Here is a 113,886-nt window from a genome sequence, read left to right as displayed (position 1 = left end):
CTCCACCGACGCCCCCACCCGCACCACGCTGACCTCGGCCGTCGCGCCCGGGCCCGCGTGCTTGCGCACGTTGGTCAGCGCCTCCTGGATCACCCGGTACGCGGCCAGGTCCACGGCCGCCGGGAGGGGTTCCCCGTCCCGGCCCAGCTCGACCATCACCTTCACCGGCAGCCCGGCGTTGCGGAAGGTGTCCGTCAGCTCCTCCAGCACCCCCAGCCCCGGCGCGGGCTCCGTCGGCGCCTCCGGATCACCGGACTGCCGCAGCAGCCCGACCGTGGCGCGCAGCTCGTTCAGCGCCGAGCGGCTGGCGTCCCGTACGTGCGCCAGCGCCTCCTTCGCCTGGTCGGGGCGCTTGTCCATCACGTGCGCGGCCACCCCCGCCTGCACGTTGACCAGGGCGATGTGGTGGGCCACCACGTCGTGGAGGTCCCGCGCGATCCGCAGCCGCTCCTCGGCGACCCGGCGCCGGGCCTCTTCCTCCCGGGTGCGTTCGGCACGCTCGGCGCGCTCGCGGATCGCGTCGATGAACGCCCGGCGGCTGCGCACCGCGTCCCCGGCGGCCGCGGCCATGCCGGTCCAGGCGAAGACGCCGATGTTCTCCTGCGCGTACCAGGGCAGCGGACCGGCCAGCATGGCCACACCCGTCAGCCCCGCCATGGTGAGCAGGCCGACCTTCCAGGTGGTGGGCCGGTCGGTGCGGGCGGCCAGCGTGTACAGGGCGATCACCGCGCACATCGCGACGGGCGCCCGGGGCTCTCCGCTGGACAGCTCCAGTAGCGACAGGGCGACGGTCGCGGCGAGCACCGCGCGCGGCCGGCGGCGTCGGAACACGAGGGCGGCGGAGCCCAGCAGCATCAGCACCAGCGAGAACGGCTCGGGGGTACGGGTGCCGAAGGTCGGACCGTGCGGCCCGTGCGGGCTGACGAAGGAGCCGACCACCATGGCGACGAGCGCCCCGAGCGCGAGTGCGGCGTCGGTGGCCGGCGGATGCAGCCGCAGCCACTGCCGGACCGCGCGGAAGCGTCCCTGCCGGACGGGGTCTGTCGTCACGGGAAGCTACGGTACGGCCTCCCCCCGCAGTCCTGGTCAGTCGCTGCGCGGGGGCGGCGGGGGCGGCGGGGGCGGCGGCGGCGAGGGCGCGGGCGGGGGCCGGCGGCCCAGCGGCATCCGCGAGCGCTCCGGACCCCACTTCGCGCGGACCACGCACACCGCCATGACGGCGGCGATGGCCGCGAGGTGCTCCTTGCCCGCCAGGTTGTCCTTGATCAGCACCTCGCCGATCATCACGGCGATCACCAGACCGCCCGTCAGGTACGCCCGGTAGCGCCAGCAGACGTAGATGGCCAGGCCCACCACCGCCGCCGACGGCCCGGTGTCGTTGACGACGCGGTCGGACACCGGCAGGCCGAAGGGGTGGTCATGGCCCAGCGAGAGCCCGATCCGGGCGTACGTGGTCCCGGCGAGCGTGGCCACGTAGCCGATGACCAGGGTGCGCCACCAGCCGATGCAGATCTCGGAGATGCCGAAGACCAGCAGGATCTGGGCGAGTGCCCCCCACACCGGCAGGTCGAGTGCCGGCACGAACAGGGAGAGCGGGGTCCGCAGGAGCGCCAGCCACAGCGGGTCGGCTGCCTTGACGGAGCCGAGGTCCTGCACCGGCTGGAAACCCCAGTGGGTGTTCTGGACGATCTGGAACAGCGAGGTCAGGGCGACCGCACCGATCGTCATCGGGATCGCCCGCCACTTCTCGTGGACGAGCGCGTCCCGGATCGTCCGGAACAGGGGCCCCCACTCGCGGCGGGCGAACCGCCGCGGTGAGGGGTTCGACCACGCTGTCAACGACGCGTCTCCAGATGTCTGCGGTGCAGCCACTTCGGCAGGCCGGGTGCCTCCAGGAAGCCCTCGGCCCGGCCCGCCGCGATACCGATCCGCAGCAGGTCGGAACTCTTCTCGAAGAGCATGAACCGCGGCTCCCAGATCGGGCGGTATTTGGCGTTGGCCCGGTAGAGGGACTCGATCTGCCACCAACGGGAGAAGAAGCTCAGCAGCGAGCGCCACATGCGCAGCACCGGACCCGCGCCGAGCTTGGACCCCCGTTCGAAGACGGAACGGAACATCGCGAAGTTCAGTGAGACCTGTGTGACGCCGATCTCCTTCGAGCGCTCCAGGAGTTCGATGACCATGAACTCCATCAGGCCGTTCTCGGATTCCCGGTCGCGGCGCATCAGGTCGAGCGACAGGCCCTTGGGCCCCCACGGCACGAAGGACAGCAGGGCGCGCAGCTCGCCCTGGCCGTCGAAACACTCCAGCATCACGCACTGGCCGTCGTCCGGGTCGCCCAGCCGGCCCAGCGCCATGGAGAAGCCGCGCTCGGTCGCGCCGTCGCGCCAGTCGTCGGCCCGCTTGAGGAGGTTGTCCATCTCGTCGGCCGGGATGTCGGCGTGGCGGCGGATGCGGACGGTGTACCCGGCCCGCTTGACGCGGTTGAAGGCCTGCCGGACGGTCCGCATGGCGCGGCCCTCCAGGGTGAACTCGTCGGTCTCGACGATGGCCTCGTCACCGAGCTCCAGCGCGTCCAGGCCGTGCCGCGCGTAGATCTGCCCGGCCTCCTCGCTGGCGCCCATCACGGCCGGGATCCAGCCGTGCTCGCGGGCCTCGGCCAGCCAGGGTTCGATGGCGCCCGGCCAGGCCTCCGGGTCGCCGATCGGGTCACCGGAGGCCAGCGAGACGCCGCCGACGACGCGGTAGGTGACGGCGGCCTTGCCGGTGGGTGACCAGATGACGGACTTCTCCCGGCGCAGCGCGAAGTAGCCCAGCGAGTCGCGGTCGCCCTGCTTGGCGAGCAGCGCCCGCAGCCGCTCCTCGTCCTCGGGGGTCAGCGGGTCGACGGCGCGGCGCGCGCGGAAGGCCGCGAACAGCACGGCGAGCAGCAGCATCATCGACATGACGTTGATGGAGACGTCCACCCAGCCGGGGGTGGCGATCCCGTCGTAGGCCCGGTCGTTCGGCTCCAGGGTGACCAGCCGCATCACGCCGTACCGCCAGCGGGCCAGGAACGTCGCCTGGGCCCGGTCGGGGTCGGTGTTGGTGGCGCCGACCAGCAGGGCGGCGACGAGCGAGGTCAGCAGCAGGCCGACGGCGCCGACGGCGGTGGCGAGCTTGGGGTTGGACCGGTCGCCCTTGGCGTAGAACTCGTGGCGGCCCAGCACCAGCGCGCCGACGAACGCGGCGGTCAGGACCAGCGACACCCAGTTCTGGGCGTGGTCGCGGAACTCGGGGTAGCAGAAGTTGAACTCCCCGCCCGTGCACGGGGCGAAGGCCGCGGTGGCGAAGGCGAACAGCAGCATCCCGCTGATCACCAGGTTCAGGATCCAGGCGGCCCGCTTGCGGCGCCGCATGGTGACCGCGAGGATCAGCGAGAACAGCCCCGAGGCGAACCCGGCCGTCAGCAGGTACGGGGTGTAGAAGTCGGCGGTGTTGTGCCGGCGCAGGTCCTGCCCGAGCGAAAGCCACACCGCGCTGAGGAAGTTCACGAAGGTGACGGCCCGCAGGTACCAGACCGCGAAGGCGGCCCCGCGCCGCGATCGTCCGGTGCCCCTGCGGCCGGCCGCCTTGTCGGCGGGCTCCCCGCCGGGCTCTTTTCTGCCGTTGGCAACCGTCGTGGTTTCTACGCTGGTCAAGCGGACCTCTCCCATGGAATGCGATGTTATGGGGCGTCACCGTCCACGGGCGGTTCGAGCACCCCGGACTGCTCAGGCCCGTGGCGCCCGTCGACTCAGTCCTTCGTTTCCTCCGCCGCCCTCTCCGGCAGGTCCGCCGCGAGTGCGGCGGCCGCTTGGACGAGGGGGAGGGCGAGCAACGCCCCGGTTCCCCCACCCACTGTGACGCCGTGGTCGAGCACCGGGTTGAGCGCCATCCGGTCCAGGGCCTTGGCCTGGCCCGGCTCTCCGCTGGCCTGGCCGGCCAGCCACCAGTCCGGGGCGCGGAACGCGGCCCGCTGGGCCACCAGCCCGCACGCGGCGGACACGATGCCGTCGAGGATGACCGGCGTACGGCGCACCGCGCACTGGAGCAGGAACCCGGTGATGGCGGCGACGTCCGCACCGCCGACCTTGGCCAGCAGGGCCACCTGGTCCCCGAGGACGGGGCGGGCCCGGCGCAGCGCGTCGCGGATCGCCGCGCACTTGCGCATCCAGGTCAGGTCGTCGACGGGGACCCCGCCGCGGCCCGTGACGACGGAGGCGTCCGTGCCGCACAGGGCCGCGACCAGCGTCGCGGCCACCGTGGTGCCGCCCACGCTGAGGTCGCCGAGCACGACGAGGTCGGTCCCCGCGTCGGCTTCCTCGTCGGCGATGCGCATGCCGAGCCGGAGGGCGGCGTCGGCCTCCTCGGGCGTCAGCGCGTCCTCGACGTCGATCCGGCCGCTGCCGCGCCGGACGCGGTGGCGGGTGACGTCCGCCGGGAGCAGCCCGGGGTCGCAGTCCAGTCCCGCGTCGACGACGCGGACACCGGCGCCGAACCGGCCGGCGAGGACGGCGACCGGGCTGGTCCCGTCGAGCACCGCGCGCACCAGTTCGTGGGCGGAGCCGGCGGCCCGGGCGGAGACCCCGGCGGAGGCGATCCCGTGGTCGGCGGCGAACAGCACGACGCGCGGCCGTTCGATCGCCCGGACCGGTACCCGGCCCTGGGCGGCGGCCAGCCACTCGCCGAGCTCGTCGAGCCGGCCCAGGGCGCCGGGCGGCACGGCCAGCCGTTCGCGGCGGTCCTCGGCATCACGACGGACGCCCCCGTCGGGGCGTTCGATCAGATCGGAGAACTCGTCGAGATTCAGCGTGGTCATCTGCCAGAGCGTACAGGCGGTGACGCCGTCCCCAAGCCCCCGATCCGGCCTCTTCGCCGGCCCGACGGCGGCGCCCGCGGACCGCCCCGCCGGAGTCAGGGCTTCAAGATCAGCGCCTGGCCCGCGACGACCAGCAGCACGTGCTCGCACTCGGCCGCCACCGCGTTGTTCAGCCGGCCCAGCTCGTCGCGGAAGCGCCGCCCCGACGCCGTCGCGGGAACCACGCCCGCACCCACCTCGTTGCTGACGAACACCACCGTCCGACGGGTCGCCCGCACGGCCGCCACCAGCGCGCCGGTCCGCTTGCGGAGCTCGGTCCGGCCGCCCGCCTCCCACACCGAGTCGTCCCAGGCCCCGGCCCGGTCCATCGCGTCCGTCAGCCACAGCGCCAGGCAGTCCACCAGGAGCGCCGGCCCGTCCGCGTCCTCCAGCAGCGGCACCAGCTCGCACGTCTCCACCGTCCGCCAGCTCGCCGGACGCCGCTCCCGGTGCAGCCCCACCCGCTGCGCCCACTCCGCGTCACCGTCCCGGGAACCGCTCGTGGCGACGTAGACCACCTCGGGGAACGGCGCCAGCCGCCGCTCGGCCTCGTACGACTTCCCCGACCGGGCACCACCCAGCACCAGCGTCCGCCGCGGCACCTGAGGCAGCGCGCGGTACTCGCCGGCCACCACCGTCGTGCCGTCCGGGACCGTCCGCGCGCCGACGGCCGCGCACCGGCGCTCCAGCTCCCGGCCCGGCGGGGTCCCGTGGTCCAGGTGCACGGCGATCACATCGGTGGCCGGGCCGACCGCCCCGCCCGCCCGCAGCCGCGCGAGCGCCTCGGGGCGGCCCAGCACATCCGCGAGGACCACGTCGTACGCCCATTGCCCGCCCGCGCCGGGGTCGAGGCCCGCGGGGGCGCCGCCCGGCGGCAGGTACAGCAGCCGGGCGCCATCCGGGCCGGTGACCTCGTACCCCGTGCCCGGCGCGTCCATCGGCACGGCCCGCACGCGGTGCCCGCTGATGACGGCCAGCTCCCGGCCGTCCGGCACCCGCCCGGCGGCGGGCAGCCCGGGCGGCAGCTCGACGGCCGGGCCGTCGTGCGGGTGGGTCAGCAGGACCTGCCGTACGCCCGACAGCGAGTGCCCCGCCCGGGCGCCGGCCAGCACCGCCCCGGGCGTCAGGTCCAGCAGCAGCGCACCGTCCACGAGGACGGCGGTCGCGGCGCGGGCCGCCGGGCCGACGGCCAGGGCGCAGGCGGCGCAGGGACAGCCGGGGCGGGGCAGTCCTTCGGGTGTACCGGTACCGAGGAGAGTGAGTTCCACGGGATGATCCTCCCGCGTCACCGGGACTGCTGCGCGCCCGGCTACTCTGCGGGCAGACTCAAGGCGGAGTACGCGCGCGCGACAGACGGGCGGCGGACGAGCAACGGAGGCGGACATGGCGTGGACGTGGCGGTTCGAGGCGGCCGACGGCGGCGAGACCAACCCGTCGGTGGAGCCTGAGGAGTTCACCACGCAGGGGGACGCGGAGTCCTGGATCGGGGAGTACTGGAAGGACCTGCTGGAGGGCGGCGTCGAGCGGGTCAAGCTCTCCGACGACGGCGGCACCGAGCTGTACACGATGAGCCTGCGCGAGGCGCTGGACGCGTGAGCGCCTGACCGGGCGGGGGGGGGGGGGGGGGGCCCCCCCCCCCCCCCCGGGCGGCCCCCCCCCCCCCCCCCCCGGGGGGCCGGCCCCCCCCCCCCCCGGGGGGGCGGGCCCCCCCCCCCCCCCCCGGGGGGGCCGCGGGCAGCCCCCGGGGGCGGGGGGCGGGGGGGGGGGCGGGGGGCGGCGGGGGGGGGGGGGGGGGGGGGGGCCCCCCCCCCCCCCCCCGCCGGTGCCGTCAGCCCCCGCACCGCACAGGTGCGCCGGCCCCCGCACCGCAGAGGTGCGCCGGCCCCCGCGCCGCACACGTGCGTCAGCCGCGTACTCCGCACAGGTGCAGCAGCGCCGCCACCCCGCGGTAGGGGTCGGTCCGGCCGGCCCGGTCCTCGGCTGCCAGCAGCCGCTCCAGCTCCCCGTCCGGGGGCAGGCTCTCGCCGGCCTCGGTTCCGTCGGTGAAGACGCGGACCCCATACCAGGCGTGGAGCGGCGCGCCGATCCCGGACAGGGTCGCGGTCAGATCGGCGAGCCGGTCGGCCCGTACCTCAAGGCCGAGCCGGTTGGTGTAGTCGACGGTGTCGAAGGCGGCCAGAGCGGCCGTCCAGTTCGCGTCCAGCCCCGGTCGCATGGCGAGGGCGTCGCCGTTGCGCACCAGCAGGGACAGCAGCCCGCCCGGTGCCAGCATCCGGGCCAGCCCGGCGAGCATCGGGTCCGGCTCGGGCACGTACATCAGCACGCCGTGGCAGAGCACCACATCGAAGCTGCCCGGGCCGAAGTGGGCGCCCGTCTCGCGGCCGTCCCCCTCCATCAGCCGGACCCGCTCCTGGATCCCGGCCGGTTCCGCCGCCAGCGCGGCGTGCGCGACCGCGAGCATGTCGGGGTCCTGCTCCAAGCCGGTGACCATGTGCCCGGCGCGGGCCAGGCGCAGCGCCTGGGTGCCCTGGCCCATGCCGACGTCGAGCACGCGCAGCCGCTGCCCGACGGGGAAGCGGTGCACGATCTGCTCGTCGACCTGGCGGCCCACGAGTTCCTGGCGGACGGCGTTGCGCAGTCCGCCCAGTCCCTCCAGCCACAGCCGGGCGCCCCCGGCGAAGCCCTGGTTCCCCTCCCCTGACGCCCCTGAGCGGGGCGTCGCTCGGCTCAGGGCCGTTCCCCGCGCTTGACCTGCGGCTTCGGCAGACGCAGGCGGCGCATCTGGAGGGTGCGCATCAGGCCGTAGGCGACGGCGCCGCGCTTCGGCTCGGCCGGGAAGCGCGTGTTCACGGCCTTGCGCAGACGGATGAACAGGCCGACGGAGTCCAGCAGGATCAGCACGATCACGCCGAGCCACAGCAGCAGCGCGATGTTCTGGATCGAGGGGATCCGTACCATGCTCAGTACCAGGATGATCACCGCGAGCGGCAGGAACATCTCGGCGACCGAGTAGCGGGAGTCGACGTAGTCGCGGACGAACTTGCGGACCGGGCCCTTGTCGCGGGCGGGCAGGTAGCGCTGGTCGCCGTTGGCGAGCGCCTCGCGCTGCTTCGCCATCTCTTCGCGGCGGCGCTCACGGGCGCGCTTGGCATCCTCCTTGCGGTTGCCGGTCGGAGCCGCCACTGCCTTGCGCTGCGACTGGGCCACAGCACGCTTCGGCGTCGGGCGGCCCTTCGGGGCCTGGGGGTCTCGGGGCTGCGAAAGGCCGGCGCTCACCTTGTCGGTGGCGGCGTCCTTGTCTTCCTTGGAGGAACGGCTACCAAACACAAAACCCAAGCCTACGTGGTCGTGCGCCCCCGCCCCACCTCCGCGGGGAACGATCCGGCAACGGCGGGCGTCTTCCCTGTGCAGGGTTCTTGCTGCGGGCGCACCTCCCGCGCGGACGGCCCGGGAGCCCACCGGATCCCGGCCGTTGCGGGGGTTCTCCTGGGATCACCTACTCCTTGCGCCCGATACGGCGCGGGAGGCAGTCGTCCTGGAGGAGGAGCGCATCCGGGCAGGAACAGTGCGGTAATGGAGACAGGGCCCGTACTGTGGGTCCTGATGGCGGCCGTCTCGGGAGACCGGGCACCGCCATGGCTGTGACCTGGAGCGAAGTCCGTCTAGAAGGGGGCGCGCGAAGCCCATGAGCGGTGTCATGAAGCGTATGGGGATGATCTTCCGCGCGAAGGCGAACAAGGCCCTTGACCGGGCCGAGGACCCGCGCGAGACCCTCGACTACTCCTACCAGAAGCAGCTGGAACTGCTGCAGAAGGTGCGCCGGGGCGTTGCCGATGTGGCGACCTCCCGCAAGCGGCTGGAACTGCAGCTGAACCAGCTCCAGGGGCAGTCCGCCAAGCTGGAGGACCAGGGCCGCAAGGCGCTCGCCCTCGGCCGCGAGGACCTGGCCCGCGAGGCCCTGGCTCGCCGCGCCTCCCTCCAGCAGCAGGTCAGCGACCTGGAGGTGCAGCACCAGACCCTCCAGGGCGAGGAGGAGAAGCTGACGCTGGCCGCTCAGCGCCTCCAGGCCAAGGTGGACGCCTTCCGGACGAAGAAGGAGACCATCAAGGCCACCTACACCGCCGCCCAGGCGCAGACCCGGATCGCGGAGTCCTTCTCCGGTATCTCTGAGGAGATGAGCGACGTCGGCCTCGCCATCCAGCGGGCCGAGGACAAGACCGCCCAGCTCCAGGCCAGGGCCGGCGCGATCGACGAGCTGCTGGCCTCCGGCGCCCTGGACGACCAGAGCGGCCTCGGTTCCAAGGACGACATCCAGGCCGAGCTCGACCGCCTCTCCGGCGGCACCGATGTGGAACTGGAGCTCCAGCGGATGAAGGCCGAGCTGGCCGGCGGCCCCTCCGCGCAGCAGCAGGCCATCGAGGGCGGCGCCCCCGGCACCGGCCAGCCGTCGCAGACCCAGCACCGGTTCGACAAGCAGTAGGACGGGGCCCGTCATGATTGTCCGCATCATGGGGGAAGGCCAGGTGAAGCTGGCCGACAGCCACTTCGCCGAGCTCAACAGGCTGGACGACGACCTCCTCGCCGAGATGGAGTCCGGTGACGAGCCGGGCTTCCGCAGGACACTCGGCGAGCTGCTCGACGCGGTCCGGCGGCTCGGCGAGCCGCTGCCGGACGATGCGCTGGAGCCGTCGGAACTCATCCTGCCCGCCCCGGACGCCACGCTGGACGAGGTCCGGGAGATGCTCAGCGACGACGGCCTGATCCCGGGCTGACCGGCGCGCCCGGGTCATCCGGAGGCTGTTCGGGGCAAGGGCCCGTCGCTCAGTGCGGCGGGCCCTTCCGCATGGAGATCCGCTCGGGGTCCGGGGTGCCGCCGATGAAGTTCTCGAACCTGCGGCGCGGCGCGGCCCAGCGCCGGTCGTGGTGGAAGGCGCGCAGCCCGGCCCTGGCACGGGCCCGCGGACGTCTGGCGTAGAACCGCTTCGCGTACGGGGAACCGGGCCGGGCCAGCCGGATCGCGCCGATCAGCGCCACGAAGGGGACCACCGTCCCGAACAGCGCGGTGCGAGGCTTGCCCTTCCACAGCGCGACCAGCGCCAGCAGGAAGTTCACGGCCATGTTCAGGACGACCAGGCCGCGGCTCTCCCGCTCCCCGGGGCTGAGGTCGTTGACCCCGAAGGGCAGGAACCCGCCCAGCACCAGCGCCACCAGCGCGGCCGTCAGGACCACGATCTCCACGCTCTTGCGGCCCTGCTCGCTCCAGTAGACGTCGTCGAGGTGCAGGATCAGCGCGAACTCGTCCAGTACCAGCCCCGCGCCGAGCCCGAAGATCACCGCCGACACCAGCGCGCCGAAGCCGCCCCGGCCGCTGGCGATCGAGCCGAACCCGCCGATGATCACGAGCACCACCCCGGGCACGACGTGGTGGATGTGCAGGCCGCCCGGGGACACGTTGCGGAACGGGCCCCTGCCTGCCCGGATCAGCCGGGTGATCACTCGGGTGACCAGGAAGGACAGCACGAACGACAGCAGGGCGACCAGCAGGGGCAGCTTCCCCGGTTCGATGATGTTCCGATACCACCAGTGACCCATACCGCCGACTCCTTCCCGTGTCAGCTCCCGGTTTAGCAGGTATGGGGCAATTTACCGGCCGCCCCGAGCGGGTAGCGTTCGCGCCGATGACAGATTCGTACGAAGATCCGCCGACCGTCCCGCCCGGGGAGCGCGCCCCGCTCGCCGACGGGCTCCGCTTCGCCTTCGGCACGCTCAGCGTGCTGCCCGCCCGCATCACGCGCTGGGACCGGCCGGCCGCCCGCACCGGGATGGCGTGCGCCCCGCTCGTCGGCCTCGTCGTCGGAGCGCTCGCGGCGGCGGCCGGAACGGCCCTGCTCCTGCTGGGCGGCAGCCCGCTGCTGGCCGCCGCCGTCACCGTGGCCGTCCCGGCCGCGCTGACCCGCGGCCTCCACCTCGACGGGCTGGCCGACACCGCCGACGGGCTGGGCAGCGCGAAGCCGGCCGAGGAGGCGCTGCGGATCATGAAGCAGTCCGACATCGGTCCCTTCGGCGTGATCACCCTGCTCTTCGTGCTGCTGATCCAGGTGGCCGCCCTGGCCGGCGCCTACGCCGACGGCTGGGCGCGGGGCGCCCTCGCCGCGGTGACCGCCGCCGTCGCCGCCCGGCTCGCGATGACCCTGGCCTCGCGCGAGGGCGTCCCCGCGGCCCGGCCCGGGGGACTGGGGGCGGCGGTCGCGGGGGTGGTCCCGCGCGGCCCGGCCGTCGCCGTCGCCGTCCTCACCGTGGCGGCGGCCGTCGCCGCCGCCCTCCCGCTGGGCCTGCCCGCCGCCGCCCGGCAGGCCGCGGCGGTACTCCTCGCACTCGGCGCGGCGGGGCTCCTGCAGCGCCGCTGCGTGCGCCGCTTCGACGGGGTCACCGGCGACGTGTTCGGAGCCCTGTCCGAGGTCGCGGCCACCACCGTGCTGCTGACCCTCGCCCTCGGCTGAACGGGCGGCCCCCGTACGCTCTGCGCGTGGAAGAGACCCCGACGCCCATCAGGGTGCTGCTCGCCGACGACCAGGCGCTGCTGCGCAGCGCGTTCAAGGTGCTCGTCGACTCCGAGCCCGACATGCACGTCGTGGGCGAGGCCTCCGACGGCGCCCAGGCCTACGCCCGGGCCCGCGAATCCCGCGCCGACGTCGTCCTCATGGACATCCGCATGCCCGGCACCGACGGCCTCGCCGGCACCCGCATGATCACCGCCGACCCGGAACTGGCGGCGGTGCGCGTCGTCATGCTGACCACCTTCGAGGTCGACGAGTACGTCGTCCAGGCGCTGCGGGCCGGTGCCTCGGGCTTCCTCGGCAAGGGCGCCGAGCCCGAGGAGCTGCTCAACGCCATCCGCGTCGCCGCCGCCGGCGAGGCGCTGCTCTCCCCGGCCGCCACCAAAGGGCTGATCGCCACCTTCCTCGCCCAGGGCGCCCACGCCGACCCTCCCGCCCCCGGTTCCGCGCACGCCGAACGGCTCGCCGCGCTCACCGGCCGGGAGCGCGAGGTCCTCGTACTCGTCGCGGCGGGCCTGTCCAACGACGGCATCGCCGGCCGCCTGGAGGTCAGCCCGCTCACCGTGAAGACGCACGTCAACCGGGCCATGGCCAAGCTCGGCGCCCGCGACCGGGCCCAACTGGTCGTCATCGCCTACGAATCCGGCCTGGTCCGGCCCCGCGCGGACTGAGCGGGCCGCGGGGGCCCGCGCGGCGGGGACGAGCAGCGCAGTAGGGCGGCGTACTGCGGGCGCGGTACGCGGGACGCGAGGACGGCACCTGGGAGCGACGCGGCGCCGCCGCCCCGTGGGTGAGGCTGAGGGGTCGCCCGTGTCTGAACCTGCAGAGAGATCCCGAACCATGTCGTGGCTGTCCCGCTTCAGCCTGGCCCAGAGAGCGCTGATCGGCCTCGTGTCGATCGTCGCGCTCTTCTTCGGCGCCATAGCCATCCCACAGCTCAAGCAGCAACTGCTGCCCTCCATCGAACTGCCGATGGTGTCCGTGCTCGCGCCGTACGAGGGTGCCTCGCCCGACGTGGTGGAGAAGCAGGTCATCGAGCCGATCGAGGCCACCCTCAAGGGCGTCGACGGCATCACCGGCATCACCTCGACCGCCAGCGAGGGCAACGCCCTGATCATGGCGCAGTTCGACTACGGCGACAGCGGCACGAAGCAGCTCGTCGCCGACGTCCAGCAGGCCGTGGGCCGTGCCCGGGTCCGGCTGCCCGCCGACGTCGACCCGCAGGTGGTGGCCGGCTCCACCGACGACATGCCGACCGTGGTCCTGGCCGCCACCTCCGGCAAGGACCAGCAGGCCCTCGCCGACCAGCTCGAAAGCTCCGTCGTACCCGTCCTCTCGGACATCGCGGGCGTCGGCCGGGTCACCGTCGACGGAGTCCAGAAGCTCCAGGTCTCCGTCACCCCCGACCCGGCGAGGCTGGCGGCCGCCGGACTCGACGGCGCCTCCCTCGCCCGGGGCCTCCAGGCGGGCGGCGCGAGCGTCCCCGCCGGCTCCTTCGACGAGCAAGGCAAGAGCCGCACCGTCCGGGTCGGCGCCGGCTACACCTCCCTCGCCCAGCTGGAGGACCTGCGCCTGGGCACCGGGCCCGGCAAGCCGGCCGTGCGCCTCGGTGACGTCGCCACGGTGAAGCAGGAGCCGGCCAAGGCCGTCTCCCTGACCCGTACCAACGGCAAGCCCAGCCTCGCCGTCACCGTGACCATGGACAAGGACGGCAGCGCCGTCGCGATCTCCGACGCGGTCAAGGACAAGCTGCCCGAGCTGCGCTCCACCCTCGGCTCCGGCGCCGACCTGGCCGTGATCATGGATCAGGGCCCGGCCGTCGCCAAGTCCATCTCGGGTCTGACCACCGAGGGCGCGCTCGGCCTGGTCTTCGCGGTCCTCGTGATCCTCGTCTTCCTCGCCTCGCTGCGCTCGACGCTGGTGACCGCGGTCTCCATCCCGCTGTCGGTCGTGCTCGCGCTGATCGTGCTGTGGACCCGGGACCTGTCGCTCAACATGCTGACGCTCGGCGCGCTCACCATCGCCATCGGCCGGGTCGTCGACGACTCGATCGTGGTCCTGGAGAACATCAAGCGCCACCTCGGCTACGGCGAGGAGCGCGAGGAAGCCATCGTCACCGCGGTCAAGGAAGTGGCCGGGGCGGTCACCTCCTCCACCCTCACCACCGTCGCCGTCTTCCTGCCGATCGGTCTGGTCGGCGGCATGATCGGGCAGCTGTTCAGCTCCTTCTCGCTGACCGTCACCGCCGCCCTGCTGGCGTCGCTGCTCGTCTCCCTGACCGTCGTGCCCGTGCTGTCGTACTGGTTCCTGCGCGCCCCCAAGGGCGTGGCCGAAGAGGCCGCCAAGAACGCGGAGAAGGCCCGGCGCGACGCGGAGGAGAAGGAGGCGCGCAGCCGGCTCCAGCGGTTCTACGTCCGCGTCCTCGGCTTCGCCACCCGCCGCAGGCTGACCAGCGTCGCCATCGCGGTGGTGGTCCTCGTCGCCACCTTCGCCATGACCCCGCTGCTCAAGACGAACTTCTTCGACCAGGGGCGGCAGGACACCCTGACGGTCAAGCAGACCCTGGAGCCGGGCACCTCGCTGGCCGCCTCCGACGAGGCGAGCCGCAAGGTCGAGAAGGTCCTGGCCTCGGTCGCCGGCGTCAAGGACTACCAGGTCACCGTCGGCTCCTCCGGCTTCATGGCGGCGTTCGGCGGCGGCACCGGCACCAACCAGGCCTCCTACCAGGTCACCTTGGAGAACGCCGACGACGCCGACTCCGTCAAGGAGCACATCGAGAGCGGGCTGGCCAAGCTCGACGGCGTCGGCGAGACCCGGATCCTCGCGGGCGGCGGCTTCGGCAGCTCCAACCTGAGCGTGGTCGTCAAGGCCGGTGACGCCGAGGTGCTCGCCAAGGCCGCCGGGCAGGTCCAGGCCGAGATGGCCAAGCTCAAGGACGTCACCGACGTCCAGAGCGACCTGTCCCAGTCCGTACCCCGCATCTCGGTCACCGCCACCCCCAAGACCGCCGAAGCGGGCCTGGACCAGGCCGCCCTCGGCGCGCTCGTCGCCCAGGCCGTACACGGCACCCCGGCCGGCAAGGCCGTACTGGACGACACCGAGCGGGACATCGTCATCAAGTCCGCCCACCCGGCCACCACCCTGGCCGAACTCCAGGCGCTCCCCGTCGGGCCGACGGCCAGGCTCGGCGACGTCGCCGACGTCAAGATGGTCCCCGGACCCGTCGCGATGACCCGGATCGACGGCGCCCGCGCCGCCACCGTCACCGCCCGCCCGGTCGGCGAGAACACCGGCGCCGTCAGCAGCGCGCTCCAGAGCAGCATCAAGGCGCTGGACCTGCCCGCCGGCGCCACCGCCTCCATCGGCGGTGTCTCCCAGGACCAGAGCGAGGCCTTCGGCTCCCTGGGCCTGGCGATGCTCGCGGCCATCGCGATCGTCTTCATGCTGCTGGTGGCGACCTTCCGCTCGCTGGTGCAGCCGCTGATCCTGCTGGTCTCCGTCCCGTTCGCGGCGACCGGCGCGCTCGGACTGCTGATCGTCACCGGCACCCCCATGGGCGTCCCGGCGATGATCGGCATGCTGATGCTCATCGGCATCGTCGTGACCAACGCGATCGTCCTGATCGACCTCGTCAACCAGTACCGGCGCCAGGGCCTGGGCGTCGTCGAGGCAGTCGTCGAGGGCGGACGGCACCGCCTGCGGCCCATCCTGATGACCGCACTCGCGACGATCTTCGCGCTGCTGCCGATGGCCCTCGGCGTCACCGGCGAAGGCGGCTTCATCTCCCAGCCGCTCGCCGTGGTCGTCATCGGCGGCCTGGTCAGCTCCACCCTGCTGACCCTGCTCCTGGTGCCGACCCTCTACACGATGGTCGAGCTCTTCAAGGAGCGCCGCCGCGCCAAGCGGCGGGCCCGCCTGACGGTGGTCCCGGCCCGGAGCGAGGAGGAGACCCCGGCGCGGGTGTGACCGCGGCGGCCCGTGCACACGCCGAAGGGGCGCCTCCCGTGCGGGAGGCGCCCCTTCGGGCACGCGGTGGGGGAGCGGGCTTACGGCAGCGCCAGCATCCGCTCCAGGGCGAGCTTCGCGAAGCTCTCGGTCTCCTTGTCGACCTTGATCCGGTTGACGAGGTTGCCCTCGGCCAGGGACTCCAGGGCCCACACCAGGTGGGGGAGGTCGATGCGGTTCATGGTCGAGCAGAAGCAGACCGTCTTGTCGAGGAAGACGACTTCCTTGTCCTCGGCGGCGAATCGATTCGCCAGGCGCTGGACCAGGTTCAGCTCCGTGCCGATGGCCCACTTGGAGCCGGCCGGAGCCGCCTCCAGCGTCTTGATGATGTACTCCGTCGAGCCCACGTAGTCGGCGGCCGCCACGACCTCGTGCTTGCACTCGGGGTGCACGAGCACGTTCACGCCGGGGATGCGGGCGCGGACGTCGTTGACGGAGTCGACCGAGAACCGACCGTGGACCGAGCAGTGCCCGCGCCACAGGATCATCTTGGCGTCCCGCAGCTGCTCGGCGGTGAGGCCGCCGTTCGGCTTGTGCGGGTTGTAGAGCACGCAGTCGTCCAGGGACATGCCCATGTCGCGCACGGCGGTGTTGCGGCCCAGGTGCTGGTCCGGCAGGAACAGCACCTTCTCCCCCTGCTCGAAGGCCCACTCCAGGGCCTTCTTGGCGTTCGAGGAGGTGCAGATCGTGCCGCCGTGCTTGCCGGTGAAGGCCTTGATGTCGGCGGAGGAGTTCATGTACGAGACCGGCACCGTGCTCCCGGCGATCCCGGCCTCGGTCAGCACGTCCCAGCACTCCGCGACCTGCTCGGCGGTGGCCATGTCGGCCATCGAGCAGCCCGCCGCGAGGTCGGGCAGGACGACCTTCTGGTCGTCGGTGGTGAGGATGTCGGCGGACTCGGCCATGAAGTGGACGCCGCAGAAGACGATGTACTCGGCCTCCGGCCTGGCGGCCGCGTCCTTGGCCAGCTTGAAGGAGTCACCGGTCACATCGGCGAACTCGATGACCTCGTCGCGCTGGTAGTGGTGGCCGAGGATGAAGACCTTGTCCCCGAGCTTCTCCTTGGCCGCGCGGGCGCGCGCCACCAGGTCCGGGTCCGACGGCGAGGGCAGGTCGCCCGGACACTCGACGCCGCGCTCGCTCTTGGGGTCGGCTTCGCGGCCGAGCAGCAGCAGGGCGAGCGGCGTCGGCTGGACGTCCAGGGGCTGGACGTCCATAGGCTGGGCGGTGGTCACGACACGCACCCTTTCTCTTCTGCGACAAGGGACTTCGGAAGACGTTCGGAGCGACTTCTCGTCTATTTGACGCTATCTATCATAGCCGCTTCACGTCAGTTTGACGATGCCGATTGTGTCGATGTGACGAATTCGCCCGCTCCGTGACTCCGCGTCCGTCAGGTCCGCACCCCGGCCCCGGGGTGTGCGAGCATGAAGAACTGGAACAAGGTGCGGGACCCCGGAATGAATCCGCGGTCACGCTGGTTGCCACCGACGGCAAGAGTCCGACGTTTCCCCTGCCTCCGCCGGGGAGCCGCCCACTTCGGGAGTGAATGCAGATGTCCGTACAGGACGAAAAGACCACCGTGAGCGACGGCATCCTCCTGTCCGACGCCGCCGCCGAGAAGGTCAGGACCCTGCTGGAGCAGGAGGGCCGCGATGACCTGGCGCTCCGCGTCGCCGTCCAGCCCGGTGGCTGCTCCGGCCTGCGCTACCAGCTCTTCTTCGACGAGCGCTCCCTCGACGGCGACGTCGTCAAGGACTTCGACGGGGTCAAGGTCGTCACCGACCGCATGAGCTCCCCGTACCTGCACGGTGCGTCCATCGACTTCGTCGACACCATCGAGAAGCAGGGCTTCACGATCGACAACCCGAACGCCACCGGCTCCTGCGCCTGCGGCGACTCGTTCAGCTAAGCGGTCCTGTGACGAGGGCCCGGACGGCGACCGCCGTCCGGGCCCTCGTCGCGTCCGTGCCCGCTATTGCCGCGGGAGCTGCTTGCCGGACGTCGCGTCGACCACCTTCCGGTCGCCCAGCGGCTTCTGGAGCGTCACCGTCCGGGACATCTCCTTCGCCAGCATGATGCAGGCCCGGCCCGGCTTGTCCGGGGTGTCGGTGATCTTCACCAGGACGTCGGTCCCCTCCTCCCGCGCCTCCACGGCGTAGGTGCTGCACACTCCGCCCCAGAAGTTCACGGTCAGCGTCCGGTCGGCCTCCTTGTACGAGAATCCCGGCACGGTGCGCGAGGCCCCCGCGCTCGGGGCGGCCGTCTCCCGGGACGAGGCCGGCTCCACCACCGTGCGGGATGGCCCGCCGTCCTTGCCCGCCACCTCGAAGAACCAGGCCGGGACCAGACCCCGCCCGCCGCCGTCGACCGTCCCCGCGGCGAGCCCCAGCACGGCCCCCCGTACGGTCTCCGTCCGCGGCGGCTTCATCGGACGCGGCTCCGGGTTGCAGGGCAGGGTGTCCGTTGCGCCCGTCGGCGTGTCCGGGGTCAGCGGCACCGAGGTCGCGCAGCCGCCGGGGCCGGGGCCGGTCCCGTCCGACCCGCCGCTGCGGGCGTTGAGCCGGGCCAGCGCCTCGACGGCCCCGACCACCGGCTCGTCCGCCGCGCGGACCGGCGCCTTCAGCTCGCCGCTGCCCGCCACCACCGTGCCGTCCGGGCCGACGCTCACCTTGCTGGACCAGCCCTGGGTGGGCAGGCCGCCGATCACCGGGTCCGCCGTCACCACCCGGACCGAGCCCTGGGTGAGGCGGGCGTCGAGCTTGGCGTCGGCCTGGCCCGCGCCCGCGAGCACCGGCGCGGCGGCGGACTTGGCCGCCTGCTCCGACACGGGCTGCGCGGTGTCGCCGGCGCCCTGGGGGAGGGTGGCCGGGCCGCAGGTGTCCTGACCCCGCTTGCAGTTGTCGCCGCCGGAGCCGCTGCCCGCGCCGTTGCCGTCCCCGGCCTGGAAGCGGGCGAAGTTCCACGTGCCGGGGGCCGCACGGGTGACCGTGAGCCGGGGCCCGGCGCCGTCGGCCGCCTCACCGGCCAGCCACTGCTCCCCGGTCAGCCGGGGCGCGCCGGAGATCCCGAGGGCCGCCGCGAGGCGGGCCACCTCCTCGGAGGTCACCTCGCCGGTCGCGGTGAAGGCGGGGGCGGCGGTCGGGCCGTCGGGGAGCTTGACGTCGGCCCGGTAGGTCACCGCGCCGCCCGAGGGGTCCGGCTCGCCGGGGGCGATGCCCGGCCCCGGCGGGGTCGGCGCGACACGGGGCGCCGAGGCCGCGCTGTCACCCGTACGGTGGGCGCCCGAGCCGTCTCCGTAGGCCGTGGACGCCCAGTAGGCGGTGCCCCCGCCCGCCAGGAGGACGGCCGCCGCGACGGAGCCGACGGCCCAGCCCGGCCGCCGTCGTGTGGGGCGTGATGTGTCGGGTCGTTCGGTGGTCACCGCATCGCTCCTTCGCCTGTCCCGCGTGTCTCGATGCGGGTGTGACGGAGCGGACCGCGAACCGGTTCCCTGTCCGGCCCAGGCCGTCTCTTCCGGCCTAGTCGCCGTACTCCGCCGTGGAGGCGATGAGCCGTGCCGAGGCGGGCGGGACGCTGACGCCGTGGATCTGCGACGGCGCCACGGGCGCGGGCCGCGGGTCCGCCGGGACCGCCCAGTGCGGGGCCATCCGGGCGCAGTCCCCCAGCAGCCGCGCGAAGCCGGGCCGCGTCCCGGCGGAGTGCTCGGCGTACCCGAAACCATCGGTGTAGGTCATGGACGGCACGTTAGGCGCGGCGGGACCGAGGAGAAAGACCTACTACGGGGTAGTTTCGACGGGTCGGCCCGCAGCTGCCGACCGGGTAGTTTTGACTGTCCACCGCCGTCCCCCGCAGGAGCATCCACGCCGTGCGTATCGCAGTCACCGGCTCCATCGCCACCGACCACCTGATGACCTTCCCGGGCCGCTTCGCCGACCAGCTGGTCGCCGACCAGCTCCACACGGTCTCCCTCTCCTTCCTCGTCGACAACCTCGACGTCCGCAGGGGCGGTGTCGGCCCGAACATCTGCTTCGGCATGGGGCAGCTCGGCAGCCGCCCGATCCTGGTCGGCGCGGCCGGCTACGACTTCGACGAGTACCGCGCCTGGCTGGACCGGCACGGCGTCGACACCGAGTCCGTCCGGATCTCCGAGGTGCTGCACACCGCGCGCTTCGTGTGCACCACCGACGCGGACCACAACCAGATCGGCTCCTTCTACACGGGCGCGATGAGCGAGGCCCGCCTGATCGAGCTCAAGGCCGTCGCCGACCGGGTGGGCGGCCTGGACCTCGTCCTCATCGGCGCCGACGACCCGGAGGCGATGCTCCGCCACACGGAGGAGTGCCGCACCCGCCGGATCCCGTTCGCGGCCGACTTCTCGCAGCAGATCGCCCGGATGGACGGCGAGAACATCCGCACCCTGATGGAGGGCGCGACGTACCTCTTCTCGAACGAGTACGAGAAGGGCCTGATCGAGTCGAAGTCCGGCTGGACGGACGCGGAGATCCTCTCCAAGGTCGGCACCCGCGTCACCACGCTCGGCTCGAACGGCGTGCGCATCGAGCGCGAGGGCGAAGAGCCGATCGTCGTCGGCTGCCCGGAGGAGAACGCGAAGGTCGACCCGACCGGCGTCGGCGACGCGTTCCGCGCCGGCTTCCTGACCGGCCTCGGCTGGGGCGTCGGACTGGAGCGGGCGGCGCAGGTCGGCTGCATGCTGGCGACCCTGGTGATCGAGACGCTGGGCACGCAGGAGTACACCCTGGCCCGCGCGCACTTCATGCAGCGCTTCACCAAGGCGTACGGCGAAGAGGCCGCCGCCGAGGTCCGGTCCCACCTGGGGTGACGCCGGCCGTGACGGCGACGCCCCCGCACCGGCCGGGCGTCGCCTTCACCGCAGGCGGCGGACCGAGTACGCCGCCCCGACCGGGCGCGGGGTCTCGCCCAGGTACGCGTGGCCGCGCATCGAGCACCACGCCGGGATGTCGAGCCGGGCCACCTCGTCGTCGGACACCACCGTCACCGTCCCGCCGACGGGCACCGTGCCGATCGCCCGGGCCAGCTCGATCACCGGCTGCGGGCACCGCAGGCCGAGCGTGTCCAGCTCCACCGACTCCGCGACCGGGGCCGTCTCCTGAGCCTGCGGCACCCCGAGCCGGGCCCGGATGCCCGCCACCGCCTTCGGCAGCACCTCCAGGAAGCCGTTCACCTCATCGGCGGTCGTCCCGGCCGGCAGTGACACCCGTACGTTCCCCTCCGACAGGACGCCCATCGCCTTGAGGACGTGCGACGCCGTCAGGGTGGAGCTGGTGCAGGACGAGCCCGAGGACACCGAGTAGCCCGCCCGGTCCAGTTCGTGCAGCAGGGTCTCGCCGTCGGCGTACAGGCAGGAGAACGTGACCATGTGCGGCAGCCGCCGCTCGGCGTCACCGACCACCTCCACGTCGGGAACCAGCCGTGCGACCCGCCGCCGGATGCGGTCCACCAGCACCCGCAGCCGGGCCGCCTCCGCGTGCGCCTCGGCCCGTACGGCCCGCAGCGAGGCGGCCGCCGCCACGATGGCGGGCAGGTTCGCGAAGCCGGGGGAGCGGCCCGACTCCCGCTCGTCCGAGGGGTGTTGCGGGGCGAACCTGACGCCCTTGCGGACCACCAGCAGCCCCACCCCGGGCGGCCCGCCCCACTTGTGGGCGCTCGCGGTGAGCAGCGACCACGCGCCCTCGACCGGGCCCCAGCCCAGCGACTGCGCGGCGTCCACCAGCAGCGGCACCCCGGCGGCCCCGCACAGCTCGGCCACCTCGGCAACCGGCTGGACGGTGCCCACCTCGTGGTTGGCCGACTGGAGGCAGGCCAGAGCGGTGGCCGGGTCCAGGGCGGCCGCGTACCCGTCGGGGGACACCGCCCCCAGCCGGTCCACGGCAACCTCCGTCACCGTGCCGCCGGAAGCGGCGTGCGCCTCGGCGGCGTGCAGGACGCAACTGTGTTCGACCGCCGACACGACCAGCCGGCCGCCTACCCTCCGGCGCCCGGCCAGCGCCCCCGCCACGCCCGCGTGAACCGCGTGCGTCCCCGAAGGAGTGAACACGAGCTCGTCGGCGCGGCACCCCACCGCTTCGGCGGCCGCCTCCCGCGCAGCGTCCAGCAACAGCCGGGCGCGGCGCCCCTCGCGGTACAGCCGGGCGGGATCGGCCCAGCCCTCGTCCAGGGCGGCCAGCAGGGCCTGCCTGGCCACGGGGTGCAGCGGGGCGGCGGAAGCGGAGTCGAAGTACGGCATACGGGCACGCTAACCGGCCCCCCGCCCGGGGCGGGGTCAGGGCCCGTCAGAAGGGGTGTCCCGCCCGCCGTTCAGGGCCGGATGGCCCGTCCCCCGGACGGCGGATCCATCCCTTCGGGGGCAGTAGCGGCGCGTTGGGCACCCTCCCCGCGCGACCCCAAATAGCGTCCAGTAGGGTTTGGTCCGCATAAACATCCAAACCCCTGCCTGCGTCAGGGCCGGCGACCGACCCGAACACGGCCGCGGCCGGCCGCGCGGGCCGAGACTCTCGGGAAGGCGCTACGTGAGTCCCTACGGCTCCGACCGCTCGCCGCGGCGCCCGATGCGGCGGAAGCTGCTGCAGGCGCTGACTGCGGGCGTGGTCCTGGCGACCGCCACTGGTTGCTCGTACAACTGGAAAGACTTCCCCCGCCTCGGAATGCCCACCCCGGTCACGGAGGAGGCGCCTCGCATCCTGTCCCTGTGGCAGGGGTCCTGGGCGGCGGCTCTCATCACGGGCATCCTGGTATGGGGCCTGATCCTGTGGAGCGTCATCTTCCACCGGCGCAGCCGGACGAAGGTGGAGGTCCCCCCGCAGACCCGGTACAACATGCCCATCGAGGCGTTGTACACCGTGGTTCCGCTCATCATCGTCTCGGTGCTCTTCTACTTCACCGCGCGTGACGAGTCGAAGCTGCTCTCCCTCTCCGCCAAGCCGGCCCACACCATCAACGTGGTCGGCTTCCAGTGGAGCTGGGGCTTCAACTACGTCGAGAACGTCGACGGCGACGGAGCCACCCCGAAGGCGGGCACGGTTCCGGCGAACCTCGCCAACATCCCGGACCGCTTCACCAAGGACTTCCCCGCGGGCGCCGAAGGCGTCTACGAGAAGGGCGTCCCCGGCGACCGGAACCCGGACACCAACAACCCGGGGCCGACCCTCTACCTGCCCAAGGGCGAGAAGGTCCGCTTCATCCTGTCGTCGAACGACGTGATCCACTCCTTCTGGGTGGTGCCCTTCCTGTTCAAGCAGGACGTCATCCCCGGTCACACCAACGTCTTCGAGGTCACCCCGAGCGAGTTCGGCACCTTCAAGGGCAAGTGCGCCGAGCTCTGCGGCGTCGACCACTCCCGGATGCTCTTCAACGTGAAGGTCGTCTCGCCCGCCGAATACCAGGCGCACCTCAAGGAACTGGCCGAGAAGGGGCAGACCGGCTTCCTCCCGGCCGGTATCAACCAGACCGATTCGGCCCGGAACGCGGAGACGAACAAACTGTGAGCATCCTCAACGAACCTCAGGGTGCCGCCGCAGCCGACTCGTACGAGAACGAGCTGCCGGTACGGCGCAAGCAGCCGGGCAACGTGGTCGTGAAGTGGATGACCACGACCGACCACAAGACCATCGGCACGATGTACCTGGTCACGTCGTTCGTGTTCTTCCTCATCGGCGGCGTACTGGCGCTCTTCATGCGCGCCGAGCTGGCCCGTCCGGGCTCGCAGATCATGTCGAACGAGCAGTTCAACCAGGCGTTCACCATGCATGGCACGATCATGCTGCTGATGTTCGCCACCCCGCTGTTCGCGGGCTTCGCCAACTGGATCATGCCGCTGCAGATCGGCGCGCCCGACGTGGCGTTCCCGCGGCTGAACATGTTCGCGTACTGGCTGTACCTCTTCGGCTCGACCATCGCGGTGGCCGGCTTCGTCACGCCGAACGGCGCCGCCGACTTCGGCTGGTTCGCCTACTCCCCGCTGTCGGACGCGGTCCGCTCGCCGGGCATCGGCGCCGACATGTGGATCATGGGTCTGGCCTTCTCGGGCTTCGGTACGATCCTCGGCTCGGTCAACTTCATCACCACGATCATCTGCATGCGCGCTCCCGGCATGACGATGTTCCGCATGCCGATCTTCACCTGGAACGTGCTGCTGACCGGTGTCCTGGTCCTGCTCGCCTTCCCGGTGCTGGCCGCCGCGCTCTTCGCGCTGGAGGCCGACCGGAAGTTCGGTGCGCACGTGTTCGACGCCTCGAACGGCGGCGCCCTACTGTGGCAACACCTCTTCTGGTTCTTCGGCCATCCAGAGGTGTACATCATCGCGCTACCGTTCTTCGGCATCGTCTCCGAGATCATCCCGGTGTTCAGCCGTAAGCCGATGTTCGGTTACATCGGCCTGGTCGCCGCGACGATCGGCATCGCCGGCCTCTCGGTGACGGTGTGGGCCCACCACATGTACGTCACCGGCGGTGTGCTGCTGCCGTTCTTCTCCTTCATGACCTTCCTGATCGCGGTACCGACCGGTGTGAAGTTCTTCAACTGGATCGGCACCATGTGGAAGGGCTCGCTGTCCTTCGAGACCCCGATGCTCTGGACGATCGGCTTCCTGGTCACCTTCACCTTCGGTGGTCTGACCGGCGTCATCCTGGCCTCGCCCCCGATGGACTTCCACGTCTCCGACTCGTACTTCGTCGTCGCGCACTTCCACTACGTCGTCTTCGGCACCGTGGTCTTCGCGATGTTCGCCGGCTTCCACTTCTGGTGGCCGAAGTTCACGGGCAAGATGCTGGACGAGCGCCTCGGCAAGATCACGTTCTGGACGCTGTTCATCGGCTTCCACGGCACCTTCCTGGTGCAGCACTGGCTCGGTGCCGAGGGCATGCCGCGTCGTTACGCGGACTACCTCGCCGCCGACGGCTTCACCACGCTGAACACGATCTCCACGATCAGCTCCTTCCTGCTCGGCCTGTCGATGCTGCCCTTCATGTACAACGTCTGGAAGACGGCGAAGTACGGCAAGAAGGTCGAGGTCGACGACCCGTGGGGCTACGGCCGTTCGCTGGAGTGGGCGACCTCCTGCCCGCCGCCGCGGCACAACTTCCTCACCCTGCCGCGGATCCGTTCCGAATCCCCGGCGTTCGACCTGCACCACCCGGAGATCGCGGCCCTCGACCACCTCGAGGACCACGCCGCCGGCGCCACGCAGGCCCTCACCGGCGACAAGGAGGCGGGCAAGTGAAGATCCAGGGCAAGCTGTTCCTGTGGCTCTCCTTCTTCATCCTGATCATGGCCATCGTCTACGGCGTGTGGTCGAAGGAGCCCGTCGGCACCACCGCGCTCTTCCTGGCCTTCGGCCTGAGCGTCATGATCGGCTACTACCTGGCCTTCACGGCCAAGCGCGTGGACGAGATGGCCCAGGACAACCTGGAGGCCGACGTCGCCGACGAGGCGGGCGAGCTGGGGTTCTTCTCCCCGCACAGCTGGCAGCCGCTCTCGCTGGGCATCGGCGGTGCGCTCGCGTTCATGGGTGTCATCTTCGGCTGGTGGCTCATGTACTTCTCCGCCCCGATCATCGTGATCGGCCTGTGGGGCTGGGTGTACGAGTACTACCGCGGTGAGAACCAGAACCAGTAGCAGGACCTGAAGCACGGCACCTGGGGCCCGGACACCTCCGACGGAGGAGTCCGGGCCCCTCGTTTGCAGTCATCCCGCGCGCCGTAATTGTCATATCTTCATAGCGTTGGCTCCATGAAGCACTCACCGCGTCTTTGGACGGTACTCAGCTGCTCCCTGCTGGTCGCGTCCCTCGGGGCCGGCGCCACCGCGTGCGGGGGGTCCGACGACAACCCGCTGTCCGCCCGCCCGTACGACGCGGGCGACCACGTCGCTTTCAACCAGGCCGCGGGCGGCCGCCCCGTCGACCCCAACCGGCCCTTCGAGGTCACCTCGAAGGGCACGGGGTCCCGGATCACCGACGTGACCGTCGTGGACACCCAGGGCCGCCGCCTGGCGGGCGAGCTCTCCGCCAAGGGCGACCGCTGGCACAGCACCGCCCCGATGGCCGCCGGCGTGCACTACACCGCCACCGTGAGCACGGAGGACGAGGGGGGCGCCCCGGGGCAGCGCACGCTGACGTTCGACACCACCCCGGCCAAGAAGGTCCTCCAGGTGGAATTCGGCCCGGACGCGGGCAAATACGGCGTCGGACAGCCCATCACGGCCGAACTGAACGAGCCGGTCCACGACAAGGCCGCCCGCGCCCTCGTGGAGCGCGGTCTGGTCGTCGACGTGCCGCCGGACGCCGAGGGCGCCTGGCACTGGGTGGACGACAAGCACCTGCACTTCCGCCCGAAGGAGTACTGGCCCGCCCACTCCACCGTCTCCGTCCGGAGCAACCTGGAGGGCGTCAAGGTCACCGACGACCTCTACGGGACCGCAAGCAAGCCGCTGAAGCTGGAGATCGGGGACCGCGTCGAGGTCACCACCGACGCCGCGTCCCACTACCTGACCTTCAAGCGCAACGGTGAAGTGATCAACACCATTCCGGTGACCACCGGGAAGCCCGGCTTCTCCACCCGCAACGGCATCAAGGTGGTCCTGGGCAAGCAGTACTACGTCCAGATGCGCGGCGACACGGTCGGCATCGGCGGCAGCGAGTACTACAACCTGCCCGTCTACTACGCGACGCGCGTCACCTGGAGTGGTGAATACGTCCACGCCGCGCCGTGGTCCGTCGACTCGCAGGGCTACGAGAACGTCAGCCACGGCTGCACGGGCATGAGCACCGCCAACGCCGCCTGGTTCTACGAGAACATCAGTGAGGGCGACATCGTCAAGGTGATCAACAGCATCGGCGAGGACATGGACACCTTCGGCAACGGCTACGGCGACTGGAACATGGACTGGAAGGACTGGCGCGAGGGCAGCGCCCTGGTGGGCGGCACCCAGGAAGGCCGCAACGCGGTCGACCAGGCCCGACTGCGCCCGCAGGTCTGAACCGGCCCCGCAGGCCCGCCCAGCGGCCCCGAACCGGCCCCCGGAAGCCCCCTGAGGCTCCCGAGGGGCCGGTTCCGCTTGAGCGGTGGGGGGCCGGGCCCTCGAAGACCGCTCGCAGACGGCCGAGGCCCCGACAGGCCCTACGCGTCCAGGGAGAGCCGGGCGCGCAGCAGGCGCGCCAGCGTCTCGGGGAAGTCCACCGGGTCGACCGGAAGGGTGACCGCCGCGTCCGCGCGGCTCCAGGTGGCCAGCCAGGCGTCCTGCGGGCGCCCCATCAGCAGCAGCACCGGCGGACAACGGAAGATCTCGTCCTTGATCTGCCGGCACACGCCCATGCCGCCCGCCGGAACGGCCTCGCCGTCCAGCACGCACGCGTCCACACCGCCCTCGTCCAGCGCCTTGAGGACAGCCGGGAGCGTCGCGCACTCCAGGAACTCCACCGGCGGCAGGTCCGCGGCCGGCCTGCGCCCCGAGGCAAGCCGCACCTGCTCCCGGGTGCCCGCGTCGTCGCTGTAGACCAGAACTCGCGCAGTCGCCCGCATTTCGTTCCTCCACGTGTGCCCGTGAATCACGTTGATGTTGCGCGGGATGCTACTCCGTCCGACCGCTCGTCAACATCGGTTCGGCCTGCCTCGCCGACACCCGCGGTAAGCCGATCTGATGGGCCGTTCGGGCCTTGCACACCCCTCTGACACTCCGAACGGCACCCCCCGGGGTGAGGGCGGGATAAGCGACCGACATAATGTCGGTCGTGGCGACAGCAACGACAGTAGATACCGGGCACGCGCACCCGACGGTCAGCCGGCCGAACCTCGTCAGCGTCGGAACCATCATCTGGTTGAGTTCCGAGCTGATGTTCTTCGCGGCCCTCTTCGCGATGTACTTCACCCTGCGATCCGTGACGGGCGCCGAGTACTGGACAGAGCAGGCTTCGGCCTTGAACCTGCCCTTCTCGGCGACGAACACCACGATCCTGGTGCTCTCCTCCCTCACCTGCCAGCTCGGCGTATTCGCCGCCGAGCGCGGTGATGTGAAGAAGCTCCGGACGTGGTTCATCATCACGTTCGTCATGGGTGCGATCTTCATTGGCGGCCAGGTGTTCGAGTACACCGAGCTGGTCAAGCACGAGGGCATGTCCCTCAAGTCCGGACCGTACGGATCGGTGTTCTATCTGACCACCGGGTTCCACGGTCTGCACGTGACGGGCGGTCTCATCGCCTTCCTGCTGGTCCTCGGCCGGACGTACGCGGCCAAGAGGTTCACCCACGAACAGGCCACGTCGGCCATCGTCGTGTCCTACTACTGGCACTTCGTCGATGTCGTCTGGATCGGCCTCTTCGCGACGATCTACCTGATCAAGTAGCGAACACGTAGCCGGGCAAGCCCCGGCAACCCATCCAGAAACACCGACGCAGAAGATCCTGACACCGGGGTAATCCGTGAAAAAGCTCTCCGCACGACGACGCCATCCGCTGGCGGCGGTCGTCGTTCTACTCCTCGCGCTGGCGGCCACTGGGGGGCTTTATGCCGCCTTCGCCCCCGCGGGCAAGGCGCAGGCCGATGAAACCGCCCAGTCCCTCGCCATCGAGGAGGGCAAGAAGCTCTACGCCGTGGGCTGCGCAAGCTGCCACGGAACCGGCGGTCAGGGTTCCACTGACGGCCCCAGCCTGGTCGGCGTCGGCTCCGCGGCCGTCGACTTCCAGGTGAGCACGGGCCGCATGCCGGCCCAGCAGCCCGGCGCGCAGATCCCGGCGAAGCCTCCGGTCTACACGCAGGCCCAGATCGACCAGCTGGCCGCGTACATCTCCTCCCTGGGAGCCGGCCCGTCCGTGCCCACCCAGAAGCAGGTCGACCCGGCGGGTGCCGACATCGCCAAGGGTGGCGAACTGTTCCGCAACAACTGCGCGCAGTGCCACAACTTCACCGGCGAGGGCGGCGCCCTGACGCACGGCAAGTACGCCCCCAACCTGGCGGACGTCTCGCCCAAGCACATCTACGAGGCCATGCTCACCGGCCCGCAGAACATGCCCTCCTTCCCCGACAGCACGATGCCGGAGAAGCAGAAGAAGGACATCATCGCGTACCTCCAGAACGTGAACGGCGACAAGTCGGTCAGCCCTGGCGGCCTGAAGCTCGGTGGCCTCGGCCCCGTCTCCGAGGGTCTGTTCGGCTGGATCTTCGCTCTGGGTGCGCTGATCGCTGTCGCCGTCTGGGTCGCGGCCCACACCGCTAAGGCCAAGAAGTCATGAGTAGCCAAGACATTCCCGAAGAGAAGCACCTGCCGAGCGAGCAGGGCGACGCGCACCACGGTGGCGTAGCAGTCGCGGACGACCCGTTCGCCGACCCGGGCCTGCCGGTCCACAAGCCGCGCATCCAGGACATCGACGAGCGGGCCGCCAAGCGGTCCGAGCGCGTGGTCGCGATGCTGTTCACGCTGTCGATGCTGGCCACGATCGGCTTCATCGCCGCGTACGTGACCATCCCCGTCGACAAGTTCGTCTACATCTTCCCCATCGGGAAGGTGAGCGGCCTGAACTTCGCCCTCGGCCTGACCCTGGGCACGGCCCTCTTCTGCATCGGCGCGGGCGCGGTCCACTGGGCCCGCACCCTGATGTCCGACGTGGAGGTCGCCGACGAGCGCCACGCCATCGCGGCGCCGCCGGAGGTCAAGGCCAAGGTCCTCCAGGACTTCGCCGACGGTGCGAGCGAGTCGGCCATCGGCCGCCGTCCCCTGATCCGCAACACCATGCTGGGCGCGCTGGCCATGCTGCCGCTGTCCGCCCTGGTGATCATGCGGGACCTGGGCCCGCTGCCCGAGGACAAGCTCCGCAAGACCGTCTGGGCCAAGGGCAAGCTGCTCATCAACCAGAACACGATGGAGCCGCTGCGTCCCGAGGACGTGGTCGTCGGTTCGCTGACCTTCGCCATGCCGGAAGGCCTGGAGGAGACGCAGCACGACTTCCAGAACCAGATCGCCAAGGCCGCCCTGATGATCGTCCGGCTCCAGCCGCAGGACATCAAGGACAAGCGGGAGCTGGAGTGGTCCCACGACGGCATCGTGGCGTTCTCCAAGATCTGCACCCACGTCGGCTGCCCGATCAGCCTGTACGAGCAGCAGACGCACCACGTGCTCTGCCCGTGCCACCAGTCCACCTTCGACCTCTCCGACGGCGCCCGAGTCATCTTCGGCCCCGCTGGTCACGCGCTTCCGCAGCTGCGGATCGGCGTCAATGACGAAGGCTTCCTCGAAGCGCACGGCGACTTCGAAGAGCCCGTCGGTCCTGCATTCTGGGAGCGCGGATGAGCACTGCCACCACCACCGACAGTCAGCGCAAAGCGCCCGCCGGCGAGCGGGTAGCGGACTGGGCCGACGGCCGCCTGGGCATCTACAGCCTGGCCAAGTCGAACATGCGCAAGATCTTCCCGGACCACTGGTCCTTCATGCTCGGTGAGATCTGCCTCTACAGCTTCATCATCATCATCCTCACGGGTGTGTACCTGACGCTGTTCTTCCACCCGAGCATGAACGAGGTCGTCTACCACGGCCCCTACGTGCCGATGCAGGGCGTCCCGATGTCCGAGGCCTTCGCCTCGACGCTCGACATCAGCTTCGACGTCCGGGGCGGTCTGCTCATCCGGCAGATCCACCACTGGTCGGCGCTCATCTTCGTCGCGGCCATGGTCGTGCACATGATGCGCGTGTTCTTCACCGGCGCGTTCCGCAAGCCGCGTGAGGTCAACTGGATCTTCGGCTTCCTGCTGCTGGTCCTCGGCATGTTCACCGGTTTCACCGGTTACTCCCTGCCGGACGACCTGCTCTCGGGCACCGGTGTCCGCTTCATGGAGGGCGCGATCCTGTCCGTGCCGATCGTCGGCACGTACCTGTCGTTCTTCCTCTTCGGCGGCGAGTTCCCCGGCGGCGACTTCGTCGCACGGTTCTACTCGATCCACATCCTGCTGCTGCCCGGCATCATGATGGGCCTGCTGGTGGCCCACCTGATCCTGGTCTTCTACCACAAGCACACCCAGTACGCGGGCCCCGGCAAGACGAACAACAACGTCGTCGGCATGCCGCTGCTGCCGGTCTACATGGCCAAGGCCGGAGGCTTCTTCTTCCTGGTCTTCGGTGTCATCGCGGCCATCGCGGCGCTCGCCTCGATCAACCCGATCTGGGCGCTCGGCCCGTACCGCCCGGACCACGTGTCCACCGGTGCGCAGCCCGACTGGTACATGGGTATGCCGGAAGGCCTGATCCGTGCCATGCCGGGCTGGGAGATCAACCTGTGGGGCCACACCCTCGTCCTGGGCGTGTTCATCCCGCTGCTGCTCTTCCCGCTGGTGCTGGGCGCGATCGCCGTCTGGCCGTTCATCGAGTCCTGGGTCACCGGGGACAAGCGTGAGCACCACCTGCTGGACCGCCCGCGCAACGTCCCGACCCGTACGGCCTTCGGTGTCGCCTGGATCGCGGAGTACATCGTGCTCCTGATCGGCGGTGGAAACGACATGTTCGCGCAGTACTTCCACCTCTCGATCAACAACATCACCTGGTTCGTCCGGATCGGCTTCTTCGTCGTCCCGGTCCTCGCCTTCATCGCCACCAAGCGCATCTGCCTCGGCCTCCAGCGCCGGGACCACGACAAGGTGCTGCACGGTCGCGAGACCGGCATCATCAAGCGTCTGCCGCACGGTGAGTTCGTCGAGATCCACGAGCCGCTGCCGCAGGCCAAGCTGCACACGCTCACCTCGCACGAGCAGTACAAGCCGATCGAACTCGGCCCGACGGTCGACGAGAACGGCGTGGAGCGCAAGCCGAAGGCCACGGAGAAGCTCCGTGCGAAGCTCAGCAAGGGCTTCTACGCGGAGAACAACCAGATTCCGAAGCCCACGGTGGAGGAGTACAAGGAGATCCAGAGCGGCCACGGCCACCACTGACCTCCGGTAGGACCCCAGAAGGGATCGGTTCCGGCCAATCCCGCCGTCGCCACGGTGAGAGCCCCGTCCAGTGTCTGGACGGGGCTCTTCGCCGTCTCCGGGGCTGGATAGGCTGGGCTCCGCACCCCATTCGACGTGGAACTTTCCCGAGCAGCAGGAGCGGACCATGAACGTTGTGACCCCGGCGGGCGGCGACAGCGTGGCGGCCCGCGGCTGGCCGGGTCTCCTCGACGCCCTGCTCACCGGCCGGGACCTCGGCCCGGACGACACCGCCTGGGCCATGGACCGCATCATGCGCGGCGAGGCCACGGACGCGCAGATCGCCGGATTCATGGTGGCGCTGCGGGCCAAGGGGGAGACCGTCGCGGAGATCAACGGCATGGTCCGCGCCATGTACGAACACGCCAACCTCATCGAGGTCCCGGGCCGGACGGTGGACATCGTCGGCACGGGCGGGGACGGCGCCAAGACGGTCAACATCTCCACCATGTCGGCGCTCGTGGTGGCCGGAACCGGCGCCAAGGTGGTCAAGCACGGGAACCGGGCCGCCTCTTCGGCGAGCGGCTCCTCCGACGTGCTGGAGAAGCTCGGCGTCAACCTCAACCTCACCCCGGCCCGGGTGGTGGAGGTCGCCGAGCGGGCCGGCATCACCCTGTGCTTCGCCGTCAAGTTCCACCCCGCGCTGCGGCACGTGGCGGCGGCCCGCAAGGAGCTGGGCATCCGGACCACCTTCAACTTCCTCGGGCCGCTGACCAACCCGGCCAAGGTGCGCGCGCAGGCCACGGGCGTGGCCGACCCCCGGGTGGCGCCCATCGTCGCCGGGGTGCTCGCGGAGCGGGGCTCCTCGGCGCTGGTCTTCCGCGGCGACGACGGCATGGACGAACTGGCCACGACGGCCACCTCGCGGGTCTGGTGGGTCCGCGAGGGCACCGTCACCGAGCTGGCGTTCGACCCGCACGACGTCGGGATCCCGATCGTGGGCGTCGCGGACCTGCGCGGTGAGGACGCCTCGTACAACGCGGACGTCGCCCGGCGGCTGCTGGCCGGCGAGAGCGGTCCGGTACGCGACGCCGTCCTGCTGAACTCGGCGGCGGCCCTGGTGGCGCTGGATCCCGGCACCGGCTCGCTGGAGGAGCAGATCGCCGCGGGCATCGCCCGTGCGGCCGAGTCCATCGACTCGGGCGCGGCGCGGGCGGCGCTGGAGCGCTGGGTCGCGGCCAGCAACGCGTAGGTCCCCGTACGGCGACGGGCCCCGGTCCGGAATGCGGACCGGGGTCTTGCGCGCGGGGGATCTTGTGGCAGGATGCTGACCAGGTCACGAGTGACAGCGTTTTGGCCCCGGCTCGCTGTCCGGCAACCCTCCTTCCGTGGCGGGGTGCCCCGGGTGATGACCAGGCCGTAGGCAGTGAGGTCTACGGCAAGCGCGGATCCCTCGAAACCGGGGATCCTGGTTGTCGAGGAGCGTTTTCCATGAGCAAGCGAATGCGATAGGGCGTCTCCGCCCCTTCTTCACCCTCGGACACAGGGTTCCTTCCGCGTACCCGCACCTCCGAGGCACCCCCGTACCCCGGACGGCCGCAGAGCCGTACCCGCGTACGGGCAGACACCGAAGCCATTCCGCCCTGCCTCCGGGAGATACCGCCATGTCCGCATGCGCATCCGCACCCGCGTCCCCCAATGCCACCGCCGACCGCGTCCTGTGTGCCGAGCCGCTGCCCGTGCTCGGCCGGGACGTCACCGTCCCCCTCGTCACCGGCGGAGAGGTCAGCTACGCGGCGCTCGACTACGCGGCCAGCGCGCCGGCGCTCCAGCGGGTCTGGGACGACGTCGCCGCGTACGCCCCGTACTACGGCAGCGTGCACCGCGGCGCCGGATACCTCTCGCAGCTGTCCACCGACCTGTTCGAGCAGAGCCGGGTCGCGGTCGCGGAGTTCCTGGACTGCCGCCCCGCCGACCAGGTGGTCTTCACCCGGTCCACCACGGACTCGCTGAACCTGCTCGCGGCCGTGCTCCCGGCCGGCTGCCAGGTCTTCGTCTTCGAGACCGAGCACCACGCCTCGCTGCTGCCGTGGGGCGACGCCCGGGTCACCTACCTCGACGCGCCGCGCACCCCGGACGAGGCCGTCGCCACCCTGGAGCGGGCGCTGGCCGCGCGGGACCCCTACGGCCCGGCGCTGGTCTGCGTCACCGGCGCGTCCAACGTCACCGGCGAGCTGTGGCCGGTGAGGGAACTCGCCGCCGCGGCGCACGCCCACGGCGCGCGGATCGTGCTGGACGCCGCCCAGTTGGCGCCGCACCACCCCGTCTCGGTGCGGGAGCTGGACGTGGACTGGGTCGCCTTCTCGGGGCACAAGCTGTACGCGCCGTTCGGCTCGGGCGTGCTGGCGGGGCGGGCCGACTGGCTCCAGGAGGGGCAGCCGTACCTGGCCGGGGGCGGCGCCTCGCGGAAGGTGGCCCGGCGCGAGGACGGGGGCGTGGACGTCGAGTGGCACACCACGGCCGCGCGGCACGAGGCCGGCTCCCCGAACGTCATCGGCGTCTACTCCATCGCCTCCGCCTGCCGGGCGCTGACCGAGGCGGGCTTCGAGGGACTGGTCGAGCGGGAGCGCTACCTGATCGCGAAGGTCCGGGACGGCCTGGCGGAGGTCCCGGCGGTCCGTGTGCTGTCGCTGTTCGGGGACGACTCCCCGCGGGTCGGCGTGATCTCGTTCGTGGTGGACGGCTGGAACAGCTCGCACTTCGCCGCCGCGCTGTCGGCCGAGTACGGCATCGGCGTCCGCGACGGCCTGTTCTGCGCCCACCCGCTGGTGCGGACGCTGCTGGGGGGCGAGCCGCAGGCCCAGGGCGAATGCGGAGCGCCGGAGGCGGCGCCGGGCGAGCCCCCCCAGCCTTCGGCCGGGGGGACCCCCACGCTGAACGCGATCCGCGTCAGCTTCGGCGCCGGAACCCCCGACGAGCACGTCGACCGCTTCGTCCGCGCGGTCCGCGAGCTCGTCGCGGACGGCGCGAAGTGGAGCTACCGCACCGAGGAAGGCCGCTGCGTGCCGGTTTCCTGACGGGCTCCGCGTGCCGGTTTCCTGACGGGCTCCGTCCGCCGACGCCGGGCGGCGTACGCTGCGCCGCATGACGTACTGGGATCCGATACCGACCGTCCGGGCGCTGGTGGGGCAGCCGCATCCGCTGTGGCGGGGCGACCGGGTGAGCCGGGACTGGTCCGCGCCGGCCCCCGATGGTTGGGAGCAGCGGGACTGGCGCAGCGTTCCGGGCCCGTTCTACGCGGCCGACTCCGACAACTGCCTCACCGGACGGCAGTGCGCGCCGGACCACGTCATGTACGACGACGGCTACGGGAGCGAGTTCGTGTACCGCCAGCCCCGGACTCCCGCGGAGGTCCATGCGCTGACCTGCGCCGCCGAATGCGAGCCCTTCGGGGCGTACGGGGGTGACGGCGACGCCCACTGGACCCCGGAGCTGGTCCGGGATTGGTGGCGGGACCGGGCCCGGGTGCGGGAGTGGGCCACGGGGGCCGGGTGGGGTCCCTGGGCGACCGCCCCGAGCGACTGGATGAACGACGCCGCCTGTGGAGCCCGGGCGTACGTCGCGCACATCGACGGGGACCTCGGCGCTTACCTGCGCGGATACCTGTTCCGGCTGGCCGAAGGCCGAGCGGCCCGGCCGGGGGAGAGCCTGCCGGAGCTGTGAGGCGGGCCCGGGGGGCCCGGGGCAACGGCCCGGGTTCGGGTGGACCCCCGGCCGGGGACTACGCGTCGAGGCCGATGGCGAACGCGGCTTCCAGGTCGTGCTGGGAGTACGTGCGGAAAGCGACGTGGGTGTCCGTCGCCTCGACGCCGGGGATCTTGCTGATGCGGCCCGGGATGATGTCCGCCAGGTTCTCGTGGCGGGCGACGCGGACCAGCGCGATGAGGTCGTAGGTGCCGGTGACGGAGTAGACCTCGCTGACGCTGTCCAGCTGCGCGATGGACTCGGCGATCTCGGGGATCCGGTCCACGCTGGTCTTGATGAGCACGATCGCGGTGATCACGGTTGGCTGTCTCCCTCGCTGGCCGTCGCTGGTCGCCTCACTCTAGTCGCACGCCGATACCGCACCCAGGCGTAGGCGAACCCGAGCGAGAAGCCCACCACGTGGGCCAGGTATGCGACGCCCGGCCCGCTCGCGGCCCGGTGCGCCGCCAGCCACTGCAGGACGAACCAGAACATCAGTACGATCCATGCGGGGAACCGCAGTGGCAGGAAGAACAGGAACGGGAACAGGCTCGTCACCCGCGCCCGCGGGAAAAGGCACAGGAACGCCCCGAGCACCGCCGAGATCGCCCCCGAGGCGCCGACCAGCGTCTGGTCCGAGGTGGCGTTCGCCGCCGCGTAGGCCGCCAGCGCCAGGTAGCCGGTGACGACGTAGAAGAGCAGGAACGCCGCCCGGCCCATCCGCTCCTCCGCCATCGCGCCGAACACGTGGAGGAAGAGCATGTTGCCGAGCAGGTGCAGCCAGCTCCCGTGCACGAACAGTGCCGTCAGCGGGGTGAGCAGCGCCCGGGGCGTCCCCGCGAAGAGCTCGTCCGGGACCACGCCCCAGCGCCGGAAGTAGGCCGTCCCCGTCTCCAGCAGCAGGTCGCCCGTCCCGTAGTCCGGATTCAGCCCGGAGGCGGGGCCGACGACGAACACCACACAGCAGCCCGCGATCAGCGCGCGGGTGACCACCGGGCCCCGCACGGCCTCCCGCACGGCCTCGGCGAGGGCCTGCCACCTTACGATCATGGGACAGAGCATGACGCAGCACAGCCCCCGTGCGGGTGGTGCCAGGCCGTAGGGTTACGTGCTGCGGTCCGCCGAAGGTGCCATCGGCCCCCGACGGCCCCGGCGGGCGGCTTTAATTGAATCAGCTACGAAGGAGAGAGCGGCCTGATGACGGTTCCCCTGCCGACCGACACCACACGGTGGCGCTGCACCCTGTGCGGCAACCTCACGCGCTTCGACGTCACCCGTTCGTCGAAGGTCGTGGAGTACGTCCACCTGGACCTCGCCGGGGAGCCCAAGGTCGAGGAGCGCGAGGTGGTCAATGAGACCATCGAGTCGGTCCGCTGCCGCTGGTGCAACGCGGTGGACCAGATCGAGCTCGTGGACAGGCCGGGCACGGACTCCTGACGGGAGCCGGGCCCACAGTAGATCACGGTAGGGGTGACGGATTGTGGAGCCAGCAAGCGGCGCTGAGCCGGCCGACGCGGCCGGCGACGCCGCGGAGGTGCTCGACCGCCCGCTGCCGGAAGGCGTGCGGCGCCGGGTCATCGCGCTCGTCTCGGACGCCTTCGGCGGCCTGACGGTCGCGGACCTGCCCGCGCAGCTGCGCCAGTACGCCCGGTTCACCCCGACCCGGCGCGCCAAGTTCGCCGGGAACGCGATGGCCGCGGCGGTGGAGACGGACGCCGTCTTCCGCGGGCGCGTCGCCGAGAAGCTCCGCGACGCCCAGGCGGAACTGGCCGGGGCGCTGGAGTGCGGGGCGCCGCCCGCCGCCGCCGACCCGCTGGACGTGGCCGCCGCCGCGTACATCCTGCGGCCCTCCGGCTGGGTCAAGCTCGTCGCCGCCGCCGGCGAGGAGGTCCAGCGGGCCGACGCCGAACGGGTCGGCGACGAGACCCGGCGCGAGCTGGAGCGGCTGCGCGAGGAACTGGCCCACGCGCGCGAGACGCAGCGCTCGGGCGGCGAGCAGGTACGGGCCGAGCTCGACGCCGCCCGCAAGGAAGCGGAATCGCTTCACCGCAAGCTGCGCAGCGCTCAGAGCGACGTCAAGCGGGGCGAGGCGGCCCTGCGCAAACTGACCGCCGAGGTCGACGGCATCCGCGGTGACGCGGCCGCCCGGGTCGCCGCCGCCGAGAGCGAGAGCCGCCGGCTCAAGTCCCGCCTGGCGGAGGTGGAGTCGGCACTGGAGACATCGCGCCGGGCCACCCGGGAGGGACGCAGCATCGAGGACATGCGGCTGCGGCTGCTGCTGGACACCGTTCTCGACGCGGCCGCCGGGCTGCGCCGCGAACTGGCGCTGCCGCCGGTCTCGACGCGCCCGGCCGACACGGTGGACGCGGTGGAGCCGGGCCGGATGACGCCGAAGGACATCGCGGCACGCGCCCTGTCCGAGACCGATCCGGCGCTGCTGGACCAGTTGTTGGCGCTGCCCCAGGCGCACCTGGTGGTCGACGGCTACAACGTGACGAAGACCGGCTACCCCACGATGCCGCTGGAGAAGCAGCGGCTGCGGCTGCTGGGCGGTCTGTCGATGCTGGCGGCCCAGACGGGCGCGGAGATGACCTGCGTCTTCGACGGCGCGGAGCTCGCCGCCCCGGTGCTGCTCGCGCCGCCGCGCGGGGTGCGCGTGCTGTTCTCCAAGGCGGGGGTGACGGCGGACGAGCTGATCCGCCAGCTGGTGCGGGCGGAGCCGCCCGGCCGTCCGGTGGTCGTGGTGTCCACCGACCGGGAGGTCGCGGACGGGGTGGCCAAGTCCGGGGCCCGTCCCGTTACGTCCGCCTTGCTGCTCAAGCGGCTTTCGCGCGTTTCGTAGGTTCCCGTCCTTGATGCGGCGTATTCGGGCATCTTGCCAACTGGCGTCCCCGATGTCGGAATTGGCGCTGCGTCGAGGGAACGCACTGTCAACTCCCCCGCACCCAGCGTGGCCTGTGTGTGAAGAAGTCGTTGAAGGGGCGATTTTTTGCTCCCGGGGATTTGAAGTGATCACAGAGAGGTCACTAGGGTCTGCTCAAACCTTCGTGCGGTAGGTCACTCATTCGGGGTGACGGCGGAGGTGCTGCCGCCGTGTGTGAAGACCCCATCGGCGGCCGGAGGAAGAAGGAGCTCGCCTTCGTGGCGTCCCACCGTCGACCCAAGCAGCCCACCCGCACGCGCGTGTCCGTGCTCAGTGCCCTCGCCGCGGCCACCGTCGCGCTCACCTCCCAGGCGGCGAGCGCCGCTCCGGGGCAGCCGAGCAAGGACGAGGTCAAGGCGAAGGTCGACACCCTCTACGGCGAGGCGGAACAGGCCACCGAGAAGTACAACGGGGCCAAGGACCGCCAGGACAAGCTGGAGAAGGAGATCGCGCAGCTCCAGGACTCGGTGGCGCGCGGCCAGCTCGAACTCAACGACATGCGCAACACGCTGGGTTCGATGGCCAGCGCGCAGTACCGCACCGGCGGCATCGACCAGTCCCTCACCCTGCTCCTCTCCGACGACCCGCAGAGCTACCTCGACAAGGCCTCCACGCTCCAGCAGTTGAGCGACAAGCAGATCGAGGCCGTCGGCAGGATCCAGGCCAAGCAGCGTGCCCTCGCGCAGCAGCGCCAGGAGGCCGCAGGCAAGCTCGCGGACCTCGACGCCACCCGCAAGGTGCTCGGGGAGCAGAAGAAGGCCACGCAGGACAAGCTCGCCGAGGCGCAGGCCCAGTTGAACAGCCTCAGCGCGCAGGACCGGGCGGCGCTCAAGGACGAGAACGACAAGTCCAGCAGCAGTGCGGCCAAGAGCGCCGGAAACGTCAAGGGTTCGGGCCGGGCGGCCGCCGCACTCGCCGCCGCCGAGACGAAGGACTACGCGAGCTACCACATGGGATCGACGGGTCCGGACCGGTTCGACTGCTCGGGACTCACCCAGTGGGCGTACGCGCAGGCGGGCGTCAGCATCAGCCGCACCACCTTCACGCAGGTGAACGACGGCACGCGCATCGGCCGGAGTCAACTCCAGCCGGGCGACCTTGTGTTCTTCTACAGCGACCTGCACCACGTCGGGCTCTACGCGGGCAACGGTCAGGTGTTCCACGCGGCGAACCCCGACGCGGGCATCCGGTACGAGTCGATGGACAACATGCCGTTCCAGTTCGGCGTCCGCGTCGGCTGAGCCGCGTACCGCACACCCCCGGGACGCGCCGTACACCGCCCATCCGGGCGAATCACGCGGCCCCGCCCTGACCCCGCGCCCCGCCGGTGACCTGCGTCTCCGGCGGGGCGTCGCCGTGCGTGCCCCCGGACGGACGTGTCCGGCGCCCCGCGGCTGCGGCTACTGTCTGCCAGCGCGGAACCCGGCACACGGCCGTCCACGGGGGGCGGACCCGGGCTGCGCGCAGCGCAAGGGAGCGGTTTCACGTGGCGTCCCATCGCCGGCCGGGGCTCACCGGCCTCGACCGGAGCACCAAGCTCACCGCCTTCACCACCGCCGCGGCCGGCGCCGCCGTCGCCCTCACGGGAGCGGTCGCGAGCGCGGCACCGGCCCTCCCGCAGGACCCCCCGGCCGGCGCCCGCGCCCAGGTCGACCGGCTCTTCGAGGAGGCCGAGCAGGCCACCGAGCGCTACAACGAGGCCGACGAGAAGGCCGGCAAGCTCCGCGCCGAGATCAGCCGGGCCCAGGACGCGGTGGCCCGGGGCCAGGACCGCATCAACACCATGCGCGACGTACTCGGCGCCTTCGCCGGGGCCCAGTACCGCTCCGGCGGCCTCGACCCCGCCCTCGCGCTGATGCTGTCCGAGGACCCCGACGGCTACCTCGACAACGCCGCCGTGCTCGACCGGCTCAGCGGCCGCCAGGCCCGGCAACTCGGCGAACTGCGCGAGGAACAGCGCCGGATCGCCCAGGAGCGCCAGGAGGCCTCCGTGAAGCTGGCCGAGCTGGAGGCGCTGCGCTCGGACGTCGCGGAGCACAAGCGGGCCGTCACGGCGAAGCTCGCGGCGGCCCGCCGGCTGCTCGACGCCATGCCGTCCGAGGAGCGGGCCGACTTCGAGCGGGCCTCGCGCTCGGGGGGCCGCGCCGACGCGCTGCCCGACCTGTCCTCGGCCGTCCCGGCCTCCTCCCGGGCGGCGGCCGCCGTGCGGGCGGCCCGGGCCGCGGTCGGGCGGCCGTACGTGTGGGGGTCGACCGGGCCGTCCGGTTTCGACTGCTCGGGGCTGATGGTGTGGTCGTACCGCCATGCCGGGGTCTCCCTGCCGCGCACCTCGCAGGCCCAGCGGTACGCGGGCCGGCGCGTGCCGCTGTCGCAGGCGCAGCCGGGGGACCTGGTGACGTACCGCTCGGACGCCAGCCACGTCGCCATGTACGTCGGCAACGGCCAGGTGGTCCACGCCCCCTACCCGGGCGCGCGGGTGCGGTACGACCCGGTCGGGATGATGCCGGTCTCCTCGGTGACCCGGCCCTGACGCACCGGGTGCGTACGATCGGCGGATGCCCCCCGCCCGTCGCGCCGTACGCCTCCTCGTGCTCGCCCTGCTGCTGTGCGGGCTGCCGGCCGGCTGCGCCGCTCCCGGCGCCCGCCCTGCGGACCCCGCCGTCCGCGAGGCCGTCGCCGACTGGGCCGCTGCGCCACCCGCCCGGCTCGCCGGGATCCCGCTGGAGGGGTGGTCGTACGAGGTCACCTCGGTGCGCCGGGACGGCGTACGGGCCTTCGCGCGGGCAGCGCTGCACTACCGCCTGGCCGGCTACGACACCGCCGCGGCGGACGCGCGGCGCGAGGTGGAACTCGCGCGGGACGGCGCCGGCGACTGGCGGGTCACGGCCGACCGCCCCGCACCCGGGGCGCCGCCGCTGCTGTGGGACCAGGGCGCGGTGACGGCCGTGCGCGGGGCGCACGCGCTGGTGCTGGGCGTCGGGCAGCCGGCGCGGACCCTGTCCGCGATCGCGGAGCGGGCCGACCGGGCGGTGCCCGCGGTGAGCGCCGCCTGGCCGCGCCCGTGGGCCGGCCGGGCGGTGGTGCTCGTCCCGGCGACGCTCGACGCGATGGCGGCGCTGCTCGGGCAGCCCGCCGACGCCTACCGGGGAATGGGCGCCGTCACCACCGGCCGGGTGGGGGCCGGACCGGCCCCGGCCGACCGGGTCGTGATCAACCCGGAGGGGTACGCGGGCCTGTCGGAGGCGGGCAAGGACATCGTGCTCACCCACGAGGTCACCCATGTGGCGACCCGCGCCGTGACCTCGGCCACGACCCCGCTGTGGCTGTCCGAGGGCTTCGCGGACTGGGCCGCGTACCGGGCCACGGACCGCACCCCGGCCGAGGCCGCGCCCGAGCTGGCCCGCGCGGTGCGGCGGGGCGAGCTGCCGGGGGCGTTGCCCGCCGACGGGGACTTCGCCTTCGGCGGCGATCCGGAGGCGCTCGCGCGGTCGTACGGGGGAGCGTGGCTCGCCTGCCGGCTCATCGCGGCGAAGTGGGGCGACGCGGCCCTGGTGCGGCTGTACGAGAGGGCGGGCCGCGCACCCCTGCCCGCGGCCCTGGAGGAGGTCCTGGGGACGGATGAGGGCGCACTGGTCGGGCTCTGGCGCGAGGCCCTGCGGGAGCAGCTCGGTTAGGGGCGTCCGGTACGTTGGCTGGCGATGCACAAGACGCTGATCGTGACCAATGACTTCCCGCCGCGACCGGGCGGCATCCAGGCCTTCCTGCACAACATGGCGCTGCGGCTGGATCCCGACCGGATCGTCGTCTACGCCTCCACCTGGAAGCACGACGAAGAGGGCCGCGCGGCCACCGCCGCCTTCGACGCGGAGCAGCCGTTCCAGGTCGTGCGCGACCGTACGACGATGCTGCTGCCGACGCCGCGCGTGACGCGGCGGGCGGTGGAGCTGCTGCGCGGACACGGCTGCGAGTCGGTGTGGTTCGGCGCTGCGGCCCCGCTGGGTCTGATGGCCCCGGCGCTGCGGCGGGCGGGGGCCCGGCGGATCGTCGCGACCACGCACGGGCACGAAGCGGGCTGGGCGCAGCTGCCGGCCGCCCGGCAGCTGCTGCGGCGGATCGGCGAGGGCACCGACACCCTGACCTACCTGGGCCAGTACACGCGCACCCGGATCGCCTCGGCGCTGACGGAGCGGGCGGCGGCGCGGATGACGCAGCTGCCGCCCGGGGTCGACGAGAAGACCTTCCACCCCGGGTCGGGCGGGGCGGCGGTGCGGGCCCGGCTGGGGCTGACCGACCGGCCGGTGGTGGTGTGCGTGTCCCGGCTCGTGCCGCGCAAGGGACAGGACACCCTGATCGAGGCGATGCCGCGGATCCTGGCGACGGTGCCGGACGCGGTGCTGCTGATCGTGGGCGGCGGCCCGTACGAGGCGGACCTGAGGGCGCTGGCGGCGTCCACGGGCGTAGCCGACTCGGTGGTCTCCACCGGCCCGGTCCCCTGGGCGGAGCTGCCCGCGCACTACGGCGCCGGGGACGTGTTCGCGATGCCGTGCCGGACCCGGCGCGGCGGCCTCGACGTGGAGGGGCTCGGCATCGTCTACCTCGAAGCCTCCGCGACGGGCCTGCCCGTGGTGGCGGGCGACTCGGGCGGGGCGCCGGACGCGGTGCTGGACGGGGAGACCGGCTGGGTGGTCCGGGGCGGGGCGCCGGACGAGGCCGCGGACCGGATCGTGACGCTGCTCCTGGACCCGGAATTGCGGCGCCGCATGGGCGAGCGCGGCCGGGCCTGGGTCGAGGAACGCTGGCGCTGGGACCTCCTCGCGGAGCGGCTCCGCGAGCTGCTGTAGCCGCCCGACCGGGCGGGAGGCGGATTGTCGCACCTCGCGGCCGGTCGCGGGCGCGCTCCGGCGAACCCGGCGGGTGAGGACGCGGCGCGGATACGGTCGAGACATGTCTGACTGTTACTCAGATGCGTGTCAGTGCGGGTTATGGCCGGTTGGGCGGAATCCGCTCATGATGCGCCCATGACACCCCATCTGACGCGCCGTCAACTGCTGGGGGCCGGCGCCCTCCAGACCGCCGCAGTCCTCGGCTTCACCCGTATCGGGCTCGGCTCCGCCGCCGCCGTCGAGCCGGCCGCCGCCCAGTACGCCCCCGCCATCGTGGTCGGATCCGGCTACGGGGCCGCCGTCGCCGCCCTGCGCCTGGGGCAGGCCGGAGTGCGGACCGTCGTCCTCGAAATGGGCCGGCTCTGGAACACCCCCGGGCCCGACGGCAAGGTGTTCCCCTCCACGTCCGCCCCCGACCAGCGCTCCATGTGGTTCCGCAACCGCACCGAGGCCCCGCTCGCCCAGTTCCTCTGGCTCGACGTGGTCAACCGCGACATCAACCCGTACCCCGGCGTCCTGGACCGGGTGAACTACGACGGCATGTCCGTGTACGTGGGACGCGGGGTGGGCGGCGGCTCCCTCGTCAACGGCGGCATGGCGCCCACCCCCCGCCGGTCGTACTTCACCGAGGTCCTGCCCCGCGTCGACGCCGACGAGATGTACGGCACGTACTACCCGCGCGCCCGCGCCATGCTCGGCGTCAACGACATCGACCCCGCCTGGTTCGAGTCCACCGAGTGGTACCGCTTCGCCCGGATCTCCCGCAAACACGCCGGCAACACCGGGCTCAAGACCACGTTCGTGCCCAACGTCTACGACTTCGCCTACATGCAGAGGGAGGCGGCCGGCACCGCCACCAGATCCGCCCTCGCGGGCGAGGTCATCTACGGCAACAACCACGGCAAGAAGAGCCTCGACAAGACCTACCTCGCCGCCGCCCTCGGCACCGGCAACGTCACCATCGAGACCCTCCAGCGCGTGGTCGCCGTACGCCGCGATCCCGCCGGGGGATACGTGCTGACCGTACGCACCATCGACCTCACCGGCCGCGTCACCCAGACCCGCGAACTCGGCTGCGCCCAGCTCTTCCTGGGCGCGGGCAGCCTCGGCACCACCGAGATCCTGCTGCGCGCCCGCGAGACCGGGGCCCTGCCCGAACTGGCGGAGGCGGTCGGCCGCGGCTGGGGCCACAACGGCAACATCATGACGGCCCGCGCCAACCACCTCTGGGACACCGTCGGCGCGAACCAGGCCACCATGCCCGCCCTCGGCATCGACGACTGGGACAACACGGCCAACCCCGTCTTCGCCGAGATCGCCCCGCTGCCCATGGGTTTCGAGCACTGGATCTCGATGTACCTGGCCATCACCAAGAACCCCGAACGCGGCCACTTCACCTACGACGCCGCCGCCGACGCGGCCCGGCTCAACTGGACCCGGGACCAGAACGCCCCGTCCGTGGCCGCGGCCAGGAACCTCTTCGACCGGGTCAACCGGGCCAACTTCACCATCTACCGCTACGACCTGTTCGGCGGCAACCGGGCCTTCGCCGACGACTTCACCTACCACCCGCTCGGCGGCTGCGTCCTCGGCGAGGCGACCGACGACTACGGCCGCGCCAAGGGCCACCCGGGCCTGTACGTCGTCGACGGCTCGCTGATCCCGGGCTCGCTCGGAGTGAACCCGTTCGTCACCATCACCGCCCTCGCGGAGCGGAACATGGCGCGGATCCTGGCGGAGGACCCGCGCTGAGCGCCCGGCCCGGACCGGTCCGGGGGCACCCTGATCCGCGCCCGGCCACCGGGCCGGAGTACCGGGCCGAGGACGGCGCGGTCGCCCGCCGGGGCCGTACCGCGGCTAGCCCCGGTACAGGGCGTCGATCTCGTCGGCGAAGTCCTTCGCCACCACGCTGCGCTTGAGCTTGAGGGACGGCGTGATGTGGCCGGACTCCTCCGTGAACTGGGAGGCGAGGATACGGAACTTCCGCACCGATTCCGCCTTGGAAACCGCCGCGTTGCCGTCGTCCACGGCCTGCTGGACGGCGGCGACGAGGTCCGCGTCCTCGCGCAGTTCCGCCGCCGTCACCCCGGCCGGCTTGCCGTGTTCCGCGGCCCACCGGCCGAGGAACTCCTCGTCGATGGTGACCAGGGCGGCCACGAACGGCCTCGCGTCGCCGACCACCATGCACTCGGCGACGAGCGCGTGGGCGCGGATGCGGTCCTCGATCACCGCGGGCGCCACGTTCTTGCCGCCGGCGGTGACGATGAGTTCCTTCTTGCGCCCGGTGATCGCCAGGTAGCCGTCCTCGTCGAGGGTGCCGACGTCACCGGTGTGGAACCAGCCGTCGGACAGCGCCTCGGCGGTCGCCGCCTCGTTCTTCCAGTAGCCCGTGAAGACGTGCTCGCCGTGCACCAGCACCTCGCCGTCGTCGGCGATGCGCACCACCGAGCCCGGCAGCGGCTGGCCGACCGTACCGATCTTCGTGCGGTCCCACGGGTTGAAGGCGGTGGCCGCGCAGGACTCGGTCAGGCCGTAGCCCTCCAGGACCGTGAAGCCGATGCCGCGGAAGAAGTGGCCGAGCCGCTCGCCGAGCGGGGCGCCGCCGGAGATCGCGTACTCGCCGCGCCCGCCGAGGACGGTGTGGAGCTTGCTGTAGACCAGCTTGGTGAAGAGCTTGTGCTTGAGCCGCAGCCCGAAAGACGGGCCGCCCGGGGTGTCCAGGGCGCGGCTGTAGGCGATGGCCGTCTCGGCCGCCGCGTCGAAGATCTTGCCCTTGCCGTCGGCCTGGGCCTTGGCGCGCGCCGAGTTGTAGACCTTCTCGAAGACGCGCGGCACTCCGAGGATCAGCGTCGGCTTGAAGGACGCCAGTTCGTCGGTGAGGTTCTTGATGTCCGGTACGCAGCCCAGGCGGATCGGCGCCAGCACGGACGCCACCTCCACCAGGCGTCCGAAGACGTGCGCGGCCGGGAGGAAGAGCAGCACGGAGCACTCGCCGGTGCGGAACAGCGGGCTGAGGCGCTCCACGACGTTGCCGCACTCCGCGAAGAAGTTGCGGTGCGTCAGCACGCAGCCCTTGGGGCGGCCGGTGGTGCCCGAGGTGTAGACGATGGTGGCCGTGTCGTCGGCGTTGGCGAGCGAGCCGCGCCGGTCGACCTCGGCGTCGGAGACCTCCGCGCCCGCCGCCTTGAGCGTCTCGAAGGCGCCCTGCTCGATCTCCCAGACCTCGCGCAGCTCCGGCAGCCGGTCGCGCAGCGCGGCCACGGCCTCGCTGTGCCCCGGGCTCTCGACGATCACCGCGGCGGCGCCGGAGTCCCCGAGGATCCACTGGATCTGCTCGGCGGAGCTGGTCTCGTACACGGGGACGGTGATGGCGCCCGCGCTCCAGATCGCGAAGTCGAACAGCACCCACTCGTAGCGGGTGCGGGAGATCAGGGCGACCCGCTCCCCGGGCTCGATGCCCGCCGCGATCAGGCCCTTGGCCGCGGTGCGGACCTCGGCGAGGAACTCCGTCGCCGTGACGTCCTGCCACCGGCCGTCGACCTTGCGGCTCATGACGGCGGTGTCGGGATGCTGGGCGGCGTTGCGGCGGATGAGATCCGTCAGGTTCCCGTCCGACGGGACCTCGTACAGGGCCGGAAGGCTGAACTCGCGCAAGACTGCTGCTCCTCTGGGCGCCATCGCCACCGTGTGGACCGACCGGACGTTACCCACCGGTAGTGGGTTCACGATAGGGGGAACCGGCCAGATGTTCCGTGCGTCACACGACGCGGCGGTCCCCGGCCGACAGTAGTCGACCCCGCCGACGACCCGGAAGTAACCGCAGGTCCGGCCGCCTGCCGGGGTGCCCCTACCCGAGGAGCCCAGGCGCCCCTAGGGTGGCGGCATGAGTGGCGGGAAGAGTCGTACGCGGGTCCACGTCGTCAGCGACGTCCACGGCAACACGGAGGCGCTCGCGCGGGCCGGGGACGGCGCCGACGCGCTGATCTGCCTCGGTGACCTCGTCCTGTTCCTCGACTACGCCGACCACTCGCGCGGGATCTTCCCCGACCTCTTCGGCGTCGAGAACGCCGACCGGATCGTGGAGCTGCGCACCCAGCGGCGGTTCGCGGAGGCCCGCGACTTCGGGCGGACGCTGTGGGCCGGGCTGGACCGGGAGCGGCTGATCGAGGGCGCCGTCCGGCGCCAGTACGAGGAGATGTTCGCCGCGTTCCCGAGCCCGACGTACGCCACGTACGGCAACGTCGACGTCCCGGGACTGTGGACGGAGTACGCCGGCCCCGGCACCACCGTGCTCGACGGCCAGCGGGTGGAGATCGGCGGCCGCGTCTTCGGCTTCGTCGGCGGCGGGCTGCCGACGCCGATGCGGACGCCGTACGAGGTGGACGTCGAGGAGTACGCGGCCAAGGTCGAGGCGCTGGGCGAGGTGGACGTGCTCTGCTCGCACATCCCGCCGGAGGTGCCGGAGCTCTGCTACGACACGGTGGCCCGGCGGTTCGAACGGGGCAGCGAGGCGCTGCTGGCGGCGATCCGCAGGATGCGGCCGAGGTACGCGCTCTTCGGGCACGTGCACCAGCCGCTGGCGCGGCGGATGCGGATCGGCGGCACGGAGTGCGTGAACGTCGGCCATTTCGCGGCGACGGGACGGCCGTGGGCGCTGGAGTGGTGAGCGCGGCCCGGTGGGCGCCCGCGCGGGGAGGCCCCGCAGCGGCGGGGTCTTGAGGCGGCCGGGTCTCGAAGCGGCCGGGTCTTGAAGCGGCGGGGCACTGGAGTGGCGGGGTCCGCACGCGCGGTAGCCTTCACCCGGCGGCCGGAGGCCCCCACACACTTGTCGAACTCCCCGGAGGAGCGACCGCGATGGCGGAACACACCAGTTCGAGTATCACGATCGATGCGGCCCCGGCCGACGTCATGGCCGTGATCGCCGACTTCGCCCGCTACCCGGAGTGGACCGGAGAGGTGAAGGAGGCGGAGGTGCTCGCCACCGACGCCCAGGGCCGCGCGGAGAAGGTCCGGCTGCTGCTCGACGCGGGAGCGATCAAGGACGACCACACGCTCGCCTACACCTGGAAGGGCCCGGACGAGGTCAGCTGGACGCTGGACAAGTCGCAGATGCTGCGCCAGCTCGACGGCTCCTACAAGCTGGCACCGGTGGACGGCGGCACGCGCACCGAGGTGACGTACCAGCTGACCGTGGACGTCAAGATCCCGATGCTCGGCATGATCAAGCGCAAGGCGGAGAAGGTCATCATCGACCGCGCCCTGGCGGGCCTCAAGAAGCGCGTCGAATCCGCCTGACCACTCGTCGGGCCCGGTCCGGCCCGACCGCCCGTCAGAGGTCCGGGGTGTGGGGCGGAGCCCGGCTCCGCGCAGCCGCAGACACACGACCCGGAGTACCCGCACCATGCACACACTGCTGATCACCGGACCCGGCGGGGCCGGACGGACCACCGTGGCCGCCGTCACGGCGGTCGCCGCCGCGCGGGACGGGCGGCGCGTGCTGCTGCTGTCCGGCGACCCCGGCGATCCGCTCGCCGCGCTGCTCGGCCAGGACGTGCCCGGGGTGCGGGTCGCGCGGATCGACTCCGCGGAGGAGTTCCGGGCCGAACTCGTCGCCCTCCAGGAGCGCGGCGCCGCCCTCCTCGGCATGCTCGGCAGCCGGCCCCTGAGCGCCGAGGAACTCACCGAGCTGCCCGGCGCCGAGCAGTTCGCGCTGCTCCGAGCCCTGCGGCGGGCGGCTGCCGCCCCCGACACCGATCTGGTCGTCGTGGACATGCCCCCGCTGCACCAGACGGTGACCACCCTCGCCCTCCCCGCCCAGCTGCGCCGCTACCTGGCCCGGCTGCTCCCCGCCGAACGGCAGGCCGCCCGCGCCCTGCGCCCCGTACTGGCCCAGCTGGCCGGGGTGCCGATGCCCGCCCGGTGGCTCTACGAGGCCGCCGCCCGCTGGGACGAGGAGCTGGCCGCCGTCCAAGCCGTCGTCGAGGCCCCCACGACCGAAGTCCGGCTCGTCGCCGAGCCCGGCCCCGCAGCCGACTCCGCGCTGCGCAGCGGCCGCCTCGGGCTGGCCCTGCACCAGCTGCCGGCCGGGTCACTCGTCGCGAACCGGACCCTGCCGCAGGACTCCGCCGACCCCTGGCTGGCCGGGCTCGCCGCCCAGCAGGAGAAGTACGCCGCCCAGTGGGCCGCCGAGCTGCCGCTGATCCCGCTCCCGCACCTCGGACGGGGCCCCGAGGGCCCGGAGGACACGGCCCTGCTCGCCGCCTCCGCCCCCGGCCTCGCCCCGGCCGCCGGCGCGCCCCGCCCGGCCTGGGCCGTCGAGGACCGGCGCGCCGAGGACGGCGTACTCGTCTGGGCGATCCCGCTGCCCGGCGCCCGCAAAGCCGACCTCGACCTGGTCCGGCGCGGGGACGAGCTGCTCCTGGCGGCCGGCCCCTACCGCAGGATCGTTCCGCTGCCCTCGGCGCTGCGCCGCTGCACCGTCTCCGGAGCCGCTCTCACCGACGGGGTGCTCCGCGTCCGGTTCACCCCGGACCCGCAGCTGTGGCCCCGCGCGCGCTGATACCCGTACCGCCGTTCGGGTACCGTCGAAGGTAGCCCGTACCGCACATAACGCAGCCGCCGCAGGAGTGTCCGCCATGAGCGAGGCCACCGACCGCACCACCGACGACGACGCCTGGGCCAGGGCCTGCGCCGAGGACCTCGCCGCCGAGAAGGAGCGCCTCCGCGCCGAGCGGGGCGCCGCCGGGGACGACGGGTCCCGCGGCGGGACCGGCACCGCCGCCGAGGAGCTGTTCAAGCTCTTCGAAGCCGTCGCCGACAAGGTCTCCGCCCTGAACAACCCGCTGTTCGGCGCCGCCGCCCAAGGCGCGGTGCGCCAGTTCGTCGACCAGGCCAAGACCGCCGTCAAGCCCGTGGTCGAACGCAACCCCGAGGTCTTCGACCACCTCGCGGCCGCCGGCTCCGAGCTGCTCGCCGCCTACCGCTCCGCCGTCGAGGGCCACGAGCGCCGCTGGACGCAGCAGCGGCCGGCGGCCCCGCACGCCGCGGACGACCCGCGCCGCGACGGCGACGACGGGGACACCGGGCCCGGGCCGGCCGAGCACATCGATCTCGACTGAACCTCCGCCGGGCTCGGGTACGGTTGGCCGTGGCGGGGCTTGACCGGAAACCGAGGGACTAATGGGACTCACCATCGGCGTCGACATCGGCGGCACGAAGATCGCGGCCGGCGTGGTCGACGAAGAGGGCACCATCCTTGAGACGTACAAGGTGCCCACCCCGCCGACCCCGGACGGCGTGACCGACGCGATCTGCACCGCAGTGTCCGAAGTCAGCAGCAGCCACACCATCGACGCCGTGGGCATCGGCGCCGCGGGGTACGTGGATGACAAGCGCGCCACCGTGCTGTTCGCCCCCAACATCAACTGGCGGCACGAGCCGCTCAAGGACAAGGTCGAGCAGCGCATCGGCCTCCCCGTCGTCGTCGAGAACGACGCGAACTGCGCGGCCTGGGGCGAGTACCGCTTCGGCGCCGGCCAGGGCCACGACGACGTCATCTGCATCACCCTCGGCACCGGCCTCGGCGGCGGCATCATCATCGGCAACAAGCTGCGGCGCGGGCGCTTCGGCGTCGCCGCCGAATTCGGCCACATCCGGGTCGTACCGGACGGCCTGCTGTGCGGGTGCGGGAGCCAGGGCTGCTGGGAGCAGTACGCCTCCGGGCGCGCGCTGGTCCGGTACGCGAAGCAGCGCGCCAAGGCCACGCCCGAGAACGCGACGATCCTGCTCGGGCTGGGCGACGGCACCCCCGAGGGCATCGAGGGCAAGCACATCAGCCAGGCGGCCCGGCAGGGCTGCCCCGTGGCCGTCGACGCCTTCCGCGAACTGGCCCGCTGGGCGGGCGCCGGCCTGGCCGACCTGGCCTCGCTCTTCGACCCGTCGGCGTTCATCGTCGGCGGCGGCGTCTCCGACGAGGGCGACCTCGTCCTCGACCCGATCCGCAAGTCCTTCAAGCGCTGGCTGGTCGGCGGCGCCTGGCGTCCGCACGCGCAGGTGCTGGCCGCGCAGCTCGGCGGCAAGGCCGGAATGGTCGGCGCGGCCGACCTGGCCCGCCAGGGCTGAGCGCGACCGACGTACGCCGCTGCCCGCCGCGCCCCCTGGGGGAGCGGCGGGCACCTGCGTAGGGTGGGGCGGCATGGAGCTGCCTTCGCTGTCGGCCTCGCTGCCGAAGTCCCGTACGGAGCCCGACGGCTGCGCCGTGATCCGGGTGCTCAGCTACAACGTGCGCTCGCTGCGCGACGACGAGGAAGCGCTGGTCCGGGTGATCCGGGCGTGCGAGCCGGACCTGGTGTTCGTGCAGGAGGCGCCGCTGTTCTTCCGGTGGCGCAAGCATGCGGCGCGACTGGCCGCCAAGTGTGACCTGGTGGTGCTGAGCGGGGGCGGGAGCGCCGCCGGTCCGCTCCTGCTCTGCTCGCTGCGGGCCTTCGTGGAGCGCACCGAGGACGTGCTCCTCCCGCTGACGCCGGGGCTGCACCGGCGGGGGTTCGCGACGGCGGTCGTACGGTTCGGGACGGCGGTGCGGGTGGGGGTGGTCAGCGCGCACCTGTCGCTGGACGCGCGGGAGCGGGCGGCGCAGGCGGAGATGCTGCTGGAGCGGGTGCGGTCGCTGGACACCCCGTACGCGATCGCGGCGGGCGATGTGAACGAGACCCCGGACGGGGCCGCCTTCCGGCGGCTGGCGTCGCAGATGCAGGACGGCTGGGCGGTGGCGCCGTGGGGCGGGGAGCACACGTTCTCCCGCTCGGGGGAGCCGCGCCGCATCGACGCGGTGTTCGCGTCGCCGGGCGTGGAGGTCCTGGGCTGCGGCGTCCCGCTGCCGCTCCCGGGCGTCACCCGCGCCGACCTCCAGGCGGCCACCGACCACCTCCCGGTCCTGGCGGCCCTGCGCCTGCGCCCGACTCCTCTTTGACGCGCCGCTCGCACGTCTCGGCGCCAGGGCGCCTCGACGGCTTCGCACCGCTGCGGCGAACTCCGTCCGCCGGGGGCCTCGCAGCGGGCCTGTGCGCGGCGCCGCTGCGCCAGCGCCCCCGGCTGCGCCGGGCTCCATGGGGCTCGCCCCACATTCCGCGCCTCCCTCGGCGGCGAGGCTGATTGCGTGCGCAATGGCTGCGCAAGCGGCCTCGGCTGCGCCGAGTTGGGGCCGGGCTGGTGCCGTGATCGTCGGCTGGGCTGGATCGTGCGGTCCTGCTGCGCAAGAGTCCCCCCGGGGCCGCCCCGTACCGCGCCTCGGACGCCGGCGGGGTCGAGGTGTGCCGGCGCCTGCGCCATGCTGCCCCGGGGGGCATTGGCCGCAGCGGCGGGAAGCCGTCGAGGCGCCGGGGCGGCGAGGGGTCAGACCACCGCGCCGCGGCCCGGGTCGTCGGGCTCGTCGTCGTCGTGGGCCATGCGGGCCACCAGGGTGGCGAAGCCGCCGAGGAAGCCGCCGATGCCGAGGGTGGTCAGCCACCAGGTCATCTCCCACTGCAGCAGCACCGCGAGCAGCAGCAGGACCGGGCCGCCCACCACCGCCAGCCAGGCGAACTTGGCCGTGGTGTCGGCCGGCGGGAGTTCGGGTTCCGGCGGGATGAAGTGGCCCTCGCCGTCGCCGTCCTCCGGCTCCGCCGGGGTGTGGTCGCGGGGGCCCGGGGGCGGGGACAGGGTCACGCCCGGGGCGAAGACCACCGAGCCGCCCAGGGGCTTGTCCGGCTCCGGCTCCGGCTCGGGCTCCCGCTCCGGCTGGACGTCCTCCTCGGGCAGCATCAGGTTCTCGACGGGCCGGTACGGTCTGGATCCCGGCGGGTCCGGCGGTTCCTGCCCGTACCCGGCGACGATCGCCGCCCACGCCGCCTCCTCGTCCAACGGGGGCACGCCCCCGGACGACTCCTCGTGCTCAGCCACCGCTGGCCGCCCCCTCCCTGCCGACGCTCTTCGCGAGCCGCCCCACGAACGCATAGCTGTCCGCGAAGATCCGCTCCGCGTCATGGTCCAACGTCGCGACGTGGTAGCTCTGTTCCAGCAAGGTCTCCGTCACGTCCGTGGACGAGATGCGGGACAGGATCCGCGCCGAGTCCACCGGCGGTACGACGTGGTCCTGCGGGCTGTGCAGCAGCAGCACCGGCTGGGTCACCTGCGGCAGTTCGGCATCGACCAGCCGGAAGAAGCGGCGCAGCGAGTGCGCGGCCCGCGTCGGCACCCGGTCGTACCCGACCTCCACCGACCCCGGCTTGGCGATGTCGCTCGCGATGCCGGGCGTCGAGCGGATGAAGTGCTGCGCCACCGGCAGGGCGAAGGCCAGCGGGTCGTGCACCTTGTTGGCGGGGTTGACCAGCACGAGCCCGCTGATCGACTCCCCGTGCTTCGCCGCCAGCCGCAGGCTCAGCGCCCCGCCCATCGACAGCCCGAACACGAACACCTGCTCGCACCGGTCCGACAGCTCCCGCAGCGCGCGGTCGACCTCGGCGTACCAGTCCTGCCAGCCCGTGAGCTGCATGTCCTGCCACCGCGTCCCGTGCCCGGGCAGCAGCGGCAGCGATACCGTCAGCCCCCGCTCGGCCAGGTACTCGGCCCAGGGGCGGAGCGACTGCGGGGAACCGGTGAAGCCGTGGCAGAGAAGCACGCCGACCGGGCCGCCCTCGTGGCGGAACGGCTCTGCTCCAAGGAGGACGGGCACCAGGGACTCCTTTGTAGGGGCGGGGGGTACGAGGGGTACGTAGCGCTGTGTGACTTCACCGTACGCGACCGCGGTGACACCGACCAGGGTCGTCGGGCCGCTGCTGCGGCGGCCAGGGGTTAAGGTCTGTTCGACAGACACAGGAAGGCTTTCGAGTTGATCTACGGCGCAATGAAGTTCTCCATCGGCGGTTCACTGAAGCTTGCTTTCAGGCCGTGGGTGGAGGGCCTCGAAAACATCCCCGCGGAGGGGCCGGCGATCCTCGCGAGCAACCACCTTTCCTTCTCCGACTCCTTCTTCCTGCCGGCCGTGCTGGACCGGAAGGTGACCTTCATCGCGAAGGCGGAGTACTTCACTTCCCCCGGGGTCAAGGGCAAGCTGACGGCCGCCTTCTTCAAGGGCGTCGGCCAGCTCCCGGTGGACCGTTCCGGCGCGCGCGGGGCCGGCGAGGCCGCCATCAAGAGCGGCATCGAGGTCATCGAGCGCGGAGAGCTGTTCGGTATCTACCCCGAGGGAACGCGTTCACCCGACGGCCGCCTCTACCGCGGCAAGCCCGGCGGGCTGGCCCGGGTCGCGCTCGCGACGGGCGCCCCGGTGATCCCCGTGGCGATGATCGACACCGAGAAGATCCAGCCGCCCGGCAAGGTGGTGCCCAAGCTGATGCGCCCGGGCATCCGGATCGGCAAGCCGCTCGATTTCAGCCGCTACCGCGGCATGGAGAGTGACCGCTTCATCCTCCGCTCGGTGACCGACGAGGTCATGTACGAGATCATGAAGCTTTCCGGCCAGGAGTACGTGGACATCTACGCGACGGCCGCCAAGCGGCAGATCGCCGACGCGGAGAAGGCCGCCAAGGCGGTCAAGGAGTAGGAACGGGCGGGGGCCCCGGCGCCCGCCCGCGCGGGGGGTGGTGGGGGAGATGGCGAAACGCGAGCGCGTCGTGCGCATGTCGGTCGAGCAGCCGCTGTGGCGCGCCCTGACGGTCTACCGGCTCCTCACCATGGTCTACGCGGTGCTGCTGTTCGCCTCCGCGTACAAGGAGTTCCCGCGGCCGGCGGTCGCGGTGGGCTACCTCGCCGTGCTCGCCGTCTGGACGCCGGTCACCTACCGCAGCGTTGCGAGCGCCACCCGCTGCACCAAACGGTTCCTCGGCGCCGACCTCACCGTCGCGCTCGCCGGCATCCTGCTCACCCCGCTCGCCGACACCCATGCGCGGATCGCGGCCGGAGGTCCCACGCTCCCCAGCATCTGGACGGCCGGTTCGGTCCTCGCCTTCGCCCTCAAGGGCGGCTGGCGCTGGGCCGGTCTCGCCTCCACGGCCGTGGCCGTCGCCAACATCGTCATCCACGGCGGCGACCCGACCCGCGACACCCTGCACAACGTACTGCTGGTCTGGGTCGCCTCCATCGCCATCGGCTACGTGGTCGAGGTCGCCCGCGCCAGCGAGGCCACCCTCGCCCGGGCGCTGGAGATCGAGGCCGCGACCCGCGAGCGCGAGCGCCTGGCCCGCGACATCCACGACGGGGTCCTCCAGGTACTCGCGATGGTGCAGCGGCGCGGCACCGAACTCGGCGGCGAGGCGGCCGAACTCGGCAGGATGGCCGGAGAGCAGGAGGTGGCGCTGCGCACCCTGGTCTCCAGCGGGCTCGTGCCCGCCTCCCGGATCTCCCGGGACCAGTCGCTGGGCGCGCTCGTGGACGCCTACGAGGTCGAGGAGCCGGGCGCCGACGAGGGCGAGCTGGACCTGCGGACCCTGCTCGCCCCGCACGCCGGGTCCCGGGTGAGCTTCGCCGAGCCGGGCGGTCCGGTGCCGCTGCCCGCGCCCGCCGCCCGCGAGCTGGCGGCGGCCGTCGGGGCCGCCCTCGACAACGTGCGCAAGCACGCGGGGGAGGGGGCCCGGGCCTGGATCCTGGTCGAGGACTGGGGCGACGAGGTGATCGTCACCGTTCGCGACGACGGCCCCGGCATCCCGGCCGGCCGGCTCGACCAGGCGGAGGGTGAGGGCCGGATGGGAGTGGCGCTGTCGATCCGGGGCCGGCTGCGGGACCTCGGCGGCACCGCCGAGCTGGTGTCCGTCCCCGGACAGGGCACCGAAGTGGAACTGAAAGTACCGAGGGGGAGGACCCAGTGACCGAGCCGAACGAGATCAAGGTGATGGTCGTCGACGACCATCCGATGTGGCGCGACGCGGTCGCCCGCGACCTGGCCGCCGCCGGCTTCGACGTCGTCGCCACCGCCGGGGACGGCCACGAGGCCGTCCGCCGGGCCGTGCCCGCCGCCCCCCACGTGCTGGTCCTCGACCTCAACCTGCCGGGCATGCCGGGGGTGCAGGTCTGCAAGGAGCTGGTCGGCGCCGACCCGGCGCTGCGCGTCCTCGTCCTGTCCGCCAGCGGCGAGCACGCCGACGTCCTGGAGGCCGTCAAGTCGGGTGCGACGGGATACCTGTTGAAGTCGGCCGGCGCCCAGGAGCTGATCGACGCGGTCCGCCGCACCGCGGCCGGCGACCCGGTCTTCACCCCGGGCCTCGCGGGCCTGGTCCTCGGCGAGTACCGGCGCCTGGCCACCGACCCGGCGCCGGCCGCCGCCGAAGGGCCGAAGGCCCCGCAGCTCACCGAGCGGGAGACCGAGGTGCTGCGGCTCGTGGCCAAGGGGCTGTCGTACAAGCAGATCGCGGAGCGGCTGGTCATCTCGCACCGCACGGTGCAGAACCACGTCCAGAACACCCTGGGCAAGCTCCAGTTGCACAACAGGGTCGAGCTCGTCCGGTACGCCATAGAGCGCGGTCTGGACGACGCGTAACGGCGGTCGTACGTCGTACTTACGTCCTCGTACGAGTGAACGGGCGTACGCAACGCCCCGTGATTCCACCGGAATTGACGCGTCCGAGCCCCTGGTTGTGACCTGAGTCACCACTAGCGTGGCCGTCATGCGGGCCCCGCGCCCCCAGCGGGCCCTGTGGCGAAGGGAAATTCCATGAAGGTCGGAGTGCTGACGGGCGGCGGCGACTGCCCGGGGCTCAACGCGGTCATCCGGGGCGTCGTGCGCAAGGGCGTCCAGGAATACGGTTACCGGTTCACCGGGTTCAAGGACGGCTGGCGCGGGCCGGTCGAAGGGGACACCGTCCCGCTCGACATCGCCGCGGTACGCGGCATCCTGCCGCGCGGCGGGACCATCCTCGGTTCCTCGCGCACCAACCCGTTCAAGCAGGAGGACGGGGTCCGCCGGATCAAGGAGAACCTCGCCAAGTACGAGGTCGAAGCCCTCGTCGCGATCGGCGGCGAGGACACCCTGGGCGTGGCGGCGCGGCTGTTCGAGGAGTACGGCGTCCCCTGCGTCGGGGTGCCGAAGACCATCGACAACGACCTGTCGGCCACCGACTACACCTTCGGCTTCGACACCGCCGTCGGCATCGCCACCGAGGCCATCGACCGGCTGCACACCACGGCCGAATCCCACATGCGGGTCCTGGTCGTCGAGGTGATGGGGCGCCACGCCGGCTGGATCGCCCTGCACTCGGGCCTGGCGGGCGGGGCCAACGTCATCCTCATCCCCGAGCAGCGCTTCGACATGGACAAGGTCTGCGCCTGGGTGACCTCCCGCTTCAAGTCGAGCTACGCGCCGATCGTGGTCGTCGCGGAGGGCGCCATGCCCAAGGACGGGGAGATGGTCCTCAAGGACGCCACGAAGGACTCCTTCGGACACGTCCGGCTTTCGGGCGTCGGCGAGTGGCTGGCCAAGGAGATCGAGGCGCGGACCGGAAAGGAGGCCCGTACGACGGTGCTCGGCCACATCCAGCGCGGCGGCACGCCCAGCGCCTTCGACCGCTGGCTCGCCACCCGCTTCGGGCTGCACGCCATCGACGCGGTGCGCGACGGCGACTTCGGCAAGATGGTCGCCCTCAAGGGCACCGACATCGTCCGGGTCCCGATCATCGAGGCCACCTCGAAGCTCAAGACGGTGGACCCGGCGCTGTACGAGGAGGCGGGCGTCTTCTTCGGCTGACGCGCCGCGACGGCGCCCGGTCGGGGGGCGGGGGGCCGGCCCCCGCCCCCGACGGGCCCTGCGCCCGGCCTCCCCGCCCCCGACGGGCCCTACGCCGGGGCGCCGGCGCGGACGGACGACAGGAGGCCGGCCAGCAGGTGCGCGCCCCGCAGGGTCAGGACCGACTCCGGGTGGAACTGGACCCCCGCGAAGCCCGACGCCGAGCGCAGGGCGTGCACCTCACCGCTCGCGGGGTCCCGGGCCACTTCGATCCCGCGGCCCGAGAGCCGCGCCGCGTCGGCTGCCGAGCACCGCGCGGTGTACGTGTTGTAGAACCCGACCACCTCAGGCACCCCGAACAGGTCGATCCGCGTCTGCGCCCCTTGGGCCGGCTCCGCCTTGCGCACCAGCGGCAGCCCCAGCTCGGCGGCCAGCAGCTCATGGCCCAGGCAGACGCCGAGCAGGCCGCCCCGGTGGCCGGCCAGCAGGTCCGACGCCAGGGCGCGCAGCATCCGCATCTTGGGGTCGGCGGCGTCCGCCGGGTTACCGGGGCCGGGACCCAGTACGACCGGGCCCGCCCAGGCCAGGGCCGCCGCCCGCAGCCCCGGGTCGTCGAAGCGGCGTACGGTCACCTCCAGCCCGGTCACCCGCAGGACGTGGGCCAGCATCGCCGTGAACGTGTCCTCCCCGTCCACGACCAACGCGTGGCCGGAGCCCCCCGCGGGCCGCTCCTGCATCCGCAGCCAGAACGGGGCCAGGTCCTCGCGCCGGGCGGCGAGGGCCGCCTGCACGCGGGGGTCGGCGCCGAGTCCGGCCGTCGCGGGCGCCGGCCCGGGCGCGGCCGGGCGGACCCCGAGGGCCGCCAGCACGCCCGCCGCCTTGGCGTGGGTCTCGGCCACCTCGCCCGCCGGGTCGGAGTGCCGCACCAGCGTCGCCCCGACGGGCACGCGCAGGGTCCCGTCCGGCGCGATGTCGGCGGTGCGGATCAGGATGGGGGAGTCCAGGGTCTGCGCCCCGGCGCCGTCTCGGCCCAGCAGCGCGAGGGCGCCCGCGTAGTAGCCGCGGCCGCCGCTCTCGTACCGCTCGATCACCCGGCAGGCGTTCTGCACGGGCGAGCCGGTCACCGTCGCCGCGAACATCGTCTCCCGCAGCACCTCCCGAACGTCCAGCGAGGAGCGCCCTCGCAGCTCGTACTCGGTGTGCGCGAGGTGCGCCATCTCCTTGAGCCGGGGCCCGACCACGACACCGCCCATGTCGCCGACCGTGCACATCATCTTGAGTTCCTCGTCGACCACCATCGACAGCTCCTCGGTCTCCTTGCGGTCGCCGAGGAACGCGAGGAGGGACTCGGCCGTGGGCCCCCCGGCCGGGTAGCGGTACGTCCCGCTGATCGGGTTCATCACCACGGTCCCGCCGGACATCCGTACGTGCACCTCCGGGCTGGCGCCGACCAGCGTGCGCTCCCCGGTGTGCACCACGTACGTCCAGTACGCGCCCCGCTCGCCCAGCAGCAGCCGCCGGAACAGGGCGAGGGCGTCCGCGCGCCCGAATCCGTCGATCCGCCCCCCGTAGGTGCGCCGGATGACGAAGTTCGCGCCCTCGCCGCGCCCGATCTCGTCCCGGATCACCCGCTCCACCGTGGCGGCGTACTCCTCGTCGGGGACGTCGAAGCCGCCGCCCGCGACCCGCACCGTGTGGTCGGGCAGCGCGTCCAGCGCCTGGGCGAGCGGGACCTCGTAGGCCTCCTCGGCGGCCAGCACGCTCAGCGGGGTCCCGTCGTCGCGCACGTCGAACCCGCGCTCGCGGATCTGCCGGAACGGCACCAGTGCGAGGGTCGGCAGCTCCCGTACGGGCAGGTCGGCGAGGCGCTCGGCCTCGTGGACCGGGCCGATCAGCACCTCGACGGTGTCGTGGTCACGGCCGGGCGTGCGGCGGCGCAGCAGGGCGAACGGTGGGCAGGACTCGTCCAGCAGGCGGCTGAGGTCCTCGGTCATGGGGTGGGCGTCCTTCCGGAGTGAGGGGCGCCCCCCGCGTCCGAAAACGCCGAAGGCCGCCCCTCGGGGCGGCCTTCGTGTCGCTCGTTGCGTTCAGGTACGCGCGAGGAGTGGGCCGCCGGGAGCGGGCCACCACCAGTTCTGGTTCGAGTGCGCGTACATGCCGCCGACCCTAACCCACGCCCCTCCGGAGGCGAAGCCTCCGCACGGCGCCGCCCCCATCCGCAGACACTCGTCTCACGGAGTGGGCATCGGGCTGGACGTTCCCCGTGACGACGTAATGTGTACGAGGTGACCGTGAACGCTGAAACCCACGCCCACGCCGCCAAGGCGGCCTGGCGAGACCTTCCCGCGGCGCAGCAGCCTTCGTACCCCGATGCCGAGGCACTGCGCGCTGTCGTCGCGGACCTCGAGTCGTATCCGCCCCTCGTTTTCGCGGGCGAGTGCGACCAGCTGCGCGCCCGTCTGGGAGCCGTCGCCAAGGGCGAGGCGTTCCTGCTCCAGGGCGGCGACTGTGCCGAGGCCTTCGACGCCGTATCCGCCGACCACATCCGCGCCAAGCTCAAGACGCTGCTCCAGATGAGCGCCGTCCTGACGTACGCGGCCTCCGTGCCCGTCGTCAAGGTCGGCCGCATCGCCGGCCAGTACTCCAAGCCGCGCTCCAAGGACACCGAGACCCGCGACGGCGTCACCCTGCCGACCTACCGCGGCGACTCCGTCAACGGCTTCGCCTTCACCGAAGAGGCCCGGATCCCGGACCCCGAGCGGCTCAAGCGGATGTACCACGCGTCCGCGTCGACGCTGAACCTGGTGCGCGCCTTCACCACCGGTGGTTACGCCGACCTGCGCCAGGTGCACGCCTGGAACCAGGACTTCGTGCGGAACTCCCCGTCCGGGCAGCGCTACGAGCAGCTCGCGCGGGAGATCGACAACGCGCTGAACTTCATGAAGGCCTGCGGCACCGACCCGGCCGAGTTCAAGGCGGTGGAGTTCTACGCCTCCCACGAGGCGCTGCTCCTGGACTACGAGGGTGCGCTGACCCGCACCGACTCGCGGACCGGCAAGCTGTACGACACCTCCGGCCACATGGTCTGGATCGGTGAGCGCACCCGCCAGCTGGACCACGCGCACATCGAGTTCTGCTCGCAGATCGCCAACCCGATCGGCATCAAGCTCGGCCCGACCACCACCGTGGACGAGGCGCTGACGTACATCGACCGCCTGGACCCCGAGCGCGAGCCGGGCCGGCTGACCTTCGTCGTCCGCATGGGCGCCGACAAGGTCCGCGACAAGCTCCCCGCGCTGGTCGAGAAGGTCACGGCCTCGGGCGCGACGGTCGCCTGGGTCACCGACCCGATGCACGGCAACACCTTCGAGGCGGCCTCCGGCCACAAGACGCGCCGTTTCGACGACGTGCTCGACGAGGTCAAGGGCTTCTTCGAGGTCCACAAGGGCCTGGGCACCCACCCGGGCGGCATCCACGTCGAGCTCACCGGTGACGACGTCACCGAGTGCGTGGGCGGCGGCGACGAGATCTTCGTCGACGACCTGCACCAGCGCTACGAGACGGCCTGCGACCCGCGGCTCAACCGCAGCCAGTCCCTGGACCTGGCGTTCCTCGTCGCGGAGATGTACCGCGACCAGTAAGGGCTCGTGAGCGGGCCGTGAGTGGCCCGTGACGGTGGGGCGCGGATCGATGTGATCCGCGCCCCACTGTCGCATCCGGGTCTTTTAGGGCACCCTCACCTTAGGTACGGTTAGGTAAGCCTCACCGAATAGGAGTGGCTGTCCGACCCAGTCCACTCCGGGAGGTGAACCGCGTGTACGTCTGCTCGTGCTTCGGGATCACCGACAAGCAGGTCAAGGAACACGCCGAGGCCGGGGCCTGCACCCCCCGGCAGATCGCCTCGGCCACCAAGGCCGGCACCGACTGCGGCTCCTGCGTCCGCACCATCCAGGGCCTCCTCGGCCGCGGCGCGTGCCCGCGGCGCGAGCTGCTCGACACGGGCCGGGCGGCGGCCGTCCTCGCCGCGGAGCCCGTACTCGCCGCGGAGCCCGTACTCACCGCGGAGCCCGCGCTCACCGCCGGGCCGGTGCTCGCCGACGTGGCCTGACGGCCCGGACGGCTTCCGCGCGGGTCTCAGCCCTCCGGCTGCTCGATCTGCTGCGCGATGTACAGCGGCTCGCCGATGCTCTCGATGAGCTCCAGCTGTGTGTCGAGGTAGTCGATGTGGTGTTCCTCGTCGGCCAGGATCTCCTCGAAGAGGCGCGCGGAGGTGACGTCGCCCTTGCCGCGCATGACCTCGATGCCGCGCCGAAGGCGGTCGATCGCCTCGACCTCGACCTGCCGGTCCGCCTGGAACATCTCCGTCAGGGTCTGGCCGACGCGCACGTGGAAGAGGCGCTGGTAGTTGGGCAGCCCGTCGAGCATGAGGATGCGCTCGGTGATCTTGTCCGCGTGCTTCATCTCGTCGATGGACTCGGCACGGGTGTAGTGGGCGAGCTTCGTCCAGCCCTTGTTGTCCTGGATGCGGTAGTGCAGCCAGTACTGGTTGATGGCCGTGAGCTCACCGGTCAGCTGCTCGTTGAGGAACTCAAGGACCTCGGGGTCGCCCTGCATCGAGACGGCTCCTTCCAGGCAGTGTCAGCTTGTGACTGGGCAGTGCGCGCATCCTTCCACCGTCACCCAGGGCCGTCCAGTAAGTGCCTCCTTAGTCGGAGTTGCCGTGACTTGTCGGAATCGGCCGGGGGCGGTCATGACCACCCCACGGCGTCTGTCACCATGGAGGCATGGGTCAGCCGGTGGGCCGGGAATTTCCGGGAGCAGAGCAGTCCGAGCTCCCTCCGGGGCAGCGGTTGCAGCGGGGCTGGCCGGTCACCCACTACGGGCCGGTGCCCAAGTTCAAGCCCGACCGCTGGGAGTTCCGCGTCTTCGGGGCCACGGCGGACGGGGACAAGCACTGCTGGAACCACGAGGAGTTCACGGCCCTGCCGTTCGAATCGGTCGTGGCGGACCTGCACTGCGTGACGAAGTTCAGCATGCCGGGGGCCGAATGGGGCGGGGTGCTCGCGCGTACCGTCCTGGAACTGGCCCCGCCGGCGCCGCAGGTCACGCATGTGATGGTGTGGGCCGAGTACGGGTTCAGCTCGAACATGCGACTGGCTGATTTCGCCTCCGAGCGGACCGTCTTCGCCACCCACCAGGGTGGCGAACTCCTGACCGCCGAGCACGGTTTCCCGCTGCGGCTCGTGGTGCCGCACCTGTACGCCTGGAAGGGGCCCAAGTGGGTCCGGGGCGTGGAGTACATGACCGCCGACCGGCGGGGCTTCTGGGAGGAGCGGGGGTACCACAACATCGGCGACCCCTGGCGCGAGCAGCGCTACTCCTATCAGGAGGAGCCGGGCGACGGGCCCGAGATATAGGCCCAGCCGCCCTGCCGTTCTGCCGGGGCCCGCTCAGTGGTGGTACTGGTGGACGACCGCGTGGCCCTTGCCGCGGCCGATCATCCACTTGTTGACCGGGGTGGTGACCACGAAGGCGAGCGCGAGGGAGAGCGCGAGCGCCGCCCAGAACAGCGCCTCCGAGAGGTGGGCGTCCATCGCGCCCGGCCACACGGCGATCACGCCGTTGTCGATCAGCTCCATGACGGCGATGGAGAGGGTGTCGGCGGCCAGCGCCACCCGGACGGCCGTACGGAGGTCCACTCCCGCGCCGAGGATGCCGCGCAGGGTGAGCGCGTAGCCGAAGAAGAACGCGAGGACGATGGCCGCGATCATCGTGGCCAGGTTGCCCCAGCCGAGCGCGGTGCCGATGATCATGCCGAGTACCTCGCCGATGGCGCAGCCGGTGAGGCAGTGGAGGGTGGCCTTGGCGGCCATGGCCCAGGTGACGGGGCCGTTGTGGCCACCGTGGCTGCCGTGACCGTTGTGGCTGCTGTGGTGCTCGCCGTGCTCGCGGTGCTCGTGGCCGCTGCGGTGCTCGCGCTGCTCGGCGTCGCCGTGGTGCTCGTGGCCGGCGTGCGCCTCGTGGCCCGTGTGTGCCTCGTGGTCGGCATGCCCGTGGTGTGAGTGGTTCATCGCAGCCCCCTGGCAACGTCGGATCGCGGTCCTGCGGATAGCAGAACCGTATACCCCCCAGGGGTATTCCCCAACGCTTTATGCGTGGGCGCCGCGCAGCTCCTTCAACAGGGCCACGTCCGCGGCATGCCCCTCCTTGCCGCCCGGCGTCTCGATGATCAGCGGCACACCCTCCATCGCGGGGTGCGAGAACAGCTCGCCGAACGCCTCCCGCCCGATGTGGCCCTGGCCGATGTTCGCGTGGCGGTCCTTGTGGGCGCCGACGCCCTCCTTGGAGTCGTTCGCGTGGATCAGTTTGAGCCGGCCCTCACCCACCGTGTCCACCAGCAGGTCCAGCGTCTGCTTGACGCCGCCCGGCTCCGCCAGGTCGTGCCCGGCCGCGAACACGTGGCAGGTGTCCAGGCAGATGCCGAGCTTCGGGTGGTGGTCGAGGGCCTCGAAGTACGGGCCGAAGTCCCAGGTGCGCGAACACAGCGAGGAGCCCTGCCCGGCCGTGGACTCCAGCAGCAGGAACGGGTCGTCGTCGTGCGTCAGCTCCTCCAGCAGCGGCAGCATGTACTGCCTGACCTGCGCGTACGCCGCTTCGCGCGGACGCCCGCCGGTGGCCGAGCCGGTGTGCACGACCACCCCGAGCGCCCCGATCGCGCGGGCGCGGCGCAGCGAGTGCCGCAGGGACTCCACCGACTTCTCGACGGTCGCCCCGGTGTGGGAGGCGAAGTTGATCAGGTACGGCGCGTGGACGTAGGCCGGAACGGACCCGGCCGCGCACTGGGCCCGGAACAGCTCGTCCTGCGCCGGATTGCCGGCCGGGGTGGCCCAGCCGCGCGGGTTGGCCACGAAGACCTGGACGGCCTCGGCGCCCATCTCACGCGCGTACGTCAGGCCGACCGAGGCCAGTCCGCCGGCCACGGGGACGTGCCCGCCCACCGGGTTGCGGCGCGCCGCGCGCTGCCCGGCCCTGTCGTCGGCGTCCTGGTCGGCGTGCACTCACAGCCCCTTGGTGCGGATGATGATCAGGCTGCCTTCGGGGGCGCTCTGGCCGCCGGGCACCGACTGCGCGTCGATGGTGTTGCTGAAACCGAAGAACGGCCGCTCCACCTTCACCTTGAAGCCCTGGGCCTCCAGCGCCTTGCGGGCCACGTCCGCCTCCTGGCCCGTCACGTTCGGCACCGGCACCTGGCGCGGGCCCTTGGACACGGTGAGCGTCACCGTGTCACCCGCCGCGGCCTGGGTACCGGCGGCGGCCGACTGGTTGGCGACCGTACCGGCGGGGGAGGGGGAGTTGACCTGCTCGGCCGCCGTCTCCACCTTGAGGCCGAGGTCCTGGAGGGCGACGCGCGCCTGTTCCACGGGCTGACCGGCCACGTTCGGGACCTGGACCGGGCGGCCCTTGCTGACGACGATGGCCACCGCCGTGTCAGGGGCCCGCTTCTGCCCGCCCTCCGGGTCGGTGGTGATCACCGCGCCCTGGGGGACGTCCTGACTGAATGCCTGGGTCACGATGCCGGGCGCGAGACCGGCCGACGCCAGCTCCGCCTTCGCGGCGTCCAGGGTCTTGCCCTTGAGCGCGGGCACGCTGACGATCTCGGGTCCGCGGGAGACGGTCAGCGTCACCGCGCCGTTGCCGCGGATGCGCTTGCCGCCCTGCGGGTCGGTGTTCATGACCGTGCCGCGGTCGAAGGCCTCGCTGAACTTCCGGTCGACCCCCTTCACACCGAGACCGGCCGCCGACAGCTCGGAACGGGCCTGCTCCTCCGTCTTGCCCAGGAGGTTCGGCACCTTCGTGAACTGGCCCGAGTTGATGTACCAGACGCCCGCGCCGAGACCGAGGGCCAGCAGCACCCCGGCGATGACCAGGTACAGGCCGCGCGGCCGGGCCCGGCGGCGGGACGGCGCCGCGGGCGGCGGGGGAACCGTCAGGCGGGAGGTGTGCTGGACGGGCTGGGCCGCCGCCCCGGCGACGGGCCGGGGGATCACGCTGGTGCGGTCCTCGCTCGCGGCCCGTTCCCCCGGGTGCGCCTGCGGCGGTACGGCGTCCAGCTCGGCCTCGCTCAGCGCGGCGCGGGCCTCCAGCGTCAGGCCCAGCAGCGCGGCGGCGTCGGCGGGCCGCAGCTGCGGATCGCGTGCGGTGGCGCGGGCGACGAGCGCGTCCAGGGAGGCGGGCAGCCCGGGGACGGCGGCCGACGGCGGCGGGACGTCCTCGTTGAGGTGCTGGTAGAGCACCTGGGCGGGACTGCCGCCGGTGTGGGGCTTGGAGCCGGTGAGCATCTCGTAGAAGACGACGCCGCAGGCGTAGACGTCCACGCGCGTGTCGGTGACGCCGTTCTCGATCTGCTCCGGGGCGAGGTAGGAAACGGTGCCGAGGACGGAGCCGGTGGTGCTGGTGACGGTGTCGACGCTGCGGACCAGGCCGAAGTCGGCGACCTTGACCCGGCCGTCGTCGCCGATCAGGACGTTCTCGGGCTTCATGTCGCGGTGGACGAACCCGGCCCGGTGCGCGGCGCCGAGCGCGGCGAGGACCGGTTCGAGGATGTCCAGGGCGGCCCGCGGCTGGAGGGCGCCGCGCTGGCGGAGCACGTCGCGCAGGGTGCAGCCGGAGACGTACTCCATGGCCAGGTACGTGTACGGGCCGTCCGTGCCCTGGTCGAAGACGGCGACGACGTTGGGGTGGGCGAGGCGGGCCACGGACTTCGCCTCGCGGATGAACCGGTCGACGAAGGCGGCGTCCGCGGCGAGGGCCGGGTGCATCACCTTGAGCGCGAGGACGCGGTCGAGGCGGGTGTCGAGGGCGCGGTAGACCGTGGCCATGCCGCCGGCCGCGATGCGGGCGTCGATGCGGTAGCGGCCGTCGAGCGTCTGCCCGACGATGGGGTCGTCCAGGGTCGTGTCCACCCGGGGATTCTACGAGCCGGCCCGTCCGGGCCGTCCGGGGAGCCCACACTTGCAGCGCAGCCGTGACAAGGGCGCCCCGTACGGCCCCGGCCCCCCGCTCAGAACGCCGGGCGTTCCGGGTCCAGGGTGGCGCGGCCCCCGGTGGGGGAGGAGGCTTCCGCGAAGCGGCGTTGGGGGATGCGGCCCGCGCGGTGCGCGAGGCGGCCCGCCGAGACCGCGTCCCGCATGGCCGCCGCCATCAGCACCGGCGCCTGTGCGCGGGTCACCGCCGAGGCCAGCATCACCCCGGCGCAGCCCAGCTCCATCGCCAGCGCGGCGTCCGACGCCGTGCCGGCCCCCGCGTCCAGGATCACCGGCACCCCGGCCCGCTCCACGATCAGCTCGAAGTTGTGCGGGTTGCGGATTCCCATCCCCGAGCCGATCGGGGAGCCCAGCGGCATGACCGCCGCGCAGCCCACGTCCTCCAGCTTCCGCGCCAGCACCGGGTCGTCGTTCGTGTACGGCAGCACCGTGAAGCCCTCGTCGACCAGGATCTCGGCGGCGTCCAGCAGCTCGACGCCGTCCGGCAGCAGGGTGCGTTCGTCCGCGACGACCTCCAGCTTGACCCAGTCCGTGCCGAGCGCCTCCCGCGCGAGGCGGGCCGTCAGCACGGCCTCGCCCGCCGTGAAGCAGCCCGCCGTGTTGGGCAGCACCGCGATGCCGAGCCGGTCCAGCACCGACAGGACGGAGCCCTGGACCGTCGGGTCCAGGCGGCGCATCGCCACGGTGGTCAGTTCGGTGCCCGAGGCGACCAGGGCGCGTTCCAGCACGTCCAGGCTCGGGGCGCCGCCCGTGCCCATGATCAGACGGGAGGAGAAGGTCCGGCCGCCGAGGGTGAAGACGTCGTCCGCCATGCTCGTCAGCCTCCCTGCACCGCGGTCAGGACCTCGACCCGGTCGCCGTCGCCCACCACGGTGTGCGGCCACCGCCCGCGCGGTACGACCGTCTCGTTGAGGGCCGCCGCGACGCCCTTGGGCGCCGCGGTCAAGGTGGCGACCACCGCGTCGAGCGTGGTGCCGGCCGCGACCTCGCGCGGCTCGCCGTTGACGGAGATGGTCATGCGTACGACTCCTGACGTGCCTCGGTGAACCGGCGCGGGGTGAAGGGGCGGGCGATCTCCGGCACCGTGCCGGTGGCCAGCAGCTCCGCCATCACGTCGCCGGTGAGCGGGGTCAGCAGCACCCCGTTGCGGTAGTGCCCCGTGGCCAGGTGCAGGCCGGGCAGCGCGGTCGGGCCCAGCAGCGGGGCGTTGTCGGGGGAACCGGGCCGCAGCCCCGCCCGGGTCTCGGTCAGCGGCAGTTCGGTGATGCCGGGCACCAGCTCGTGGGCGTCGCGCAGCAGCTCGTAGACCCCGCCGGCGGTGACGGTGGTGTCCCAGCCCAGTTCCTCACTGGTGGCGCCGACGACGAGTTCGCCGTTCTCGCGCGGCACGAGGTAGACGTGGCTGCCGCGCACGACCGCCCGTACGGTCCGGGACAGGAACGGCGCGTACGGGGCCGGCACCGTCAGCCGCAGCACCTGGCCCTTCACCGGCCGCACCGGGACCTCCGCCTCCGGCGGCACCCCGGGCAGCTGCCCGGAGAGCGAGCCCGCCGCCAGGACCGTCTGGCCGGCGCTGACCTCCGTACCGTCGTCGAGGAGCGCCCCGGTCGCCCGGTCGGCCCTGACGAGCAGCCGGGCCGCGCCCGCCCGGTGCACGGTGACCCCGGCGCGTTCGCAGGCGGCCAGCAGCGCGGCCGCCAGCCGGCGCGGATCCACTTGGTGGTCCCCGTCGACCCGCAGGCCGCCGCGTACGCCGGGCGCCAGCATGGGCTCCAGACGGCGGCACTCGCGGCCGGTCAGCCACTGCGACTCCAGGCCGCAGCGGCGCTGGAGGGCGTGCAGCTCGCGCAGGTGGAGGCGGTCGTCGGAGTCGAGGGCGACGGCGAGGGTGCCGCAGGCGCGGTAGCCGATGTCCATGCCGCCGCTCGCCTCGCCGAGCTCGGCGGCGAACTCCGGGTACCGGGCGGCGGAGGCGAGGTTCAGCCCGAGCAGGGTCTCCTCGCCGTAGTGCAGTTCGGTGACGGCGGCGAGCATGCCGGCCGCGACCTGGGCGGCGCCGCCGCCGGGGGACGGATCGGCCAGTACGGTGCGCAGTCCCCGCCGGGCCGCCCGCCAGGCGGTGACCAGGCCGATGATGCCGCCCCCGATGACGAGGACGTCGGACCCCTTCGGGGATCCCCTCCGAGATGAGTGCATGGGCGTCCAGCCCCTCCCTTCGCCGGCATGACCCGGATCAGGTTCGTACGGTCGGAGGCCGGCCAGCCTCCCTCTCAGCCCGGTGCGCCCGGACTCCCGCGATAGGTACGGTGGCCAGACTAACCCCGGCGCGCACCCCGGGTAAGGCTGCCACCCCCCGCCCTGTTCCTGATGAAACGTCAGATGATTAGGCTGGACGGCGTGAGCGAGCAGACGGAACAGACCCAGAGCGGCGTCGTCATCGTGGGTGCCGGAATGGCCGGGGTGCAGACCGCGGTCGCCTTGCGGGAACAGGGCTTCACCGGCCCCGTGACCCTGCTGGGCGCCGAACCCCACCAGCCCTACGACCGGCCCCCGCTCTCCAAGGCGGTGCTGCTCGGCAAGGCCGAGGACTCCGCGTTCGACGTGGACTTCGAGGCCCTCGGCATCGGGCTGCGGCTCGGTGTGGAGGTCACCGGGCTACGGGCCGGCGCCCGCGAGGTGGACACCGAGGCGGGTCCGGTCTCCTACGACGTCCTCGTCCTGGCGACGGGGGCGCGCCCGCTGACCCTGCCGGGCTCCGACGGCGTCCCGGGCGTGCACCTGCTGCGCACCCTGGACGACGCCGCCCGGCTGCGGCCCGTGCTCGCGGAGGCGCCGCCGGTGGTGGTGGTCGGGGCCGGGTGGATCGGCGCCGAGTTCGCGACGGCGGCCCGGGAGGCCGGCTGCCCCGTGACGGTGGTCGAGGCGGCGGAGCGGGTGCTCGCGGGAGCCGTACCGGCGGAGGTCGCCGAGCCGATGGGGCGCTGGTACGCCGAGGCGGGCGCGGAGCTGCTGACCGGGGCGCGGGTGGCCTCCGTGGAGGAGGGCCGGGTCCACCTGGCGGACGGGCGGACGCTCCCGGCGGGCGCGGTGGTCGTCGGCATCGGGGCGCGGCCCGCGACGGACTGGCTGGCGGGCTCGGGGGTGGAGCTGGGCCCGGACGGGTCGGTCACCGCCGACGCCCACCTGCGGACCTCCCTGCCCGGGGTGTACGCCGTGGGGGACTGCGCGTCCTTCCCCTCGGCGCGCTACGGGGAGCGGCTGCTGGTCCACCACTGGGACAACGCGCTCCAGGGGCCCAGGGTGCTCGCGGCGAACGTGGTGGGCGGCGGGCCGGTGGAGACCTACGACCCGGTGCCGTACTTCTGGTCGGAGCAGTTCGGGCGGTTCGTGCAGTACGCGGGGCACCACGGAGCGGCGGACCGGATGGTGTGGCGCGGGGACCCCGCCGGGACGGCCTGGTCGGTGTGCTGGCTGCGGGACGGGGCGCTGGTGGCGGTCCTCGCGGTGGGGCGGCCGCGGGACCTGGCGCAGGGCCGCCGGCTCATCGAGGCGGGCACGGCGCTCACGGTCGCCGGCGTCTCGGACCCCGACACCCCGCTCAAGTCGGCGGTGGCCTGACGGGCCCGGCCCGAGGGGGGCGGGACCCGGACGGGGTGGTCCAGGTACCGGCGGCGAGTCCGAGATGGCAGGCTTGTGCCCGTGACCGAGATTGACGCAAAGATCGATGCCCTTGTCCCCGCCTGGCTCTACCTCCCCGACATCGCCGAGATGCTGGACATCGAAGTGACCCGGGTCCGCCAGCTGGTCAAGGAAGGTCAGCTGCTCGCGGTGCGCCGCGGCGAGAACCGCTCCCTCCAGGTCCCCGCACCCTTCATCGACGGCGACAAGATCGTCAAGGGTCTCACCGGTCTGCTGACCGTGCTCCGCGACGACGGCTTCTCCGACGAGGAGATCCTGGAGTGGATGTTCACCCCCGATCCGACCCTCCCGGGCACCCCCGCCCAGGCGCTGAGCGAGAATCGGGGCACGGAGGTGAAGCGCCGCGCTCAGGCGCTCGCCCTCTGACCGACCCGCGCACGAAGTGACGTACTGATCCACCCGGTGTACGGGCCCGCGCGGCCCGTACACCGCCACCACCACGGGGGTACACCCATGCTGCTGTCCGACGCCCGGCTCTACCTGTGCACGGACGCCCGCAAGCGGCAGGGCGACCTCCCCGAGTTCCTCGACGCCGCCCTGGCCGGCGGCGTGGACATCGTCCAGCTCCGCGACAAGGGCATGGAGGCCGGCGAGGAACTCGAACACCTTCGGGTCTTCGCCGACGCCGCCCGCCGCCACGGCAAGCTGCTCGCCGTCAACGACCGCGCCGACGTCGCGCACGCCATCGGCTCCGACGTGCTCCACCTCGGCCAGGGCGACATACCCGTCCCCGCCGCCCGCGCGATCCTCGGCCGGTCCGTCCTCGTCGGCCGCTCCTGCCACGCCGAATCCGAAGTCGACGCGGCCGCCGCCGAGCCCGGCGTGGACTACTTCTGCACCGGCCCCTGCTGGCCCACCCCCACCAAGCCCGGCCGCTACGCGCCGGGCCTCGGCCTCGTGCGGTACGCCGCCTCCCTGCGCCAGGACCGCCCCTGGTTCGCCATCGGCGGCATCGACTCCACGAACCTGGACGAGGTGCTCGACGCCGGCGCCACCCGGATCGTGGTCGTACGGGCCATCACCGAGGCCTCCGACCCCGGCGCGGCCGCCGCAGAACTGGCCAAGCGGGTCCGCGAGCGCGCGTGACGCGCCGCCGCCCGGGCGGGCCGGCCGAAACGCCGTCCGAAAACGCCGTCCGAAAACGCCGTCCAAAACGGTGTCCAAAAGGCGGACCGCGCTACGGGAGCGGCCAGACCCCGTCTAACCTGCCCGTATGGCCTCTGGTACCGCTTCCACCTGGTCGGATCGTGCACACACGGTCCGCGACCTCCTCGCGTCCGGGCGCTCGTACTCCTTCGAGTTCTGGGCTCCCAGGACCGAGAAGGGCGAGCGCAACCTCTGGAACGCCCTGCGCCGGATCGAGGCGGTGGCCCCCAGCTTCGTCTCCGTCACCTACGGGGCCGGCGGTTCCACCCGCGGCGGCACCGTACGCGCCACCGAACAGATCGCCGCGAACACCACCCTGACCCCCGTCGCCCACCTCACCGCCGTGGACCACTCCGTCGCGGAGCTGCGCCACGTCATCGGGCAGTTCGCCGACGCGGGGATCCGCAACATGCTCGCGCTGCGCGGGGACCCGCCGGGCGACCCCATGGGCCCCTGGGTCAAGCACCCCGAGGGCGTGGACTACGCGGCGGACCTGGTGCGCCTGCTCAAGGAGTCCGGCGACTTCTGCGTGGGCGTCGCGGCCTTTCCCGAGATGCACCCCCGCTCCCACGACTGGGACTCGGACATCCGGCACTTCGTGGACAAGTGCCGTGCGGGCGCGGACTATGCCATCACGCAGATGTTCTTCGACCCGGAGAATTATCTGAGGCTGCGCGACAGCGTCCAGAAGGCGGGCTGCGAGACCCCGATCATCCCCGAGGTCATGCCTGTTGTGGGGATCAAGCAGCTCGACCGGCTGCCCCAGCTCAGCAACGCCGTCTTCCCCGAGGCGGTAAAAGACCGCATGCTCGCCGTCACGGACGACGCGGCCGCTGTACGCTCCATTGGCATCGAGTTCGCCACGGAGTTCTGCGCGCGGCTGCTGTCCGAGGGTGTCCCGGGGCTGCACTTCATCACGCTGAACAATTCCACGGCGACTCTGGAGATCTACGAAAACCTGGGTCTGCACCAGCGGGCCTGATCGGCCGGCCCGTTTCCCGCGCGGTGGTCGGCCGTACGAGAGGGGCCATGCATGGGAATGACGGTCCTCTACATCGCGTTCGGCTTCGTCGCGTTGTGGCTGCTTGCCGAGGTCCTGATGCAGTACAAGGCCCGGCTCCGCTGGCGCCTGCTCGCCTTCGCCGGGTTCGTCGGCGTGGTCGCCGGGGTGGTGCTGCCGTCGGTACCGGTCATCGCCGTCGGCGCGACCGCGTTCGCGGTCGGCCAGACCCTGGTGACGCTCTCCTTCCGCAAGGGCTTCGTGGCCGGCTGGGCGCTGCGCCGGGGCGGGGAGCCCGTACGCAAGGGCGGACGGCGCCGCAGCGGTGGTGCCCCGCGCCCGCCGCGCCCGGAACCCGCGCTGGAGGTGACGGCGCTGGAGTACGGCCCCGAGGGCGAACTGCCGGACTACGAGGCGTCGTCCGGGCGCGACGCGGCCGGACGGGACGAACCGGACGCGGGGGACGAGGACGTCTTCACCCCGCAGCCCGTGCCCGAGGAGACCGGCTCCTACGGGATACAGAGTTTCGCCCCCCAGCCGCAGGCGTACCCCGAACACCCCGCGCAGACCGCCGCCTTCGCCTCGCCGTTCACCACGGCCGAGCAGGACGCCCACCAGTTCGCGGCGTACTACGACCAGCAGGGCCAGGGCGGCTACGACTACTCCACCGGCTACCCGGGCGCCGAACAGCAGGTCTACGCCGCCTACTCGGACCCCTACATCGGCACCGGCGGCGTCGCCCCGCAGCAGGAGTACGACTACACCGCGTACGGCGACTACGGCCGCCAGCAGTACTCCATGGACACCCCGCCCGGCGGGGTCTGGGTCCCGCAGCAGCGCGACGCCGCCCAGCCCTACCCCACGGAGGACCAGCAGCCGCCCCAGCAGCCGCAGGGCTACCCGTACCAGGGCGACCCCGGCGGCTACGAGCAGTACCGCTACTGAGGCCTCCAGGGGCCGTGCCCGGCCTTCCGGGGGCCGCTCCGGGGGCCGCTGGGCGGCGCCCTAGCGCGAGCCGCGGAACCCGGTGCCCTCCACGATCAGCCCGGCCACCAGGGCGCCGGTCATCCCGGCGTGCGGGAGGCCGCCGCCCGGGTGGGCCCAGCCGCCCGCGAGGTACAGCCCGTCCAGGGCCGTGGTGTTCGCGGGGTACAGCAGCCGGCCCCCGGCCCCGGCCAGCGCGGGAGCCGGGACGGCGCCGTCCACCGCGCCCGTGGCCTCCGCGATGTCGGCCGGCGTGCGCAGCTCCTGCCACAGCAGCCGCTCCCGCAGCCCGGGCACCGCGCGGTCGGCGGCCGCCAGCAGCTCCCCGGCCGAAGGCGCCGCACCGGGCGCCACGACGGCCTGTACGGTCACGGCCTCGTGCTCCGCGTCGGGCGTCGCGGCCGGGTCGTCCGGGCGCAGCACGCTCACGCCGCCGCCGGCCAGGGTGCGGTGCACGGCGTCCGCCGGGCGGCCCCCGCGCAGCGCGAGGAAGAGGGTGTACCGGGCGCGCGGACCAGTGCTCCGGGCGGGAACGGAACCCGGCACGAGCGGGATCGCCAGCGCCCTCGGGTCCACCCCGCAGACCACCGCGTCGGCCTCCACCACCTCGCCGTCGGCCAGCCGCAGCCCGGCCGCCCGGCCGTCCCGCTCCACGACCTCCCGTACCCCGGCGCCGAAGACGAAGCGCACCTTGCGCTCCAGGCACCGCTCGTGGACGGCGGTGGCCAGCGCGCGCAGCCCCCCGCGCACGTACCAGCTCCCGAAGGTCTGCTCCATGTACGGCAGCACCGCCGCGGAGGCGGGCGCCGTCGCGGGGTCCAGCCCGTAGGCGAGCACCCGCTCGGCGAGCAGTTCCCCGAGCGGGCCGCCCAGCTCGCGCGCGGCGACCTCGGCCAGCGTGGGCGGCCGGCGCCGCAGCAGGCCGCTCTTGCGCAGCGCGGGGTACGGATCCTCGCCCAGCACCTGCCAGTCGGGCCGCAGCGGCTCCTCCAGCAGGGGGCGCCGGGTCGCGTCCCAGGCGTCCCGGGCGCGGCCGAGCACATCGCTCCAGCGGTCCCCGGCGCCGGCCCCGAAGGCCTGGTCCAAGGCGGCGGCCGCGCCGCCGCGGGAGGCGTTCGGCAGCGTCACCACCGTGCCGTCGGGCAGCACGTGCCGAACGGCGGGGTCGACCTGCACGAGGTCGACGCACTCCTCCAGGGGCCGCTTGCCGGTCTTGACGAACAGATCGCGGTAGACGGCGGGCAGGTGCAGCAGTCCGGGCCCGGTGTCGAAGGCGAAGCCGTCGCGCGCGTACCGTCCGAGGGCGCCGCCGTAGGTGGAGCCGCGCTCGTACACCGTCACCTGGTGGCCCGCCACGGCCAGCCGGGCCGCCGTCGCCATCGCGCCCATGCCGGCGCCGATCACCGCAATTCGTGCCATGCGGTGGAGCCTACCGAGCGGGACGGGAGCCGGATCGACCGAGGTCAGTAGGGCGGTGTGCCCGTCACCCGGCGGCTCTCGGCGGCCAGCCGCTTCTCCTCGCGGCGCTGGGCCCGGCGGCGCAGGAAGCGGCGGATCCGGGTCCAGAGGTAGATCACCAGGGCCAGGCCCGCGGCGAGCAGTACGGCCGCGATCACCGCCGCCGCCTGGGGGTTGAACATCGCGAAGGTGACGAGACCGGCCACGCCGAGGTCCTCGGCGGTGCTGAGCACGATGTTGCTGAACGGCTCCGGCGAGGTGTTCACGGCCATGCGGGTGCCGGCCTTGACGAGGTGGCTGGCCAGCGCGGTGGAGCCGCCGACGGCACCGGCCGCGAGGTCGGACAGGGAGCCGCTCTGCCCGGCCAGCAGTGCGCCGACCACCGCCCCCGCGACCGGGCGGATCACCGTGTGGACGGAGTCCCACACCGAGTCCACGTACGGGATCTTGTCGGCCACCGCCTCGCAGAGGAACAGCACGCCCGCCACGATCAGGACGTCGGGGCGCTGGAGGGCCGCGGGCACGTCGTCGCTCAGCCCGGTCGCGCCGAAGACGCCGAGCAGGAGGACCACCGCATAGGCGTTGATCCCGCTGGCCCAGCCGCTGGTGAAGACCAAGGGGAGCACTGTCATCGGGCCATCATGCCGCAGCGTACGGCCCGGGAGCGGGCACTGCGGACGGGGAGGGGACGGGAGAGGGACGGCCGCCATACGGCGGGCCGTCCCTCAGGAAGTCATACGGGGAGCAGGATCACTGCCCCTGTTCGTCCCGGCGGCGCTGCCACCGTTCCTCGATGCGGGTCATCATGGACCGACGCTGCCGGTTCTGCCCGCGGGCCGAACCACCTGCATTTGCGGAGGCGGGCTGCTCACCGGGCTTGGGTGCCTTGCGCCAACCGGTGACCACGAGAACCGTGCAGGCCAGCATGACGAGGAAGCCCACCACGCTGATCCAGAGCACGCTCTGCCAGATCACACCGGTCATGAGGAGCGCGATACCCACCACAATGCCCGCGACTGCCTGGTAGACCCGTCGCCGGGTGTACGTGCGCAGCCCGCTTCCCTCAAGCGCTGTCGCGAACTTGGGATCTTCGGCGTACAGCGCTCGCTCCATCTGCTCGAGCATTCGCTGCTCGTGCTCCGAGAGCGGCACGGGAGTCCTCCTCATCCGTAGGTCGCGGGGGGAGCGACCAGGGGTCCCTTTCAGGATAGGCGGGGAATCGCCCCCGTGACACCCGCCCTCTGCGCCAGGTTCGAAATTGCACCGCCTGGGAAAACACCTGCCGGAAAAACGTCGCCTGGAAGAAGCGCAGCGTCAGACCGCACCGTCGCGGGCGTGGTCAGTGAGGCGCTTATTCCCCAATGACCGGTCCGCCATGCCGACCGGTGTGCTCGATCATACGGGGACAGCGGCCCGTTCGGAGGGTGTCCTGCGAACCCCGTCCACGGCAGCTTCGCAGATCAGGCGGGCTTCTCGCCCAGGACGTGCAACTGCGTGGCCACCGCGTGGAAGGCGGGCAGCTCGGCGGCGGCCTCCTCCAGGCGCAGCAGCGCCTCCACGGCCCCGGGCTCGGTGTCCACCAGCACGCCGGGGACGAGGTCGGCGAAGATCCGGACGCCGTGCACCGGGCCGACTTCGAGTCCGGCTCCACCGACGACCTCGGCCAGCTGCTCGGCGGTGAAGCGGCGCGGCACGGGGTCGCCCGCGCCCCAGCGGCCGGCCGGGTCGGTCAGGGCGGTGCGGGCCTCGGTGAAGTGCCCGGCCAGCGCGCGGGCGAGGACCGCTCCGCCGAGGCCGGCGGCGAGGAGGCTGAGGACGCCGCCGGGGCGCAGGGCGGCGACCGCGTTGGCCACGCCCTCGGCCGGGTCGTCCACGTACTCCAGCACGCCGTGGCACAGCACCACGTCGTACGCGTCCTGCTCGACCACGTCCAGCAGTCCCTGCGCATCGCCCTGGACCCCGCGGACCAGTTCGGCGACGCCGGCCTCGGCGACCCGGCGCTCCAGCCCGAACAGCGCGTTCGGGCTGGGGTCGACCACCGTGACCCGGTGACCCAGCCGGGCCACCGGCACGGCGAACTTGCCGGTGCCGCCGCCGGTGTCCAGTACGTCCAGCACGTCCCGGCCGGTCGCCTTCACCCGGCGGTCGAGGACCTCCTTGAGGACCTCCCACACCACGGCGGTGCGGAGCGAGGCGCGGGGGCGGGAAGTGTCCGACACGACTGATGGCTCCTCGGCGTAGGGGCACCTCCCAGCGGTAGCCGGGGGAGGGCGGGCGGTTCAGGCCCCACCTTATTGCCTCCCGCAGCCGGGCAGGTCATCCCGCCTGCGGCCGCTCCGGCCGTGGCCGGGGCAGGGCCTGCCGGGCCCCCGGTCCGCCCGGCGCGAGGGCCAGCATCCGCTCGACCAGGCGCAGGAACATCCCGGCCTCGCGGACCAGGTCGTCGGCGTCCCGGCCGGTCGCGGCATCGGGTATGCCCGCCTCGGCCCGGGCCCGGCGCGCGGCGCCCGAGGCGAACAGGGCGCTCCACTCCGTCAGCTCCGGTGCCACCTCGGGCAGTACCTCCCACGCGCTGCGGATCCGGGGCCGCCGGCGCGGATGCACCGGCTCGGGCCGCGCGCGGGCGGCGAGCACGGCCGCGGCCGCCCGCAATGCCGCGAGGTGCGCGGTTGCGTACCGCTCGTTGGGCCGGGGCAGAAGCGCAGCCTCGGCCAGGCCGTCGTGGGCCTTGGCGAGCAGATCGAGGGCGGCCGGCGGTGCCGCCGACTTCCTCGGGACGGGGTGGACAGGGGACGGGGACGGTGTGGCCATGACGAACCTCCTGTCGATGCGTACTGCTGCGGAGCGCTGGATGGTGCGGGGTGGTGCCAAATGGTGCGGGTGGTGCCGAATGGTGCGAGGTGGGGCTCCGACTGTCTGTCCCCATCGTGACGGGCGCCACTGACAATTGCGCTGACCTGTGGATTTGGGCCTTTCGCACCCCTCGCCGGGCGAAGGACAACTAAGCCTGATAGTTTTTGAACTGACCAGTCAGTTCAAAAGAAGGGGGGCGGCGTGGACAGCCCACACGGCGCGGCCGTCAAGGCCGGGGGCTTCGGACTCAAGGGCCCGCGGAGCTGGGTCTTCCGGGATGTGGGGATCGACGCGGAGCCCGGCTCGCTCGTCGCGATCGTCGGCCCCTCGGGCAGTGGCCGCACCTGCCTCCTGCTCGCCCTCACCGGCCGGATGAAGCCCACCGAGGGCCACGCCGAGATCGGCCGCCACCGCCTGCCGAAGAAGATGGCCGCGGTCCGCCGGATCTCCGCCCTCGCCCATGTGCCCGGGGTCAACGACCTGGACCCGGCCCTCACGGTCGCCGAGCAGCTGCGCGAAGGGGCCCTGCTCCAGCGCCGCTACGAGGGTCCCGTGCGCGCCCTGCTGCGCCCGCGCGGCGAGCGCCGTACCTCGACGGCGGCCAGGATCGAGGAGGTGCTCGCCGCCGCCGGACTCGACCTGGGCACGCTGCCCAAGGGTCCGCGCACCGCGGTGCGCGACCTCGAACGGCTGGAAGCCCTGCGGCTGTCGGTGGCCATCGCGCTGCTGGCGTCGCCCCGGCTGCTCGCGCTCGACGACGTCGACCTCAAGCTCCCCGCCGCCGAGAGCGCCGAGGCCTGGGCCCTGCTGCGCTCGCTCGCCGACCGGGGGACCACCGTCCTCGCGGTGTGCAGCGAGGCCCCGCAGGGCGTGACGGTCCTGCGCCTGGGCGCCACCGCCGAAGAGCCGGCGAGGCCCGGGCCGCGCGAGGCACCGGCCGCCCGCCCCGCCATGGACACCACGATCACCTGGGGCTCCGAGCCCGCCTCCGGCACCGCCGAGGCGGACCGGGCCGCCGAGGCCGGCGAGAGCGTCGAGACCACGGCGCCCCACGCCGACGCCGGCGGAAGCACCCCCGCCCCGGCCCCCGCCGACGCGCCCGCCGACCCCGGCGCGCCCGCCGACCCCGACCCCGGCCACGGCCCCGACCCCGACCCCGGCCACGGCAACGCCGGACAGGACGCCACCGCCGACGACGACACGAAGGGGGCCGACGATGCGCTCACCGAAGCTCGCCGCGCTTGAGCTCAAGCGGTTCGGCCGGGGCAAGCTCCCCGCCGCCGCCCTCGTCGCGCTGCTCCTCCTGCCCCTGCTCTACGGCGCGCTCTACCTCTGCTCCTTCTGGGACCCGTACAGCCGCCTCGACAAGATCCCCGTCGCCCTCGTCAACGCCGACCGCGGGGCCACCGTCGACGGCAAGCGCATCGACGCGGGCGACGAGATCACCAAGAAGCTGCACACCAGCAAGACCTTCGACTGGCGCGAGGTGAACGCCGACGAGGCGGCCAAGGGGCTGGAGCACGGGAAGTACTACCTCTCCCTCACCATGCCCGCCGACTTCAGCGCCAAGATCGCCTCCAGCTCCGGTGCCGACCCCGCCACCAGCGCGCTCCAGGTCCGCACCAACGACGCGAACAACTACATCGTCGGATCGATCTCCAAGACCGTCTTCTCCGAGGTCCGCGCGGCCGCGTCCACCAACGCCTCCCGCGGGTTCCTCGACAAGATCTTCGTCAGCTTCTCCGACCTGCACGACAAGACCGCCGAGGCCGCCGACGGCGCCGACAAGCTCAAGGACGGCGCGGGCAAGGCCCAGCAGGGCGCCAAGGAACTCGCCGACGGCCTCGACACGGCCGAGGAGAAGACCGGCGAACTCACCGGCGGCCTCAAGAAGCTGAACTCCGCCGCCGGCCAGCTGGAGACCGGTGCCTCCGAGGTCGCCGACGGCACCCAGACGGTCGCCGACAAGGTCAACGGCGCCGCCGCCAAGGCGCGCCCCTTCGTCAAGGACCCCAAGTCGCTCGCCGACACGGCCCGGCTCGTCGCCGACACCGCCAAGGTGGTCAACAGCCACCTCGGCACGTTCGCCGAGAAGGCGCCCGCCGCGGCGGTGGTCACCAAGCGGGTCGCCTCCGGCACCGACAAGTACTACACCGACCACTGCGTCACCCCGGGCGCCGAGCCGCACCTCGCCTCCTGCCCCGAACTCAAGAGGATCAAGGACGACGCGGCCCAGGGCGCCCTGCTGGCCGGAGACGTCAACAACGTCGTCAAGGACACCAACGGCGACCTGACCACGCTCCGCGGCCAGCTCACCGACCTGGAGAACAAGGCCAACGCGCTCGCCGCGGCCGCCCCCGGCCTCTCCTCCGACCTCGAATCGGCCGTCGCCAAGGTCAACGCCCTCAACAGCGGCGCCCACCAGGTCGCCGCGGGCATGGTCAAGCTGCACGCCGGACTCGGCACCGCCACCGGCGGCTCCGGCGCCCTGGCGGAGGGCGTCGGCAAGCTCGGGGACGGCGCGCACACCCTCGACGGCGGCATGTACAAGCTGGTGGACGGCACCGGAGAGCTGGCCGGCGGCCTGCACGACGGCGCCGGCAAGATCCCCGACTACGACCAGCAGGCGCGCGACGCCCGTACCCAGGTCATGGCCGACCCGGTCCGGCTCGCCAACCAGTCCCTGCACCGGGCGCCCAACTACGGCACCGGCTTCGCCCCGTACTTCATCCCGCTCTCCCTCTGGGTCGGCGCGATGGTCGCCTACATGCTGATCGCACCCCTCAACAAGCGGGCGCTGGCCACCGGCGCCTCGCCGTGGCGGATCGCCTTCGCGGGCTGGCTGCCCGTGGCGGGGATCGGCGTCGCGCAGGTCGCGGCACTGATGTCCGTACTCCACTGGGGCCTCGGCCTGGAGATGTCCCGCCCGGCGCTGACCATCGCCTTCCTGGCGCTGGTGACCGTCTGCTTCGCCGCGATCGTCCAGTGGCTCAACGCCAAGTTCGGCGCGGCGGGACGCATCCTGGTCCTCGCGTTCCTGATGCTCCAGCTGACCTCGGCGGGCGGTACGTACCCCGTCCAGACCAGCCCGGCATTCTTCAACGCGGTCCACCCGTACCTGCCGATGTCGTACGTCGTGGAGGGCCTGCGCCGCCTGATCACCGGAGGCGACCTCACGCCGGTGTGGACGGGCTGCGCCGTACTGACCGCCTTCACGGCGGGGGCGCTCGCCCTCACCGCGCTCGCCGCCCGTGGCAAGCAGGTGTGGACGATGGACCGGCTGCACCCCGAACTGAGCCTGTAGGGAGCCGGTGACCTGTGAGAATCAGCGCCATGGAAAGCAGCAGCACCGCTACGGGTGCCGGCAGCGGCCGGCGGCGGGCGACCCGGCAGAAGCTCTACGAAGCGGCCGTCACCCTCATCGCGGAACAGGGGTTCTCCGCGACGACGGTCGATGAGATCGCCGAGCGGGCGGGCGTCGCCAAGGGCACGGTCTACTACAACTTCGCGAGCAAGACCGAGCTCTTCGAGGAACTGCTGCGCCACGGGGTGGGGCTGCTGACCGCCTCGCTGCGGGAAGCGGCGGAGTCCACCGAGGCCCGGGGCGGCACCCGCGTCGAGGCGCTGGACGCGATGATCCGCGCGGGCCTGGTCTTCATCGACCGCTACCCGGCCTTCACCCAGCTGTATGTGGCCGAGCTGTGGCGGACCAACCGGGCGTGGCAGTCCACGCTGATGGTGGTCCGCCGGGAGGCGGTGGCCGTCGTGGAGACGGTGCTGCGCGAGGGCGTGGAGCGCGGGGAGCTGAGTGCGGAGATCGACGTGCCGCTGACGGCCGCGGCGATGGTGGGCATGGTGCTGGTGGCCGCGCTGGACTGGCAGTCCTTCCAGAGCGAACGCTCGCTGGACGACGTGCACTCGGCGCTGTCGCTGCTGCTGCGGGGCCGTGTGAGCGGGAGCCGCTGACACCGACGGGTGACGCCCGGTCGGCGGTGCCGCCGGGCCGGGGTCGCGGCGTAGAACTGAGTATCCGTACCTAGACGCCCCCGGGCCGCGAAATGAGTACGTGTACGGATGGGCTCCCACCTGCGCGGACAGCAGACTGGGGGCGACGGACGGGGCCGCTCGGCCCGCACCGCGGACACGGGGCCGCGGAGCGGGACCGGGTCCTCGTCCAGCACCGGGAGGGAAACCCGGTGGGCACGGCCGGTGCGGCGGGGCTCGGGGGGATCGAGCCCCGCCGCACCGCCGTTCCGCCCCCGGAAGCCCGGAAGCCCGGAAGCCCGGAAGCCCGGAAGCCCGGAAGCCCGGAAGCCCGGAAGCCCGGAAGCCCGGAAGCCCCCGGGCCCCTCAGCGCCTCAGGCGCCTCCGCTCCGCCCCCGCAGCGGCAGCCGGACCGCCGCCAGGCGGGCCGAGACCGCCGAGGTGAACGCCGACCACCGGGCCGAGACCGCCCAGCCCACCCGGGCCGCCGACCGCGGCAGCAGGAGCGCCCTCAGTCGGGTGCCCCGGGACACCGCCGCCAGCAGCCCGGCCCGGGCCAGGAGCACGTCCTCCGCCAGCCCCCCGTGCCGGAACCCGGCCCCCGGAGGGGCGTACAGTGCCCGCTCCACCGCGTCCGCGACCCGGTGCACCGCCCGGGCCGCCCCGTCCTCCAGCCGGCCCTGCGCGACGGTGCGCCCGGCGGCCCGCCGGGGCGACAGCGCCCCGTCCGGCGGGATGTTCACGTCCCAGGCCGCGTCACCCAGCTCCTGCCAGGCGAGCAGCACGTCCCCCGAGGCCAGCCGCCGCGCCCGCAGCCGCCTGCGCCACAGGAGCGGGAGCACCGGCAGCGCCAGCAGCAAGAGTCCGCCCGCGGTCCAGCCCAGCACTGCCAGGGCCGACACACCGCCCGAGCCCGAACCCGCGTCCTGCCCGGCCGCCGGGGTCCCGCACTCGCCGAGCCTCTTGAGGTCCGGCGGGCAGGCGTCCGTCTGCGAAGGCGCCGTCGCCGGCTCTGACGCGTTCTGCGACGGCAGGGAGGCGGGCGCGGACGGCTGGGCCGTCGGGGTGTCGGTGCGGCCGTAGTCCGGCAGCGAGATCCCGGACCGGGGCGTCGGCTCGAACCGGGTCCAGCCCACGCCTTCGAAGTACAGCTCCGGCCACGCGTGCGCGTCGCGCATCGTCACGTTCACGCTGCCGTCCGACTGCTTGGTGCCCGGGGTGAACCCCACCGCGACCCGCGCGGGGATGCCGAGCGAGCGCGCCATCGCCGCCATCGAGAACGAGAAGTGGATGCAGAATCCCTCCTTGTCCTGGAGGAAGCGGGCGATGGCCTGCGAACCCGTCCCCGAGGACACCCTCGTGTCGTAGCGGAACCCACCGCTCACCGCGAAGAAGTCCTGGAGCATCACGGCCCGCGTGTAGTTGTCCTTCGCGCCCTGGGTGACCCGCCGGGCCGTGTCGCCGACGACCGCCGGCAGGTTGTCCGGCAGCTTCGTGTACTCGTTCAGGACCAGGGGGTCCGTCGGCGGCGCGTGCTGGAGCTGCTCCGCCGTCGGCTGGAGCAGCAGGCTCCGGACCGTGTACTGGGCGCCCTGCACGTTCTGGAAGCCGTCCTTGCCGAGCTGGTCGCCGACCAGCGTCCGGCCCACCGGTTCGAACCGCCACTTCCCGCCGATGTCCACCTGCGTCGCCGGGTACGGCATCGGCAGGTAGCGCTGGGCGTACGTCTCGGCGGCCGAGACGGTGGTGCGCACCTCGGAAGCGGTGCGCCGCACCTCCTGGTTGCTCAGTCCCTGCGGGTTCGGCAGCCGCGGCGGGACGTCCGTCAGAGGCCGCCCGGAGGCCTCCCACTTGACGCCGTCGAACTCGTCGAGCGCCAGGATCCGCAGGTACTGCTCGGAGAGCTGCGGGCTGTCCGTGCGGTAGCGCAGCACCACCCGGTTGTCCTGCGCGTTCAGGCTGCTCTGGAGGGAGACCAGCGGGTTCACCGCGGAGATCGTCCCGCCGCCCGGGCCGCTGCCGGCGCCGTCGCCGCCGGTCCCCAGCAGCCCGCCGCCCATCGCCGGCAGCGCCACCGGCGCCACCAGCGCCAGGCCCAGCGCGACCGCGCCGATCCGCCGTCCGGTGCGTACGGGAGCCACGGCCTGACCGCCGCCCCCGCCGCCCACGGGCCCCGGGGCGGCCCCGCCGAACACCCGGCCCCACTGCGCGAGCCGGTCCCGGCTCTCCGACAGCAGCAGCATCAGGTAGCCGCAGCCGGCCAGCAGGAAGGAGAGCCAGGCACCGCCGCGGCCCGCCGACAGCCCGGCGGCCACCGAGTACAGCGCCAGCAGCGGCAGCCCGGCCGCGGCGGCGGACCGCGCCGTCACGGCCAGCAGGTCCACCATCAGCCCGATCAGCAGCACCCCGGCCAGCAGCAGCAGCCGGATGCCGTCGGTCGTCGGGGCCGGTATCGCGAACTCGCCGACGTCCCGCACGCCCTGCCCGAACAGCGACCCGAAGTCGGTGAGCAGGTAGCCCAGCACCCCGCCCGAGGGGTTCTCCGCCTTCCCCGCGAACAGCAGGGCGAGGAGCAGCAGGGACACCAGGAACTGCGCGGCGACCGTCAGGGGCCGGGCCAGCGGTACCCGGCGGGCGCCGGCGCCGACCAGGCTCTGCACGCCCAGCAGCAGTGCGGCCTGCACCAGCCAGCCGGGCGACTCCACCAGCGGCGTCAGCGACCACGCGGTGAGCAGCGTCGCCAGCAGTGCGAAGAGCGTCAGCCGTACTTGCCCGCTCATCAGCGGCCTCCGGATGCGGTCGTGCCGAGGGTGTCGGCGCCGGCCCGGCGCCACAGCTCGGCGAAGGGCGCCCCGGGCGGCGCGGCCAGCGCCGTCCAGCCCGCGTCGCGCAGCCGGCGCAGGGTTTCCTCCACCCGCGAGGGCAGTCCGGTCCAGGCCGCGGAGTCCAGGACGAACGCCACCGCGCCGCCGCTGCGCTGGCGCATCCGGGCCGCCAGTTCCGTCTGTACGTCGTCCAGGTCCCCGAAGAAGGCGATGAGGAGCCCGTCGGAGCCGGCTCCGGCGAAGCCGCCGCCCCCCGCGCCGCGCAGTGCCTCGTAGGCGCCGCCGAGGTCCGGGCCGTCGGAGTGGCCGACGACCGCGAGGGTGTCCATCATCAGCCCGGCCGCCTCGGCGGACTCCTGGGCGCCGGAGGAGAACCCGCCGCCCGCCGCCCCGGGGACCGAGTCGCCGGTGTCGGTGAGCAGCCGGACCGAGAAGCCGTGCTCCAGCAGGTGCAGCAGGGTCGAGGCGGCCCCCGACACGGCCCACTCGAAGGCGGAGCCGGGTCCCGCGCCCTCGTACGCGTCGTGGCGGGTGTCCAGCAGGACGGTGGCCTTGCTGCGCTGCGGCTGCTCCTCGCGGCGCACCATCAGCTCGCCGTAGCGGGCGGTGGAGCGCCAGTGCACCCGGCGCAGGTCGTCGCCGCGCCGGTAGGTGCGCGGGATCACGTCGTCGTCTCCGGCCAGGGCCAGCGAGCGGCGGCTGCCGTCGCCGTACCCGGAGGACTCGGCGCCCAGTCGTACGGGGGGCAGGGCCTCGGTGCGCGGGATGACCGTCAGGGTGTCGTAGGTGCTGAACGAGCGCGTCAGCTCGACCATTCCGAACGGGTCGGTCAGGCGCAGCTGGAGCGGGCCCAGCGGATAGCGGCCGCGCAGGTCGGAGCGGACCCGGTAGGACACCTCGCGGCGGCCGCCCGGCTCGACCCGGTCCAGTACGAAACGGGGCCGCGGCCCCAGCACGTAGGGCACCCGGTCCTGGAGCATCAGCAGTCCGGTGGGCAGCCGGGACACGTTCTCCATGCGCAGCCGCACCCGGGCCTCGCCCCCGGCGGGTACGCGGGCCGGGGCCAGCAGGCGGCTGCCGCGGACCCGGGAGCGGTTGCGGTGCAGGGCGACGACGCAGACCAGCGGCAGCAGGGCGAGCAGCAGCCCGACCCGCAGCAGTTCGCTCTGGCCCAGTACGTAGGCGCAGACGGCGGCCGCGGCCCCGGCGGCCAGGAAGGACCGGCCGCGGGTGGTCAGCCCCGACAGGGAGGCCCGCAGCCCGCCGGCGCCCTCGGCCGTCGCACCGGCGCCGTGCGGGGCACCGGCGCTCATCAGAAGCCCCGCAGGCCGGCGCCGGGCGGCATCTCGCCGCGGGCGTGCGCGGCGGGGACGGGGGTGCGCTGGAGGATGTCGGCGACCACGTGTTCGGCGGTGCGCCGGTTCAGCTGGGCCTGCGCGGTGGGCAGCAGCCGGTGCGCGAGGACCGGGCCGGCCAACTGCTGGACGTCGTCGGGGAGCACGTACTCGCGCCCCGACAGCGCGGCGGACGCCTTGACCGCGCGCAGCAGGTGCAAGGTGGCGCGGGGCGAGGCGCCCAGGCGCAGGTCCGGGTGGCTGCGGGTGGCGGAGACCAGGTCGACCACGTAGCGGCGGACCGGCTCGGCCACGTACACCTCGCGGACGGCTTCGATCAGCTTGGTGATGTCGTGGGCGTGGGCGACGGCCCGGAAGTCGTCGAGCGGGGAGACGCCGCCGTGCACGTCGAGCATCTGGAGCTCGGCCTCACGGCTGGGGTAGCCGACGGAGACGCGCGCCATGAAGCGGTCGCGCTGCGCCTCGGGCAGCGGGTAGGTGCCCTCCATCTCGACCGGGTTCTGGGTGGCGACGACCATGAAGGGGCTGGGCAGCGCATAGGTGGTGCCGTCGATGGTGACCTGCCGCTCCTCCATCGACTCCAGCAGCGCCGACTGCGTCTTCGGCGAGGCGCGGTTGATCTCGTCGCCGATGACGATCTGCGCGAAGATCGCGCCGGGCTTGAACTCGAACTCGCGGCGCTGCTGGTCGTAGATGCTGACGCCGGTGATGTCGGAGGGCAGCAGGTCGGGGGTGAACTGGATGCGCTGCACCGAGCAGTCGATGGACTTGGCGAGCGCCTTGGCGAGCATCGTCTTGCCGACGCCCGGCACGTCCTCGATCAGCAGGTGCCCTTCGGCGAGCAGCACGGTCAGCGCGAGGCGGACGACCTCGGGCTTGCCCTCGATGACGCTCTCGACCGAGTCCCGCACCCGCTCCGCCGTGCTGGTCAGATCCGCGAGGCTCGCTCGATCGTCGTACGTGGTCACCTGGTTCTCCTCGGCCCTTTCCCAGGGCCGACGCCCCTTGGCGCATGAACCGGCCCACCCCGAAACCCCCCGGACGCGCGAGGGGTGACGCCGGGCCCGACGGCTCCCGGGTGGCGTCACCCCGCATTGTTGACGGCGTTGCGGCGCTGTGTCACTCAGGAGACGGGATCGATCTCCCGCAGGAGCCCGGTGTGTACGTCGAAGACGAAGCCTCGCACATCGTCCTTGAAAGGCAGGAAGGGGTTCGTCCGGACCCGCTGCATCGACTGGCGGACGTCCTGGTCCACGTCCCGGAAGGCCTCCACGGCCCAGGAGGGGCGCTGGCCCACCTCGTCCTCCAGCTCGTGCCGGAAGTCCTCGGTCAGGCTTTCGAGGCCGCAGCCCGTGTGGTGGATCAGTATCACCGTGCGGGTGCCGAGCGCGCGCTGGCTGATGGTGAGCGAGCGGATGGTGTCGTCGGTGACGACGCCGCCGGCGTTGCGGATGGTGTGGCAGTCACCGAGTTCGAGGCCGAGGGCCTTGTGCAGGTCGAGGCGGGCGTCCATACAGGCCACGACCGCCACGTGCAGCACGGGACGGGCGTCCATCCCGGGGTCGGTGAACTGGGCGGCGTAGCTCCGGTTCGCCTCTACCAGCCGGTCGGTGACCGAACGGCCGCCGGATGCCTTGGCTGCGGAGTCTGCGGGCAGGGATGCGGAAGTCGTCATGCATACGACGTTAATGGTCAGGCCGCCTCGCGGCACTGAGCGCAGGTGGACAAAGAACGTCAACGGGGCTTGTTGTGAGCTAACCCACAGGGGTGGGGCGGGGGCGGCCGTTCGGGTGATTGGCGGCTTTTGCCGGTTCGGGGCGAGCGGGGCGCACCGCGCGCGGGGCGGTTCGTTGACCGTGGCGACCGTTGCACTAAAGTGACGCGAACCGGCCGGACCCGGCCCTCACCGGCCGCCCGGCCCATACGACCTGGGGAGCGACAGCGCCCGGCGTCGCTCGTAACACTCCGCGTGCGCGGCGCGGCGTATGCCTGCCGCGCCGTTATCTGAGAGGGCGCTTTGACTAGCGAGTCCCGACATGTCCCGGTGATGCTCCAGCGGTGCCTGGACCTGTTGGCCCCGGCGCTGGAGAGGCCCGGCGCCGTCGTCGTCGACTGCACCCTCGGCCTCGGCGGCCACAGCGAGGCCCTGCTCACCCGGTTCCCCGAGGTCCACCTGATCGGCCTGGACCGCGACAAGGAGGCCCTGCGGCTCTCCGGCGAGCGGCTCGCGCCCTTCGGCGAGCGGGCCACCCTCGTCCACGCCGTCTACGCCGACCTCGCAGAGGTGCTGGACGGCCTGGGCATCCCCACCGTGCAGGGCATCCTCTTCGACCTCGGCGTCTCCTCCATGCAGCTCGACGAGGCCGACCGCGGGTTCGCGTACGCGCAGGACGCGCCGCTGGACATGCGGATGGACCAGACGACCGGCATCAGCGCCGCCGAGGTCCTCAACACGTACGCGCCCGGCGAGCTGGTCCGCATCCTGCGCCAGTACGGCGAGGAAAAGCAGGCCAAGCGCATCGTCTCGGCGATCGTGCGCGAGCGCGGGAAGGAACCCTTCTCGAACAGCGCCCGGCTGGTGGAGGTCATCCGCGAGGCGCTGCCGCAGGCGGCGAAGCGGACGGGCGGCAACCCGGCGAAGCGGACCTTCCAGGCGCTGCGGATCGAGGTCAACGCCGAGCTGGCCGGGCTGGAGCGGGCCATCCCCGCGGCCGTGGACCGGATCGCGGTCGGCGGCCGCATCGCGGTGCTGTCGTACCACTCGCTGGAGGACCGGCTCGTGAAGCAGGTCTTCGCCGCGGGCGCGGCCTCCACCGCACCGCCGGGGCTGCCGGTGGTACCGGAGCGGTACCAGCCGAAGCTGAAACTGCTCACGCGCGGTGCGGAGCTGCCGACGGAGGAGGAGATCGCCGAGAACCGGCGGGCCGCCCCGGCGCGCTTCCGCGGCGTCGAACGCATCCGGGAGGCGCGACTGTGACCAAGCGCGGGCTGCTGCGGGGCGCGGCCGGCGGCGGGACGGGGGCCGGGCCGGGCACGGCCGGCCAGGCGGCGCGGATGCCGTTCGTCCTGCTGGTCGTCGCCCTGCTCGGCGGCGGGCTGATCAGCCTGCTGCTGCTGAACTCGGCGCTGAACCAGGGCTCCTTCCAGCTGAGCAAGCTCAAGAAGGAGACCACCGTGCTGCGCGACGAGCAGCAGGAGCTCCAGCGGGACGTCGACGGGTACTCGGCGCCGGACGCCCTCCAGCGCCGGGCGCACGAGCTGGGCCTGGTGCCCGGGGGGAGCCCGGTCTTCATCGGCCCGGACGGGAAGGTCGCGGGAACCCCCGCGGCGGCGGAGACCCCGCCCCCGCCGTCGCCCCCGCCGTCCGCCCCGCCGGTCGCGCAGGCTCCGGCGGCATCGCCCGCCCCACCGGCCGCGGCAGCCTCACCCACCCCGAGCCCGGCGGGCTCGCCCTCCTCCGGAAGGTGACGTCGTGAACGGAATCCAGCCCCGCCGGCTACCGGGCCCCCGGGGCACGGCCCCGGCGGCGGGCCGGCGCCACGGGGCGGACACGTGAGCCCGCAGGTGCCGCGGCGGCGGGAGCCCGGCTTCCCGCGGGCGCGGGCCACGGGCCGCCCCGGTGCCGCCGGGCGCACCCCGCACACCATCCGCCTCGGCAGCCCCAGGCCCCGGCTGCGCCTGGTCAGCGTGGCCCTGACCCTCGTGATGCTCGCCTTCGTCGTCCGGCTGCTCCAGGTCCAGGCCGTCGACGCCTCCGCCTACTCCGCCAAGGCCTCCGAGAACCGCTTCGCCAGTTACACCCTGGCCGCCGAGCGCGGGGAGATCACCGACCGCAAGGGCGTGGCCCTGGCCACCAGCGTCGACGCGTACGACATCACCGCCGACCCGAAGATGTTCACCCCGCAGGAGAGCAAGGCCCCCGACGCCCCCCAGCAGGCCGCCGCGCTCCTCGCGCCGATCCTCGGCAAGGACGTCAAGGAGATCGCGGACCGGCTGGCGACCAAGAACACCCGCTACGTCGTCCTCGCCCGCCGCCAGACCCCCCAGGTCTGGAACCAGATCAAGGACCTCCAGAAGGTCTTCGCCGACAAGGCGGCCGCCGACCGCAAGAACAACGGGCCCGGCGCCAACGTCCTGGCCGGCGTGTTCAAGGAGGACAGCAGCAAGCGCGTGTACCCGAACGGCGACCTGGCCGCCGGGATACTGGGTTACGTCAACGCCGACGGCAAGGGCGGCGGCGGTCTGGAGTCCGCCCTCGACAAGAAGCTGGCCGGCAAGGACGGCGAACTGACCTACGCCCAGTCCGGCGGCCGCCGGGTGCCCACCGCCGGATCCAGCGAGAAGCCCGCCGTACCCGGCGAGGACATCGAGCTGACCATCGACCGCGACATCCAGTGGGCCGCGCAGAGCGCGATCGCCGAGCAGGTCGAGAAGTCCGGCGCCGACCGCGGCTACGTCATCGTCCAGGACACCCGCACCGGCGAGGTGCTGGCCATGGCCAACGCCCCCGGCTTCGACCCCAACGACCTCAGCAAGGCCCGCTCCACCGCCATGGGCAACGCGGCCCTCCAGGACGTCTACGAGCCCGGCTCCACCGCCAAGGTGATGTCGATGGCCGCCGTACTGGAGGAGAAGAAGGCCACCCCGGAGACCCACGTCGAGGTCCCCAACCGGCTCCACCGCGGTGACCGGCTCTTCAAGGACGACATCGACCACCCCACCTGGTACCTGACCCTCAACGGGGTCCTCGCCAAGTCCTCGAACATCGGTACGATCCTGGCCACCGGCCAGCTCGGCAGCACCCAGACCGAGGCCAACAAGGTCCTCTACTCCTACCTGAACAAGTTCGGCATCGGGCAGCCCACCGGCCTGAACTACCCGGGCGAATCCCGCGGCATCCTCGCCAGACCCGAGGACTGGTCCACCTCGCAGCAGTTCACGATCCCCTTCGGCCAGGGCCTCTCCCTCAACGCCATGCAGGCGGCCTCGGTGTACTCGACCATCGCCAACGACGGGGTCCGGATCCAGCCGACCCTGGTCCGCGGCACCAAGGGGCCCGACGGCCGCTTCACCCCGGCCAAGGCGCCCGGGCAGACCCGCGTCGTCAGCAAGGAGACCGCGAAGACCCTCGCGCAGATGCTCGAATCCGTGGTCGACGACCAGGAGGGCACCGGCACCAAGGCGCGGATCCCCGGCTACCGGGTCGGCGGCAAGACCGGCACCTCCAACCGGGTGGATCCGGCCACCGGCCGCTACAAGGGCTACACCGCCTCCTTCGCCGGTTTCGCACCCGCCGACAACCCGCGGATCACCGTCTACTGCGCCATCCAGAACCCCACCAAGGGCAGCTACTTCGGCGGCCAGATCTGCGGACCGATCTACAAGAAGGTCATGGAGTTCGCCCTCAAGACCCTCCAGGTCGCCCCCACCGGAACCGCCCCCGCCGGGCTGCCCGTCACCTATGACGCCGCACCCCCGCCGGCTCCGCAGCCCGCCCCCCGGACGGGCCCGCAGCCCGGCCAGTGAACCGACCGCCCAGCCACAGACGCGTGAGGCACCATCAGTGACAACGATCACCCCGAAACCCGGGAACCAGTCGCCCGCCGACGCCGCGGCCGGGCCCTCACTTCGCGAGGGGCCCGCCACGCCCGGTACGCTCACCGCCGTGTCCCACGCTGATCAGCCCAGAACGCCCCAGAAAGACGCCCCGGCAGCGCCGCCGGGAGCGCCCCGGCCCGTCTCCGTCCGCCCGACCCCGCTGGTCGAGCTGGCGCAGCTGCTGGGCGTGCGAGCGTCAGGCGCCGCCCCGACGGCGGAGAAGACGCGGATCACCGGCATCACGCACGACTCCCGTGCCGTGCGCCCCGGTGACCTGTACGCGGCCCTGCCCGGCGCCAAGCTGCACGGGGCGGACTTCGCCGCCCAGGCGGCCGGCCTCGGCGCCGCCGCCGTGCTGACCGACCCGGCGGGCGCCGAACGCGCCGCCGCGACGGGACTGCCGGTGCTCGCCGTCGCCGACCCGCGCGGGCGGATGGGTGAGCTCGCCGCCGAGATCTACGGCCGCCCCGGTGAGGCCCTGCTCCAGCTCGGCATCACCGGCACCTCCGGCAAGACCACCACGGCCTACCTCGTCGAGGGCGGCCTGCGCGGCGCCGGACGGTCGACGGGCCTGGTCGGCACCGTGGAGATGCGCATCGGCGACGAGCGCATCAAGTCCGAGCGCACCACCCCCGAGGCCACCGACCTCCAGGCCCTCTTCGCCGTCATGCGCGAACGCGGGGTCGAGGCCGTGACCATGGAGGTCTCCAGCCACGCGCTGGTGCTCGGCCGGGTCGACGGCTGCGTCTTCGACGTCGCCGTCTTCAACAACCTGAGCCCCGAGCACATGGAGTTCCACTCCGACATGGAGGACTACTTCCAGGCCAAGGCGCAGCTCTTCACCGAGCGCCGTGCCCGCCTCGGGGTCGTCAACGCCGACGACGAGTACGGCCGCCGCCTGGCCAAGGAGGCGACGGTCCCGGTCGTCACCTTCTCCGCCTCCGGCGACCCCGCCGCCGACTGGCGCGCCGAGGACGTGGTCCTGGGCGCCGCCGACTCCACGCTCACCCTGCTGGGTCCGGACGGACAGCGCGTACGGGCCACCGCCCCGCTGCCCGGCCCGTTCAACGTCGCCAACACCGTCGCCGCGATCGTCACGCTCGCCGCCGCCGGCATCGACCCGCAGACCGCCGCGGACGGCGTCGCCGCGGTCCCCGGGGTACCGGGCCGGCTGGAACGGGTCGAAGCGGGACAGCCGTTCCTTGCCGTCGTGGACTACGCGCACAAGACGGACGCCGTCGAATCGGTGCTGCGGGCGCTGCGCGAGGTCACCCGGGGCGAGCTGCACATCGTGCTCGGCTGCGGCGGCGACCGCGACACCACCAAGCGCGCCCCGATGGGCGCCGCGGCCGCCCGCTTCGCCGACACCGCGATCCTGACCTCCGACAACCCGCGCTCGGAGGACCCGCTCGCCATCCTCGCCGCGATGTTCGAGGGTGCCGTCTCCGTACCGCCCGCCGAGCGGGGCACCGTCCTGGTCGACGCCGACCGGGCCGCGGCCATCGCCGCCGCCGTCGCGCGGGCCCGGCCGGGCGACACCGTCCTGGTGGCCGGCAAGGGCCACGAGCAGGGCCAGGACACCGCGGGCGTCGTCCGTCCCTTCGACGACCGCGCGGTGCTCCGCGCCGCCATCGAACGCCAACAGCAGGCCCCCCAGGCCGAGGTGACCCCGTGATCCCCCTCTCCCTCGCCGAGATCGCCGACATCACCGGCGGGCAGCTCCACGACATACCGGATCCGTCCGTCCTGGTCACCGGCCCCGTCGTGTTCGACTCCCGCCAGGTGGAGGACGGCAGCCTGTTCGCCGCCTTCGTCGGCGAACGCGTCGACGGCCACGACTACGCCGCCACGGCCATCGCGGCGGGCGCCCGCGCCGTCCTCGCCACCCGGCCCGTCGCGGTGCCCGCCATCGTCGTCCCCGACGTCGTCGCGGCCCTCGGGGCGCTGGCCGGCGCCGTCGTCGCCCGGATCGGCACCGACGTGGTGGCCCTGACCGGCTCGGCCGGCAAGACCTCCACCAAGGACCTCATCGCCCAGGTCCTCCAGCACCACGCGCCGACGGTGTGGACGCCGGGCAACCTCAACAACGAGATCGGCCTGCCGATCACCACGCTGCGCGCCACCGAGGAGACCCGGCACCTGGTGCTGGAGATGGGCGCCCGCGGCATCGGCCACATCCGCTACCTCACGGGGCTCACCCCGCCCCGCATCGGCCTCGTGCTGAACGTGGGCACCGCCCACATCGGCGAGTTCGGGGGGCGCGAGGCCATCGCCCAGGCCAAGGGCGAGCTGGTCGAGGCGCTGCCGTCGGAGGCCGAGGGCGGCGTCGCCGTCCTGAACGCCGACGACCTGCTGGTTCGCGCCATGTCCGCCCGCACGAAGGCCCGTACGGTCCTCTTCGGCGAGGCCGAGGACGCCGACGTACGGGCCACGGACGTCCGCATGACGCCCCAGGGGTGCCCTTCGTTCACACTCCACACACCCACCGGGTGCAGTGACGTGACCTTGCGGCTGTACGGTGAGCACCACGTGTCGAACGCGCTCGGCGCGGCCGCGGTCGCCCATGTCCTGGGCATGTCCGCCGAGGAGATCGCCACCGCGCTCTCCGGGGCGGGCACCTTGTCCCGGTGGCGGATGGAGGTCACCGAGCGCGCGGACGGCGTCACGATCGTCAACGACGCCTACAACGCGAACCCCGAGTCCATGCGGGCCGCTCTGCGAGCGCTCGCCGCGATGGGCTCCGCCGCTCAGGCGAACGGGGGCCGCACGTGGGCGGTGCTCGGCCCCATGGCCGAGCTCGGTGACGACGCGCTCGCCGAACACGATGCGGTGGGACGGCTTGCCGTCCGGCTCAACGTGAGCAAGCTCGTCGCAGTCGGGGGCAGGGAAGCGTCCTGGCTGCAACTGGGCGCATATAACGAGGGTTCGTGGGGTGAGGAGTCGGTGCTCGTGTCCGACGCACAGGCGGCGGTCGACCTGTTGCGCAGTGAACTGCGCCCGGGTGACGTCGTGCTGGTGAAGGCTTCCAGGTCGGCCGGTCTGGAGCGGGTCGCACAGGCTCTGCTCGAAGGCGAGGCCTCCGACCGATGAGGCAGATCCTGTTCGCCGGTGTCATCGGCATGTTCCTCACCGTCATCGGCACCCCGCTGCTGATCAAGCTGCTGGCCCGCAAGGGCTACGGCCAGTTCATCCGCGACGACGGCCCGCGCGGCCACGCCGGGAAGAAGGGCACGCCCACCATGGGCGGCATCTCCTTCATCCTGGCCACGCTCATCGCGTACGCCCTCACCAAGGTGATCACCGGGGAAGAGCCGAGCTTCTCGGGCCTGTTGGTCCTGTTCCTGATGGCGGGCATGGGTCTGGTCGGCTACCTGGACGACTACATCAAGATCGTCAAGCGGCGTTCGCTCGGCCTGCGGGCCAAGGCCAAGATGGCCGGCCAGCTGATCGTCGGCATTGCCTTCGCGGTGCTCGCGCTCCAGTTCAAGGACTCGCGCGCGCTGACCCCGGCCTCCACGAAGCTGTCGTTCGTCACGGACTTCGGCTGGTCGATCGGCCCGGTGCTGTTCGTGGTCTGGGCCCTGTTCATGATCCTGGCCATGTCCAACGGCGTGAACCTGACGGACGGCCTGGACGGCCTGGCCACCGGCGCCGCGGTGATGGTCTTCGGCGCGTACACCTTCATCGGTGTCTGGCAGCACCAGGAGTCCTGTGTGAACGCGCAGGACCTGACCAACCCGGCGGCCTGCTTCGAGGTACGCGACCCGCTGGACCTCGCGGTCGTCGCCTCCGCGCTGATGGGCGCCTGCTTCGGCTTCCTGTGGTGGAACACCTCGCCCGCCAAGATCTTCATGGGCGACACCGGTTCGCTCGCGCTCGGCGGCGCGCTCGCCGGCCTGGCGATCTGCTCCCGCACGGAGTTCCTGATCGCCCTGCTCGGCGGCCTCTTCGTCCTCATCACCATGTCGGTCGTCATCCAGGTCGGCTCCTTCAAGATGACCGGGAAGCGCGTCTTCCGGATGGCCCCGCTCCAACACCACTTCGAACTCAAGGGGTGGTCCGAAGTCCTCGTGGTGGTCCGCTTCTGGATCATCCAGGGCATGTGCGTGATCGTGGGCCTCGGACTCTTCTACGCGGGATGGGCAGCGGACAAGTGAGCACCACCGACCTGGCCGGCCTGATCGGCCCCGACGCCCTGGGCCGCTTCGGCCTGCCCGGCCGGATCACGGTGGCCGGCCTCGGCATCAGCGGCATCAGCGCCGCCCGGGTGCTGGCCGGACTCGGCGCGACGGTGACCGTCGTCGACAACGGCGACGGCGACGCGCACCGCGCGAAGGCCGCCGAACTCGCCGGGCTCGGCATCGAGGTCCGCCTCGGCCTCCTGCCCGACGGGGCCCGGGCCGGTGAGGTCCTGCCCGAGGACACCGAACTGGTCGTCACCTCGCCCGGCTGGCAGCCGCAGAGCCCGCTCTTCCTGGCCGCCGCGAAGGCGGGCGTCGACGTCGTGGGCGACGTCGAGATCGCCTGGCGGCTGCGCGAGGCCGGCCGGGAGCTGCGTGCCGCCCGCACGGGCGAACCGGAGCCGGCCCCCGCCCCCTGGCTCGCCATCACCGGTACCAACGGCAAGACCACCACCACGCAGATGCTCGCCTCGATCCTGCGGGCCGCGGGCCTGCGGACGGCGGCCGTCGGCAACATCGGCACCCCGATCATCGACGTGGTGACCGGCGAGGAGCAGTACGACGTGCTCGCCGTCGAACTCTCCAGCTACCAGCTGCACTGGGCGCCCTCGGTGCGCGCCCACTCCGCGGCCGTGCTCAACCTGGCCCCCGACCACCTCGACTGGCACGGCTCCATGGAGGCGTACGCCGCCGACAAGGGCCGCATCTACGAGGGCAACACCGTCGCCTGCGTCTACAACGTCGCCGACCGGGCCACCGAGGAACTGGTGGAGAAGGCCGACGTCGAAGAGGGCTGCCGCGCCATCGGGTTCACCCTCGGCGCCCCCGGCCCCTCCATGCTCGGCGTGGTCGACGGCATCCTCGTGGACCGCGCCTTCGTCGAGAACCGGCACAAGAACGCCCAGGAGCTCGCCGAGGTCGCGGACGTCAACCCGCCGGCCCCGCACAACATCGCCAACGCGCTCGCCGCGGCCGCCCTGGCCCGCGCCTTCGGCGTCAAGCCCCGCGCCGTCCGCGACGGCCTGCGCGACTTCCGCCCCGACGCCCACCGGGTCGCGCACGTGGCGGAGGTGGAGGGGGTCACGTACGTCGACGACTCCAAGGCCACCAACACGCACGCCGCGGAGGCGTCCCTCGCGGCCTTCGAGCCCGTGGTCTGGATCGCCGGCGGTCTCGCCAAGGGTGCGACCTTCGACGAACTCGTGCAGAAGTCGGCGAAGCGGCTGCGTGCGGTGGTGCTGATGGGCGCAGACCGTGCCCTGATCGCGCAGGCGCTGGCGCGACACGCCCCGCAGGTCCCGGTCGTGGACCTCGACCGGACCGACACTGGGGCGATGCTCGCAGCGGTCCGGGAAGCGGCCCGGCTCGCCGAGCGCGGCGACACGGTCCTGCTGGCACCTGCCTGTGCCTCGATGGACATGTTCGCGAACTACAACGAGCGTGGGGACGCGTTCGCCGACGCGGTACGCGAACTGGCCGCCGAGAGCGCCTAGGTCGACCCAGGGCAGGTGTCCCTCCCCGACCGGCTGCTCGCCTCGTACGAGTGGAGGGGAAGATCACAGATGCCGGCCAGACAAGTCCTGCCGGGGCGGCGGCCGTCCGCCACGAAGGCCGCGAAGGCCGTCAAGGCGGTCAGGGCCGCCACGTCCGTGAAGGCGGTCCGGGCACAAGGCCGCAAACGCCCGGCGGCCCGCCCCGGCGGCCCTGCGGGGCGCGGGCCGCTCGCCGGGCTCCGGCGCACTCAGTGGCAGTTGCGCAAGGCCTGGGACCGCCCGCTCACCGCGTATTACCTGATTTTCGGCAGCTCGTTGCTCATCACCGTCCTCGGACTGGTGATGGTCTACTCCGCCTCCATGATCAAGGCGCTCCAGCTGGGCCTGGGCGACGCCTACTTCTTCAAGAAGCAGTTCCTGGCCGCCCTGATCGGCGCCGGCCTGCTGCTGGCCGCCTCCCGGATGCCGGTCAAACTGCACCGGGCGCTCTCCTACCCGGTGCTCGCCGGAACGCTCTTCCTGATGGTCCTGGTCCAGGTCCCCGGGATAGGGGTGTCGATCAACGGCAACCAGAACTGGATCTCCCTCGGCGGCCCGTTCATGCTCCAGCCCAGTGAGTTCGGCAAGCTGGCCCTGATCCTGTGGGGCGCAGACCTGCTGGCGCGCAAGGGCGAGAAGGGGCTGCTGAGCCAGTGGAAGCACCTGCTGGTGCCGCTGGTGCCGGTGACCTTCCTGCTGCTCGGCCTGATCATGCTCGGCGGGGACATGGGAACGGCCGTGATCCTCGGGGCGATCCTGTTCGGGCTGCTCTGGCTCGCCGGGGCGCCCACGCGGATGTTCGCGGGCGTGCTGGCCTTCGCGGGTGTGATCGTCGTACTGCTGATCAAGACCAGTCCGCACCGGATGGACCGGCTGGCCTGCATCGGTGCGACAGAACCGGGCAAGAACGACCTTTGCTGGCAGGCCGTCCACGGGATCTATGCTCTCGCGTCCGGTGGATGGTTCGGTTCCGGTCTGGGTGCGAGTGTGGAAAAATGGGGGCAACTGCCCGAAGCGCACACGGACTTCATCTTTGCCATCACCGGTGAGGAACTGGGTCTCGCGGGGACGCTGTCGGTGCTCGCCCTGTTCGCGGCTCTAGGCTATGCGGGTATCCGCGTGGCCGGACGCACGGAGGACCCCTTCGTACGGTATGCCGCGGGAGGCGTGACCACCTGGATCACGGCCCAGGCCGTGATCAACATCGGTGCGGTGCTCGGTCTGCTGCCGATCGCCGGGGTCCCGCTCCCGCTGTTCTCCTACGGAGGGTCAGCCCTGCTGCCGACCATGTTCGCGATCGGACTGCTCATCGCCTTCGCGCGGGAGGAGCCGGCCGCGCGCGCGGCGCTCGCGATGCGGCAGCCGAAGAACGGCCGCCCGTGGACCGGGCTGAGATGGAAGTCGATGAGACGGCGCGTCACGAGGCGTCCGTCCGGAGAGCGGTGAATTTCGGTGCATGTCGTACTCGCCGGTGGGGGGACCGCCGGCCACATCGAGCCGGCGCTCGCCCTCGCGGACGCCCTGCGCAGGCAGGACCCTTCCGTGGGCATCACCGCCCTCGGCACGGAACGCGGACTCGAAACCCGCCTGGTGCCCGAGCGCGGCTACGAGCTGGGGCTGATCCCCGCCGTACCGCTGCCCCGCAAGCCCACCCCCGAGCTGATCACCGTCCCCGGACGGCTGCGCGGCACGATCAAGGCCGCGGAGGAGATCCTGGAGCGCACCAAGGCCGACTGCGTCGTCGGCTTCGGCGGCTACGTGGCCCTGCCCGGCTACCTCGCGGCCAAACGCCTCGGGGTGCCGATCATCGTCCACGAGGCCAACGCCCGGCCGGGACTGGCCAACAAGATCGGCTCCCGCTACGCGCACGCCGTCGCGGTGTCCACCCCGGACAGCAAACTGCGCGGCGCCCGCTACGTGGGCATCCCGCTGCGCCGCTCGATCTCGACCCTGGACCGGGCCGCCGTCCGCCCCGAGGCGCGCGCCGCGTTCGGGCTGGACCCCAACCTGCCGACCCTGCTGGTCTCCGGCGGCTCGCAGGGCGCCCGCCGCCTCAACGAGACGATCCAGGCGGTCGCTCCGACCCTCCAGCGCTCCGGGATCCAGATCCTGCACGCGGTCGGCCCGAAGAACGAACTGCCGCGTGTCGACAACATGCCCGGGATGCCGCCTTATGTCCCGGTACCGTACGTGGACCGGATGGACCTCGCGTACGCCGCCGCCGACATGATGCTGTGCCGTGCGGGCGCGATGACCGTCGCCGAACTCTCCGCCGTCGGGCTCCCGGCCGCCTACGTACCGCTGCCGATCGGCAACGGTGAGCAGCGGCTCAACGCCCAGCCGGTGGTCAAGGCCGGCGGTGGCCTGCTCGTCGACGACGCGGAACTGTCCCCCGAGTGGGTGCTCGGTCAGGTCCTTCCGGTGCTGTCCGATCCGCACCGCCTGTACGAGATGTCCCGCGCCGCCGCCGAGTTCGGCCGCCGGGACGCCGACGACCTGCTCGCCGGCCTGGTCTACGAGGCGATCGCCGCACGCAGTAACCGCTAACCAGGAGGCACAGGAGTGGCCGGAGCGACGACCGCACAGCGAGGCAACCCCGGCTCCGGCCGGCCCCGCCCCAAGGGCGGGGGCCCCGGCGCTCCCAAGCCGCCGGGCGGCCCGAAGCCGTCGAAGCGCACCGGTCCGCGGGGACCCGGCACCCGATCGCGCCGGGTCCTCGTCCTGGCCTCGCTCGTCGCCGCGGTGCTCCTCGCCGCCTGCGGCACCTGGGTGCTCTACGGATCCTCCTGGCTCCGCGTCGAGAAGGTCACCGCCACCGGCACCGAGGTGCTCACGGGGCAGCAGGTGCTGGCGGCGGCGGCCGTGCCCGTCGGCGCACCCCTCGTGAGCATCGACAGCGACGAGATCGAGAGCCGGCTCCGCCGCCGGCTGCCCCGCATCGATTCGGTCGATGTGGTGCGCGCCTGGCCGCACGGAATCGGTCTGAAAGTGACGGAACGCAAACCGGTCCTGCTCATCAGGAAGGACGCGAAGTTCGTCGAAGTGGACGCTTCGGGTGTGCGATTCGACACGGTCGCGAAAGCGCCCGCCGGCGTCCCGGTCCTCGAACTGGCCGCGGAACACTCGCCGAGCGGCCGCCGCTTCGACGCGGAACGGCTGCTGCACGAGGCGGTGGGCATCGCCGGAGGCCTCCCCGAAGCCGTCGCCAAGGAGGCCGTGCAGGTCAAGGTGGAGTCCTACGACTCGGTCGTGCTCCAGCTGACGCGGGGCCGGACGGTCGTGTGGGGGAGCGGTGAACAGGGCGAGGCGAAAGGGCGCGCGCTGACCGCTCTGCTCAAAGCCGCACCGGGCGCCGGGCACTTCGACGTGAGCGTCCCCACCGCCCCCGCCGTGTCCGGGAGTTGACGTCCGATCGAACGGCGGCGCACCCTGGTTGGCCAGCGATACGGGTGATCACATAGGGTGAAAAGAAAAACGGGAGGTTCGGCGTGTTCGTTGAACACGCGCTACTTGTCGACTTAGTGTCCTGTTCGGAAGAGTCCAAGGAACAGACACACGCTTAACCCTAAACTTGAGGGTTAGGGTTCGGGTCGGCGCGGTCGGACCGTCCCACATTTCGGCATCAGTCGTCGCACCGCAGGCCCGCGAGGCGGCGACACGTAATCGAGGCGAGAGGCCTTCGACGTGGCAGCACCGCAGAACTACCTCGCAGTCATCAAGGTCATCGGTGTCGGCGGCGGTGGTGTCAATGCCATCAACCGAATGATCGAGGTCGGTCTCAAGGGTGTCGAGTTCATCGCCATCAACACGGACGCCCAGGCGCTGTTGATGAGCGACGCCGACGTCAAGCTCGACGTCGGCCGCGAACTCACCCGGGGCCTCGGCGCCGGCGCCAACCCGGCCGTCGGCCGCAAGGCGGCAGAGGACCACCGCGAGGAGATCGAGGAGGTCCTCAAGGGGGCCGACATGGTCTTCGTCACCGCCGGTGAGGGCGGCGGCACCGGCACCGGCGGCGCACCCGTCGTCGCCAACATCGCGCGTTCGCTGGGCGCCCTGACGATCGGTGTGGTCACGCGGCCGTTCACCTTCGAGGGCCGGCGCCGCGCGAACCAGGCGGAGGACGGCATCGCCGAACTCCGTGAAGAGGTCGACACCCTCATCGTCATCCCCAACGACCGCCTGCTGTCCATCTCGGACCGTCAGGTCAGCGTCCTCGACGCGTTCAAGTCGGCCGACCAGGTCCTGCTCTCGGGCGTACAGGGCATCACCGACCTGATCACCACCCCCGGCCTGATCAACCTCGACTTCGCGGACGTCAAGTCCGTGATGTCCGAGGCGGGCTCGGCCCTGATGGGCATCGGCTCGGCCCGCGGCGACGACCGCGCGGTGGCTGCGGCGGAGATGGCGATCTCCTCGCCGCTCCTGGAGGCATCCATCGACGGCGCCCGGGGCGTCCTGCTCTCCATCTCCGGCGGCTCGGACCTCGGTCTCTTCGAGATCAACGAGGCCGCGCAGCTGGTCAGTGAGGCGGCGCACCCCGAAGCCAACATCATCTTCGGAGCCGTCATCGACGACGCGCTCGGCGACGAGGTGCGGGTCACCGTCATCGCGGCCGGGTTCGACGGCGGACAGCCCCCGGCCCGCCGGGACAACGTCATCGGCGCCGCGTCCACCAAGCGCGAGGAGCCGGCCCCGGCTCCCGTCCGCGCCGCCCCCGAACCGGTCCGCCCGGCCTTCGGCGGACTCGGCACGGTCACCCCCCGCGAGGACCCCCCGGCCCCGGTCGAGGTCCCCGTCGAGGCGGCGGCCCCGGCACCGCAGGTCCCCACGGCCCGTCCCTACGCGGACAGCCCGGCCGAGGAACTGGACGTACCGGACTTCTTGAAGTGACGCTGGCACACCACAGCGAGAACGGCGCGCACTTCGCCTTCACCGACAGGTGGGGCGGGGTGAGCGCCGTTCCGTACGAGGAGCTCAATCTCGGCGGCGCGGTCGGAGACGACCCGGCCGCCGTTCGCGCGAACCGGACGCGCGCCGCCGAATCCCTGGGCGTCGTGCCCGAGCTGGTGGTCTGGATGAACCAGGTCCACGGCCGGGACGTGGCGGTGGTCGACGGACCGTGGGACGCGGACCGGGAGGTCCCGGCGGTGGACGCGCTGGTGACCGGCCGCCCGGGACTGGCGCTCGCGGTGCTCACCGCCGACTGCGTACCCGTCCTGCTCGCCGATCCGGTCGCCCGGATCGCGGGCGCCGCCCACGCGGGGCGGCCCGGGCTGGTCGCCGGGGTGGTGCCGGCCGTCGTCGAGGCGATGACCGCCCTCGGAGCCGATCCCGCCCGGGTGATCGCCCGTACCGGACCGGCCGTCTGCGGACGCTGCTACGAAGTGCCCGCCGAGATGCGGGCGGCGGTCGCGGAGGTGGTTCCGGCCGCCTGGGGCGAGACCAGTTGGGGAACCCCCTCCGTGGACGTGGTCGCCGGGGTGCACGCCCAGTTGGCCGGGGCGGGGGTGGCCGACAGCCGGCGGTCCCCGGTCTGCACACTGGAGTCGCGCGACCACTTCTCGTACCGCCGCGACCGGGTGACCGGCCGGCTGGCCGGATATGTCTGGTTGGACTGAAATATGATGGACCGTAAGTCGGAACTCGCCGAGAACCTCGCGCGGGTGGAGGGGCGGATCTCCTCCGCCTGTGCCGCGGCCGGCCGCGCACGGGACGAGGTGACGCTGATCGTGGTCACCAAGACGTATCCGGCGAGCGACGTACGACTGCTGGCGGACCTGGGTGTCCGTCATGTGGCGGAAAATCGCGACCAGGACGCCGCCCCCAAGGCCGCGGCCTGCGCGGATCTGCCGCTGGAGTGGCACTTCGTCGGCCAGTTGCAGACGAACAAAGTCCGTTCCGTTGCGGGTTACGCGCATGTGGTGCAGTCGGTCGACCGGCCGAAGCTCGTCACGGCGCTCTCCGCCGCGACACAGAACGCGGGGCGCGAACTCGGCTGCCTCGTACAGATCGCCCTCGACGCCGAGTCGGGCGAACGGGGGGCGCGGGGAGGGGCGGCGCCCGACCTGCTCCCGGAGCTGGCGGACCTCGTGGCCGCCGCACCGGGACTGCGGCTCGACGGTCTCATGACCGTGGCCCCGCTGGCGGGCCCCTACGCGGGGCGCGAACAGGCGGCCTTCGAGCGGCTGATGGAATTGTCATCCGGCCTGCGCGCCGACCATCCGGCTGCCACGATGGTGTCGGCCGGAATGAGCGCGGACCTGGAACAGGCCGTGGCGGCCGGTGCGACACATGTGCGCGTCGGCACTGCGGTACTCGGCGCGAGACCCCGGCTCGGGTAACGTCGCGAAGAAAGTCGGACCACAGCAGAAAATATGGTCATTTCCGCTGATGAGCGGACAGGCCACGTGGATCGCGGGCAGTTGGTGACAATACCGACAAAGCCTTCGCTGGCACAGCGGCACCTGCGACAGGGCGATCCACCACAGAGCGGAGGACTCGGAGAATGGCCGGCGCGATGCGCAAGATGGCGGTCTACCTCGGCCTCGTGGAGGACGACCGGTACGACAATCCGGGGTACGACCCCGATGACGAGTTCGAGCCCGAGCCGGAGCCGGAGCGGGATCGCCGGCGTCAGCCACCCGCGCACCAAACGCCCGTAACGGACGAACCGGTACGGGCAGTACAGCCTCCGGCGCCACGGGAACCCACCCCGGCACCAGTGGAAAACGGACGTCCGGCGCGAATCGCACCCGTGGCATCCATCACACCTGACCGCACCAGCATGGAGAAGAACGCCCCCGTGATCATGCCCAAGGTCGTCTCCGAGCGGGAGCCGTACCGCATCACGACGCTGCACCCGCGGACCTACAACGAGGCCCGTACCATCGGGGAACACTTCCGTGAGGGCACTCCGGTGATCATGAATCTCACGGAGATGGACGACACCGACGCGAAGCGTCTGGTGGACTTCGCCGCCGGCCTCGTGTTCGGTCTGCACGGCAGCATTGAACGCGTGACACAGAAGGTGTTCCTGCTGTCGCCTGCTAACGTCGATGTCACGGCGGAGGACAAGGCCCGCATCGCGGAGGGCGGGTTCTTCAACCAAAGCTAGACCGATCCGTCAGACACGGGGCCGGGAACAGAGCGGGAGCAGGGGAGAGGGAAGCGCGGGATGGGCATCGCACTGCAGGTGGTCTACATCGCGCTGATGTGCTTCCTCATCGTGCTGATCTTCCGACTGGTCATGGACTACGTGTTCCAGTTCGCACGCTCATGGACACCCGGCAAGGCGATGGTGGTCGTTCTTGAGGCCACCTACACTGTCACCGATCCACCGCTCAAGCTTCTCCGGCGTTTCATCCCGCCGTTGCGTCTCGGGGGCGTGGCACTCGACCTGTCCTTCTTCGTTCTGATGATCATCGTTTACATCCTCATCAGTTTCGTGAGCACCGCTGCGAGAAGCGTGTGAACGATGAGCTTCTCCGCGCGCGCGGGGACGATCCCGATACGGTCTTGCCGACTGCCGACGACTACGTAGAGGTGAAGAAGACATGCCGCTGACTCCCGAGGACGTGCGGAACAAGCAGTTCACGACCGTCCGCCTCCGAGAAGGCTATGACGAGGACGAGGTCGATGCCTTCCTCGACGAGGTCGAGTCCGAACTGACGCGCCTGCTGCGCGAGAACGAGGACCTGCGCGCGAAGCTGGCCGCCGCTACGCGAGCCGCCGCGCAGAACCAGCAGCAGCAGGGCATGCGCAAGCCCGAGCCCCAGGACCAGCGAGGCCCCGGCGGCCCCGTCCCGGCGGCCATATCCGGCCCGCCGCAGCAGCAGCAGCCGCAGATGGGCCCGCCGCAGCTGCCGGGCGGCCAGCCGCAGCTTCCCGCCGGCCCCGGCGGTCACGGCCCGCAGGGCCCCGGCCCGATGGGCGGCCCCATGCAGCAGCACGGCATGGGTGGCCAGCAGCAGATGGGCCAGCAGCAGATGGGCCAGCAGCCCATGCAGCAGCAGTCCATGGGCGGCCAGAACCCGCTCGGCCAGCCCATGGGGCAGCAGATGGGCCAGCAGATGCAGCCGATGGGGCAGCAGATGCAGCCCATGGGCCAGCCCATGCACCAGCAGCAGCCGCAGCTCCCGCAGCAGGGCCCCGGTGGCGACAGCGCCGCCCGCGTCCTGTCGCTCGCGCAGCAGACCGCCGACCAGGCGATCGCGGAGGCCCGCTCCGAGGCCAACAAGATCGTCGGCGAGGCCCGTAGCCGCGCCGAGGGGCTGGAGCGGGACGCCCGCGCCAAGGCCGACGCGCTGGAGCGGGACGCGCAGGAGAAGCACCGCGTCGCGATGGGCTCCCTGGAGTCCGCCCGCGCCACGCTGGAGCGCAAGGTCGAGGACCTGCGGGGCTTCGAGCGCGAGTACCGTACGCGCCTCAAGTCCTACCTGGAATCGCAGCTGCGCCAGCTGGAGACCCAGGCCGACGACTCCCTCGCCCCGCCGCGCGGTCCGTCCGGCCCGGCGCTGCCGCCGTCGCCGGCCCCGTCGATGGCTCCGGCCGGTGCGATGGGCCACTCCATGGGCGGTCCGTCCCCCATGGGCGGTCCCTCCCCGATGGGCGGCGGTCCGTCCTACGGCGGCCAGCAGCAGATGTCCCCGGCGATGACGCAGCCGATGGCTCCGGTGCGGCCGGCTGCGCCGCAGCCGATGCAGGCGCCGTCTCCCATGCGGGGCTTCCTGATCGACGAGGACGACAACTAAGCGGTACGCCTCTGCGGCGGCAGCAGCAGTCACGGGCCGGGCCCGGTTCCCCCCAGGGGGCACCGGGCCCGGCCCGTTCCCGTCCCCGGGGCTCCGCCCCGCGAGCCCGCGCCTCAATCGCCGGCGGGGCTGGATGTGGGCCGGCCCGGCCACAGGTGTCCCGGGCGGGGCTGGAAGACCCGGGGCTCCGCCCCGCGAGCCCCCGCCTCAATCGCCGGCGGGGCTGGATGTGGGCCGGCCCGGCTGGAGTTGCCGCCCCCCGGCGGGGCTGGATGTGGGCCGGCCCGGCTGGAGTTGCCCCGGCGGGGCCGGAGTTGGGCCGCCGGGCGGGAGTTGGGCCGACGCAGGCCGGGTGGGGTCCATCCCGGACGGGGGCCGGTGGACGGGGGAGGGCGGAGCCGGGAGGAAGACGGCGGCCCGCAGCCCGCTCCAGGAGGGGGCGGGGGAGGAAGACGGCGGCCCGCAGCCCGCTCCAGGAGGGGGCGGGGGAGGAAGACGGCGGCCCGCAGCCCGCTCTCGCAGGGGGGTCGGGAGAAGACGGCGGCCTGCAGCCTCGCCCCGGGTGGGGGAGGCTGCGGGCCGTCGGGGCGGGGTCACGCCTCGCCCCGGGAGGGGGAGGCTGCGGGCCGTCGGGGCGGGGTCACGCCTCGCCCCGGGAGGGGGAGGCGCGGGCCGTCGGGGCGGGGTTACGCCTTGCGGAGGCGGAACGTGAGGCCCAGGGACTCGTCCGTGAACGGGTCCCCGTACGCCGCATCGGCTTCGCCCGGCGCGAAGTCCGTCGCCAGGACCTCGTCCGCGATCAGCGCCGCGTGGTCCGTGAGGGCCGTCGTCACCTCCGGGTCCGCCGCGGACCACCGCAGCGCGATCCGGTCCGCCACGTCCAGCCCGGAGTTCTTCCGGGCCTCCTGGATCAGGCGGATCGCGTCACGCGCCAGGCCCGCCAGCCGCAGCTCCGGCGTGATCTCCAGGTCCAGCGCCACCGTCGCACCCGAGTCGGACGCCACCGACCAGCCCTCGCGCGGGGTCTCCGTGATGATGACCTCCTCCGGGGTGAGGTTGACCGTCTCCCCGTTCACCTCGACCGTCGCCCCGCCCGAGCGCAGGGCCAGGGACAGGGCCGCCGCGTCGGCCGCGGCCACCGCCTTCGCCACGTCCTGCACGCCCTTGCCGAAACGCTTGCCCAGCGCACGGAAGTTGGCCTTCGCCGTGGTGTCCACCAGCGACCCGCCGACCTCCGAGAGCGAGGCCAGGGACGAGACGTTGAGCTCCTCGGTGATCTGGTCGTGCAGCTCCGGCGTGAGCGACTCGAAGCCCGAGACCGCCACCAGTGCCCGCGACAGCGGCTGCCGCGTCTTGACGCCGGACTCCGCGCGCGTCGCCCGGCCCAGCTCCACCAGCCGGCGCACCAGCTGCATCTGCCGGGACAGGACCGGGTCCACCTGGTCCGCGTCCGAAACCGGCCACGAGGACAGGTGCACCGACTCCGGCGCGTCCGGCGTGACCGGGACGATCATGTCCTGCCAGACCCGCTCCGTGATGAAGGGGGTCAGCGGGGCCATCAGCCGGGTCACCGTCTCCACCACGTCGTGCAGCGTGCGCAGCGCGGCCGCGTCACCCTGCCAGAAGCGGCGGCGCGAGCGGCGGACGTACCAGTTGGACAGGTCGTCCACGAACGCGGACAGCAGCTTGCCGGCGCGCTGGGTGTCGTAGGACTCCATCGCCTCGGTGACCTCTGCGGTCAGGGTGTGGAGCTCCGACAGCAGCCAGCGGTCCAGGACCGTGCGGTCCGCCGGCGCCGGGTCGGCCGCCGAGGGCGCCCAGTTCGACGTACGGGCGTACAGGGCCTGGAAGGCGACGGTGTTCCAGTACGTGAGGAGCGTCTTGCGGACGACCTCCTGGATCGTGCCGTGGCCCACGCGGCGCGCCGCCCACGGGGAACCGCCCGCCGCCATGAACCAGCGCACCGCGTCCGCGCCGTGCTGGTCCATGAGCGGGATGGGCTGCAGGATGTTGCCCAGGTGCTTGGACATCTTGCGGCCGTCCTCGGCGAGGATGTGGCCCAGGCAGACCACGTTCTCGTACGAGGACTTGTCGAAGATGAGCGTGCCGACCGCCATCAGCGTGTAGAACCAGCCGCGCGTCTGGTCGATGGCCTCCGAGATGAACTGCGCCGGGTAGCGCTTCTCGAAGATCTCCTTGTTCTTGTACGGGTATCCCCACTGCGCGAACGGCATCGACCCCGAGTCGTACCAGGCGTCGATGACCTCCGGAACGCGGACCGCTTCGAGGGAGCAGCCCTCGTGGGTGCAGGTGAAGGTGACGTCGTCGATGTACGGGCGGTGCGGGTCCAGGGCCGACTGGTCCGTGCCCGACAGCTCCGAGAGCTCCGCGCGGGAGCCGACGCAGGTGAGGTGGTTCTCCTCGCAGCGCCAGATCGGCAGCGGGGTGCCCCAGTAGCGGTTGCGGGACAGCGCCCAGTCGATGTTGTTCTTGAGCCAGTCCCCGAAGCGGCCCTGCTTGACCGAGTCCGGGAACCAGTTCGTCTTCTCGTTCTCGCGCAGCATCGCGTCCTTGACGGCGGTGGTGCGGATGTACCAGGACGGCTGCGCGTAGTAGAGCAGGGCGGTGTGGCAGCGCCAGCAGTGCGGGTAGCTGTGCTCGTAGGCGATGTGCTTGAAGAGCAGGCCGCGCGCGTCGAGGTCGGCGGTCAGCCGCTCGTCGGCCTTCTTGAAGAAGACGCCGCCGACCAGCGGGACGTCCTCCTCGAAGGTGCCGTCGGGGCGGACCGGGTTCACGACGGGCAGGCCGTACGCGCGGCAGACCGCGAGGTCGTCGGCGCCGAAGGCGGGGGACTGGTGGACCAGACCCGTACCGTCCTCGGTCGTGACGTACTCGGCGTTCACGACGTAGTGGGCGGGCTCCGGGAACTCGACCAGGGAGAACGGGCGCTCGTACGTCCAGCGCTCCATCTCCTGGCCGGTGAAGGACTCGCCCGTGGCCTCCCAGCCCTCCCCGAGCGCCTTCTCCAGCAGCGGCTGGGCGACGACCAGCTGCTCGGAGTCCTCGGCGCCGGTACGCCGCGCGACCACGTACGTGACGTCCGGGTGCGCGGCCACGGCGGTGTTGGAGACCAAGGTCCAGGGGGTCGTCGTCCAGACCAGCAGCGCGGCCCGGCCGGCGAGCGGGCCGGAGGTCAGCGGGAAGCGCACGTAGACCGAGGGGTCCACGACGGTCTCGTAGCCCTGCGCCAGCTCGTGGTCGGACAGGCCGGTGCCGCAGCGCGGGCACCACGGGGCGACGCGGTGGTCCTGGGTGAGCAGGCCCTTGTTGAAGATCTCCTTGAGCGACCACCACACGGACTCGACGTACTCGGGGTCCATGGTCCGGTACGCGTCGTCCAGGTCGACCCAGTAGCCCATCCGGGTCGTGAGCTCGGCGAAGGCGTCGGTGTGGCGGGTCACGGAGTCGCGGCACTTGGCGTTGAACTCGGCGATGCCGTACGCCTCGATGTCCTGCTTGCCGTTGAAGCCGAGCTCCTTCTCGACGGCGAGCTCGACGGGCAGGCCGTGGCAGTCCCAGCCGGCCTTGCGGGCGACGTGGTAGCCCCGCATGGTGCGGAAGCGGGGGAAGACGTCCTTGAAGACGCGGGCCTCGATGTGGTGGGCACCGGGCATGCCGTTCGCGGTGGGCGGGCCCTCGTAGAAGACCCACTCGGGGCGGCCCTCGGACTGGGCCAGGGTCTTGTCGAAGGTCTTGTTCTCGCGCCAGAAGTCGAGGACGGCGTGCTCGAGGGCAGGCAGGTCGACCTGGGCGGGTACCGGGCGGTACTGCGGCGGTGTGGTCATGAGGCTGAACTCTTCCTCCGGCGGGATGCGACTTCCGTCCGGAGGGACGAGAGCCGTCTGCTGCTCCCGCGGTACCACCCTCCTTGGCCTCCGGACAGCGCCGGTGGCCCCCTCATTGGGGTGCGAAGCCGGTTCTACTGGCCGTCGTGACGGCTTTCTTCCGGCGGCTCCGGGGTGATCCTTCACGTCGCGCTCGCCCCCGGGCTCTCACCGTCCCCGGGTCGCTCCTGGCTGCGTCCGACGCTACTCGTCCCCATCCATGCCTTTCGCTGGGCCCAGTGTACGGGGCCGGGCGGTGCCCGGCCGACCGGTTTCCCCCGGGCGGGGCGGGGGCGGGGGAGGTGTGGGCGGGGGCCGCGCGTGACCCGGATGGGCCGACGGGGCCGGTCCGGGCCCCGCCGGGACGGGAGGGGCGGATTACCGGGCCTCCGGCTGGGCACAACGGATGCAGGTTGGCCACGACGGATGCGCGCCCCGTTGCCGTGGGGCTGGAGCCGATTTATCGTTCCGGCACGATTCGCGAGCAATGATCACAGTATGTGAAGGGGCCGCGGCCATGGTGGCGAAGAAGACCGCCGGGACTACCGAGAAGGCTGTAGGAAAGACAGCCGGGGCCCGTGCCGGGACGGACGCCCCGGCCGGGAAGGGGGCCGCCACCAGCAAGGCGTCCGCGACCGGGGCCGCCACGAAGAAGGCGGCGGCGAAAGCGGTGAAAAGGGCCGCCGTGAAGAAGACGGCGGAGAAGAAGACGGCGTCCACCGCGAAGGGCACGAGAAAGGCACCGGCGACAAAGGCACCTGCGAAGAAGGCGCCCGGGAAGAAGTCAGCCGCCGACGAGGCCCCTGCCGAGAAGGCACCGGCCCAGAAGGCATCCGCGACCAAGACACCCGTGAAGAAGGCAGTTGTGGAAAGAACAGCTGTGCAGAAGGCGCCCGCCACCACCACGTCCGCCACCAAGACGGCCGCGACGAAGACCCCGGCCACCAAGACGCCGGCCACCAAGCCGGCAGCGACCAAGGCGCCGGCGACCAAGGCACCCGCGACGAAGCCACCCGCGACCAAGGCGCCGACGGCCAAGGCGCCCGCGAAGAAGGCGCCGGCCAAGAAGGCGCCCGCCAAGCGGTCGGCGACGGCGTCCGGGGCGGCGTCCACCGAGAAGGCGACGGCCGCCGCCGGGAAGGCGACGGCGAGCAGGGCCACGGCCAAGACGGCCGGGGCCGAGGGGGCGGCGCAGGCCGCGACAGAGACTGGAGCCCGCAAAGTGGTTGCCAAGAAGAGCACCGGTGCGACGCGCAAGACGGCCGAGGCCGCCACCAGCGGCCTGCCCAAGGCGGCCTCCGCCACCGCGGCCCCCGTGGCCCCCGGGGAGCTGCCCGTACGCCCCGGCGAGGACCCCTGGACGCCCGACGAGGTCGCCGAGGCCCGGTCGGAGCTGACCGGCGAGGTGCTGCGGCTGCGCGCCGAACTGGAGGCGTCCGAGCAGGCCATCTCGGGTCTGATGCGGGACTCGGGCGACGGCGCGGGAGACGACCAGGCCGATACGGGGACCAAGAACATCACCCGGGAATCCGAGCTGGCCCTCGCGGCGAACGCCACTCTGATGCTGGAGCAGACCGAGCGGGCCCTGGAACGGCTGGAGGCGGGCACGTACGGCTTCTGCGAGAACTGCGGGAAGCCCATCGGCAAGGCCAGGATGCAGGCCTTCCCGCGGGCCACGCTGTGCGTGGACTGCAAGCAGAAGCAGGAGCGGAGGCACTGAACCGGCCCGGGGAGGCGGCGCGGCCCACGGGACCCTGACGTACCCTCGTGTCTCGTCAGGGTCCAGGAACCTGCCGGGAACCTGGTTCGTGCTAGTTCGAGGGACTCACGTGGCAGAGGCGGAGCGCATCATCGGTACGCCCGACGTCGGGGACGGCGTGGAGCCGGAGCCGACCGAGCCCAAGGGGCGCCGGCGGATCGCGGCGCTGCTCGTGGTGGCGGTACTCGCGTACCTGATCGACCTCGGCAGCAAGATGGTCGTCGTCGCCAAGCTGGAGCACCAGCGGCCGATCGAGGTCGTCGGCGACCTGCTGAAGTTCGAGGCCATCCGCAACCCCGGGGCCGCCTTCGGCTTCGGCGAGGCCTTCACGATCATCTTCACCTGCATCGCGGCCACCGTGATCGTGGTGATCGTCAGGCTCGCGCGCAAGCTCTACAGCCTGCCGTGGGCGATCGCGCTGGGCCTGCTGCTGGGCGGCGCCCTGGGCAACCTGACCGACCGGATCTTCCGTTCGCCGGGTGTCTTCCGCGGGGCCGTCGTCGACTTCATCGCGCCCACCCACTTCGCCGTGTTCAACCTCGCGGACTCGGCGATCGTGTGCGGCGGCGTCCTGATCGTCCTGCTCTCGTTCAAGGGTCTGGACCCGGACGGCACCGTCCACAAGGACTGATCGCGGGACTGCCCCTCTGCCGAGTCCTGCATACTCGACAGGTGAGTACGATTCCCGAGATCCGCACCCTGCCCGTTCCCGATGGCCTCGAGGGCGAGCGCGTCGACGCCGCCATCGCCCGTATGTTCGGATTTTCCCGGACGAAGGCGGCCGAGCTCGCGGCCGCGGGAAAGGTGGCGGTCGACGGCAGCGTCGTCGGGAAGTCCGAGCGCGTGCACGGCGGCGCCTGGCTCGAAGTCGAGATGCCCGCGCCGCCGCGGCCGGTCGAGCTCGTCGCCGAGCCGGTCCCGGGCATGGAGATCGTCCATGATGACGACGACATCGTCGTCATCATGAAGCCGGTGGGCGTCGCCGCCCACCCGAGCCCCGGCTGGACCGGCACCACCGTCATCGGCGGCCTCGCCGCCGCCGGCTACCGGATCTCCACCTCCGGCGCGTCCGAGCGCCAGGGCATCGTGCACCGGCTCGACGTCGGCACGTCCGGCCTGATGGCCGTGGCGAAGTCGGAGCGCGCGTACACCTCGCTCAAGAACCAGTTCCGCGAGCGCGTCGTGGACAAGCGCTACCACGCGCTGGTGCAGGGCCACCCGGACCCGATGAGCGGCACCATCGACGCGCCGATCGGCCGTCACCCCAGCGCGGACTACAAGTGGGCGGTGACGCAGGAGGGCAAGCCCTCCGTCACGCACTACGACCTGATCGAGGCGTTCCGCGCGGCCTCGCTGCTCGACATCAAGCTGGAGACGGGCCGCACGCACCAGATCCGCGTGCACATGTCCGCCCACCGCCACCCCTGCGTCGGCGACCTGACCTACGGCGCCGACCCGACCGTCGCCAAGCGGCTGGGGCTGACCCGGCAGTGGCTGCACGCCGTGCGCCTCGGCTTCGAGCACCCCGCGGACGGCCAGTGGGTGGAGTTCGAGAGCCACTACCCGGCGGACCTCCAGCACGCCCTGGACGTGATCCGGGCCGAGAGCGAGTGACGGGCTTCACCGTCCGCGTCGCGGCCACCGAGGCGGACCTCGCGGCGTGCTTCGCGGTGCGCACCGAGGTGTTCGTGGTCGAGCAGTCCGTACCGGAGTCGATCGAGTACGACACCTACGACGCGGGCGCCGTGCACGTACTGGCCGAGGGGCCGGACGGGAAGCCGCTGGGCACCGGCCGGCTGCTGTACGGGCCGGGCGTGCTCGGGAAGACGGGCTCCTTGGAGGTCGGCTCCCTCGGGCGGCTCGCCGTCTGCGCCGCGGCGCGGGGGACGGGCGTGGGGGCGGCCCTCGTGCGGGCCATCGAGGCGGAGGCCGTCCGGCGGGGGCTGTCTGTGGTGGACCTCGGCGCGCAGACGCATGCGCTGGGCTTCTACGAGCGCCTCGGCTACGTGGCCTACGGCCCGGAGTTCCACGAGGCGGGCATCCCCCACCGCTCCATGCGGCGCCGCTTGCCGTAACGCGCCTTTACCGCCCGACCTCCGTCGGCCCAGCGGTAGCGGGTGGCGTTTGAGGCGCGGGTCCGGGCAGAGCCCGGTGCCCGGCGGAGCCGGGTTCCGGGGGCGGCCGCGGGGACGAGGCCGTCCCGGGCGACGGAGTCCCCGGGGACGCC

At 72.4% G+C, this 113,886-nt stretch carries 104 protein-coding genes and 2 riboswitches (1 of these 106 cut by a window edge); of the genes, 67 read left to right on the top strand and 37 right to left on the bottom strand.

Annotated elements, in window-relative coordinates; all coding sequences use genetic code 11:
• The 5 genes from ACIA6C_RS01800 to ACIA6C_RS01780 form a co-directional block, all read right to left on the bottom strand.
• On the bottom strand, positions 1-1,050 hold the 5' portion of the coding sequence (locus ACIA6C_RS01800; protein WP_361135584.1) for a histidine kinase. It extends 177 nt beyond the left edge of the window; 1,050 of the gene's 1,227 nt are visible here — the first part of the coding sequence; its start codon is at positions 1,048-1,050; its stop codon lies beyond the left edge, outside the window.
• A 36-nt stretch (positions 1,051-1,086) separates the two neighbouring features.
• Positions 1,087-1,839: a hypothetical protein gene (locus ACIA6C_RS01795; protein ID WP_399272187.1), complete on the bottom strand. Its 753-nt coding sequence runs from the start codon at positions 1,837-1,839 to the stop codon at positions 1,087-1,089.
• Positions 1,836-3,695, bottom strand: coding sequence for a phosphatidylglycerol lysyltransferase domain-containing protein (locus ACIA6C_RS01790; protein WP_399272185.1), 1,860 nt, complete (start codon positions 3,693-3,695; stop codon positions 1,836-1,838). Before ACIA6C_RS01790 ends, ACIA6C_RS01795 begins: the two co-directional genes overlap by 4 nt.
• A gap of 80 nt (positions 3,696-3,775) precedes the next feature.
• Entirely contained in the window at positions 3,776-4,840 is a 1,065-nt protein-coding gene (gene cobT, locus ACIA6C_RS01785; RefSeq protein WP_399272183.1) for a nicotinate-nucleotide--dimethylbenzimidazole phosphoribosyltransferase, read from the bottom strand.
• Between the two features lie 95 nt (positions 4,841-4,935).
• The gene (locus ACIA6C_RS01780; RefSeq protein WP_399272181.1) at positions 4,936-6,147 is read right to left on the bottom strand and encodes a bifunctional adenosylcobinamide kinase/adenosylcobinamide-phosphate guanylyltransferase; all 1,212 of its coding nucleotides are present in this window, start codon (positions 6,145-6,147) and stop codon (positions 4,936-4,938) included.
• Between the two features lie 115 nt (positions 6,148-6,262).
• On the opposite strand from ACIA6C_RS01780, the gene ACIA6C_RS01775 reads away from it, so the two are divergent.
• Positions 6,263-6,475: a hypothetical protein gene (locus ACIA6C_RS01775; RefSeq protein ID WP_190182197.1), complete on the top strand. Its 213-nt coding sequence runs from the start codon at positions 6,263-6,265 to the stop codon at positions 6,473-6,475.
• Between the two features lie 307 nt (positions 6,476-6,782).
• Here the strand turns inward: ACIA6C_RS01775 and ACIA6C_RS01770 are convergent, their stop codons facing one another.
• Positions 6,783-7,490 carry a class I SAM-dependent methyltransferase gene (locus tag ACIA6C_RS01770; protein WP_399272179.1) on the bottom strand — a complete coding sequence of 236 codons (708 nt, stop codon included), beginning with the start codon at positions 7,488-7,490 and terminating at the stop codon, positions 6,783-6,785.
• Between the two features lie 116 nt (positions 7,491-7,606).
• On the bottom strand, positions 7,607-8,215 hold the full coding sequence (locus ACIA6C_RS01765) for a DUF3043 domain-containing protein (RefSeq protein ID WP_366081601.1): 609 nt from the start codon (positions 8,213-8,215) through the stop codon (positions 7,607-7,609).
• Positions 8,216-8,564: 349 nt separating this feature from the next.
• Between ACIA6C_RS01765 and ACIA6C_RS01760 the strand changes: the two genes are divergently transcribed.
• The gene (locus tag ACIA6C_RS01760) at positions 8,565-9,359 is read left to right on the top strand and encodes a PspA/IM30 family protein (protein WP_190182195.1); all 795 of its coding nucleotides are present in this window, start codon (positions 8,565-8,567) and stop codon (positions 9,357-9,359) included.
• 13 nt (positions 9,360-9,372) lie between these two features.
• Positions 9,373-9,651 (top strand): hypothetical protein, encoded by a 279-nt coding sequence (locus ACIA6C_RS01755; protein WP_366081602.1) that lies wholly within the window; start codon positions 9,373-9,375, stop codon positions 9,649-9,651.
• Between the two features lie 49 nt (positions 9,652-9,700).
• Here ACIA6C_RS01755 and ACIA6C_RS01750 read toward each other — a convergent pair whose 3' ends face one another.
• On the bottom strand, positions 9,701-10,471 hold the full coding sequence (locus ACIA6C_RS01750; protein ID WP_361135604.1) for a hypothetical protein: 771 nt from the start codon (positions 10,469-10,471) through the stop codon (positions 9,701-9,703).
• Positions 10,472-10,557: 86 nt separating this feature from the next.
• Between ACIA6C_RS01750 and ACIA6C_RS01745 the strand changes: the two genes are divergently transcribed.
• The 3 genes from ACIA6C_RS01745 (at position 10,558) to ACIA6C_RS01735 (ending at position 15,402) form a co-directional block, all read left to right on the top strand.
• The gene (locus tag ACIA6C_RS01745) at positions 10,558-11,379 is read left to right on the top strand and encodes an adenosylcobinamide-GDP ribazoletransferase (protein ID WP_399272176.1); all 822 of its coding nucleotides are present in this window, start codon (positions 10,558-10,560) and stop codon (positions 11,377-11,379) included.
• A gap of 26 nt (positions 11,380-11,405) precedes the next feature.
• Positions 11,406-12,107, top strand: a complete 702-nt coding sequence (locus ACIA6C_RS01740) for a response regulator transcription factor (protein ID WP_366083438.1) — start codon at positions 11,406-11,408, stop codon at positions 12,105-12,107.
• Between the two features lie 169 nt (positions 12,108-12,276).
• On the top strand, positions 12,277-15,402 hold the full coding sequence (locus ACIA6C_RS01735) for an efflux RND transporter permease subunit (protein WP_399272174.1): 3,126 nt from the start codon (positions 12,277-12,279) through the stop codon (positions 15,400-15,402).
• Between the two features lie 80 nt (positions 15,403-15,482).
• Here the strand turns inward: ACIA6C_RS01735 and nadA are convergent, their stop codons facing one another.
• Positions 15,483-16,685 carry a quinolinate synthase NadA gene (gene nadA, locus ACIA6C_RS01730; RefSeq protein ID WP_399272172.1) on the bottom strand — a complete coding sequence of 401 codons (1,203 nt, stop codon included), beginning with the start codon at positions 16,683-16,685 and terminating at the stop codon, positions 15,483-15,485.
• A gap of 311 nt (positions 16,686-16,996) precedes the next feature.
• On the opposite strand from nadA, the gene erpA reads away from it, so the two are divergent.
• Positions 16,997-17,353 (top strand): iron-sulfur cluster insertion protein ErpA, encoded by a 357-nt coding sequence (gene erpA, locus ACIA6C_RS01725; protein ID WP_136217385.1) that lies wholly within the window; start codon positions 16,997-16,999, stop codon positions 17,351-17,353.
• Between the two features lie 63 nt (positions 17,354-17,416).
• On the opposite strand, the gene ACIA6C_RS01720 is transcribed toward erpA, so the two are convergent.
• Together ACIA6C_RS01720 and ACIA6C_RS01715 are read right to left on the bottom strand one after the other, a co-directional pair.
• Complete coding sequence (locus ACIA6C_RS01720; RefSeq protein ID WP_399272170.1) at positions 17,417-18,865, bottom strand: hypothetical protein; 1,449 nt, start codon at positions 18,863-18,865, stop codon at positions 17,417-17,419.
• A 97-nt stretch (positions 18,866-18,962) separates the two neighbouring features.
• Entirely contained in the window at positions 18,963-19,178 is a 216-nt protein-coding gene (locus tag ACIA6C_RS01715; protein ID WP_190182187.1) for a hypothetical protein, read from the bottom strand.
• A gap of 131 nt (positions 19,179-19,309) precedes the next feature.
• Here ACIA6C_RS01715 and ACIA6C_RS01710 point away from each other — a divergent pair, with 131 nt between their 5' ends.
• The gene (locus ACIA6C_RS01710) at positions 19,310-20,284 is read left to right on the top strand and encodes a carbohydrate kinase family protein (RefSeq protein ID WP_399272168.1); all 975 of its coding nucleotides are present in this window, start codon (positions 19,310-19,312) and stop codon (positions 20,282-20,284) included.
• Positions 20,285-20,329: 45 nt separating this feature from the next.
• Here the strand turns inward: ACIA6C_RS01710 and ACIA6C_RS01705 are convergent, their stop codons facing one another.
• Entirely contained in the window at positions 20,330-21,709 is a 1,380-nt protein-coding gene (locus ACIA6C_RS01705; protein ID WP_399272166.1) for a cysteine desulfurase/sulfurtransferase TusA family protein, read from the bottom strand.
• A gap of 283 nt (positions 21,710-21,992) precedes the next feature.
• Between ACIA6C_RS01705 and coxB the strand changes: the two genes are divergently transcribed.
• The 4 genes from coxB (at position 21,993) to ACIA6C_RS01685 (ending at position 26,457) form a co-directional block, all read left to right on the top strand.
• A complete protein-coding gene (coxB, locus tag ACIA6C_RS01700; protein ID WP_361135632.1) occupies positions 21,993-22,967 on the top strand; it encodes a cytochrome c oxidase subunit II in 975 nt (324 codons plus the stop codon).
• Positions 22,964-24,700, top strand: a complete 1,737-nt coding sequence (gene ctaD, locus ACIA6C_RS01695; protein WP_361135635.1) for a cytochrome c oxidase subunit I — start codon at positions 22,964-22,966, stop codon at positions 24,698-24,700. Before coxB ends, ctaD begins: the two co-directional genes overlap by 4 nt.
• Positions 24,697-25,095 carry a cytochrome c oxidase subunit 4 gene (locus ACIA6C_RS01690; protein ID WP_190182182.1) on the top strand — a complete coding sequence of 133 codons (399 nt, stop codon included), beginning with the start codon at positions 24,697-24,699 and terminating at the stop codon, positions 25,093-25,095. Before ctaD ends, ACIA6C_RS01690 begins: the two co-directional genes overlap by 4 nt.
• A gap of 114 nt (positions 25,096-25,209) precedes the next feature.
• Positions 25,210-26,457, top strand: coding sequence for an Ig-like domain-containing protein (locus ACIA6C_RS01685; protein WP_399272163.1), 1,248 nt, complete (start codon positions 25,210-25,212; stop codon positions 26,455-26,457).
• Positions 26,458-26,597: 140 nt separating this feature from the next.
• Here the strand turns inward: ACIA6C_RS01685 and ACIA6C_RS01680 are convergent, their stop codons facing one another.
• Complete coding sequence (locus ACIA6C_RS01680) at positions 26,598-26,999, bottom strand: hypothetical protein (RefSeq protein ID WP_361135641.1); 402 nt, start codon at positions 26,997-26,999, stop codon at positions 26,598-26,600.
• A gap of 200 nt (positions 27,000-27,199) precedes the next feature.
• Between ACIA6C_RS01680 and ACIA6C_RS01675 the strand changes: the two genes are divergently transcribed.
• The 7 genes from ACIA6C_RS01675 (at position 27,200) to ACIA6C_RS01645 (ending at position 35,091) form a co-directional block, all read left to right on the top strand.
• Positions 27,200-27,820 (top strand): heme-copper oxidase subunit III, encoded by a 621-nt coding sequence (locus ACIA6C_RS01675; protein WP_361135644.1) that lies wholly within the window; start codon positions 27,200-27,202, stop codon positions 27,818-27,820.
• Positions 27,821-27,896: 76 nt separating this feature from the next.
• Positions 27,897-28,706 (top strand): c-type cytochrome, encoded by an 810-nt coding sequence (locus ACIA6C_RS01670; protein WP_361135647.1) that lies wholly within the window; start codon positions 27,897-27,899, stop codon positions 28,704-28,706.
• Positions 28,703-29,761 carry a Rieske 2Fe-2S domain-containing protein gene (locus ACIA6C_RS01665; protein ID WP_366082698.1) on the top strand — a complete coding sequence of 353 codons (1,059 nt, stop codon included), beginning with the start codon at positions 28,703-28,705 and terminating at the stop codon, positions 29,759-29,761. Before ACIA6C_RS01670 ends, ACIA6C_RS01665 begins: the two co-directional genes overlap by 4 nt.
• Positions 29,758-31,389, top strand: a complete 1,632-nt coding sequence (locus ACIA6C_RS01660) for a cytochrome bc complex cytochrome b subunit (RefSeq protein WP_366082697.1) — start codon at positions 29,758-29,760, stop codon at positions 31,387-31,389. The genes ACIA6C_RS01665 and ACIA6C_RS01660 overlap by 4 nt, the downstream gene beginning before the upstream one ends.
• Positions 31,390-31,555: 166 nt before the next feature.
• On the top strand, positions 31,556-32,620 hold the full coding sequence (gene trpD, locus ACIA6C_RS01655; protein WP_399272160.1) for an anthranilate phosphoribosyltransferase: 1,065 nt from the start codon (positions 31,556-31,558) through the stop codon (positions 32,618-32,620).
• A gap of 82 nt (positions 32,621-32,702) precedes the next feature.
• Positions 32,703-32,819: riboswitch (SAM riboswitch) on the top strand.
• Between the two features lie 213 nt (positions 32,820-33,032).
• Positions 33,033-34,445, top strand: coding sequence for an aminotransferase class V-fold PLP-dependent enzyme (locus ACIA6C_RS01650; RefSeq protein ID WP_399272158.1), 1,413 nt, complete (start codon positions 33,033-33,035; stop codon positions 34,443-34,445).
• Between the two features lie 67 nt (positions 34,446-34,512).
• Positions 34,513-35,091 carry a ferredoxin gene (locus tag ACIA6C_RS01645; RefSeq protein WP_399272156.1) on the top strand — a complete coding sequence of 193 codons (579 nt, stop codon included), beginning with the start codon at positions 34,513-34,515 and terminating at the stop codon, positions 35,089-35,091.
• Positions 35,092-35,149: 58 nt separating this feature from the next.
• On the opposite strand, the gene ACIA6C_RS01640 is transcribed toward ACIA6C_RS01645, so the two are convergent.
• The gene (locus ACIA6C_RS01640; RefSeq protein WP_007263678.1) at positions 35,150-35,431 is read right to left on the bottom strand and encodes an Lrp/AsnC family transcriptional regulator; all 282 of its coding nucleotides are present in this window, start codon (positions 35,429-35,431) and stop codon (positions 35,150-35,152) included.
• On the bottom strand, positions 35,428-36,162 hold the full coding sequence (locus ACIA6C_RS01635; RefSeq protein ID WP_361135665.1) for a rhomboid family intramembrane serine protease: 735 nt from the start codon (positions 36,160-36,162) through the stop codon (positions 35,428-35,430). The genes ACIA6C_RS01640 and ACIA6C_RS01635 overlap by 4 nt, the downstream gene beginning before the upstream one ends.
• A 147-nt stretch (positions 36,163-36,309) precedes the next feature.
• Here ACIA6C_RS01635 and ACIA6C_RS01630 point away from each other — a divergent pair, with 147 nt between their 5' ends.
• The 7 genes from ACIA6C_RS01630 to ACIA6C_RS01600 all read left to right on the top strand — a co-directional run bounded on the left by ACIA6C_RS01630 (position 36,310) and on the right by ACIA6C_RS01600 (position 44,670).
• On the top strand, positions 36,310-36,549 hold the full coding sequence (locus ACIA6C_RS01630) for a hypothetical protein (protein ID WP_030291802.1): 240 nt from the start codon (positions 36,310-36,312) through the stop codon (positions 36,547-36,549).
• A 40-nt stretch (positions 36,550-36,589) separates the two neighbouring features.
• On the top strand, positions 36,590-37,954 hold the full coding sequence (locus ACIA6C_RS01625) for an NYN domain-containing protein (protein ID WP_361136203.1): 1,365 nt from the start codon (positions 36,590-36,592) through the stop codon (positions 37,952-37,954).
• A gap of 299 nt (positions 37,955-38,253) precedes the next feature.
• Positions 38,254-39,276, top strand: coding sequence for an NlpC/P60 family protein (locus tag ACIA6C_RS01620; RefSeq protein ID WP_399274423.1), 1,023 nt, complete (start codon positions 38,254-38,256; stop codon positions 39,274-39,276).
• A gap of 245 nt (positions 39,277-39,521) precedes the next feature.
• On the top strand, positions 39,522-40,565 hold the full coding sequence (locus ACIA6C_RS01615; protein ID WP_366082755.1) for an NlpC/P60 family protein: 1,044 nt from the start codon (positions 39,522-39,524) through the stop codon (positions 40,563-40,565).
• A 25-nt stretch (positions 40,566-40,590) separates the two neighbouring features.
• Positions 40,591-41,709: a hypothetical protein gene (locus ACIA6C_RS01610; RefSeq protein ID WP_399272153.1), complete on the top strand. Its 1,119-nt coding sequence runs from the start codon at positions 40,591-40,593 to the stop codon at positions 41,707-41,709.
• A 24-nt stretch (positions 41,710-41,733) separates the two neighbouring features.
• On the top strand, positions 41,734-42,876 hold the full coding sequence (locus tag ACIA6C_RS01605) for a glycosyltransferase family 4 protein (RefSeq protein WP_399272151.1): 1,143 nt from the start codon (positions 41,734-41,736) through the stop codon (positions 42,874-42,876).
• 177 nt (positions 42,877-43,053) lie between these two features.
• On the top strand, positions 43,054-44,670 hold the full coding sequence (locus ACIA6C_RS01600) for a GMC oxidoreductase (protein ID WP_399272149.1): 1,617 nt from the start codon (positions 43,054-43,056) through the stop codon (positions 44,668-44,670).
• A 105-nt stretch (positions 44,671-44,775) separates the two neighbouring features.
• Here ACIA6C_RS01600 and ACIA6C_RS01595 read toward each other — a convergent pair whose 3' ends face one another.
• Entirely contained in the window at positions 44,776-46,572 is a 1,797-nt protein-coding gene (locus ACIA6C_RS01595) for an AMP-dependent synthetase/ligase (protein ID WP_399272147.1), read from the bottom strand.
• Between the two features lie 229 nt (positions 46,573-46,801).
• Here ACIA6C_RS01595 and ACIA6C_RS01590 point away from each other — a divergent pair, with 229 nt between their 5' ends.
• The 6 genes from ACIA6C_RS01590 (at position 46,802) to ACIA6C_RS01565 (ending at position 51,886) form a co-directional block, all read left to right on the top strand.
• Positions 46,802-47,584, top strand: coding sequence for a metallophosphoesterase (locus tag ACIA6C_RS01590; protein WP_361135683.1), 783 nt, complete (start codon positions 46,802-46,804; stop codon positions 47,582-47,584).
• A 188-nt stretch (positions 47,585-47,772) separates the two neighbouring features.
• Positions 47,773-48,213 carry an SRPBCC family protein gene (locus ACIA6C_RS01585; RefSeq protein ID WP_361135686.1) on the top strand — a complete coding sequence of 147 codons (441 nt, stop codon included), beginning with the start codon at positions 47,773-47,775 and terminating at the stop codon, positions 48,211-48,213.
• Positions 48,214-48,319: 106 nt separating this feature from the next.
• Positions 48,320-49,477 carry an ArsA family ATPase gene (locus ACIA6C_RS01580; protein WP_399272145.1) on the top strand — a complete coding sequence of 386 codons (1,158 nt, stop codon included), beginning with the start codon at positions 48,320-48,322 and terminating at the stop codon, positions 49,475-49,477.
• Between the two features lie 76 nt (positions 49,478-49,553).
• Positions 49,554-50,036, top strand: coding sequence for a DUF5304 domain-containing protein (locus tag ACIA6C_RS01575; protein WP_399272143.1), 483 nt, complete (start codon positions 49,554-49,556; stop codon positions 50,034-50,036).
• Positions 50,037-50,097: 61 nt separating this feature from the next.
• Positions 50,098-51,039, top strand: a complete 942-nt coding sequence (locus ACIA6C_RS01570; RefSeq protein WP_361135695.1) for an ROK family glucokinase — start codon at positions 50,098-50,100, stop codon at positions 51,037-51,039.
• A 73-nt stretch (positions 51,040-51,112) separates the two neighbouring features.
• Positions 51,113-51,886, top strand: coding sequence for an endonuclease/exonuclease/phosphatase family protein (locus tag ACIA6C_RS01565; RefSeq protein ID WP_399272140.1), 774 nt, complete (start codon positions 51,113-51,115; stop codon positions 51,884-51,886).
• 422 nt (positions 51,887-52,308) lie between these two features.
• Here ACIA6C_RS01565 and ACIA6C_RS01560 read toward each other — a convergent pair whose 3' ends face one another.
• Positions 52,309-52,908: a hypothetical protein gene (locus ACIA6C_RS01560; protein ID WP_399272138.1), complete on the bottom strand. Its 600-nt coding sequence runs from the start codon at positions 52,906-52,908 to the stop codon at positions 52,309-52,311.
• On the bottom strand, positions 52,847-53,626 hold the full coding sequence (locus tag ACIA6C_RS01555) for an alpha/beta fold hydrolase (protein ID WP_361135704.1): 780 nt from the start codon (positions 53,624-53,626) through the stop codon (positions 52,847-52,849). Before ACIA6C_RS01555 ends, ACIA6C_RS01560 begins: the two co-directional genes overlap by 62 nt.
• Before the next feature lie 171 nt (positions 53,627-53,797).
• Between ACIA6C_RS01555 and ACIA6C_RS01550 the strand changes: the two genes are divergently transcribed.
• The 4 genes from ACIA6C_RS01550 (at position 53,798) to ACIA6C_RS01535 (ending at position 57,628) form a co-directional block, all read left to right on the top strand.
• Positions 53,798-54,496, top strand: coding sequence for a lysophospholipid acyltransferase family protein (locus ACIA6C_RS01550; RefSeq protein WP_329202132.1), 699 nt, complete (start codon positions 53,798-53,800; stop codon positions 54,494-54,496).
• A 49-nt stretch (positions 54,497-54,545) separates the two neighbouring features.
• Positions 54,546-55,757: a MacS family sensor histidine kinase gene (macS, locus tag ACIA6C_RS01545; protein ID WP_366083311.1), complete on the top strand. Its 1,212-nt coding sequence runs from the start codon at positions 54,546-54,548 to the stop codon at positions 55,755-55,757.
• 23 nt (positions 55,758-55,780) lie between these two features.
• Positions 55,781-56,425, top strand: coding sequence for a response regulator transcription factor (locus ACIA6C_RS01540; RefSeq protein WP_366083312.1), 645 nt, complete (start codon positions 55,781-55,783; stop codon positions 56,423-56,425).
• 174 nt (positions 56,426-56,599) lie between these two features.
• Positions 56,600-57,628, top strand: a complete 1,029-nt coding sequence (locus tag ACIA6C_RS01535; RefSeq protein ID WP_399272136.1) for a 6-phosphofructokinase — start codon at positions 56,600-56,602, stop codon at positions 57,626-57,628.
• A gap of 89 nt (positions 57,629-57,717) precedes the next feature.
• Here the strand turns inward: ACIA6C_RS01535 and ACIA6C_RS01530 are convergent, their stop codons facing one another.
• Entirely contained in the window at positions 57,718-59,601 is a 1,884-nt protein-coding gene (locus tag ACIA6C_RS01530) for an anthranilate synthase family protein (RefSeq protein WP_399272134.1), read from the bottom strand.
• A gap of 291 nt (positions 59,602-59,892) precedes the next feature.
• Here ACIA6C_RS01530 and ACIA6C_RS01525 point away from each other — a divergent pair, with 291 nt between their 5' ends.
• Positions 59,893-61,248: a class II 3-deoxy-7-phosphoheptulonate synthase gene (locus tag ACIA6C_RS01525; protein ID WP_361135715.1), complete on the top strand. Its 1,356-nt coding sequence runs from the start codon at positions 59,893-59,895 to the stop codon at positions 61,246-61,248.
• 173 nt (positions 61,249-61,421) lie between these two features.
• The gene (locus ACIA6C_RS01520) at positions 61,422-61,715 is read left to right on the top strand and encodes a bacterioferritin-associated ferredoxin (protein ID WP_399274420.1); all 294 of its coding nucleotides are present in this window, start codon (positions 61,422-61,424) and stop codon (positions 61,713-61,715) included.
• Positions 61,716-61,741: 26 nt separating this feature from the next.
• Here the strand turns inward: ACIA6C_RS01520 and bfr are convergent, their stop codons facing one another.
• The gene (bfr, locus tag ACIA6C_RS01515; RefSeq protein WP_361135720.1) at positions 61,742-62,221 is read right to left on the bottom strand and encodes a bacterioferritin; all 480 of its coding nucleotides are present in this window, start codon (positions 62,219-62,221) and stop codon (positions 61,742-61,744) included.
• 170 nt (positions 62,222-62,391) lie between these two features.
• Here bfr and ACIA6C_RS01510 point away from each other — a divergent pair, with 170 nt between their 5' ends.
• Positions 62,392-63,024: a sulfite oxidase-like oxidoreductase gene (locus ACIA6C_RS01510; protein ID WP_361135723.1), complete on the top strand. Its 633-nt coding sequence runs from the start codon at positions 62,392-62,394 to the stop codon at positions 63,022-63,024.
• 33 nt (positions 63,025-63,057) lie between these two features.
• On the opposite strand, the gene ACIA6C_RS01505 is transcribed toward ACIA6C_RS01510, so the two are convergent.
• The 6 genes from ACIA6C_RS01505 to thiO all read right to left on the bottom strand — a co-directional run bounded on the left by ACIA6C_RS01505 (position 63,058) and on the right by thiO (position 68,847).
• The gene (locus ACIA6C_RS01505; RefSeq protein ID WP_399272131.1) at positions 63,058-63,678 is read right to left on the bottom strand and encodes a DUF4396 domain-containing protein; all 621 of its coding nucleotides are present in this window, start codon (positions 63,676-63,678) and stop codon (positions 63,058-63,060) included.
• Between the two features lie 78 nt (positions 63,679-63,756).
• On the bottom strand, positions 63,757-64,665 hold the full coding sequence (locus ACIA6C_RS01500; RefSeq protein WP_366081812.1) for a deoxyribonuclease IV: 909 nt from the start codon (positions 64,663-64,665) through the stop codon (positions 63,757-63,759).
• A complete protein-coding gene (pknB, locus tag ACIA6C_RS01495) occupies positions 64,666-66,570 on the bottom strand; it encodes a Stk1 family PASTA domain-containing Ser/Thr kinase (protein ID WP_399272129.1) in 1,905 nt (634 codons plus the stop codon).
• Positions 66,571-66,668: 98 nt separating this feature from the next.
• Positions 66,669-67,463 (bottom strand): thiazole synthase, encoded by a 795-nt coding sequence (locus tag ACIA6C_RS01490; RefSeq protein WP_366081814.1) that lies wholly within the window; start codon positions 67,461-67,463, stop codon positions 66,669-66,671.
• 5 nt (positions 67,464-67,468) lie between these two features.
• A complete protein-coding gene (thiS, locus tag ACIA6C_RS01485) occupies positions 67,469-67,669 on the bottom strand; it encodes a sulfur carrier protein ThiS (RefSeq protein ID WP_361135738.1) in 201 nt (66 codons plus the stop codon).
• A complete protein-coding gene (gene thiO / locus ACIA6C_RS01480) occupies positions 67,666-68,847 on the bottom strand; it encodes a glycine oxidase ThiO (protein ID WP_399272126.1) in 1,182 nt (393 codons plus the stop codon). Before thiO ends, thiS begins: the two co-directional genes overlap by 4 nt.
• A riboswitch (TPP riboswitch) is annotated at positions 68,845-68,957 on the bottom strand. Its footprint overlaps the gene before it by 3 nt.
• Positions 68,958-69,048: 91 nt before the next feature.
• Here thiO and ACIA6C_RS01475 point away from each other — a divergent pair.
• The 5 genes from ACIA6C_RS01475 (at position 69,049) to ACIA6C_RS01455 (ending at position 73,441) form a co-directional block, all read left to right on the top strand.
• Positions 69,049-70,269, top strand: coding sequence for an NAD(P)/FAD-dependent oxidoreductase (locus tag ACIA6C_RS01475; protein ID WP_399272124.1), 1,221 nt, complete (start codon positions 69,049-69,051; stop codon positions 70,267-70,269).
• Between the two features lie 81 nt (positions 70,270-70,350).
• Entirely contained in the window at positions 70,351-70,716 is a 366-nt protein-coding gene (locus ACIA6C_RS01470) for an Rv2175c family DNA-binding protein (protein WP_136215209.1), read from the top strand.
• A gap of 87 nt (positions 70,717-70,803) precedes the next feature.
• Positions 70,804-71,436 carry a thiamine phosphate synthase gene (gene thiE / locus ACIA6C_RS01465; RefSeq protein ID WP_399272122.1) on the top strand — a complete coding sequence of 211 codons (633 nt, stop codon included), beginning with the start codon at positions 70,804-70,806 and terminating at the stop codon, positions 71,434-71,436.
• A gap of 127 nt (positions 71,437-71,563) precedes the next feature.
• The gene (gene metF / locus ACIA6C_RS01460; protein WP_399272120.1) at positions 71,564-72,478 is read left to right on the top strand and encodes a methylenetetrahydrofolate reductase [NAD(P)H]; all 915 of its coding nucleotides are present in this window, start codon (positions 71,564-71,566) and stop codon (positions 72,476-72,478) included.
• A 51-nt stretch (positions 72,479-72,529) separates the two neighbouring features.
• Positions 72,530-73,441, top strand: coding sequence for a hypothetical protein (locus ACIA6C_RS01455; protein WP_399272118.1), 912 nt, complete (start codon positions 72,530-72,532; stop codon positions 73,439-73,441).
• A gap of 60 nt (positions 73,442-73,501) precedes the next feature.
• Here ACIA6C_RS01455 and ACIA6C_RS01450 read toward each other — a convergent pair whose 3' ends face one another.
• The 5 genes from ACIA6C_RS01450 to ACIA6C_RS01430 form a co-directional block, all read right to left on the bottom strand.
• Positions 73,502-74,899, bottom strand: a complete 1,398-nt coding sequence (locus tag ACIA6C_RS01450; RefSeq protein WP_399272116.1) for a phytoene desaturase family protein — start codon at positions 74,897-74,899, stop codon at positions 73,502-73,504.
• A gap of 44 nt (positions 74,900-74,943) precedes the next feature.
• Complete coding sequence (locus ACIA6C_RS01445; RefSeq protein ID WP_399272114.1) at positions 74,944-75,570, bottom strand: DUF4126 domain-containing protein; 627 nt, start codon at positions 75,568-75,570, stop codon at positions 74,944-74,946.
• Between the two features lie 118 nt (positions 75,571-75,688).
• Positions 75,689-76,090 (bottom strand): DUF3040 domain-containing protein, encoded by a 402-nt coding sequence (locus ACIA6C_RS01440; RefSeq protein ID WP_399272112.1) that lies wholly within the window; start codon positions 76,088-76,090, stop codon positions 75,689-75,691.
• Positions 76,091-76,398: 308 nt separating this feature from the next.
• The gene (locus ACIA6C_RS01435) at positions 76,399-77,157 is read right to left on the bottom strand and encodes a methyltransferase (RefSeq protein WP_361135767.1); all 759 of its coding nucleotides are present in this window, start codon (positions 77,155-77,157) and stop codon (positions 76,399-76,401) included.
• A 97-nt stretch (positions 77,158-77,254) separates the two neighbouring features.
• On the bottom strand, positions 77,255-77,749 hold the full coding sequence (locus tag ACIA6C_RS01430) for an SAV_6107 family HEPN domain-containing protein (protein ID WP_399272110.1): 495 nt from the start codon (positions 77,747-77,749) through the stop codon (positions 77,255-77,257).
• A 243-nt stretch (positions 77,750-77,992) separates the two neighbouring features.
• Here ACIA6C_RS01430 and ACIA6C_RS01425 point away from each other — a divergent pair, with 243 nt between their 5' ends.
• The 3 genes from ACIA6C_RS01425 to ACIA6C_RS01415 are packed head-to-tail and all read left to right on the top strand — an operon-like array spanning position 77,993 to position 81,757.
• Positions 77,993-79,036, top strand: coding sequence for an ATP-binding cassette domain-containing protein (locus tag ACIA6C_RS01425; protein WP_399272108.1), 1,044 nt, complete (start codon positions 77,993-77,995; stop codon positions 79,034-79,036).
• A complete protein-coding gene (locus tag ACIA6C_RS01420; protein WP_399272106.1) occupies positions 79,008-81,095 on the top strand; it encodes a YhgE/Pip family protein in 2,088 nt (695 codons plus the stop codon). The genes ACIA6C_RS01425 and ACIA6C_RS01420 overlap by 29 nt, the downstream gene beginning before the upstream one ends.
• A gap of 29 nt (positions 81,096-81,124) precedes the next feature.
• A complete protein-coding gene (locus ACIA6C_RS01415) occupies positions 81,125-81,757 on the top strand; it encodes a TetR/AcrR family transcriptional regulator (RefSeq protein ID WP_366083405.1) in 633 nt (210 codons plus the stop codon).
• A 392-nt stretch (positions 81,758-82,149) separates the two neighbouring features.
• On the opposite strand, the gene ACIA6C_RS01410 is transcribed toward ACIA6C_RS01415, so the two are convergent.
• The 4 genes from ACIA6C_RS01410 to ACIA6C_RS01395 form a co-directional block, all read right to left on the bottom strand.
• Positions 82,150-84,555 carry a transglutaminaseTgpA domain-containing protein gene (locus ACIA6C_RS01410; RefSeq protein WP_399272104.1) on the bottom strand — a complete coding sequence of 802 codons (2,406 nt, stop codon included), beginning with the start codon at positions 84,553-84,555 and terminating at the stop codon, positions 82,150-82,152.
• Positions 84,555-85,913: a DUF58 domain-containing protein gene (locus ACIA6C_RS01405; protein ID WP_399272102.1), complete on the bottom strand. Its 1,359-nt coding sequence runs from the start codon at positions 85,911-85,913 to the stop codon at positions 84,555-84,557. Before ACIA6C_RS01405 ends, ACIA6C_RS01410 begins: the two co-directional genes overlap by 1 nt.
• Positions 85,913-86,923 (bottom strand): MoxR family ATPase, encoded by a 1,011-nt coding sequence (locus ACIA6C_RS01400; protein ID WP_361135789.1) that lies wholly within the window; start codon positions 86,921-86,923, stop codon positions 85,913-85,915. Before ACIA6C_RS01400 ends, ACIA6C_RS01405 begins: the two co-directional genes overlap by 1 nt.
• 155 nt (positions 86,924-87,078) lie before the next feature.
• Positions 87,079-87,630: a carbonic anhydrase gene (locus ACIA6C_RS01395; RefSeq protein ID WP_366081564.1), complete on the bottom strand. Its 552-nt coding sequence runs from the start codon at positions 87,628-87,630 to the stop codon at positions 87,079-87,081.
• 372 nt (positions 87,631-88,002) lie between these two features.
• On the opposite strand from ACIA6C_RS01395, the gene rsmH reads away from it, so the two are divergent.
• The 16 genes from rsmH (at position 88,003) to ACIA6C_RS01315 (ending at position 106,016) form a co-directional block, all read left to right on the top strand.
• Positions 88,003-88,932, top strand: coding sequence for a 16S rRNA (cytosine(1402)-N(4))-methyltransferase RsmH (rsmH, locus tag ACIA6C_RS01390; RefSeq protein ID WP_366081572.1), 930 nt, complete (start codon positions 88,003-88,005; stop codon positions 88,930-88,932).
• On the top strand, positions 88,929-89,423 hold the full coding sequence (locus ACIA6C_RS01385; RefSeq protein ID WP_399272099.1) for a hypothetical protein: 495 nt from the start codon (positions 88,929-88,931) through the stop codon (positions 89,421-89,423). The genes rsmH and ACIA6C_RS01385 overlap by 4 nt, the downstream gene beginning before the upstream one ends.
• An 84-nt stretch (positions 89,424-89,507) precedes the next feature.
• Positions 89,508-91,481, top strand: coding sequence for a peptidoglycan D,D-transpeptidase FtsI family protein (locus ACIA6C_RS01380; protein ID WP_399272097.1), 1,974 nt, complete (start codon positions 89,508-89,510; stop codon positions 91,479-91,481).
• A gap of 37 nt (positions 91,482-91,518) precedes the next feature.
• Positions 91,519-93,228, top strand: coding sequence for a UDP-N-acetylmuramoyl-L-alanyl-D-glutamate--2,6-diaminopimelate ligase (locus ACIA6C_RS01375; RefSeq protein ID WP_399272095.1), 1,710 nt, complete (start codon positions 91,519-91,521; stop codon positions 93,226-93,228).
• Complete coding sequence (gene murF, locus ACIA6C_RS01370; protein WP_399272093.1) at positions 93,225-94,643, top strand: UDP-N-acetylmuramoyl-tripeptide--D-alanyl-D-alanine ligase; 1,419 nt, start codon at positions 93,225-93,227, stop codon at positions 94,641-94,643. Before ACIA6C_RS01375 ends, murF begins: the two co-directional genes overlap by 4 nt.
• Positions 94,640-95,710, top strand: coding sequence for a phospho-N-acetylmuramoyl-pentapeptide-transferase (gene mraY, locus ACIA6C_RS01365; protein ID WP_190182129.1), 1,071 nt, complete (start codon positions 94,640-94,642; stop codon positions 95,708-95,710). The genes murF and mraY overlap by 4 nt, the downstream gene beginning before the upstream one ends.
• Positions 95,692-97,227: a UDP-N-acetylmuramoyl-L-alanine--D-glutamate ligase gene (gene murD, locus ACIA6C_RS01360; protein ID WP_399272091.1), complete on the top strand. Its 1,536-nt coding sequence runs from the start codon at positions 95,692-95,694 to the stop codon at positions 97,225-97,227. Before mraY ends, murD begins: the two co-directional genes overlap by 19 nt.
• Before the next feature lie 69 nt (positions 97,228-97,296).
• Positions 97,297-98,712, top strand: a complete 1,416-nt coding sequence (gene ftsW / locus ACIA6C_RS01355; RefSeq protein ID WP_399272089.1) for a putative lipid II flippase FtsW — start codon at positions 97,297-97,299, stop codon at positions 98,710-98,712.
• Positions 98,713-98,718: 6 nt separating this feature from the next.
• Positions 98,719-99,813, top strand: a complete 1,095-nt coding sequence (gene murG, locus ACIA6C_RS01350) for an undecaprenyldiphospho-muramoylpentapeptide beta-N-acetylglucosaminyltransferase (RefSeq protein WP_399272087.1) — start codon at positions 98,719-98,721, stop codon at positions 99,811-99,813.
• Between the two features lie 15 nt (positions 99,814-99,828).
• Entirely contained in the window at positions 99,829-100,671 is an 843-nt protein-coding gene (locus ACIA6C_RS01345) for a cell division protein FtsQ/DivIB (protein ID WP_399272085.1), read from the top strand.
• A gap of 279 nt (positions 100,672-100,950) precedes the next feature.
• The gene (ftsZ, locus tag ACIA6C_RS01340; RefSeq protein WP_361135817.1) at positions 100,951-102,156 is read left to right on the top strand and encodes a cell division protein FtsZ; all 1,206 of its coding nucleotides are present in this window, start codon (positions 100,951-100,953) and stop codon (positions 102,154-102,156) included.
• On the top strand, positions 102,153-102,884 hold the full coding sequence (pgeF, locus tag ACIA6C_RS01335; protein ID WP_399272083.1) for a peptidoglycan editing factor PgeF: 732 nt from the start codon (positions 102,153-102,155) through the stop codon (positions 102,882-102,884). Before ftsZ ends, pgeF begins: the two co-directional genes overlap by 4 nt.
• Before the next feature lie 3 nt (positions 102,885-102,887).
• Positions 102,888-103,607, top strand: coding sequence for a YggS family pyridoxal phosphate-dependent enzyme (locus ACIA6C_RS01330; RefSeq protein WP_399272081.1), 720 nt, complete (start codon positions 102,888-102,890; stop codon positions 103,605-103,607).
• Between the two features lie 164 nt (positions 103,608-103,771).
• Positions 103,772-104,380, top strand: a complete 609-nt coding sequence (locus ACIA6C_RS01325; protein WP_361135826.1) for a cell division protein SepF — start codon at positions 103,772-103,774, stop codon at positions 104,378-104,380.
• Positions 104,381-104,440: 60 nt separating this feature from the next.
• The gene (locus ACIA6C_RS01320; protein ID WP_079426090.1) at positions 104,441-104,737 is read left to right on the top strand and encodes a YggT family protein; all 297 of its coding nucleotides are present in this window, start codon (positions 104,441-104,443) and stop codon (positions 104,735-104,737) included.
• Positions 104,738-104,819: 82 nt separating this feature from the next.
• The gene (locus ACIA6C_RS01315; protein ID WP_399272079.1) at positions 104,820-106,016 is read left to right on the top strand and encodes a DivIVA domain-containing protein; all 1,197 of its coding nucleotides are present in this window, start codon (positions 104,820-104,822) and stop codon (positions 106,014-106,016) included.
• A 686-nt stretch (positions 106,017-106,702) separates the two neighbouring features.
• On the opposite strand, the gene ileS is transcribed toward ACIA6C_RS01315, so the two are convergent.
• Both ileS and ACIA6C_RS01305 read right to left on the bottom strand, forming a co-directional pair.
• On the bottom strand, positions 106,703-109,861 hold the full coding sequence (gene ileS / locus ACIA6C_RS01310) for an isoleucine--tRNA ligase (RefSeq protein ID WP_399272077.1): 3,159 nt from the start codon (positions 109,859-109,861) through the stop codon (positions 106,703-106,705).
• Positions 109,862-110,278: 417 nt separating this feature from the next.
• Positions 110,279-111,061 carry a hypothetical protein gene (locus ACIA6C_RS01305; RefSeq protein ID WP_399272075.1) on the bottom strand — a complete coding sequence of 261 codons (783 nt, stop codon included), beginning with the start codon at positions 111,059-111,061 and terminating at the stop codon, positions 110,279-110,281.
• 61 nt (positions 111,062-111,122) lie between these two features.
• Between ACIA6C_RS01305 and ACIA6C_RS01300 the strand changes: the two genes are divergently transcribed.
• The 4 genes from ACIA6C_RS01300 to ACIA6C_RS01285 all read left to right on the top strand — a co-directional run bounded on the left by ACIA6C_RS01300 (position 111,123) and on the right by ACIA6C_RS01285 (position 113,734).
• Positions 111,123-111,620, top strand: coding sequence for a TraR/DksA family transcriptional regulator (locus ACIA6C_RS01300; protein ID WP_399272073.1), 498 nt, complete (start codon positions 111,123-111,125; stop codon positions 111,618-111,620).
• Positions 111,621-111,729: 109 nt separating this feature from the next.
• Positions 111,730-112,290, top strand: coding sequence for a signal peptidase II (lspA, locus tag ACIA6C_RS01295; protein ID WP_329194529.1), 561 nt, complete (start codon positions 111,730-111,732; stop codon positions 112,288-112,290).
• A 41-nt stretch (positions 112,291-112,331) separates the two neighbouring features.
• Entirely contained in the window at positions 112,332-113,273 is a 942-nt protein-coding gene (locus ACIA6C_RS01290) for an RluA family pseudouridine synthase (RefSeq protein ID WP_190182118.1), read from the top strand.
• Positions 113,270-113,734, top strand: coding sequence for a GNAT family N-acetyltransferase (locus ACIA6C_RS01285; protein ID WP_399272070.1), 465 nt, complete (start codon positions 113,270-113,272; stop codon positions 113,732-113,734). The genes ACIA6C_RS01290 and ACIA6C_RS01285 overlap by 4 nt, the downstream gene beginning before the upstream one ends.
• Positions 113,735-113,886: the final 152 nt, after the last annotated feature.

Source organism: Streptomyces sp. NPDC051578 (genome assembly GCF_044454045.1).
Taxonomy (GTDB): Bacteria; Actinomycetota; Actinomycetes; order Streptomycetales; family Streptomycetaceae; genus Streptomyces.
The sequence above is the reverse complement of the archived record's forward strand: the minus strand, read 5'-3'. Positions and strand labels throughout refer to the sequence as shown.

Excerpts from the sequence above, each read along its gene's own strand:
- ACIA6C_RS01445 (WP_399272114.1), bottom strand. The coding sequence starts at position 75,570 with ATGACAGTGCTCCCCTTGGTCTTCACCAGCGGCTGGGCCAGCGGGATC.
- ACIA6C_RS01575 (WP_399272143.1), top strand. The coding sequence starts at position 49,554 with ATGAGCGAGGCCACCGACCGCACCACCGACGACGACGCCTGGGCCAGG.
- ACIA6C_RS01510 (WP_361135723.1), top strand. The coding sequence starts at position 62,392 with ATGGGTCAGCCGGTGGGCCGGGAATTTCCGGGAGCAGAGCAGTCCGAG.
- ACIA6C_RS01550 (WP_329202132.1), top strand. The coding sequence starts at position 53,798 with ATGAAGTTCTCCATCGGCGGTTCACTGAAGCTTGCTTTCAGGCCGTGG.
- metF (WP_399272120.1), top strand. The coding sequence starts at position 71,564 with ATGGCCTCTGGTACCGCTTCCACCTGGTCGGATCGTGCACACACGGTC.
- ACIA6C_RS01600 (WP_399272149.1), top strand. The coding sequence starts at position 43,054 with ATGACACCCCATCTGACGCGCCGTCAACTGCTGGGGGCCGGCGCCCTC.
- ACIA6C_RS01750 (WP_361135604.1), bottom strand. The coding sequence starts at position 10,471 with ATGGGTCACTGGTGGTATCGGAACATCATCGAACCGGGGAAGCTGCCC.
- ACIA6C_RS01755 (WP_366081602.1), top strand. The coding sequence starts at position 9,373 with ATGATTGTCCGCATCATGGGGGAAGGCCAGGTGAAGCTGGCCGACAGC.
- ileS (WP_399272077.1), bottom strand. The coding sequence starts at position 109,861 with ATGACCACACCGCCGCAGTACCGCCCGGTACCCGCCCAGGTCGACCTG.
- mraY (WP_190182129.1), top strand. The coding sequence starts at position 94,640 with ATGAGGCAGATCCTGTTCGCCGGTGTCATCGGCATGTTCCTCACCGTC.
- ACIA6C_RS01530 (WP_399272134.1), bottom strand. The coding sequence starts at position 59,601 with ATGACCGAGGACCTCAGCCGCCTGCTGGACGAGTCCTGCCCACCGTTC.
- ACIA6C_RS01650 (WP_399272158.1), top strand. The coding sequence starts at position 33,033 with ATGTCCGCATGCGCATCCGCACCCGCGTCCCCCAATGCCACCGCCGAC.
- cobT (WP_399272183.1), bottom strand. The coding sequence starts at position 4,840 with ATGACCACGCTGAATCTCGACGAGTTCTCCGATCTGATCGAACGCCCC.
- erpA (WP_136217385.1), top strand. The coding sequence starts at position 16,997 with ATGTCCGTACAGGACGAAAAGACCACCGTGAGCGACGGCATCCTCCTG.
- ACIA6C_RS01585 (WP_361135686.1), top strand. The coding sequence starts at position 47,773 with ATGGCGGAACACACCAGTTCGAGTATCACGATCGATGCGGCCCCGGCC.
- ACIA6C_RS01705 (WP_399272166.1), bottom strand. The coding sequence starts at position 21,709 with ATGCCGTACTTCGACTCCGCTTCCGCCGCCCCGCTGCACCCCGTGGCC.
- ACIA6C_RS01775 (WP_190182197.1), top strand. The coding sequence starts at position 6,263 with ATGGCGTGGACGTGGCGGTTCGAGGCGGCCGACGGCGGCGAGACCAAC.
- ACIA6C_RS01570 (WP_361135695.1), top strand. The coding sequence starts at position 50,098 with ATGGGACTCACCATCGGCGTCGACATCGGCGGCACGAAGATCGCGGCC.
- ACIA6C_RS01745 (WP_399272176.1), top strand. The coding sequence starts at position 10,558 with ATGACAGATTCGTACGAAGATCCGCCGACCGTCCCGCCCGGGGAGCGC.
- ACIA6C_RS01660 (WP_366082697.1), top strand. The coding sequence starts at position 29,758 with ATGAGCACTGCCACCACCACCGACAGTCAGCGCAAAGCGCCCGCCGGC.
- ACIA6C_RS01315 (WP_399272079.1), top strand. The coding sequence starts at position 104,820 with ATGCCGCTGACTCCCGAGGACGTGCGGAACAAGCAGTTCACGACCGTC.
- ACIA6C_RS01540 (WP_366083312.1), top strand. The coding sequence starts at position 55,781 with ATGGTCGTCGACGACCATCCGATGTGGCGCGACGCGGTCGCCCGCGAC.
- rsmH (WP_366081572.1), top strand. The coding sequence starts at position 88,003 with ATGCTCCAGCGGTGCCTGGACCTGTTGGCCCCGGCGCTGGAGAGGCCC.
- murD (WP_399272091.1), top strand. The coding sequence starts at position 95,692 with ATGGGCAGCGGACAAGTGAGCACCACCGACCTGGCCGGCCTGATCGGC.
- ACIA6C_RS01395 (WP_366081564.1), bottom strand. The coding sequence starts at position 87,630 with ATGACGACTTCCGCATCCCTGCCCGCAGACTCCGCAGCCAAGGCATCC.
- ACIA6C_RS01415 (WP_366083405.1), top strand. The coding sequence starts at position 81,125 with ATGGAAAGCAGCAGCACCGCTACGGGTGCCGGCAGCGGCCGGCGGCGG.
- ACIA6C_RS01680 (WP_361135641.1), bottom strand. The coding sequence starts at position 26,999 with ATGCGGGCGACTGCGCGAGTTCTGGTCTACAGCGACGACGCGGGCACC.
- macS (WP_366083311.1), top strand. The coding sequence starts at position 54,546 with ATGGCGAAACGCGAGCGCGTCGTGCGCATGTCGGTCGAGCAGCCGCTG.
- ACIA6C_RS01565 (WP_399272140.1), top strand. The coding sequence starts at position 51,113 with ATGGAGCTGCCTTCGCTGTCGGCCTCGCTGCCGAAGTCCCGTACGGAG.
- ACIA6C_RS01410 (WP_399272104.1), bottom strand. The coding sequence starts at position 84,555 with ATGAGCGGGCAAGTACGGCTGACGCTCTTCGCACTGCTGGCGACGCTG.
- ACIA6C_RS01325 (WP_361135826.1), top strand. The coding sequence starts at position 103,772 with ATGGCCGGCGCGATGCGCAAGATGGCGGTCTACCTCGGCCTCGTGGAG.
- ACIA6C_RS01505 (WP_399272131.1), bottom strand. The coding sequence starts at position 63,678 with ATGAACCACTCACACCACGGGCATGCCGACCACGAGGCACACACGGGC.
- ACIA6C_RS01610 (WP_399272153.1), top strand. The coding sequence starts at position 40,591 with ATGCCCCCCGCCCGTCGCGCCGTACGCCTCCTCGTGCTCGCCCTGCTG.
- ACIA6C_RS01490 (WP_366081814.1), bottom strand. The coding sequence starts at position 67,463 with ATGGCGGACGACGTCTTCACCCTCGGCGGCCGGACCTTCTCCTCCCGT.
- thiO (WP_399272126.1), bottom strand. The coding sequence starts at position 68,847 with ATGCACTCATCTCGGAGGGGATCCCCGAAGGGGTCCGACGTCCTCGTC.
- ACIA6C_RS01320 (WP_079426090.1), top strand. The coding sequence starts at position 104,441 with ATGGGCATCGCACTGCAGGTGGTCTACATCGCGCTGATGTGCTTCCTC.
- ACIA6C_RS01590 (WP_361135683.1), top strand. The coding sequence starts at position 46,802 with ATGAGTGGCGGGAAGAGTCGTACGCGGGTCCACGTCGTCAGCGACGTC.
- ACIA6C_RS01605 (WP_399272151.1), top strand. The coding sequence starts at position 41,734 with ATGCACAAGACGCTGATCGTGACCAATGACTTCCCGCCGCGACCGGGC.
- ACIA6C_RS01685 (WP_399272163.1), top strand. The coding sequence starts at position 25,210 with ATGAAGCACTCACCGCGTCTTTGGACGGTACTCAGCTGCTCCCTGCTG.
- thiE (WP_399272122.1), top strand. The coding sequence starts at position 70,804 with ATGCTGCTGTCCGACGCCCGGCTCTACCTGTGCACGGACGCCCGCAAG.
- ftsW (WP_399272089.1), top strand. The coding sequence starts at position 97,297 with ATGCCGGCCAGACAAGTCCTGCCGGGGCGGCGGCCGTCCGCCACGAAG.
- ACIA6C_RS01455 (WP_399272118.1), top strand. The coding sequence starts at position 72,530 with ATGGGAATGACGGTCCTCTACATCGCGTTCGGCTTCGTCGCGTTGTGG.
- bfr (WP_361135720.1), bottom strand. The coding sequence starts at position 62,221 with ATGCAGGGCGACCCCGAGGTCCTTGAGTTCCTCAACGAGCAGCTGACC.
- ACIA6C_RS01665 (WP_366082698.1), top strand. The coding sequence starts at position 28,703 with ATGAGTAGCCAAGACATTCCCGAAGAGAAGCACCTGCCGAGCGAGCAG.
- ACIA6C_RS01580 (WP_399272145.1), top strand. The coding sequence starts at position 48,320 with ATGCACACACTGCTGATCACCGGACCCGGCGGGGCCGGACGGACCACC.
- ACIA6C_RS01560 (WP_399272138.1), bottom strand. The coding sequence starts at position 52,908 with ATGCGTTCGTGGGGCGGCTCGCGAAGAGCGTCGGCAGGGAGGGGGCGG.
- ACIA6C_RS01760 (WP_190182195.1), top strand. The coding sequence starts at position 8,565 with ATGAGCGGTGTCATGAAGCGTATGGGGATGATCTTCCGCGCGAAGGCG.
- ACIA6C_RS01635 (WP_361135665.1), bottom strand. The coding sequence starts at position 36,162 with ATGATCGTAAGGTGGCAGGCCCTCGCCGAGGCCGTGCGGGAGGCCGTG.
- ACIA6C_RS01790 (WP_399272185.1), bottom strand. The coding sequence starts at position 3,695 with ATGGGAGAGGTCCGCTTGACCAGCGTAGAAACCACGACGGTTGCCAAC.
- ACIA6C_RS01405 (WP_399272102.1), bottom strand. The coding sequence starts at position 85,913 with ATGAGCGCCGGTGCCCCGCACGGCGCCGGTGCGACGGCCGAGGGCGCC.
- ACIA6C_RS01735 (WP_399272174.1), top strand. The coding sequence starts at position 12,277 with ATGTCGTGGCTGTCCCGCTTCAGCCTGGCCCAGAGAGCGCTGATCGGC.
- trpD (WP_399272160.1), top strand. The coding sequence starts at position 31,556 with ATGAACGTTGTGACCCCGGCGGGCGGCGACAGCGTGGCGGCCCGCGGC.
- ACIA6C_RS01630 (WP_030291802.1), top strand. The coding sequence starts at position 36,310 with ATGACGGTTCCCCTGCCGACCGACACCACACGGTGGCGCTGCACCCTG.
- ACIA6C_RS01430 (WP_399272110.1), bottom strand. The coding sequence starts at position 77,749 with ATGGCCACACCGTCCCCGTCCCCTGTCCACCCCGTCCCGAGGAAGTCG.
- ACIA6C_RS01330 (WP_399272081.1), top strand. The coding sequence starts at position 102,888 with ATGATGGACCGTAAGTCGGAACTCGCCGAGAACCTCGCGCGGGTGGAG.
- ACIA6C_RS01420 (WP_399272106.1), top strand. The coding sequence starts at position 79,008 with ATGCGCTCACCGAAGCTCGCCGCGCTTGAGCTCAAGCGGTTCGGCCGG.
- ACIA6C_RS01715 (WP_190182187.1), bottom strand. The coding sequence starts at position 19,178 with ATGACCTACACCGATGGTTTCGGGTACGCCGAGCACTCCGCCGGGACG.
- ACIA6C_RS01675 (WP_361135644.1), top strand. The coding sequence starts at position 27,200 with ATGTCGGTCGTGGCGACAGCAACGACAGTAGATACCGGGCACGCGCAC.
- ACIA6C_RS01535 (WP_399272136.1), top strand. The coding sequence starts at position 56,600 with ATGAAGGTCGGAGTGCTGACGGGCGGCGGCGACTGCCCGGGGCTCAAC.
- thiS (WP_361135738.1), bottom strand. The coding sequence starts at position 67,669 with ATGACCATCTCCGTCAACGGCGAGCCGCGCGAGGTCGCGGCCGGCACC.
- ACIA6C_RS01645 (WP_399272156.1), top strand. The coding sequence starts at position 34,513 with ATGACGTACTGGGATCCGATACCGACCGTCCGGGCGCTGGTGGGGCAG.
- ACIA6C_RS01450 (WP_399272116.1), bottom strand. The coding sequence starts at position 74,899 with ATGGCACGAATTGCGGTGATCGGCGCCGGCATGGGCGCGATGGCGACG.